This is a genomic window from Yersinia sp. 2553 StPb PI (genome assembly GCF_052217105.1).
GTDB classification, from domain to species: domain Bacteria; phylum Pseudomonadota; class Gammaproteobacteria; order Enterobacterales; family Enterobacteriaceae; genus Yersinia; species Yersinia enterocolitica_E.
In genome coordinates this window covers 630,833-746,175 of record NZ_JAZGPX010000002.1, presented here as the reverse complement: position 1 = coordinate 746,175, position 115,343 = coordinate 630,833, and the positions used below count along the sequence as shown (strand labels likewise).

The following is a 115,343-nucleotide window of genomic DNA, read 5'->3' as shown; positions in this document are numbered from 1 at the left end:
AAAAAGGCCGTTGCGGAAAAAGCTAAACATTATTTTATACTTTTTTTATTTCCCCAGAACTTTCTTACTGGACTGGGGTCTGATTTAATGCCACTGCTTTTCTTTGATGTCCCCATATTGAGGAGCCCGATAGTCCCGCCTTCTTAGGTTCAAGACTAATCGGGTTTTTTCTTGCCTGAAATTTGAGTTCTGCCTATTTCTACTCTCGTCCATATCGCGCCATCTGCCCCTTAAGGCTTTCTTAAGACAATATTATTACAGTATTAGTATTCCCTATTTCCGCTTCAGGTTACTTCGTGAAGACCAGCAAACCTACCTCTCAAGCCAATGTCACTCCAGCGACATTAAATAATGCCTCAACAGCACAGATAATTAAGACAAACTCCCTTTACTCGTTGCCGTTATCCTTCTATTTTTGGCAGGTTTTTGGGTTAGTGATCTGTGGATTGCTCTTTCTGTGGCTGTCGAACAACGAGCAACTAGATTGGTTTATCAGTAATTACTGGTTTGATCCCGTCGGGCAAAATTTTCCATGGGAAAACAATTACTGGCTGGATTTACTCAACCACCGATTATTGAAAATAACCATTATCAGTACTGCCGTGGTGGCATTGTTATGGGGGATTTATCGCCGTAATGGGCGCTTGGTGACGACCATGTTGTTGTTTGGCATCGGTCCATTGGTAGTTGGGGTGCTAAAGGCCGTCAGCGCCCACTCCTGCCCTTGGGATCTGGTGGAGTACGGTGGCAAAGCTATCAGTTATGCGCTGATGGGTACCGCTCCTGTAGGTGCAGGTCCCGGCCACTGTTTTCCCGGTGGCCATGCATCCAGCGGTTTTGCCGTGATGGCACTGTTCTTCCTGTTCTACCCCGAGCGGCCTCGGTTGGCTTCGCTGTGTTGGTTGCTCGGTATTGGTCTTGGCATGTTGATGGGGTTTGGTCAAATTATGCGCGGGGCACATTTTCTTACTCATAACCTGTGGGCGGGTTGGTGGGTATGGCTGAGCCAGTTGGCTCTGTTTTGGATGATTAGCGGTTTTTACCGCCGCGATAAAGGTACTGAATAATGGAACAAATGAACTATTTTTTCTTTTCCATGATAAATGCGACCCCGGCATCACCGCCATGGATGATTTCTTTTGCGACCTTCATCGCACGTGACCTGATCATGATTATCCCCATGTTACTGGTGGCACTGTGGCTATGGGGGCCAAAAGATAGCATTAACTTGCAGCGAGCAGTGGTAACCAAGGCAGCAATCGCTCTTGTTTTCTCTATGCTTTCAGCGGCTTGCATCGGGATGCTTATCCCACACGATCGCCCTTTTGTTGTCGGTTTTGGCTATAACTTTATGAGCCATGCACCCGACAGCTCTTTCCCAAGTGATCACGGCACCGCTATTTTCACCTTTGCCTTAGCCTTTGTTTTTTGGCACAAACTCTGGTCCGCAGTCAGCATGATGGTCGTCGCGGCCGCCATTGCATGGTCACGTATTTACCTGGGTGTTCATTGGCCACTAGATATGGTGGGTGCCTTCTTATTAGGGATTATTGGTTGCCTATTCGCACAGTTAGTATGGAATTTATTCGGTGACGCTATCGCAAGTGGTATGACTCGCCTTTATCGTATTAGTTTTGCTCTGCCTATCAGTAGAGGATGGGTCAGAAGCTAGTCACGCTAGGTTATAAATCTCACATTGCCGATGGCTCTAAAAGATCGGCAATATCCACCGCCGCCAGTCACATTATAAAATAATCCTTTAAAATCAATTTACAAAAGAAAGTCACCTATTGATTACCGGTGCATTTAAGCCGCTAAAATGTAATTAAAATAACAAAATAAAATGTAAAACAGTTAAATATGTGAGAATTACCTTTGTTTTCCTCTGATAATGTTACTATTATAACAGTAGTGATAACTTACAGATGAACAAAAGGATAAAAATCATGACGATCAATTATGCTAATTACATTGACCATACTCTATTGGCAATGGATGCCACGGAAGCCCAAATTATCAAGCTGTGTGAAGAAGCTAAACAGCATCATTTCTATGCCGTATGTGTTAATTCTGGGTACGTGCCAGTCGCCGCCCAACAGTTAGCCGGTAGTACGGTTAAGGTGTGCTCAGTCATTGGTTTTCCACTGGGTGCGGGTCTGACTGAAGCAAAAGCCTTTGAAGCTCAGGCAGCAATCAACGCTGGGGCGCAAGAGATTGATATGGTTATCAATGTTGGCTGGCTAAAAAGTGGCAAAATTGCCGAAGTTAAAGCCGATATTAAGGCTGTACGTGATATTTGCGCCACTACACCGTTGAAGGTAATATTAGAAACCTGCCTGCTAAGTGATGCTCAAATCGTACAAGTTTGTGAAATGTGTCGTGAGCTTGACGTAGCTTTTGTGAAAACCTCAACAGGCTTCAGCACCGGTGGTGCCAAAGAAGAACATGTTAAATTGATGCGTGCTACGGTTGGTCCGGTAATAGGCGTTAAAGCCTCTGGTGCAGTTCGTGATCAAAAGACAGCAGAAATCATGATCAACGCAGGGGCGACACGCATTGGTACCAGCTCTGGTGTAACCATTGTTTCGGGCCAACAGGCCGTGGCATCAAGCTACTAACTCATTGTAAGTCTATTAATCGATTGTTTAGATTCGAATCGATTGTCAGCCCGGCTACTGCCGGGCTTATTTATTGCAATACGTTGTATTATAAGAAACTATAGTGCAACGTATGGTATTAATAATTGTTTGTCAGGAATAGCTTATGGAAACCCGCCGTGCAGAACGAATCAATAAACTTACTCAGGCCCTAAAGCGTTCCGACAAAATCCACCTCAAAGACGCGGCCAATTTGCTGCGAGTCTCTGAAATGACTATTCGCCGTGATCTTAGCGCCGAGCCGACCGCCGTGATTTTGTTGGGTGGTTATGTGGTGATGGACCCTAAAAGCAATAACGCCAATAACTATTTTGTTTCTGACCAGCAAGCCAAACAGGTGGAAGAAAAACGCCGTATTGGTCAGTTGGCAGCAAGGTTGATCGCCGAAAATGATACGGTTTTTTTTGACTGCGGCACTACAATTCCCTCTATTATCGACGAGATAGACGAAGAACTGGTATTTACTGCCATTTGTTACTCCCTTAACACCTTTCTTTCCTTACAAGACAAACCCAACTGTAAAGTGATTCTGTGCGGTGGTGAATTCAAACCCAATAACTATATTTTCACACCGATCAGTCAGCACAATGAGCTGGACAATGCCTGCCCAAACAAAGCTTTTATCTCCGCAGCCGGCGTTTCAATTGAGTATGGCGCCACCTGTTTCAACTTCGATGAAATTCTGTTAAAGCACCGAGCTATGGCCAAATCACAACAGAAAATCCTGGTGGCCGACCACAGTAAGTTCGGTAAAATAAAACCTGCCAGCATTGGAGCATTGACCCTGTTTGATGCGTTAGTCACCGACCGCCAGCCTGATGCCGAGTTCAGCCAGTTCTTTTTACAACATGGCATCAAAATCGACTGTTAGACTTGATTACATAGCAAAAATCTTAACCCGGTAAATACCGGGTCGATAAACCTATCCGCATATATCAAGTAAAAATTGGATTATATTTAAGCAGAATAGCACAACATTAAATAACCATATTATATTTGTGGTTAAATCACTCTTTGCCTATCAAATTTCTAAAACACAATTCCATTATTAAATGAACATGCAACAGTATAAAGATTTAAGGTAAATTAATTTAACATTTAGTGTTCATTTAACGCATTTAAATAAAAGAATAACGTTAGTTTATTGTCAGACAAATTAGTGACAGAAAAAATTTATATGACAAATATAGGGCTCGATACTAATAATCATGCGCTGACTTATTCCCCCTCACTATGCCTATTGTCTTTTTTCCTCTTATTTTCCTGTTGAATTTATCATCAAATCCATAAACCACCATCACATGATAATTGATTTAATAACATTAAAAATCAACAAGTTAAATTATTTTTGTTGTTTTAAACTAATGATATTCATCAATAAATCAGTGAAAAAATCGATTTCCGCTAGATCCATAAGCGTGGTTAAAATATATTGCACGCCAAGAAGCAAGGAATAAAGAATAGTCTGTTTATTTATCGGCCAGAAGGGAAAGTATACTTTTCATTATTTCTAGTGATAAATCATAAACATTTACATAACAATCAGTTTTAAATTCGTAACAAATGATCGGCGGCGAGTTTATTAAGCATTTGGGAGCATGATCACGGTAGTTTTCACTGCAAATCGCTATCTTGCCGCCAGCAAAAACTATTGTTCTTCCAAGAACACCAAAAATATCCGATACCGCGAATTCATCTTCTTAATATCGGTTAAATTTTGCACTTGACAATTTAGGTATAAAGCACGATTACGGCACCAAAGTAATAACCAGGGCACCAATTTTAAACGAATCGTTTTGACTGAATTTTTCGCCTGATTATGCAACTCGATAATGCATAGCGGGTATCTAACTTTCGGCTCTTAATTTTAAATTAACGTGTTCACAGTGGAGATCTTTATGGACACTACTCAAGCAGGCACTATTGCCTCCCCGGGAAAAGTTTCATCAAGCACATGGCGTAAAAGTGACACCATGTGGATGTTGGGCCTGTACGGTACTGCAATCGGTGCAGGCGTATTGTTCCTGCCTATCAATGCCGGTATCGGCGGCCTTCTGCCGCTGATTGTAATGGCCATCATTGCTTTCCCGATGACCTTCTTTGCTCACCGTGGTCTCTGCCGGTTTGTGCTGTCAGGCAAAAACCCAGGTGAAGACATTACTGAAGTGGTTGAAGAGCACTTTGGTATCGGCGCAGGTAAGTTGATTACCCTGCTTTACTTCTTCGCTATCTACCCGATTTTATTGGTATACAGTGTGGCAATCACCAACACCGTTGATAGCTTCATTACCCACCAGATGCATCTGCCATCACCACCGCGTGCTATTTTGTCCCTGATTCTGATCGTGGGCCTGATGACTATCGTGCGTTTTGGTGAGCATGCCATTGTAAAAGCAATGAGTATTCTGGTATTCCCGTTTGTTGCAGCATTGATGTTGTTGGCTGTGTACCTGATCCCTAACTGGACCGGTGCAATATTTGAACATGTATCAATGGACGGCAACGGTACTGGTAGCGGTCTGTGGATGACCATGTGGCTGGTTATTCCGGTCATGGTGTTCTCATTCAACCACTCCCCTATCATCTCGGCGTTTGCAGTATCAAAACGTGAAGAGTACGGCGTAGATGCAGAGAAAAAATGTTCACGCATTTTGGCTTTTGCTCACATCATGATGGTTGTCACCGTTATGTTCTTCGTCTTCAGTTGCGTACTGAGCCTGTCTCCTGCGGATCTGGCGGATGCGAAAAGCCAGAACATTTCTATTCTGTCTTACCTGGCTAACCACTTTAATACTCCAATAATTGCCTACATGGCGCCGGTTATTGCCTTTATCGCTATCACCAAGTCTTTCCTGGGTCACTATCTGGGCGCACGTGAAGGCTTTAATGGCATGATGATTAAGTCTCTGCGTAGCAAAGGCAAAACTATCAATCATGACAAACTGAACCGTATTACTGCCCTGTTCATGCTGGTAACAACCTGGATCGTCGCAACCATGAACCCAAGCATTTTGGGTATGATTGAAACCTTGGGTGGCCCAATCATCGCGATGCTGTTGTTCCTGATGCCAATGTACGCAATCCATAAAGTTCCAGCGATGCGTAAGTACAGCGGCCATATCAGCAACGTATTCGTGGTTATCATGGGCCTGATTGCTATCTCTGCAATCTTGTTCAGCCTGTTCGGTAAATGATTCTGAGGCTGGCCAACGTCCACGGCCAGCCAGTTATCATGGTCTGATGTTGTAAATTGTTTCAAAAACCGGAGCGTCCGCTCCGGCTTCCTACCACGGCAATGTCATCACTTTAATAATTAGAACCTTTAAGGGGCGATATATGGTCAGCGTTTTTGACATTTTCAAGATTGGTATTGGTCCATCCAGCTCTCATACCGTCGGCCCAATGAAGGCTGGCAAGCTGTTTACCGATGACCTAATCGAACTGGGGCATCTTTCTGCCGTCACCCGAATCACTGTTGATGTTTACGGCTCTTTGTCTCTTACCGGTAAAGGCCATCATACCGATATTGCGATTATTATGGGTTTGGCGGGGAATCTGCCTGATACCGTTGATATTGATGCAATCTCTGGTTTTATCCGCGATGTAGAGTTGCGGGAACGTCTGCTGTTGGCAAACGGCAGCCACGAAGTTGATTTCCCGGCCAATGGCGGGATGAACTTCCACAGCACTAACCTGCCATTGCACGAAAATGGTATGACCATCAGCGCTCATGCGGGTGATGACTGTATTTTCAGTAAAACGTATTACTCCATCGGCGGTGGTTTTATTGTCGATGAAGCACACTTTGGTCAGGAAGATAGCCAAGCGATTACTGTGCCTTATCCGTTCAAGTCTGCCCGTGACTTGCAAAAGCACTGTAAAGATACCGGTTTATCACTGTCCGGTTTAGTGATGCAAAATGAACTGGCATTGCACAGCAAAGCCGAAATAAGTGCTCACTTTGCCGCAATCTGGGCAGTGATGCGTGCCGGTATTGAGCGCGGCATCAATACTGAAGGGTTATTGCCTGGTCCAATGAAAGTACCACGTCGCGCCGCAGCTTTGCGCCGAATGCTGGTTAGTACCGATAAAAATAACTCGGATCCGATGATGGTTGTCGATTGGATTAATATGTATGCATTAGCCGTCAATGAAGAGAACGCTGCGGGCGGGCGGGTCGTGACTGCCCCGACTAACGGCGCGTGTGGCATTATTCCGGCAGTTTTATCTTACTACGACAAATTCATTCGTCAGGTAAATGAGAACTCATACAGTCGCTACTTCCTGGTCTCTGGTGTGATTGGGGCGCTGTATAAAATGAATGCGTCTATTTCCGGCGCTGAAGTGGGTTGTCAGGGCGAAGTGGGTGTGGCCTGTTCCATGGCCGCAGCAGGCTTGGCTGAGTTGATGGGCGGTAGCCCTGCTCAGGTGTGCATTGCAGCAGAAATCGCGATGGAGCATAACCTAGGGCTGACCTGTGACCCAGTGGCAGGGCAAGTTCAAGTGCCGTGTATTGAGCGTAATGCAATTTCTGCGGTGCAAGCCGTTAACTCTGCGCGCATGGCGCTACGTCGTACTAGCGAACCCAGTGTTTGTCTGGATAAAGTCATCGAAACGATGTATGAAACCGGCAAAGATATGAATTCTAAATACCGCGAAACCTCCCGAGGGGGGTTAGCAATCAAGATCGTTGCCTGTAACTGATTTATATCAGTGATAGGTCACCTAATATGCTAAAAGGGCTACTTTTCAGTAGCCCTTTTTCTTATTAATCAATCATCTTCTTTAAACTAGCCAAATACGCTACCAAACCATTGACTGAGTTTCATCATCACGAAGTCCCAGATGCGACTAAAGAAACCGCCCTCTTTTACTTCGTTTAATACCACCAGCGGGCGTTGGTCAATCGTCTTGCCATTAAGCTGAAAATCGATGGTTCCGACCACTTGATTTTTGGCCAGCGGCGCACGCAGCTCCGTTTGATCCAACTTATAACTGGCTTTAAGATCCTTCATCTGCCCTTTCGGGATAGTGATAGCGGCATCCTCTGCCACCCCAAGCTCGGCCTCGCCGGTATCACCAAACCACACTTTCTGCGTCACAAAAGGTTTGGTGGCTTTAATCGGCACCACGGTTTCATAGAAACGGAAGCCCCAGGTCAACAGTTTTTCACTTTCACTAAAGCGAACCCGATCACTGGGTGCACCTAACACCACAGAGATTAAACGCATTGGCCCTTCGGTTGCAGACGCGACCAGATTATGCCCCGCACCGGAGGTAAAACCGGTTTTCATGCCATCCACATTGAGATTAGTGCTCCATAGCAGACGATTACGGTTAATCTGACGAATCTTATTAAAAGTGAATTCTTTCTCTTTGTGCAGCGCATACTCTTCCGGCACGTCGCGGATCAGTGCCTGACCTAATACCGCCATATCCCGGGCAGTGCTGTACTGCCCTGGCGCATCAAGACCATGGACGGTCATAAAGTGAGTATTCGCCAGACCCAAGGCTTTGGCGTAATTGTTCATCAGGCCAACAAAACTGTCTTGGCTACCAGCCACATAATCGGCCAACGCAATACTGGCATCATTGCCTGACTGAATCACAATACCTTTATTCAAATCGGACAATTTTACCTGATCGCCCGGTTTCAAAAACATCAGTGAGGAACCACGTAATGCCGGATTACCCGTAGCCCAGGCATCTTTCCCCACGGTCACTAAATCATCAGGGTGCACTTTCCCCGCTTTAATGGCCTGTCCAATCACATAACTGGACATAATCTTAGTCAAACTGGCCGGATCGAGGCGCTGGTCACTGTTCCCTTCCACCAACACCTTTCCACTGTTGTAATCCATCAGCACATAGGCTTTGGCATCTACCGGCGGAGCAGCCGGGTCTCCAGCCGCATGCGCGGCGGGCAGCACCAAAAGCAATAAGCCAGCACTGAAGGTTAATTTCTTTATCTTAAAGGGGAGGATAAATTTCATCATGAGGTCGCCAGAGTATCCTTGCTAATAATTGGAAATAAGTGGTATTCCCAGAACCAACCACTGTCCAATTAGCGAAAAAATAACGTCTTTTCACTTAGACTGAAATATTAGCTTAGTCATATTTCAGTCCCTTTTCTAAATTTATCCCATTGCTGGCTCAATTGGGCGTAGTTTTACGTTTTGTTTTGTAAAGAGACTGTTTTTTGTGAATATCGATGGCTATACGGCTAACCATCTTCCTGTCTGAACATCCTTACACCTAAGCACCTAAACGTCTAAAAAAACATAAATATATAACAAAAGGTAATATATACAGGTTATTTGTTCTTTTTAATGCTTAAGCCGCTAGCGCTATTATCCAGCCCATCAGTTGTTATCCAAATTCATGCTGTTAAACAATTTATGCTGTTAAACAAATAATGCTGGAGTATGCAATGGCTATCCCACGCTCGGTACTTGATCTTATCGGCCACACCCCGCTACTGGAACTGACCCACTTTGATACCGGCCCATGCCAACTGTTCGTCAAGCTGGAAAATCAAAATCCCGGTGGGTCGATTAAAGACCGTGTCGCGCTCTCGATGATTGAGCAAGCTGAAAAAGAAGGGTTGCTGCAACCCGGCGGAACCATCATTGAAGCCACCGCTGGCAATACCGGCCTTGGGTTGGCATTGGTGGCGGCGCTAAAAGGTTACAAACTGCTATTAGTGGTACCGGATAAAATGAGCCAGGAGAAAATTTTCCACCTGCGAGCATTGGGCGCACAAGTGCTATTGACCCGCTCGGATGTGGGCAAAGGGCATCCGGCTTATTATCAGGACTATGCTCTGCGTCTGGCGCAGGAAACACCGGGGGCTTTCTATATCGATCAATTCAATAACCCGGCAAACCCCGCGGCGCACCGGACATCGACCGGCCCTGAGCTGTGGCAACAGATGGATGGGCAGGTCGATGCCATCGTGGTGGGTGTTGGCTCCAGCGGCACCCTGAGCGGCCTGAGCCAATACTTTGCCGAGGTTTCACCCGCCACCGAGTTCGTACTGGCCGATCCTGCGGGATCTATTTTGGCAGATTACGTCGACAGCTCGCAGATTGGCGATGCGGGTAGCTGGCTGGTCGAAGGAATTGGTGAGGATTTTATCCCGCCACTGAGCAACTTTTCTCAGGTAAAAAAATCTTATCGCATCGATGATGCTGAAGCCTTCAGCACCGCACGCGCGCTATTGCGGGAAGAAGGGGTACTGGCAGGCTCATCTACCGGCACCCTACTGGCCGCAGCATTACGCTATTGCCGCGAGCAAACCACACCAAAGCGAGTGGTCACCTTCGTTTGCGACAGCGGCAACAAGTACCTGTCCAAAATGTTCAACGATTACTGGCTCATGGAACAAGGTTTGCTGAGCAAGCCCCAGTATGGCGATTTGCGTGATTTCATCACTTATCGTCATGAGGACGGCGCAACAATTTCTGTTTCACCGCAGGACACGCTGGCCGTGGCTCACGCCCGAATGCGCCTATATGACATCTCCCAACTACCCGTATTAGACGGCGAAAAAGTGGTCGGGTTAATCGACGAATGGGACTTGCTGAACACCGTACAAGCAGATGCCAGCCATTTCAAATTACCGGCCAGTGCCGCTATGACCCATCAAGTGAACACATTACAAAAAGAGGCCGATTACCGCTCTCTACTGGCGACATTCAATGATGGCCATGTAGCAGTAGTGTTGGATGGAGAGCGTTTCCTTGGCTTGATTACCCGCACTGATGTTTTGAATACCTGGCGTCAAAAGCTGGCTTAATCTTCTCATATTAAGGATTTTTATTATGGCAAAGTTCGATACCTTAACCGTTCATGCCGGTTATACCCCCGATAGCACCGGTGCGGTGATGCCCGCAATTTACGCGACATCCACCTTCGCACAACCCGCTCCCGGTGAGCATACTGGTTATGAATATTCGCGCAGCGGCAACCCAACGCGTGCCGCGCTGGAAAAGGCGATTGCGGAACTGGAAGGGGGCACTCGAGGTTACGCCTTCGCCTCTGGTCTGGCAGCCTGTTCAACTGTGCTTGAACTGCTGGATCAGGGTAGCCATATCATTGCCGTGGATGATTTATATGGTGGAACCTATCGCCTGCTGGAAAAAGTTCGCAGCCGAACGGCCGGTTTGCGAGTGACCTATGTCTCCCCTGCGGATACCGAGGCATTAGAACAAGCAATATTGCCAGAAACCAAAATGATCTGGGTGGAGACACCGACCAATCCATTGCTGAAACTGGCTGACCTGGCGGCCATTGCGGCGATTGCCAAAAAGCATCAACTTATCAGTGTGGCCGATAATACCTTCGCCTCCCCTTACATCCAGCGCCCGCTGGAACTGGGCTTTGATATTGTGGTGCATTCCGCCACCAAATACCTTAATGGCCATTCTGATGTGGTCGCTGGCGTCGCGGCGGTGGGCAATAACCCTGAACTGGCAGAACAGTTAGGCTTTCTGCACAATGCGGTGGGCGGAATTTTAGATCCTTTCAGCAGCTTTCTGACGTTACGCGGACTGCGCACCTTGGCTTTGCGCATGGCGCGACATAATCACAGTGCTCAGCAGATAGCCGAGTGGCTCGAAGGGCAACCACAAGTTGAAAATGTCTATTACCCAGGGCTGAAAAGCCACCCACAACATGAGCTGGCATCACGGCAAATGGCGGGTTTCGGCGGTATGATTTCTGTGCGATTGAAAGGGGATGATGAATACGCTCGCGCGGTAATCAAACGCTCACATCTGTTTACCCTGGCCGAAAGTTTGGGCGGGGTGGAAAGTTTAATCAGCCAGCCATATAGCATGACTCATGCCTCCATCCCCTTAGAAACCCGGCTGAAACACGGTATTACGCCACAATTGCTACGTTTGTCGGTGGGTATTGAGGATACCGAGGATCTGATTGCGGACTTGGCACAAGCACTAAACGGTTAATCTCCTGCTGACAGGACGTTGCCGCGTTGATAGCGGCAACGTCCATTATTACGCAGTGAAACCACAGCAATCAATACCGCGGCTGTTATATCAAATATAGGTGGTGATAAATTTTAGCGCCGGTGAGCCAACGACCTGACCCATCTATCGCCCAGGCTTTGTACGCCCTGAACCAAAATGACCAATATGATTAATGTCGCTACCATCACTTCATTATTAAAACGTTGATAACCATAACGAATAGCCAAATCACCTAATCCACCGCCACCAATAACCCCCGCCATTGATGAGAATCCCACCAGCATCACGACAGTTAAGGTAATACCGGCCAATAAAGCGGGAAGTGCCTCTGGCAATAGAACTTTTTGAATCACATGGCGTGCCGAGCCGCCCATCGATAAAATTGCCTCAATCCGCCCTTTATCCACTTCATCCAAGGCCGCTTCGACCACTCGGGCAAAAAATGGGATGGCCCCCAGAGTAATTGGCACGATGGCCGCGGTACTGCCTAACGTGGTGCCGATAATCCAACGGGTAATCGGAATCAACGCAATCAGTAACACCACAAAGGGCATTGAGCGCCCCAGATTAACAATGGCACCGACCAATGTATTCAAGCGCGGCGCAGGCAAAACCCCATTGGGGCGCGAAATAAATAACAACACCCCCAGTGGTAAGCCAATCAATACAGTGAAAAAGGTGGCAATTACCACCATATAGATGGTTTCGCCGGTGGCATTGGTGACCAGTGCCAGCAGATCTTGCCAACTCATGCCGCTGTTCATATCAGTTCTGCTCTCACGCCACGCTCATTAAGAAATTGTAAGACCTCAGCTAAACTCAACCCGCCGTCTGGGTGGCTGAAATCAACCTGCAAACGCCCAACCCGCTGGCCACCTATCGATTCCACCCCACCGCCAAGTAGGGTTACCCCCACGGCATGTTGCTGCGCCAACTCACTGAGCACGGGGGAAGCCGATAAGGTATCGAAAAAGGTTAGCTCCGCCACTGGCGCACCAGACAACGACGCCGGCCCCCGAGCGGGAAGCAATGAACGCCCTAAACGGGAATGTGTTGATGCCAATAAGTCAGCAATAGCGCCGGTTTCCACCACCCGCCCCCGCTCCAACAGTGCTGCGCTATCACAGATGGATTTCACCACCTCCAATTCGTGAGTGATCAACACGATGGTCAATCCAAGTTGGCGATTGATATCACTGAGCAATGCCAGGATCGATGCGGTGGTTTCAGGGTCCAGCGCGCTAGTCGCTTCATCAGATAACAAATATGACGGTTTGGCGGCCAGCGCTCGGGCAATTCCCACGCGCTGTTTTTGTCCGCCCGATAACTGCGAGGGGAAAGCATAAGCCTTGTCATTCAAGCCAACCAAATCCAATAACTCCGCAACGCGCTGCTGGCGTTGCGCTTTGGGCATCCCAATAATTTCCAGACCAACAGCAATGTTGTCCCATACATTACGTGAATGAAGTAAATGGAAATTCTGAAAAATCATGCCGATATTTTGCCGTTGCAGCCGCAATTCACGGTCAGAAAGTGTGGTTAATTCCCGGCCATCCACTTGAATACGGCCCGAAGTGGGCCGTTCCAATAGGTTTAGACAACGGATTAAGGTACTTTTACCTGCCCCGCTACGGCCAATAATACCGAACACCGAGCCTGTCGGGATCTCAAGCGAGACCTCCTCCAGGGCCACCATTGGCAGCCCTCCTTGTGGATAGGTTTTACTCAGGCGTTCGATGCTAATCATGATTTAAGGCCTGCCACAGGGATAACTGAACCGGCGTATTTCTCAGTGATAAACTTCGCCACTTCGGGTGACTGTAAATCTTTCGCCAATTGTTTGATTCGTGGATCACTGGCCAGCGCGGGGGTGGTGACCAGAATATTGGCATAAGGGTTACCGGCAGCTTTCTCCAGTCCTAATGCATCTTTCGCCGGATTAAGCCCTGCCTCCAACGCATAATTTCCATTAATCACTGCTAAATCAACATCATCCAATGAACGAGGGATTTGCGGTGATTCAATCTCTAAAATTTTCAGGTGTTTTGGATTGTCCGCGATATCCTTCGGCGTCGCCTGATTTTTAGCCGGATCGGTAAAGCCCGGCTTCAAGGTAATCAGTCCCTGATCTTTCAGTAAATAGAGCGCACGGCTGAGATTAGTCACGTTATTCGGCACCGCTACCGTGCCATTTTGCGGGACATCAGCAAAGGTTTTATGTTTGTGGGAATAGACGCCAAGTGGCTCAATATGCACCGTTGCGGCCACGGCAAATTTTTGCCCCAGCGCCTGCTCCTGGGAGTGCAGATAAGGCACATGCTGGAAGTAGTTGGCATCGACATCACCGTGTGCCAGCAACTCATTCGAGTTCACACCATTGGGGATCTCGATGACCTTCAGGTTCAGAGAGGGATCGAGTTTTTGCACAAATTGCAGAATTTCTGCATGAGGAACCGGATCGGCGGCTACCCGCAGCGCTTCGGCTGCCTGTGCTGACAAACTAAAAGAAGACACCCATGCAGTTAGTAAGGTGGCACTAATCAGGCCGGAAATACGTGTTTTAGTCATTATCATCATCCCAAAAATAAAGTTTTTAATTCAAGCGACCCAAAAATCAGTGCGCCAGGTAGATTGCCAGCAGACGATCCGCGATGAACTTATCCAACCCCTACAGCTTCAATTGCGCAGGGTAGTAACGCTCGGCAACATCGGGGTGAGAGCGCAAACGGCCCTTGAGATAATTAAGCCCAACATCACGAAACAGCGGGTTATGAGGATCACTGGCTGGCCCACGCGCTTGCGCCACCAGCGGCGCTGGCAGTTGATACAGCGGAACCACCGCATCCAGACGCGCCCCCAGGAAGAAGGCGATAGATAACCGGTCTGTACCGGCAGGAGGTGTTTCCACCCGGTGCACCGTGGCGCGCAGATAACCATTACTGGCCAGCTCCAGCAGCTCTCCAATATTGACCACGAAGGTGCCGGGTCGTGGTGCGGCATCAATCCAGCGCCCTTCCTCCACCTCCACCTGCAAGCCGCGTTGCTGGTCTTGCAATAAGAAACTGAGGAAACCGGAGTCTTTATGCGCACCGACCCCCTGACCGCTTTGTGTGGTTTCACGCCCTGGATAGCGAATCAACTTGATATGTTCATTGGGTTTATCGCCATACAACTCATCAAATGCATGTTCATCCAGTTCCAATGCCAGAGCGAAAGCCCGCAGCAAGCGCAGTGCCATTCCGGTCATTTCCCGCTGCCATTGCAGTATTGTTGGTTTTAATTCCGGCAATGCCGCTGGCCACTGGTTTGGCCCTTGCAGCCGCGCCCAACTTGGCGTATCTGGCGTTTGCGGTAATGGGGCTCTTTCCGCGCCAATATCGAACTGCTCGCGCCAATCCGGTAGGCCTCGCGTTAACTCAGAGGCCGCACGGTTATAGCCACGAAAATGTGGCGAGCGCACCATGGCCACCGCCAGTTTGTCCTCATCAGGCAAGGCAAAAAATTCACGGGATAAGGTTTGGATTTGTTGTAATAACGCGGGGTCAATGCCATGTCCGGTGAGATAAAAGAATCCGATATCTCGTGCGGCATGGCGTAAATCGACTAAGAATGCCTGACGTTCAGTTTCACTGCCATTAAGCAGGGAAAGATCCAATAGTGGTAATGTGTTGGCAGATAATGGGTTAACCGCGGTTGGGTTAACAAATAATGGGTTGCTTAGTGTTTGATGACTCATGTTTCACTCCAGGATTTTCAGTCGGTTGCTTTTTTTGCTCAGAACCAATGAAAACTGGACAACCATATAAACGAATAATCAGCATAATCAGCTCCTGGGCTGTGGGGTGAAAGCAGACAGACGACAACACTCTTTCTTTAGCCATCGGGCGTTTAGTGACAAACCGCGTTAATAACCTGTCATTTAAGGATAAAAAGCAGTTTTAAGAGCGTTCTCGACTAGATACTTAACAATCTATATCTAAACGATATAAACAATTAACACCGAAACTGAGTAACTCACCAATATCAATCCGTTCTATGTTATTTCTTTCATTACTGATAACAATGCCGTATCACCTGCCCGGCAACATCGAAAACCAGAGTCATAACGTTGTCTTAATATTCAGATAATCTGCCATCCATAACTGTATCGGGGTGAGCTAGCAACCCTGCCGTGCTAAGTAAGCTTCCATGTTTTGCTAGAAAGTATTAGCTTAACGGTTGATACCCTTTTTTCCGTCGGGGAATTTCAGATGCCCAGCACATGCACTGTTAAGTTTCACTTCAATCTTTCTGTCAGCCGGGAGGTGACTTAATGGATTTGGCCCTGTTTGATCTCGATGAAACGCTGATCAGTGATGATAGCTCCGGCCTTTGGTTACGCTGGCTGGTTGATAAAGGGCTGGCTCCTAGTGAGCTGGCAGAACAAGAACAGTATTTGATGAAACAGTACTATCAAGGGCAGATGTCGATGTCCTGTTATATGGAATCAACATTGTCGCCCTTAATCGGCAAACATACGGCTGAAGTTGCTGGCTGGGTTGAGCGTTTTATCGAGCGAGATATTCTGCCACGAATTTATCCGCAAGCCAGGAAGCTACTGGCCTGGCACCGTAATCGCGGTGATTACATCGTGATTATTTCAGCTACCGGCGAACATTTGGTTACCCCTATTGCGCAGCATTTCTCTGCCAATGCAGCATTATCTATCGGTGTTGCGGTGGAGGATAACCGCTACACCGGCAAGACCTATGGCACCCTGACTTACCGTGAAGGCAAAGTCGAACGGTTAAAACAGTGGCTCATGGCGTCGCCTCAGTTAGATTTTCAGCATACCTACGGTTACAGCGACTCGATTAATGACAAGCCGCTACTGGAATATGTTGATCATGCGGCAGTGATTAATCCCGGTAATGAATTAGTGGATTTGGCAATACTGCATGACTGGGATATCCACCATTGGCAACGGCGTTAAATAACGCTGTTTCAGGGGCGTTGGTAGATAAAAATCAAATAAATAGAGAGAATTATATGCTGACTGTTTGGGGTCGGAATAACTCGACCAATGTCAAAAAAGTACTTTGGTGTTTAGAAGAACTGGGTATCAGCTATCAGCGCATTGATGTCGGTGGCCAATATGGCAAGCTCAATGATCCCCTGTATCGCTCAATGAATCCAAATGGCCTGATCCCTTGCCTGCAAGATGGAGACTTCATCCTGTGGGAGTCCAATACGATTGTCCGCTATCTGGCCGCACAATACGGCGATAGTGCACTTTATTTACCTGATGCACAGTTACGCGCAGGGGCAGAAAAGTGGATGGATTGGGCCACTTCCAGCATGGTGGAACCCTTTAAAGCGGTGTTTATCGGGTTGGTACGCACCCCACCAGAACAGCAGGATAAAGTGAAAATTGCTCAGGGTATGACACAACTCAATACCCTGATGGCAATTGCCGATCACGCACTTGAGAAACAAGCGTATCTGTCTGGCGATAAATTCGGTATTGGGGATATCCCGTTAGGGTGCCTGGCCTATGCCTGGTTTAACCTGTCGATCGAACGTCCATCACTGCCAAGTTTACAGCGGTGGTATCACAGCGTGTCACAACGTGCTGCATTCAAAAAAGTGATTGATATTGGCCTGAGTTGATTAAACAGGGGTGAGCTAACGCCGCTAACACCCCGGTGGCTTCAAGAATAAAGGGAGTACCCAAAGTCATTGGAGTCACAGGTAGGCAGCAAGCGAACAAATCCCGATGAGCTTACTCAAGTAAGTGATTCGGGTGAGTGAACGCCGCTAACCCCCCAGTGACTTCAAGGACAAAGGGAGTACCCAAAGTCATTGGAGTCACTGGTAGGCAGCAAGCGAACAAATCCCGATGAGCTTACTCAAGTAAGTGATTCGGGTGAGTGAACGCCGCTAACCCCCCAGTGACTTCAAGGACAAAGGGAGTACCCAAAGTCATTGGAGTCACAGGTAGGCAGCAAGCGAACAAATCCCGATGAGCTTACTCAAGTAAGTGATTCGGGTGAGTGAACGCCGCTAACCCCCCTGTGGCTTCAAGGACAAAGGGAGATTAGAAATCGTAGCTGGCACCAACCATATAACGGCGCCCATCCAGCACTTTATCGTTAACTTCGATATCTACACGTTTATCCAGTACGTTATACACGCCTCCCATCAAACGGAACTCTTTGGTCAGTTGATAGTTAGCCCCTAAATCGACAAAAGTGTAAGACGGCGTTTTATTGCCCATACTGGTACGATCAAGATACTCTGATGTTCTACCCCGGTAGTTAGCCCGAACCCAGGTGGCTAATTCTTCATTTGCCTGCCAGTTCAGCGTACCGTTCAACATGTGCTTAGGCATCTGGTTCAACGGTTGACCCGAGAATTGCCCACTTTTCTGCTCAGATTGAGTAAAGGTGTAGTTCGATGTCAGTGACCAGGCTTTATTGATTTCCCAACCGAAAGTCGCTTCCACACCACGGGTCATGGCTTTATCCACGTTGGTGCGATCACTAATAAATTTATAGCTGGTACCATTGATCATACATTGGCCGGACGCATTGCCCGTGGTATCAGTACAACGGCGTACCTCGGTGATTTTATCTTTAAAATCAGTATTAAACAGTGTCACACCGGCATTCATACCTTCCTGATCATCCCACAGCACACCAATTTCCTGGCTGAGGCTTCTTTCTGGTTTCAGGTTGGCATTACCGACAATGATAGCAGGATCACCCCGACCACCGCCGGTGATTTGTCCCCAGTTTTCCGTGGCCTGACGTAAATCAGGTGAACGATAGCCACCAGATACCCCGCCCTTTAATGTCCATTGTTCAGCCAGATGCCAGACACCGTACAGACGTGGTGTCCAGTGAGTACCGTAGTTTTCGTCCTGATCCATACGGACACCACCGGTCAGCGCGAAATCATTGGTCATCTGCCATTCATCTTCTGCAAATAACGCCCAACTCCAACGGGTCAATTTAGTCAAATCTTTGGCGGAGGCTAGTTGATTACCCTTGTCATTCAGCTCTTCATAACGATATTGACCGCCAAGAATTAAAGTATGGCTATCGAACAGGAATGAGGTTTGGCTATTAAAGATATTATCAACACTCTTCATGTCACGTGATGGATTACGGGTTTCATCTCGTTGAACATAGCTGGTTGAATTACCGAAATCATAATAACCGTGGTGGGTAATCGCATAATTATTACGGTCATATTGCACGTCACTGCTTTTACCGGTTAATGCCACTGAACGCCCGGCGGTTGAGTTTCGGTCCTGCACATAATGGCCGATATCAAAATCAAATTCGTTTTTATCATCGGGAGTCAGGGTAAATGTTGCCGCACCGTTTCTCATGCGCTGTTCATTGTAGCCATCGATTATCTTATCTTCGCTACGATGCGAGAGAAGCCCGCTAACTTTCAATCCCAGCAAGCCATCAATTAATGGACCAGAAGCGTAAGCATTGGTCTGATATATATCGCCGGAGTCTGAATCCTCCTGCAAGGTGGCATCTGCGCGCACCGTGCCTTGCCACTCTTTACCCACCTTCCGGGTAATAACGTTGATTACCCCTCCCATGGCATCCGAACCATATAAAGAGGACATCGGGCCACGTACAACTTCAATACGCTCAATGGCGGCAAGTGGTGGCAGCCAGCCTTGCTCAATCCCTGAACCGTCGCTGTTAGGGCGGGTGCTACGGGTATCAACACGTTTACCATCCACCAGAATCAGGGTGTATTTAGCGGACATGCCACGAATACTGATATCACTGTGGCTACCACCACCGGTGACAACAACGCCGGGAACATCTTTCAGCGCATCGGTAATATCACGATAGGCTTTATTTTCAATCTGCTCGCGGGTAACCACAGAAATAGATGCCGCAGAATCTTGAATGCGTTGTTGGAAACCGGATGCCGTGACAACCATGGTGTCAGTTGCCGTGGTATTTTTTGTTTCAGCGGCGGATGCCTGAGATGAGATAATTGCAGCTATCACTAATGCCGCACTGTGAGATTTTCTAAAACCCTTGTTAACCTTAACCATTACACGATCTCCATGAGGTGTAAATTTATCAACAACCTTTTCAGCAGGCGTTTTTTACTTGCAGCAATGCCGCCTGGCGGACAGGTGAAAATTTATTTTTTATTAATGTCGGCAATAGCTCACCACAGCAGAAATATCGCTTCCGGCCCTTTCTGCCTAATTATTATTTTATGAAATCTGTTACTGCCAAAATATACCCAAAGTAATTAGAGTCACGGGTGAACTGCGTCCCGATGCGCTTAGACGAGTAAGTGAATCGGGTGAACCAGCATCGCTAACCCCCCCTTTGGCCATGCTCCGTGACGACTGTTGCACCGCTTCCCCTTATCGTTCCTTATAAGATGGCGCTAACAATAAAACAAACGATAATACTTATCAATAAGATTGCGATAAACAATTAGGTACAATACGATGTAAATCCTTATTTTATAATATTATTTAATCAATAAGCCTGATTTATCCCCGCATTCAAAAGGGCAATAAAGAGAAGTTAGCGAAATTATTTGCTTAACTTTGCTTAAATAATCACCAGCTTACAGCCCAAAAAAAGGGCGATAAGATTATCGCCCTGCCATCACTATGGCTTAATTTTGATTAGCGCTAAAAACTAGTCAGCGGTCATCACCGGCTTTGTCGGCTCAGGATTATCTTCACTGTCATCACGCCATTTCGGGAATTCCATCTCTTGGTATTTGATAACCTTAGTGCCACGGCTCAATTTGTAGCCAAACCAAATCACCAGGAACAATGGAATACCAATATAGGTTGCAGTCACACCATACCAATCAATGCGGTCTTGCAAGAAAGCCTGATAGTTCTGCCCCAAAGTAATAACCAAACACAGTACGAAGGCGAAAATCGGCCCTATCGGGAAGAAACCAGACTGATACGGTAAGTCGTTCAAGTCACGGCCTTGCATCATATAGCCACGGCGGAAACGATAATGGCTGATAGCAATACCCAACCAAGCAATAAAGCCAGTCATACCTGAGGTATTAAGTAACCACAGATACACAGTTTGGTTGCCAAACATTGAACTTAGGAAGCACAATCCGGCCACTACCGTGGTGGCATACAGAGCATTACGTGGCACCCCGCCCTCAGACAGCTTGGCAAAGATACGTGGCGCTTTACCTTCTGAGGCCAGGGTAAACAACATACGGGTTGAGGCATACATCCCCGAGTTACCCGCTGACAACACTGCCGTCAGGATAACCGCATTCATCACCGCGGCCGCTGACAGCAAACCTGCATTCTGGAATACCAGCGTGAATGGGCTAACACTGATATCTTTGACATCATTACGTAACAGACTTGGATCGGTATACGGAATAATCAGGCTGATAATCAAAATAGCAAAGATATAGAACAGTAAAATACGCCAGAACACCTTGCGCACTGCGCGTGGAATATTTTTACCTGGATCTTTTGATTCACCGGCCGCAATACCAATCAGTTCAGTGCCTTGGAAAGAGAAACCAACAATCATTGCCACACCAATCATCGCCGAGAAGCCCCCTGCAAAGGGTGCATCACCAATGGTCCAGTTGTGCCAACCCGCGCTCTCACCGCCTTTCATAATGCCGCTAATCATCATTACACCAATAATGATGAAGATAATGACTGTGGTGACTTTAATCAGTGAGAACCAGTATTCCGCTTCACCAAAGCCTTTTACTGAGATGTAGTTCAGTAAAAACATCAGGGCGAGGAACAGCGCACTCCAAATCCAGCCTGGTGCGTCTGGGAACCAGTAATTCATCACCAATTGTGCCGCGACCAAGTCAACAGCGATAGTGACGGCCCAGTTGTACCAATAGTTCCAGCCAAGGGCGAAACCAAAGCCTTCCTCGACGTATTTGGAGCCATAAGTTGAAAATGAGCCTGATACCGGCATAAATGCCGCCAGCTCACCGAGACTGGTCATCAGGAAATAAACCATCAGGCCAATCAATGCATAGGAGAGCAATGCTCCACCCGGGCCTGCTTGCGATACCGTTGCCCCTGAGGCAACAAACAAACCGGTACCAATAGAACCACCGATAGCAATCATGGCTAAGTGCCGTGATTTAAGCTCCCGACGTAAACGCTGCGCACCCTGCTGCACTGGGATTTTAGTATTTTGCTGAGTCATTCTTACCCTAATCCACCCTTAAAAAATAAGGCGGGATTGTAACAAATCCCACCGACTCGGATAGTAACAATGCGCTGATATAAGATACCTTCATGATCCCGGTGCAATTATTAGCAAAAGCTCATTTGCCAGTAAAAGCCTCTCTCTATCGGGTATTCTTGCCGCAATAGCCAATATCATTGGTGTAAAACGCTTAAAAACCTTATCCCTACAGGAGTAACTCACTCTCGGCTAATTCTGCGGTTCAGACCTCTTCCTGACAGTAGCTGAGAAAGCGCTGCAAGGCGTTAGAGATATGTTTTTGCCGATGATGAATCAGATATAAGGTTCGTATCAGTGGTGGCAAAGGGATGTTGAGTACGATCAGTTCGCCGTTGGCCAGTTGATCGGCAATCACCCGGCGCGACAAACAACTGATTCCCATGCCATAACGCACCGCCCGCTTAATCGCCTCTGAATTCCCCAGCTCCATAACCAATTTGAAATGTGGTAATTTCGCCAACAGTAAGTGATCGAGCACTTCGCGGGTGCCAGAACCGCGCTCTCGTAGGATCCAAGCCGCATCGGCCAGTTCTTCCAGTGCCAGCATCTTGTGGCATAGCGGATTATCCGGGGCCGCAAACACCACCAACTCATCCTGTTGCCAGGCTTTAGTCATCAGTTCCGGCATATGGCACGGCCCTTCAATCAGCCCCAGATCACCGCGAAAATCTGCCACTGCTTCAATCACATCCTGACTGTTACCGATATTCAATTCCAGCGGTGTGTCGGGAAAGTCACGCCGGTATTTGGCAATCATGCCCGGTAACATATAGTTACCAATAGTGCTGCTGGCAGCAATCCGCAACGCGCCTAAGTCCTGCAAAAAAAGCTGTTCTATTTCAATTGCCTGATCCAGCAATGCCAATGCTTTGGGATAAAGCAACCGCCCATGCTCATTGGTGACTAAACGCTTACCGACCCTATCAAACAGTTGCACCCTCAATTGCCCTTCCAAATCCGCCAACGCAGCGCTGACTGCCGATTGTGAAAGCGCGAGCACAACCGAGGCTTGGGTCGTAGAGCCGCTTTTTAGCACCTCAGTAAAGACTTCAAGTTGACGTAAGGTTATGTGCATAACGGTCTCTGTAGTAAAAAATGGAGGACGCTATCATCACTCTGTTCGTCAGTGACTGGATGAAACGAGCTACCTAATTAGTTGTTAATACAATAACTGACGGACAAAAGTGTACCCAATAGATTTCAAAATACAGGCCGACGGCAAGCAACAGAACCCTCGATGAGCTTACACCAGTAAGTGATTCGAGTGAGCGAGCACAGCCAACACACCTGTAACATGAACGATGGCGGGTATATAGCCTCTATTACCGTATAAGACTAACACCTTTGAGTAAAATCGGGAGGTTATCAGCGGATGAAATTAAGCAGTAAGAATACTATTCATTATCATCTGAATAAAAGAATATGCGGTAAATAATAGCCACTATAGCGCTGATAACCGCGTTAAAAATCAACCAGATAAATAATAAATAGCTAAACGTTTGAGATAAAGGAATCCCACGTTCACTCTTAAAGGGATTAAAATGGGGTAGCGGGACAATATGAAAAGGATTCAAGTTATATAACTTGAAAAAATAAGCGATCAAATAAGGAGGGATCAACAAATAAATAAGTGAGGCAATCACCAATATCACCCACAGCGACTTTTCATGTTTTGCTTTCTTCATATCAAAACTGCTGCCTTGACGGTTATGGGGATACCCCCGCCCGTGTACATTTCCGTTATGTATATCATACCAAACTTCATGGTCATTCACGCTCCCTCACAGAGATAGGCAAAATCAGGTGTTGGGCGCTGCCATCACCGCCCTTACCACTTATATAGATTAATTATAAATATATAATGAATTTATCTATTAAGATTGAAGTCGTTAAACTGTGTGCAATCTTTACAGAACACAGGACACAAACATGGCGACTTCTCATACTAAAGAACTCCCTCGAACACATCAGTTCCCCCTAAGCCGCTATATTGCGGGCTTGGTGTTAACCGGCGTGATTACCGGGTTGGCGCTCAACGTGGGTGATATGCCGTGGTTTATCAATATGGGGTTGGGGGCACTGACGCTGGCCATTTTGTTTGGCATCGTGGTCGGCAATACCTTGTATCCGTGGGTACAACCCGTCTGCTCTGATGGCGTCGTCTTCGCCAAACAGCATTTATTGCGTCTGGGTATCATTTTATACGGCTTCCGGCTGACCTTTCAACAAGTGGCGGATGTGGGGGCTACCGGTATGGTTATTGACCTTTTGACCCTCAGTTCAACCTTTGTGCTGGCATGTTGGCTGGGTAAACGGGTATTTGCTCTGGACCAGCAAACCGTAATGTTAATTGGTGCCGGTAGCAGTATTTGTGGCGCCGCAGCTATTATGGCCACCGAGCCGGTGCTAAAAGCTGATGCCAGCAAAGTGGCGGTTGCTGTCGCCACTGTGGTGATTTTCGGCACGCTCGCCATTTTTGTCTACCCATGGTTGTATCAGCTAAACCTGCATTACCAATGGTTGCCGTTTAGTCAGGAAACCTTTGGTATTTTTGCCGGTTCAACGATTCATGAGGTCGCACAGGTGGTTGCCGCCGGGCATGCCATCGGTGATCAAGCTGAAAACGCCGCCGTGATTACTAAAATGATCCGGGTAATGATGCTGGCTCCATTCCTATTGTTACTCTCAGCCTATTTGGCGCGTTGCAACATCAAAGCCGGCAGTGAAAAACGGGAAAAAAGTGCCATCACTATTCCTTGGTTTGCAGTGATATTTATTCTGATGGCCGGGTTTAACTCACTGAATCTATTACCTGCGGCATGGGTGAATCACCTGATTACACTGGACACCATTTTGCTGGCGATGGCGATGGCCGCACTCGGACTGACCACTCATGTGGGCTCTATCCGTCAGGCTGGGGTAAAACCGTTATTATTGGCACTGCTGCTGTTTGTCTGGCTGATAGTCGGTGGGACCGGCATCAATTTGCTGGTGCAACATATCGCGGCATAAAACATGTCACTTCAGGGCCGCTCGCGGCCCTTTTCTTTTCCTTGCAGCTTCGCCCATTCAATCATGGCGTTATCAGTGCCATAATGGCCCGGTTATCAAAGGAGAATGGAATGAAATTTGTCGGTGCACATGTCAGCGCAGCAGGTGGTGTAGACCAGGCTGTTATTCGGGCGCACGAACTTGAGGCCACCGCCTTTGCCCTGTTTACCAAGAATCAACGTCAGTGGCGTGCCGCACCGCTGGCAGAAGATGTGATAGAGAAGTTCAAGCAAGCTTGTGAGCTATACGGTTATAGCTCCGCTCAAATTCTGCCACATGACAGCTATCTAATTAATCTGGGCCATCCCGTCACTGAAGCGCTAGAAAAATCCCGCGAAGCCTTTATCGACGAGATAGCCCGCTGTCAACAACTGGGGCTGTCATTACTGAATTTCCACCCAGGCAGCCATTTACTGCAAATTGATGAAGATAAGTGTCTGGCACGTATTGCCGAATCTATCAATATGGCGCTCGATGTCAGTGAAGGGGTGACAGCAGTGATTGAAAACACCGCCGGTCAGGGCAGTAATCTGGGGTTTAAGTTTGAGCATCTGGCCGCCATCATTGATGGGGTGGAAGATAAGAGCCGCGTCGGTGTCTGCATTGATACTTGCCATGCTTTTGCTGCCGGTTATGATCTGCGCACGGAAGAAGATTGCGAACATACCTTCAAGCAACTTAGCGATATCGTCGGGTTTCAGTATCTGCGCGGTATGCATCTTAATGATGCGAAAAGTGAATTTAACAGCCGGGTCGATCGACACCACAGTCTCGGTGAGGGCAATATTGGTAAAACCGTGTTCAGCTATATTATGCGTGATCCCCGTTTTGATAATATCCCGCTGATTTTAGAAACGGTCAATCCTGATATTTGGGCTGAAGAGATAGCCTGGCTGAAGTCACAAGCTGAACTCACAAGCTAACGTTTAGCTGAATGGTATTTAGCCGAATCACAGTGAGTAAACATAAAAAAAACCGGCACATAAGGCCGGTTTTTTATGGGTGAAGCTTATGATGCCAGGCTTATGCCGCTTTTGCGACCACGACATCAGCGCGTTTCAACATCGCATACAGACCACCGGCCAATACGGTACCGGCAATGATTGCCACCAGATACAGCAGCACCGGATGAATTGCCCCAGGGATCAGTAACACGAACAAACCACCGTGTGGGGCCATCAGTTGCGCACCGAATGCCATAGACAATGCACCTGTCAGCGCACCACCGGCGATACAGCACGGCAAGACACGCATCGGGTCACGGGCAGCAAACGGAATTGCCCCTTCAGAGATAAAGCACAGCCCCAGAACCAATGCAGCCTTGCCCCCTTCCTGCTCACCTTTGTCAAACTTGTGACGTGCCAACAGTGTTGCCAGTCCCATCGCCAGCGGAGGAACCATCCCTGCGGCCATGATAGCGGCCATCGGCGCGTAAACAGAAGAACTCAGGAGTGCCACACCAAACGCGTAGGCGGCTTTGTTCACCGGCCCCCCCATATCGGTACACATCATGGCGCCGAGGATAGCCCCCAACAACACGGCATTGGCGGTACCCATGGATTGCAGCCAGTTAGTCAGACCTGCCATGATTTTTGCCACCGGCGTACCGACCACATAAATCATAATCAAACCCACTATCAGACTCGCTACCAGTGGAATAATCAATATCGGTTTAAGTGCTTCCATACTTTGCGGCAAACGCAGCTTAGTGCTGATTGCTTTCGCCACATAACCGGCCAGGAAACCTGCGATAATACCGCCGAGGAAACCAGCCCCGGTACTCACTGCCAACATCCCGCCAATCAAGCCTGGGGTCAGACCCGGACGATCAGCAATTGAGAATGCAATGAAACCGGCCAGAACAGGTACCATCAGCGCAAAAGCAGAACCGCCACCAATTTGCATCAAGGCGGCAGCCAATGTGCCTTTCACTTCAAAGGCTTTAATACCGAACACAAATGACAGGGCAATACACAAGCCGCCAGCAACCACCATTGGCAACATGTAAGACACACCGGTCAGTAGGTGACGATAAGGACCACCGGTTTCTGTTTTTTTGGTACCGGTGCTGCTGCCGGTTTTAGGCTGATAGACTTCAGCTTCAACCAGTGCTTTATCCAGTTCTTGTACGGTTTTCTTCAGCGCCAAACCTGTCGTGGTACGGTACATCGGTTTGCCAGCAAACTTATCCAAATCCACTTCAATATCCGCAGCAACAATCACCAGATCAGCCGCAGCCACTTCTTCTGGTGTAATTGCATTACCGGCACCAACGGAGCCTCGGGTTTCTACCTTCACCCACCAGCCACGTTTTTTCGCTTCACTTTCAATGGCTTCAGCAGCCATAAAGGTGTGTGCTACGCCTGTCGGGCAGGCGGTAATAGCCACAATACGTTTCGGGCCAACCACCGTGGTGGTCGCGGGTGCGACAGCAACCGCAGCCTGGTAAGGTTTAGCCTGCGCAATGGCTTGCGCCAGGAAACCATCAGGATCGCGCACCGCTTTTTCCACATCACCGATATAGAGTTTTTTACCGTTCAGCGCACTGTCAGCCGGGGCTGATTGCCCGGCGACAATCACCAGCTCTGCATCAGTGGCATTCTCAACCCAGCTCAGTCCTGCTTTTGCCGCCGCAGCACCCAACATCAGTGTCGCAAGGTGGCCTCTGGCCTGCCCGAGCGAACTGTCTATTATTAGTAGCGTTTTCATTTCGCCTCCAGGGATTAATTAAAGGGTTTCAGGTCGACTCTTGCCATCATGGCTGCCAACTGCGGGCGATCCGTAATACCAACATTGCTCTGACTCACCGCCAAAGCTGCAACTGCTGTTGCCAGACGCAGCGTGTGCTCGCTGGACTCGCGCATTAACAAACCATAAATCAGGCCACCGACCATGGAGTCACCAGCACCGACGGTACTGACCACTTCACAGGCGGGTGGTTTTGCCAACCAGGCACCCGACGCATTGACCCATAATGCCCCTTCAGCCCCGAGAGAAATCACCACATGAGCAATCCCTTGATCACGCAGAGCGTGTGCAGCTTCTACCACATCACCCAATTCAGGTAATGGACGACCCGCCCAGATCTCCAGTTCACGACGATTGGGTTTCACCAACCAAGGTGAGGCTTTCAGGCCTGCGACCAATGCTTCACGACTGCTGTCGAAAATAATGCACGGGCATTGGCTACGCAGGCGTTTCATCCAATCGGTAAAGTCATCAGGGTTTACGCCCTCGGGCAAGCTACCACTGACCGCGACCATATCGAATTGCCCCAACCAGCTCAGCGAGTCAGTGACAAAACGATCCCAATCCGGTTTATTGACTTCAAAACCGGAGAAGTTGAAATCGGTCACTTCGCCATCTTTTTCTGTCAGTTTGACGTTAATGCGAGTACGGCCCGGTACCACCTGAAAGCGGTTAGCAATACCCAGCTCGCTGAATAACAGTTGAAAACCGTCTTGGTTATCTTTACCCAGGAAGCCACCGACCGTGACATCAATCCCTAGGTCTTTCAGCACCTTGGCAACATTAATCCCTTTACCAGCGGCATGCAGGCCGGCAGTTTTCACCAAATTAACTTCACCGCGTTCAATTTCAGGGCAAAAACCCACCAGATCATAAGCTGGGTTCAGCGTGATGGTTGCAACTCTTCTGCTCATGCTGCCCCCTCGCCCAAACCGGCGGCGATAGCTTCACCAATAGCATCCAATGCTGCTTGTGCATCTTCACCACTGGCGGTAAAGCGCAGGCGATTGCCTTTTTTAACCCCTAAAGCCACAACTTTCATCAGACTACGTCCATTAGCGGGTTTACCGGTGCCGTCCAGATTGGTCACGGTGATTTCACTGGTAAACTGTTTGATTGTATTGACTAAAATCGTCCCTGGGCGCGCATGTAACCCGTGTTCATTACGGATAGCAAACTCAGCGCTTAATACTTCATTCTGCTCGACATACTCACTGGTGAGCAACGCTAGCAAGGCGGCAGCATCAGCGTTCAGCAAAGCGTCAGCTTTTTTCGCCAACAGTAAATCACTTAAATAGTTCAATACCGACAGCGGTTGGTCATCGGCCACGGAGAGCGTCAGCAACAGCGCCACTTTTTCGCCATGGTGCTCAAATGCAGCTACCGGGCGGCTTACTGTGGCAGCACTGACCAAATTACCTTCAGTACTGTCGCTCAGCCAGATACCCTGTCCCAAATTGAGTGGCTCACGGGTAATGACATCGCTGACAAAATGAGCATCTACTGCGCCAATTTGTTGCAAGCGACCGGCATTCAGTGCTTGCAGCGTGATCAGATTGTCAGCCGCCACATCGATTGCGATCAGTGACGTGTCAAAATGGAATTCAGCGGTTTTTTGCTCACCCATCAGCAAACTGCGTAACTCTTCAGCCGAGGTAGTTTTCGCCAGACGTGCAGCAACGGCATCATCACTTAATACATGGGTCAGTTGGCGTAACAATGCCAGATGTTCATCTGAACGCGCGGCGATACCGATTACAATATAGGCGGTTTGATCTTCGCCCCATGCAATACCCTGCGGGAATTGGAAAACTTGCACACCGGTGTTTAGCACCAGGTCGCGAGTATCAGTGGTACCATGTGGAATGGCAATGCCATTACCCAGGTAAGTAGAGGTTTGCTGCTCGCGGGCCAGCATGCCATCGACATAAGCGGCGGCAACACAGCCAGCCTGAGTAAGTGCTGCAGCAACCTGAGTAATAGCATCGTTTTTGCTGTCTGCCTGTGCAGCCAGATGGATATCTTGCGTAGATAACTGGAACATAAATCTCCTCTCTTGCTGAAATTGAATCGTTTCAGCTTTAATGAGAAAAAGGAGCGTTACCCTTTATCATTTGGTGACGAGATAACGCTGAAACGTTTCAAGTAGTGTGTTTCCGACTGAGAATATATGCAAGTTTTCTGCTTCTATTCTTGATGGATTTTTGACAGCCCGCACATTTTCGTGGTGAATATAACTCCGTCAGCAGTAAAAAAACCATAATAGCTGATGGTTGCTGACCTTCATTTAACAGGAGTCCGTACAATGTCCGTTGCAGTCGGTGTGGGTGTCATTATCGTTAATCAACAAGGTGAGGTGTTACTGGGTAAACGTTGCGGTCAGCACGCCCCTTATTGGTCGATTCCCGGTGGTCACATGGAGGCTGGAGAGTCTTTTGAACAAGCCGCAAAACGTGAAATAGCCGAAGAAACAGGCTTAAATATCAAAGATATAAGTGTTATCGCGTTATGCAATAACATCGCCACCTGGCGCGCAGAAGGTAAACATACCGTTTCCGTTTGCTTGTTGGCGCAACACGCCGGTGGGCAGCCAGAGCTGAAAGAACCAGACAAGTGTCAGCAATGGCTATGGTGCAATCCGCGGGAATTACCCGAACCTCATTTTGAAGCCAGTCGTCATGCCATCGATTTATGGTTAAATAAGCAGTTCTATTATCCCTTCGACTAAAAAATAGCGCTATACCCGTCATACTTCAAGCTGCATGTGCGTTGGCTGCCATCACTCACCCGAGTCATTGAGTTATCTCAACTCCTTGGGTTCATTTCGTTGCCGCCTTCCTGTAACTTGAATTATTTAGGTTATATAACAAGGTATATAACCCTTTAATTCAGAGAGTTATTTGTGGTATAGCGCTAAAACTGACTGATACCTCGCATTTATATTCAGCAAATCTGAACTAATATTGCTAAATACCCCTAACGAGTTAGTCATCAGCACCAAATCCCCCTACAATAGACCTACTTATTTTATGGAAAATACTTATCGCTAGTAGATAAGGGTCTGTTGGCAGATTATCTGGCCTTTTGAGTATCGAGGCATTAGATAACTTCGTTTTACCAATAACTATTAGATATATTAAGTGGGGCAATTTATGAGCAAGAAACAAACTGGCTTCGTGAAGCGACGCCGGTGGGGATGGTTATGGCTCCTGCTGATCGGCATCATTATTGGTGCTGCACTATTAGCAGGTACCGCCACCGTCTTTCATAAAACCAGTGATACCGCGTTCTGCGTGTCCTGTCACACCATGCAACAGCCATTGGCTGAATATCAAGGCAGTGTCCACTTCCAAAACACCAAAGGCATCCGTGCTGAATGTGCTGACTGCCATGTGCCACACGAACCGCTTGATTATCTGTGGACCAAAATCCGCGCGGTCAAAGATATCTACGGTGAAATGGTTGGCACTATTAATACACCTGAGAAATATGAAGCCCATAAACTCGCCATGGCGCAGTCGGTATGGAAAACGCTAAAAGAGAATGACTCGGCCACTTGCCGCTCATGTCACAGCTTTGATGCGATGGATATCACCGGGCAAAGTGCTGAAGCGCGGATTCAGCATCCGGTGGCAATTAAGCAAGGTGAAACCTGTATCGATTGCCATAAAGGTGTGGCCCATATCCTGCCGGATATGAGTGAGGTGACCCAGGCTGGCGCGGCAGAGTTGGCAACGGCGGCGGCACAAACACCCGCAACGGCGACCACTTTATATACCATCGCCACCGAGCCTTTCTTTATGAATGCTGGTGACAGCCATAACGCCGGTAACCTGATGCCCTCAACACAAGTTGAAGTGGTAAAACAGCAAGGTGATCAGGTGTTGGTTGATGTTAAAGGCTGGCAGCAAGATGGGGTGGCCGAAGTGTTCTATGCCGCACAAGGGAAACGTATTCTGAGTGTATTACTGGGCGAGGACGCACAAAAAGCGCTGAAAACATTGAATACGCAAACCGATGCAGAAACCAATCTGGTTTGGCATCAAGTTGCACTACAGGTGTGGTTACCTAAGAAACAACTCGTTGATGATCAACAGAAAATTTGGCGCTATGCCGCAGATATGATGTCGGCCAACTGTACCGGCTGCCACGGTTTAACCGCACTGGATCGCTTCAACGCTAACCAATGGATTGGGGTAATCAAAGGCATGGCACCACGCACCTCCCTGACTCAGGAACAGTTGCGTGTGATGACACAGTATGTACAAAAACATGCCAGTGATATGCCGGCCAAGCTGTAAATAAGAGGCGAAAATGACTAAATACGAACAACAACCGTTAGAAATGAGCCGCCGTCGCTTCTTACTCGGAACCAGCGCACTGGCTGTATTGCCTATCGTTGGTGGCCTGTGGCCCAAATCTGCATTAGCCCAAGCCATCAGTCAGGCATTACCTCAGTTTCTGGCACTGCGTCAGGCGCAAAAAGGTATTCTGACCGGCGCTCATTGGGGCGCATTTGAAGCTATCGTTGAGAACGGCCGGATGATCGGTGTGCAACCTGTCAAAGATGATCCATGGCCGAATGACCTGATCACTATGGCACCCTATCAGGTGCATGCCGATAACCGCATCAAATACCCGATGGTGCGTAAAAGTTGGTTGGAAGGCGGCCCCGGCAGCCATACCGAACTGCGTGGCCGGGATGAGTGGGTACGCGTCAGTTGGGATAAAGCCACTGAACTGGTATGCGGCGAAATTGTGCGGGTGCAGAAAGACCACGGTCCGCAAGCGCTGTACGCCGGATCTTATGGCTGGAAAAGTGTGGGGATGCTACATAACAGCCGCACGCTACTACAACGCTTAATGAACCTGAGTGGGGGTTTTTTGGGCTATGCCGGTGACTATTCAACCGGTGCGGCACAGGTGATTATGACCCACGTCATGGGGTCAATGGAGGTCTACGAACAGCAGACGGCCTGGCCAAACGTGGTAGATAACAGTGAACTGGTGATCCTCTGGGGCTGTAACCCAATGATCACCTTGAAAAACAGTTGGAATATCCCCGATCATGTGGGTCAAACTGGTTTTGAAGCGCTGAAAAAGAAAGGTACCAAAGTTATCAGTATTGATCCGGTGCATAACGACAGTGCTAAATTCACCAATGCACAATGGATTGCGCCACGGCCATATACCGACAGCGCCATGTTGATCGGTATCGCCCATACGCTATTGACAGAAAAACTGCATAATCCTGACTTTATAAAAACCTACACTATTGGTTTTGATAAATTCCAGGCCTATCTGCTCGGTGAAACTGACGGTCAGCCGAAAAACGCAGAATGGGCGGCGGATATCAGTGGTGTGGATGCCGATATGTTGCGCCAACTGGCGCGAGATATGGCTAAACAGCGCACCATGATTATGGGGGGTTGGGGGATTCAACGTCAGCATCACGGTGAGCAGCAACACTGGTTACTGGTCACGGTCGCGGCAATGCTGGGCCAAATTGGCCTGCCGGGTGGCGGCTTTGGCTTCAGCTATCACTACTCCTCTGGCGGTAGCCCAACGGCCAAGGGCGGCATTTTACCGGGGATTTCTGCCGGGAGTGCACCGAAGAACTCACCATCGCCGATTCCAGTGGCGCGGATTGCCGAATGTTTGGCCAATCCAGGGAAAGTCATTGATTTCAATGGCACCAAAGTCACCTATCCAGATGTCAAAATGGTCTATGTGGCCGGTGGCAATACTTTCCATCAGCATCAGGATACCAACAATCTGGTGAAAGCCTGGCAGCACCCTGAAACCATTGTGGTTAACGAACCCTATTGGACCGCCACCGCCAAGCACGCCGATATTGTATTACCGGCGACCACCAGCTATGAGCGTAATGATCTGGAAATGGGCGGCGACTACTCACAACTTTATGTCTTCCCGATGCACCAGTGCGTACCGCCACAGCATGAAGCGCGTAATGATTTTGATATCTTCGCGGCGATGGCCACCAAGCTGGGGGTGATTGATGCCTTTACCGAGGGCAAAGATGAGACTCAGTGGCTGAAAGCGATGTACGACGATATGAAGTCACAGGCCCGTACCGCACGGGTCGCCCTGCCGCCATTCGATATGTTCTGGCAATCGAACAACTACATTCGCTTCCCTATCCCCGAAGCGAACCAGCAGTGGGTGCGCTTTGCTGATTATCGTGACAATCCATTGCTCAACCCGCTGGGTACCCCATCTGGCAAGATTGAGATCTACTCCGATACTATCGCTAAAATGGAATACGCCGATTGTCAGGGGATCCCGACCTGGATGCCACCTCATGAATGGTATCGCGGGGTGGAAGCGAAGAAATATCCACTGTCGCTAAACACCGCACACCCAATCAACCGGCTGCATTCACAGTTAGATAACACACCACTACGTGAAAAATACGCCGTGGCCGATCGGGAAGCGATACTGATAAGCCCACAGGATGCCAAGGGGCGTAACATTGTTAATGGCGATTTAGTCCGTGCGTTCAATGACCGTGGGCAGATATTGGTAGGTGCTGTGGTATCTGAAGATGTACGTCCAGGGGTGGTGCGCATCAGCGAAGGGGCATGGTTTGACCCGGCGGATCCAGCGGTACCGGGTTCCCTTTGTAAGAACGGCAATATCAACTGCCTGACTTTCGATATTGGTTCTTCCAGTCTGGCGCAGGGTAACTGTGGGCAAATGGCGCAGCTTGAGATTGAGAAGTATACCGGACCGGTGCTGAAAAACACCGCGCATGCGGTTCCTGCTGGGGCTTAGCCACCAGAAGAACCAAGGGTTAAGCGTACCAACGGGCACTCCGGCGTTTCGCGTCGTTTACGGCCCGAACAGCACGCTTCCCCTTAGATTACTGACAAAGTCCCGGCCTCTTGGCTGGGACTTTACTTTAATAGGGGTAGGCTAAAAGGTGGTCAAGAGACGGTTTTTATTCCCCAACAAGGAGCACTTCAATCCCACCTTTTCGTAATCCATTCAAACTTTCCTCTGGAATACCTTTATCGGTGATAACCATATGTATGCGCTGGGTATCAATTATTTTATGCAGGCTGGAGCGGTTAAATTTACTGGAATCAGTGACCACAATGATGCGTTCCGCGACTTCACACATTCGGCGATTTAGGCGAGCTTCGTCTTCATTATGCGTGCTCACACCGCGCTCAAGACTGATGGCGTCTACCCCCAGAAAAAGTATATCGAAATGATAATTTTGCAAGGACTGGTCAGCCTGATCCCCATAGAAGGAAAGGGACTGGCGGCGTAAGTGCCCTCCTGTCATCAGCAATTCCACGCCCTCAGCCTCAAGCAGCGCGTTCGCCACATTCATACCGTTTGTCATAGCAATGACCTCCTTATGATTACGCATATGACGCGCTATTTCATTAGTGGTCGTGCCCGAGTCTAGAATCACGCGGTGCCCAGGTTTAATCAGATTTGCAGCAACGCGAGCAATATCGCGTTTTAAAGAAATATTAAGGGAGCTTTTATCTTCTACCGTGGGTTCAACGCCAGGTGTGCCAGCATCACACACCAGCGCACCGCCGTATGCACGTACAGCAATCCCCTGCTTTTCCAGAAAGGCCAAATCGTTGCGGATAGTCACCGTAGAAACACCAAAGAATGACGATAAATCATTAACCTGAACACTTCCTTGCTGACGAAGCCGCTGAATGATCTGCTCACGCCTTTCACTGGTACCCGTTATACGCTTGTCCATTACTGAATCGGTATTGCTCATATCAGATCCTTCCCAAAAGCCTTTCGTTTCATTTCACTTTATCTATTAACACCTTTCTTTTGCCGGAAAGCAAGTCTTTACATCAGGCCAAACCGTGCTACCACCCGATAAAAAAGCCTTTCATTATGTTTCTTTTGCGAAACAGATCCCATTTCCATTATCTTTCGTTTTGTTTTTATCAACCCATAAAGCAGTATCAATGAAACAAACCGAAAGACTAAAGTAATCAAAACCCCATACGGAGAGGAAAGTGAAACATTTAACCGAGTTTGTGGCCGACCATAAGCACGATAAGCGATGTGGCATTTTTGCCGTCTGTTCTGCTCACCCATTGGTTCTGGAAGCAGCAATGCGCCACGCCCGGGACGCGCAATCCATCTTATTAATAGAAGCCACCTCCAATCAGGTGGATCAGTATGGCGGCTATACCGGTATGACCCCAGATGACTTCCGTGGTTTTGTTGAGCAAATGGCGGATAAACACCACTTCCCTCGCAATCAGTTGGTGTTAGGGGGCGATCATCTGGGGCCAAATCGCTGGCAAAACGCCCCAGCCGCAGAGGCTATGTTTCATGCAGAAGAACTTATTCGCCATTATGTCGCGGCTGGCTTTAAGAAAATTCACCTTGATTGCAGTATGTCTTGTGCAGATGACCCCGTGCCATTAACAGATGAAATCGTCGCCGGGAGAGCAGCAAGGCTTGCCTTAATTGCAGAACAGACCCGCAAGGAAAAACAAGGTTCGTCTGATCTGGTTTATGTTATTGGAACGGAAGTCCCTGTTCCAGGAGGAGCACATGAAACGCTGTCAACGCTGGTGGTCACCTCTCCCCAAGCGGCAAAAGCAACGCTTGAGGCTCATCGTCATGCTTTTGAACAACAAGGTCTGCACGACCTGTGGCCACGCATTATCGGGCTAGTCGTCCAACCCGGTGTAGAATTCGATCATACTCATGTTATTGATTATCAACCTGAGAAATCTCTTGCTCTGAGCCAGACTATCGAAGAGTTTGACACGATGGTCTTTGAAGCTCACTCCACCGATTACCAAACTCCGCTCGCCCTACAACAGCTAGTTCAGCACCACTTTGCCATTTTGAAAGTGGGTCCGGCACTCACTTTCGCGTTACGTGAAGCGCTATTTTCACTGGCCGCTATCGAGCAGGAACTCCGCCCCGCATACCAATGTTCGGGGCTACGAGATGTGCTGGAAAGCGTCATGCAGGAACACCCGGAGCACTGGAAACAGCATTATCACGGTAATAACGATGAACGTCGTCTGGCGCGCGGCTACAGCTATTCTGATCGCGTTCGTTACTACTGGCCCGATCACCACATTGACGAGGCTTATGCTCGGTTAGTAAATAATTTAACGGACAAACCGCTGCCCTTGCCGTTGATCAGCCAGTATCTGCCACTTCAATACGTTAAGGTCCGTGAAGGCCGGCTCGCGGCAACACCGCACGAACTGATTATTGACCATATTCAGGATGTATTGCGCCAGTACCATGCAGCCTGCATGGGAACATCGTCATCCCATTAACACAATGATAATAAGGAATAAAACATGCCAAACATTGTATTAAGTCGTATTGATGAGCGCCTGATTCACGGCCAGGTTGGTGTTCAATGGGTTGGTTTTGCCGGAGCAAATCTGGTGTTGGTTGCCAATGATGAAGTTGCCGAAGATCAGGTTCAACAAAACCTGATGGAAATGGTTCTGGCAGAAGGGATTGCCGTGCGCTTCTGGCCACTGCAAAAAGTGATCGACAATATTCATCGTGCAACCGATCGGCAGAAAATTTTACTGGTCTGCAAAAGTCCCGAAGACTTTCTAACGCTGGTCAACGGTGACGTACCCGTGGCCCGAATCAATGTCGGCAACATGCATTATGCCGAAGGTAAACAACAAATAGCGAAAACCGTCTCTGTCGATGATCAGGATATTGCCGCTTTCTATGGCCTGAGAAAAGCAGGGGTGGAATGTTTTATTCAGGGCGTGCCGACCGAGCCCGCTCAGGATCTCTACAAACTCCTCTGAGGTATTTTCTATGGAAATTAGCTTATTACAGGCATCCGCGTTGGGGATTCTGGCCTTTATTGCTGGCTTGGATATGTTCAACGGCCTGACACATATGCACCGCCCGGTGGTCCTTGGGCCGTTGGTTGGCCTGATCCTTGGCGACCTTCATATGGGGATACTCACTGGTGGTACTCTGGAACTGGTCTGGATGGGGCTTGCTCCACTGGCCGGTGCCCAGCCGCCGAATGTGATTATCGGTACTATTGTCGGCACGGCTTTTGCTATTACTGCCGGTGTAAAACCGGAGGTCGCGGTTGGGGTTGCCGTGCCGTTCGCCGTGGCGGTGCAAATGGGCATCACCTTCTTGTTCTCTATCATGTCTGGTGTGATGGCGCGCTGCGACCGGATGGCGGCAAATGCGGATACCGACGGCATTGAACACGTTAATTATCTGGCCCTGCTGGCTCTGGGGACGTTCTATTTTCTGTGTGCATTCTTGCCCATCTATTTTGGTGCTGAGCATGCGAAGACGGTCATTGATGTCTTGCCAGCCCGCCTGATAGATGGCCTTGGTGTCGCCGGTGGCATCATGCCTGCAATCGGCTTTGCCGTATTGCTGAAAATAATGATGAAAAACGTTTATATCCCCTACTTCATTCTTGGCTTTGTTGCTGCGGCCTGGCTGAAACTGCCGGTACTGGCGATTGCCGCAGCAGCCTTGGCAATGGCGTTAATCGATTTCATGCGTAAAGACTCAACTCCGCAGCAGACTTCCAGCACTCAGAAAGAGGAATTCGAAGATGGCATCTAATACTCAGGTTCTGCCAAGCGCTAACGTCACTGAAAAGCCGGTCATTGATAGCAACGACAATATCTATGAAGACCAAAGTATCGGTGCGGAGCTGACAAAGAAAGATATCAACCGCGTGGCATGGCGTTCCATGCTGCTGCAAGCCTCATTTAACTATGAGCGTATGCAGGCTTCTGGCTGGCTGTATGGCATATTGCCCGCGCTGAAAAAGATCCACACCAATAAAAATGATCTGGCGCGGGCGATGAAAGGCCATATGGGGTTCTTCAACACCCATCCTTTCTTGGTGACGTTTGTCATCGGCATCATACTGGCGATGGAACGTTCAAAACAGGATGTGAACAGTATTCAAAGTACGAAAATCGCTGTTGGTGCGCCACTGGGAGGAATTGGTGATGCGATGTTTTGGCTGACCTTGCTCCCCATCTGTGGCGGTATTGGAGCCAGTTTGGCTCTGCAAGGTTCGATCCTCGGCGCCATCGTATTTCTCGTGATGTTTAATGTCGTCCATCTTGGGCTTCGTTTCGGGCTTGCTCACTATGCCTATCGCATGGGTGTCGCAGCTATCCCGCTTATCAAAGCCAATACACTTAAAGTGGGGCGAGCGGCGTCTATCGTTGGGATGACGGTGATCGGTGCACTTGTCGCCACCTACGTTCGCTTGTCCACCACGCTTGAAATCACCGCAGGCGATGCTGTGGTTAAGCTGCAAACCGATGTTATCGACAAACTGATGCCAGCCTTCCTTCCACTGGTATACACCCTCACGATGTACTGGTTAGTGCGCCGTGGCTGGAGCCCTCTGCGACTCATCGGGCTGACCGTGGTATTAGGCGTTGTTGGAAAATTTGGCCACTTTTTGTAAGCAAGAGGAAACTCCATGTTAAGCATTATTCTTAGCGGTCACGGTGGGTTTGCCACCGGACTGGAAAAAGCGATGAAACAAATACTTGGCGAACAACAGCAAGTGATAGCCATCGATTTTCCTGAAAGCTCCTCCACCGCGCTGCTTACCGCTCAGTTTGAAGAGGCGTTAGCTAATCTGGATGAAAAAGAAGGGCTAATTTTTTTGACGGATTTGCTCGGAGGTACCCCCTTCCGAGTGGCCTCGACGCTGGCAATGCAGAAAGCAGAACGTGAAGTGATCACCGGAGTAAATCTACAGCTTTTGCTGGAGATGGTGCTGGAGCGCGATGGCCTCAGTAGTAAAGAGTTTCGCCTTCAGGCGCTAGAGTGTGGTCACCGAGGGTTGACCAGTTTGGTGGACGAAATGGGCCGTTATCGCGAAGCCGCCCCTGTCGAGGAAGGAATATGACAGCACTGTTGCGGGCCAGACGGGTGCTAACCGAGCATGGCTGGCTCGACGATCATCAGTTACACATAGATGGCAACACCATCGTGGCCATCGAGCCAATCCCCGCAGGGGTTACGCTGCGCGACGTTGAACTACTGTGCCCAGCCTATATCGATATTCATGTCCACGGCGGTGATGGTGTCGATGTCATGGATGACTCGCCAGAGATACTGGATCAGTTGGCATTGTATAAAGCACGCGAAGGGGTGGGTGGCTGGTTGCCGACCACCGTCACCGCTCCCCTTGGGGAAATAGAGTGTGCACTGCGGCGTATTGCGCAGCGCTACCATCAAGGTGGACAAGGTGCGACGGTGTTGGGTAGCTATCTTGAAGGCCCTTACTTCACCCCGCAGAACAAAGGGGCACATCCACCGGAGCTGTTCCGTGAGCTGGACATTACCGAGCTAAATAGGTTGATTGACGTGTCACAAAACACATTACGTGTTGTGGCATTGGCACCTGAGAAATCGGGTGCGCTGGCGGCAATTAAGCATCTAAAAAGCCAGGGGATAAAGGTCATGCTCGGCCACAGCGCGGCGAACTATGAAGAAACTATTCGTGCGTTTGATGTGGGAGCCGATGGACTGGTGCATTGCTTTAACGGTATGACAGGTCTTCATCACCGTAATCCCGGCATGGTTGGCGCAGGGCTCACCGATAAGCGAGCATGGCTTGAGTTGATAGCAGATGGTCACCATGTTCACCCCGCAGTAATGAGCCTTTGCTGTAGCTGCGCCAAGCCTCGAATATTGCTGATAACCGATGCGATGAGCGCGGCTGGCATGCCTGATGGTGACTATGCGATTTGCGGTCATCCAGTAACAATGCAACAGGGTATTGTCCGTACTGCCTCTGGCGGGCTGGCCGGAAGTATACTTTCGTTGGATGCAGCGGTGCGAAATCTGGTCAATAACGTGGGTGTACCTGCTGCGGATGCAATTCATATGGCCTCGCTGCACCCTGCCAAAATGCTGGGGCTTGACCACACATACGGCTCTCTATTGGCAGGCAAACGAGCCAACATTATCGCGCTTGATTCGCGGCTCATGCTACAAACCATTTGGATTGATGGACAACGAATCGCCCTGTAGACCTTTCATTATATATCACTTTGGTTTGTGGCCAATTCCGCCACAAACCTTTCCTTTCCTTTCTTTATGCTCTAGCTCACTTATTAAATAAATATAATATATTCATATAAATCAATAAAATAAAAACAAAAAGCCCACTTTCAGATCACGTTTTTCGTTTTATTACTTTTCTTATATTGACCTTTCGTTTTCTTTTCTATAGATTTTCACTTAGACATAAAATTGATGAAATGAAATGAAACGAAAGATTGTCATGTTCTACTTTGTACTGACCCATTGAATATGTACTACTAAGGACTGAGTTATGAGCGAAACCCAATCTGCCGGTACTTGCGGCACATCAACCTGGACTGAAAAAGAGATCCGCCAGCAACCAGCAAGCTGGATCCGATCGTTAAAAAACATTGAACGTCAACGTAACGATATCGACACTTTCCTTGCGCCGCTCCTGCAAACATCTGACCTACAGATTGTCCTGACAGGTGCCGGTACCTCAGCATTTATCGGCGATATTATTGCGCCGTGGCTGTCGCGCCATAGCGAGAGAAATTTTGTCGCAGTGCCCACAACAGACCTCGTTACTAACCCTGCTGACTATTTATCTCCCCAGCGCCCGACACTGCTCATCTCCTTTGCACGCTCTGGTAACAGCCCTGAAAGCGTCGCCGCAGTGGACTTAGCCAACCAACTCGTCAGCCAGTGCCACCATCTGGTCATCACCTGCAATGAAGCCGGCAGCTTGTATCACAATGCGTTGAAAAGTGATAACGCACTGGCGCTGTTAATGCCAACCGAAACCCATGACCGTGGTTTCGCCATGACCAGTAGCATCAGCACCATGATGGCCAGTTGTTTGGCTGTCTTCGCCCCCGAGGTCATCAACAGCACCAGTTTTCAGGATGTAGCAACGCGCTGTAAGCAGATAGTTGCTTCGCAGGGCGACTTTAGCACTGCCGTATTTGGTGACCTTCCCTTTAAACGGATTGTTTACCTCGGCAGTGGCGGATTACAAGGCGTGGCGCGCGAATCAGCACTGAAAGTGCTGGAGCTAACGGCTGGTAAATTAGCGGCGTTTTATGAGTCCCCCACCGGCTTTCGCCACGGACCAAAATCACTGGTTAACGCTGAAACGCTGGTTGTGGTGTTTGTTTCAAGCCACCCTTATACCCGTCAATACGACCTCGATTTGCTGGCTGAGTTGCGCCGCGACCAACAAGCGATGCGCGTCGTAGCGATTTGTGCCGAATCCAGCCCAGAAATCGACGCAGGCCCGCATATTTTGTTACCCGCAGCCCGAGAATTTATTGATGTCGAACAGGCGTTCTGCTTCCTGATGTACACACAGATTTTCGCTCTCAGCGAATCTATCAAAGCAGGTATCACCCCCGACACGCCTTCCGCCAGCGGCACGGTAAACCGTGTAGTGAAAGGCGTCGTTATTCATCCCTGGAAAGGCTGAGAGGATCACTACATGAGCATTATTTCTACCAAATATCTTTTGCAGGATGCGCAGGCTCGGCGCTACGCCGTACCTGCTTTTAATATCCATAACGCGGAAACCATTCAGGCCATTCTAGAAGTTTGCAAAGAGATGCAATCACCGGTGATCCTTGCAGGTACGCCCGGCACCTTTAAGCACATCGCTTTTGAAGAAATCTACGCACTGTGCGAAGCCTACTCTGAAAGTTATGGCATGCCGCTCGCGCTGCATCTCGACCATCACGAGTCACTGGACGATATCAGCCGCAAGGTCAACGCCGGTGTACGCAGTGCGATGATTGACGGCAGCCACTTCCCATTTGCTGAGAATGTGTCTCTGGTGAAGAGTGTTGTCGATTTTTGTCATCGCCACGATTGTAGCGTTGAAGCTGAGTTAGGGCGTCTGGGGGGGGTGGAAGACGATATGGATGTCGATGAGGAGAGTGCTTTTCTCACTGACCCACAAGAAGCGCGTCGCTTTGTGGAACTTACCGGTGTCGATAGCCTCGCGGTTGCGATCGGAACAGCCCACGGCCTGTACGCCAAACGGCCCAAAATTGATTTCCAGCGCCTGGCAGAAATCCATGAAACCGTCGATATTCCATTGGTTCTACATGGTGCAAGCGATGTCCCTGATGACTATGTCAGACGAGCCATTGAACTGGGTGTTTGCAAAGTAAACGTAGCAACTGAGTTGAAAATCGCCTTCGCAGCGGCGGTGAAAAAATGGTTTGGCGATAACCCGGAAGGTAACGACCCACGCTATTACATGCGCGTCGGTATGGATGCCATGAAAGACGTCGTGCGCAGTAAAATCATCGTCTGTGGATCAGCTAATAAGTTAATCCCCGAAACTGAAACCTCGCTATAAATCTTGTGTCATCAAAATGTTGCCCGACTACCGTCGGGTAACATCATGAATTCTAATCATTATCAGACTCAAAGCACCGACTCAAAATGCAAATAACCTTTCTGGACCTCAAATAACAAGGATATCGTATGAGAACAATCATAAAGAGCTCGTTATTATTATTGCTGATGAGCAATGGCGCCTTTGCCTCCGAATACTTGCTGAATAACAATAAAATCTCCCTCTCTTTTGACGATACAAACTCAGCGGTGGTGATGAAAGATAAGCTTTCAGGCCACAAGCTTGCGCCGGTGGAGTTGTTCTTTCTAACACTGCCCAACGAAGAGGTTATTCACGCAGCCGATTTTAAAATTAAAAATGTCAGCCAAAAAGATGATGCAATTCATATCGACTATGAACATAAAGATTTTGATGTCACCGTGGTGCTCAACGTACTAAAAGGTCAATACGCCAGTATTGACTACCGTATTCAGGCCAAAGGTCAGGCACGGGATGTTGCGAAAATCACCTTCTTCCCAACCAAAGGGCAATCCCAGGCACCTTATGTGGACGGCGCAATTAATAGCTCCCCCATTATCGCTGACAGCTTCTTTATTCTGCCGGAAAAACCGATCGTCAATACCTATGCATATGAAACAACAACTAATCTGAATGTCGCGTTAAAAACACCGATTAAAATGGAGACGCCCGTCAGCTTCACCCTGTATTTCGGCACGTTTGAAGAAAACAACCAGTTGCGTCGCAGCTTTAACCAATTTATCAACAGCATGCGCGCGCGCCCATATCAACCCTACCTTCACTACAATAGCTGGATGGATATTGGTTTCTTCACCACCTACACCGAGCAAGAAGTACTCAACCGGATGGATACCTACGCCGACGAACTGATTAAAAAACGCGGGGTAAAACTTGATGGTTTTCTACTGGATGACGGCTGGGATGACCGCACCGGTAAATGGCTGTTCGGCCCAGCATTCAGTAAGGGATTCGGCGGAGTGAAACAGAAAGCTGACAGCTTACATACTTCGGTAGGTTTATGGCTGTCACCTTGGGGAGGCTATAACAAACCGCGCGATATTCGCGTCTCACATGCCAAAGAAAACGGCTTCGAAACCGTTGATGGGAAATTCGCACTCTCCGGCCCCAATTACTTCCGTAATTTTAATGAGCAAATCATTAAGCTTATCAAAAACGAACATATCACCTCCTTCAAGCTAGACGGTATGGGCAACGCCAATTCGTATATCCCAGGCAGCCAGTTCGCCTCTGACTTTGACGCCTCCATCGAGCTGATTAAAAACATGCGCGAGGCCAATAAAGATCTGTTTATCAACCTGACCACCGGCACCGATGCCAGCCCCTCATGGCTGTTCTACGCGGACGCTATCTGGCGTCAGGGCGATGATATCAACCTGTTTGGCAAAGGTTCCCCCGCTCAGCAATGGATGACCTACCGCGATGCTGAAACCTACCGTTCCATCGTGCGCAAAGGCCCGCTATTCCCGATAAACTCGCTGATGTACCACGGCATTGTTAGCGCGGAAAATGCCTATTTTGGGTTGGAAAAAGTGCAGACCGACCATGACTTTGCTGATCAGGTCTGGAGCTACTTTGCAACGGGAACCCAACTACAAGAGCTTTACATCACGCCGTCCATGTTAAATAACAACAAATGGGATACGCTGGCGACCGCCGCTAAATGGTCACGGAAAAATAGCGATGTGCTGGTTGATACCCATTGGATTGGCGGTGACCCTACGGCACTGGACGTTTATGGCTGGGCCTCATGGAATAAAGATAAAGCGGTATTTGGATTGCGTAATCCATCCGACAAAGAACAAAGTTACTATTTAGATCTCACTAAAAACTTCGAAATTCCGAGCGGCGAAGCAACGAGCTTCACACTTAAAACGGTATATGGCACCAATGCAACTCTGCCACTCGATTACAGTAAGCCGGTGATTGTTACGCTAAAACCACTGGAAACACTCGTCATCGAAGCAACACCGATGACTAATATGAAGTAACGCGCCTATCAGACCTGTCGTAATAATGCCGCCCGTTCTATCACGAAGGGGCGGTATCCGCTTCCAGCTTAATCAAATAGACCAACGCTTGTTCTCGGGTATCAGCGCACATCTCCCGCAATGCTTGTAAGCTGGCACATACTGCCGGGCGAGAAGGGGAATGAAAAATGGCGCAACGCATAGTCTCATCCAAATGCAGACAACGGGTATTGGCAGGCTTACCGAATGGCATACCGGGGATCGGGCTGGAAATAGAAGGAGCAATACAGCAGGCACCGCAATCTGAGCGACAGTCCATCAGCAGGCTCCTGTAGGCTGGTGGAATAACAGCAGACAATAGCAATCACCCCCATTAACTACCAGCACTATCCTTGCTCGGCGGTTTAATAACCGATCCATGCCATAGGCGGTGCTTTTCACCTCCGCACCATCAGTTCACTTTTTAACCGTTACAATCCCAGTTTGTACGATATTCAATCACAAGTTAATACCATTACCAGACTAATCACTGATCATATGATCGGCATGAGTATATTCGTCTGTTTACAGAATCCTCGCCAACATGTACCATTAAGCTAGTACAAAAGAACCACTAACCTATCATTTATAGCCCGCGTCATTAACGTTACAGCAAGGCAACAAATTCTGCTGTAGCGGCAAAGATGAAGGATATTTGGAGTTACCGATGTCGATGGATGTATCCCAACCGTTATCACGCCCTTCCGTTCTTGGCGGAGCGATGATAGTCGCCGGAACCGCTGTAGGTGCGGGAATGTTCTCAATCCCAATCGTCACAGCCGGGGTATGGTTCAGCGGCTCAGTAATACTGCTGATTTATACCTGGGCTTGTATGCTGATTTCTGGCTTGATGATTTTGGAAGCTAACCTGAACTACCCCGCCGGGGCCAGCTTTCACACCATGGTACAAGACCTGCTGGGTAAGATCTGGAGTTCCATCAATGGATTGTCGATAACCTTTGTGCTCTACATCCTGACCTACGCCTATATCTCCGCCGGTGGCTCAATCATTTCTCACACCCTGCAAAATGTCGTGGGGATTGGTCAGACCGGTGCTGGCTTTATCTTTGTGTTATTGGTCGCATTTATCGTTTGGTTATCGACCCGCGCAGTGGATCGCTTAAGTACGATATTAATCGGCGGAATGGTAATTACATTTGTCATGTCGGTTGGTGACATGTTTAGCCATGTACAAAGTGCCATTCTATTCAATCAAACTGATAGCAGCGCCCACTATTTACCTTATGCACTGGCCGCACTGCCCTACTTACTGACCTCATTTGGTTATCACGGTAATGTACCGGGGCTGGTGAAGTACTACCACAAAGACAGCAAAGCAGTGGTGCGCAGCCTGCTGTACGGCACCCTGATCGCGTTAATCATTTATGTCCTATGGCAGTATGCTATTCAAGGTAATATCGCCCGTGACGCCTTCAAACAGGTGATTGCTGACGGTGGCAACATCGGTAGCCTGCTAAAACAGATGGACACCATTTCGACCAGTCAGGCCACCAGCCAGTTACTCAATGCCTTCTCTTATATGGCGCTGGCTAGCTCATTCCTTGGGGTATCTCTGGGGTTGTTTGATTATATCGCCGACTTCTTTAAATTTAGTGATACCCGTAACGGGCGGACTAAATCAGCACTGATCACTTTTGTGCCACCGACCCTCGGTGCGCTGCTGTTCCCGAATGGTTTCTTATATGCCATTGGATTTGCCGGTTTAGCGGCTACCATTTGGGCGGTAATTGTGCCAGCGCTGATGGCGCGGGCCAGCCGTAAACGCTTCCCACTGGCTGTTTATCGTGCTCCCGGCGGGCGTTTGATGATTGGTTTTATCATCCTGTTTGGTTTGATCAATGCCATTACCCATATTGCCGCACTATTGGGCTGGTTACCGGTCTATCAATAGGGTCATTTTTACACCGGAATAACACTCTTTTTAGCGCTATCTCCAAAGCGTTTACTGTTGCCGCCAGGCCGCAAGCGAATACCCCCAGCAACTTCAAATATGGCGGCGATATTTGCTTGCCTGAAACTGGCGGCGCGAGTAACTTGTCGCAACTTATCTTCAATCCTGATTGGCGGTTAATAAATGGCTAGAGCTAACGAAATAAAACGTGGTATGGCGGTCAACCTCAACGGCAAGTTACTGCTGGTGAAAGATATTGATGTGCAAAGCCCAAGCGCCCGTGGCGCAAGTACCCTGTATAAAATGCGGTTTTCTGATGTGCGGACCGGTTTAAAAGTTGAAGAGCGTTTTAAAGGCGATGAGATCCTCGATACCATCACCCTGACCCGCCGATCAGTGAATTTCTCTTACATCGATGGCGACGAATACATCTTTATGGATGATGAAGATTTCACCCCTTATAACTTCAAAAAAGAACAGATCGAAGAAGAGCTGTTATTTATTCCTGAAGGGGGCATGCCAGGCATGCAGGTTCTGACGATGGATGGTCAATTATTGGCGCTGGAATTGCCGCAGACCGTTGATATGGAAATTGTTGATACCGCCCCAAGCATTAAAGGCGCATCGGCCAGTGCTCGCAACAAACCTGCTGTGATGAGCACCGGCTTATCTATTCAGGTGCCGGAATATATCAGCCCGGGTGAGAAAATCCGTATTCATATTGCAGAACGCCGTTATATGGGCCGCGCTGAATAATACCCAATATTCTTAATTTTTCAATATGTTAAGAGCCGGAAATCCGGCCCTTAACTGTTTTATACCCTATAGATTTCAAGATGCAGGAAGGCGGCAAGCAAGATAACCCCGATGAGCTTACATAAGTAAGTGATTCGGGTTATTGAGTGCAGCCAACACACCTGCAGTTTGAAAGATGGCGGGTTATTTTAGCTCAGGGAAGAACGCCCGCTTCAGCGCCAACTCCACACCACGCACCTCAGCTAACCCTTTCAAACGGCCAATCGCCGAATAGCCCGGATTGGTTTTCTTATGCAAATCATCCAGCATCTGATGACCGTGGTCTGGGCGCATCGGGATCGGACGCATATCACCGGCAGTCTGGCGGCGTTGCTCTTCGGTCAAGATGGCTTTGACGACGGAATACATGTCCACATCGCCTTGCAGATGGCCGCCTTCATGGAAGGTCTTTGGGTTCCCTTCGCGGCAGGTCGAGCGTAAATGCGTAAAATGAATACGATCACCAAAGGTTTCGATCATCTTCACCAGATCGTTGTCAGCCCGCACCCCATAAGAGCCGGTGCACATAGTAAAACCGTTATGAATACTATCAACTGTCTCTTTCAGCCACTGCATATCTTCAATGGTGGAAACAATCCGCGGTAGGCCAAGGATTGGGCGCGGTGGATCATCGGGATGTACCGCCATACGCAGACCAACCTGTTCGGCAACCGGTATAATGGCTTGCAGGAAGTGAGCCATATTTTCACGCAGTTGCGCTTTATCGATGCCGTCATACTCCGCCAAACGTGCACGGAATTGATCCAGTGTATAACCTTCTTCAGCCCCCGGCAGACCAGCAATAATATTGCCCGTCAGCTTGGCAATATCCGCTTCAGTCATCGCATCGAAGTAATCTGCTGCCTGCGCCTGTTCTTCCGCAGTGTAATCATTCACCGCACCAGGGCATTTAAGGATATGCAGTTCGAAGGTAGCAAATGCTATCTGATCGAAACGTAATGCTTTGGAACCATCTGGCAGTTGATATTCCAGATCTGTGCGTGTCCAGTCGAGCACTGGCATAAAGTTATAGCACACGGTATCAATACCGCAGGCAGCCAGATTACGCAGCGTTTGCTGATAATTTTCAATATGTTGCTGATAGTTGCCACTGTGCGTTTTGATCTCTTCATGAATCGGGACACTTTCAACTACCGACCACACCAAACCTTTTGCGGCAAGCTCTGCCTGACGTTGCTTGATCTCACTCACCGGCCATACTTCACCATTCGGGATGTGATGTAATGCTGTCACTACTCCAGTTGCACCCGCCTGACGGATATCATCCAGCGACACCGGATCATGCGGGCCATACCAACGCCATGTTTGTTCCATTTATTTTTACCTTCTCTGCGTAAACTGTTCAGGTGCTAAAAATGTTGTTATACCGATTTCCAAGAGGTATCACTCAGCTTTATCCTTACTTTTTAACCGCCGGGTGTCAAAAAGCAAAACCTCATTGGTTGATCCACCTCACGAATATAACCAATATTGGACTTACCAATTTTATTTTCTGTCATATGGCTTTACACTGCAAGCCGATATTCATGGCAACGAGCAAAAGAAAATGGTCAGTATGGTGTGGCTTCTTTCCTACAAACAGCCGACTAAAACTGGTCTAACAACTTTTTATTTGCCACCTTTTATGTCAGCCCCTTTGTAATAATCGTGGGGTGAATGATTTTGGAGCCACGTATGAACACCATTGCCAACAGCCCCCTTCCCTCAACCGTACAGCAGCCTACTTATGATAGAACAGCACTGAAAAGCCGCATTGTTCACATTGGCTTTGGTGCATTTCATCGCGCCCATCAGGCACTGCTCACTGACCGGGTGTTAAATAAACAAGGGGGCGACTGGGGCATTTGCGAAGTCAGCTTGTTTGGTGGAGACGTTTTGATTCAAAATTTACGCCAACAGAATCATCTATTCTCAGTGCTGGAAAAAGGGGCGCAAGGTAATCAGGCCATTATTGTCGGTTCGGTATGCGAGTCAGTCCATGCCCGATTAGATGGCATCATCCAAGTATTGGAAAAATTGGCCGAACCACAAGTGGCGATTGTCTCACTGACGATTACTGAGAAAGGTTACTGCATCGAACCGGGTAGCGGCCAATTGGATCTGCAAAATGAGTTTATCCGCGCAGATCTGGCGATACCCGATGCGCCAACCTCCGCTCCCGGTATTCTGGTAGAAGCCCTGCGCTTACGTCGCTCACGCGGCCTGCCACCTTTTACTGTGCTTTCTTGCGATAATATTCCAGAAAATGGCCATGTCGTGAAAAATGCCGTCCTCGGCCTGGCTATGGCCCGAGACCCAGAACTGGCTAGTTGGATCAGTCAACATGTCACCTTCCCTAATACTATGGTCGACCGTATTGTTCCAGCTGCCACCGCTGAAACCTTGCAACAAATTGCCGATACCCTGAGCGTAGCAGACCCTTGTGGTATTGCCTGTGAGCCGTTCATTCAATGGGTAGTTGAAGACAAATTTGTCGCGGGCCGCCCGGACTGGGAAGTGGCTGGAGTACAATTGGTCGATGATGTCTTGCCATTCGAAGAAATGAAGCTGCGCATGTTAAACGGTAGCCACTCATACCTCTCCTATCTGGGTTATCTCGCCGGTTATCAACATATTAATGATTGTATGGCCGACAGTAACTATCGCCTCACCGCCCGTCGCCTGATGATGGATGAACAGGCCCCAACCTTGCGCGTTACCGGGGTGGATCTTAATGCCTATGCTGATCAATTGATTGAGCGCTACAGCAACCCGGCGTTAAAGCATCGCACCTGGCAAATTGCCATGGACGGTAGCCAAAAATTACCACAACGGATGCTCGATTCCGTGCGTTGGCATTTACAACATGGCGGCGCTTATCGCTGTCTGGCATTAGGTATCGCCGGTTGGATGCGCTATGTAGGAGGGATCGACGATAACGGCCAGGCCATAGATATCCGTGATCCGATGGCTGACAGCTTTAAAAAATGTGTCGCCAGCAGTGAAGATGGCGTGGCCCGGGTACAGAGTTTGCTCTCACTGAAGTCGCTGTTTGGTGAGTCCTTACCACAGCAGTCGGTATTTGTTGATGCAGTCACCGAGGCTTACCTCAGCTTGCAACAATTTGGCGCGAAAGAGAGTGTAAAACGTTTGGCACAGCAGGATTAATTTAGCGCGCTCACAGGGTGAGCCTCAAGAGTGAGGCTCATTAATTCCAATCGGGTAAGTGAGTGCAGCCAACACCGCTGCAACTTCAAGGCCGAAGGGTTTACCCAAAGTCATTGGAGTTGCAGGTAGGCGGCAAGCAAATGAATCCCGATGAGCTTACTCAAGTAAGTGATTCGGGTAAGTGAGTGCAGCCAACACCGCTGCAACTTCAAGGCCGAAGGGTAAATTATTCTTCAAGCTGGTACGGCGCAGACTCAAACAAATAACCATCAAAATCAGGATGGTTGGCATCTGAAAGCTCGAGCAGTTTTAGTTTTACATTTTCCAAGTGCTGCCACATGGCTTGCTTAGCCGCTTTGCTGTCACGGCGTAACACCGCTTGCAAGATTTTCTGATGGTCTTCCAACCACTGCCAACGGTAGCTGAAATCCAGGGTGTGACGGTGAGCAACCTGCCACATGGCGCTGGTTTTGCGCGCTTGCCAGGCCTCTGTAACCATATTGGCTAGCACGCTATTTTGCGTCGATTGTGCCAGTAGGCAATGAAACAACTCATCAGCGCTTTCATCCACTGCCCCCGCAGCCAGTGCAGTCTTTTCCTGCTCGATGGCGTGACGCATTTTGATGATATCGGTTTTGGTCGCCTGCATGGCAGCAAAAGCGGCAACTTCGCTTTCCAGTAATTGGCGGGCTTGCAGTAATTCAAATGGGCCGTAACCACTATCAGAGGCCACTGCGGATTCACCGTTTGCTGGCATATCGGGCACGTTAACCACATAGACGCCTGAACCTTTGCGTACCTCCACCAATTTTTCCAGCTCCAGCATAATCAGTGCTTCACGAACCACACTGCGACTGACACTGAAATTTTCGGCGATGTCACGCTCAGGCGGTAAACGATCGCCTAAGTTGTATTGCCCGCTGACAATCGCCTCACGCAATTGACTGCCCACTTCCTGATATAACCGCATAACCTTATTTCCTGCATCAGGTATTGGCGTGACTAATACCAAATTGGCCTGACCAAAGGGTGTCTGAATGAGGGTTAGTATATCATGTGGTCGAACAATATCATTGTAGCGAAACAAGATGATTTCATTTGAATCGCATCATCCATCTAACACGGCTTATCACTGTGATAAGCCGTGCTTGTAGGAATGCGTCATATTGTTTGAATATATTAGAGATAAGTGACGGTGAAAATTCCCAGACTACGCTGCGGGTTCAACCATTCCAGATGGGAAGAAGCTAAATTACCCGGTAAACGGGCAGTGAGAGGCATATTAGCAGAAACAACTTGCCGTTGAGTCAATGTCTCACCATTACGATAACAGCGTGTGGTAATGATACTCTCGATGAAAGCGGTATCACATGGACTATCTACAATAGCACCAAAAAATGTAATTGTTCCTGTAGCAGACCGGGTAGATTGCGCACTACTTGCAGCAAAGGAGACTATCCATGAAAACATTATTGCTACGATAATTAGCACTCGAAAATTCATCATAACCACCTCGACTCTCATATCTGTCATTTTAAATGATAGAGGATTCCAGCCAGAGCGATGGGAATGAGCGAGCATTTTTTATTGCCCGACTCCGTTTATAACTCACTAAGATTCCTCGTAGAAGTGAATTATATTGCTTAGTCTTGCAACGCTATTAGGCGAGGTTCCTAACATACCTAGGAAATTGTCTGCCTTTTAGCCTTTTTCGTTTAATAATAAGCTTGGCTGGTGTTATATCCTCTTCTGATAACATCGACACCCATGAGCCTTTTCTTGAGAGGTTATTGAAAATAAATTTACGGTAGGAGGCCTCTGATGACAAAAACGAACTTGATTACTGGCTTTTTGGGGTGCGGTAAGACCACCACCATTCGCCATTTATTGTCACAAAAACCGCAAAATGAAAAATGGGCGGTACTGGTTAATGAATTTGGTGAGATTGGTATTGATGGTGCGCTATTAGCAGACAGCGGTGCGGTATTAAAAGAAATACCGGGCGGGTGCATGTGTTGTGTTAATGGGTTACCGATGCAAGTGGGTTTGAATATGCTGCTACAGCAGGCAAAACCGGATCGGTTATTAATCGAACCGACTGGATTGGGCCATCCAAAACAGATCTTGTCTTTATTAACCTCCGATATTTACCAACCCTGGATTGACCTGCGTGCCACCCTCTGTCTGGTCGATGCCCGCCAGTTAAGTGAACCGCGTTATACCGAAAATGAGAACTTCCGCGACCAACTGGCGGCCGCAGATATCATCGTGGCAAATAAGCAGGATACCTACACCTCACAGGACTACAGTGCATTGCAGCAATGGCATGACCGCCAATCCATGCCACGTCCACTTTATTATGCAGAACAAGGAAAGGTAGATGCGGCCCTGCTTGATATCCCACACAGTAATAATAATGAATTGCCTGACGGTACCCATCACCACGGTTCAGGGCGACAAAAAGGCTTGGCGGCACTCCGTTTAAAAGGGATCGAGCCTTGGCGGCGAGCGCTGAATCAGGGGCAAGGTTATCAGAGCTGTGGTTGGGTATTTAATGCTGAGACAGTGTTTGATACGGTTCCATTGTTGGAATGGATACGGTTAAATCCAGTGGAGCGGGTCAAAGGTGTTATGCGTATTGCCGAAGGCACTTTGGTGGTTAACCGGCAAGGTGCTGACTTGCAAATAGAAACACGTCAAATAGCACCACTGGACAGCCGAATTGAGCTGATTAGTGCCTCTGAAGCGGATTGGAACATGCTACAGCATCAATTACTGACTATCAGACTACATAAAGGGGTATGATATACCTCGATTTTTATTTGTTACACAATTCATACATTGATAATTTATAGGCCCCGCATGACTCGGCGTAATTTACCGACAATACTACTGCTCAATTTTCTTGGGATTGCTTTGTTCTTATCTTGGTATATCCCGGCGCACCATGGCATTTGGTTTAAAATAGACTCGGCAATATTCTTCTATTTTAACCAACACCTGCTGTCCAGCACGTCATTTCTGCATTGGGTGGCTATCACCAACAACCGGATTTTTGATGTTATTTCCCTAATATCTATGGGGCTGCTTTATTTGTACTTCTATATGAAGGAAACACCCGCGGGTCGCCGCCGCCTGATAGTCACCGGGTTTGTTATGCTATTAACTGCGGTGGTCCTCAATCAACTAGGTCATCTGCTGCCTGTTTCGCATCCCAGCCCGACACTGACGTTTGAAAATATAAATCGCGTCAGTGAATTAACCGGTATTCCAACCAAAGATGCCTCCAGTGATAGTTTCCCTGGCGACCATGGCATGATGCTGATGATCTTTGCCTGCTTTATGCTGCGCTATTTTTCCCGCGGTGCTTTTGCCATCGCCCTACTGATCGTCGTTATTTTTTCAATGCCACGGGTGATGATTGGCGCGCATTGGTTTACTGACATTGCGGTCGGCTCACTGTCGATAGTGCTGGTTGGGATAAGCTGGGTATTGCTGACGCCATTAAGTGACAAGATAATTGATGTGATTAACCGGAATCTACCAGGGGCAAAAAGCCAATAGCGTTATTGGCTTTATATTAAGGCAAAAAAGTTCATTTTTTGCCTTTCTCTCACCTTAACCTTTTCCTTCATTTATTGTTACCAAACGGCTACAAATCCAGCTATCCACTTTTAATCTGAAATTTTACATTATGTTACATAACCTTTAGCTATAATAATGGATGTAAAAGGTCTCGCCTTTTATTAATCATTACGGTAATCTCGAAAACGTTTGTGTTCGGATTTGGGTCATTCGCCTCTTGCATGATTAATATTGTGCGTTCTAGCACAGTTATTCAGTTAAGTGATTGTCTAATCGGATCTCAATCAATAATCTCGATTCGTTTGGTTTTTTTGGTAGCGACATCCGTCGTAAGGACAGCAAGGGAAAACAACAACAATGGTCAAGTCTCAACCTATTATGAGATATATTCTGCGGGTAATTCCTGCGGTTGCAGCAGCGGTAATGTTATCCGCGTGTAGTTCATCACAGACTTCGAACTTACATAATGCGCAAACTGAGATGCGTGCAGTTAATGACAAAGATGGGCTTTTACTGCAAGCCTCTCAGGATGAATTCGAAGCGATGGTACGCAACGTTGACGTCAAGTCGAAGATTTTAGAACAGTATGCAGGGTGGAAAGGGGTTCGTTATCGTTTAGGCGGTAGCAGCAAACGCGGTATTGATTGCTCCGCATTTGTACAAACCACTTTCCGTGAACAATTTGGTATGGATTTGCCACGCTCAACCTCTGAGCAGCAGGATCTTGGCAAAACAATCCAACGAACTAAATTGCGCCCCGGTGATTTGGTGCTGTTCCGTGCAGGTTCGACTGGCCGCCATGTAGGTATCTACTTAGGTAACGATAAATTTGTGCATGCATCGACCAGTGTCGGTGTGACGATATCGAGCCTAAATGAAGATTATTGGAATAAGCGTTATCGCGATGGCCGTCGTGTCCTAAGTAGCGGTTCGCGCAGTTAGCTGATTTTTATTCCTGTTGTCCGAGATACCAAACGAAACTGTAAAACGCTGCCATTGGCAGCGTTTTTTATTGTCTGAACATACCTCCTTATCCTTCCGCTACCAGCCCAATTTCCGGTCAATTTGTAGGAAACCTCCTTTTTTGGCTGGAGGGCGCGAAATCCAAGAATTTTCTGTGTAAGATAATTCCCGCTTAGCTGAGACTTTTCTGGCGATCAGAGATCTCTACCAACGATTTATCCTTATAAAATTATATAGGTCGTGTTAATAAGCTGGGGATTTGTTTTATCGAAGCATATTGCCAAAAATATATCGGTATAAATGAACGCTGCTTGTTTCAGTTATTTGATGCATTTAAACCGCATCTTTTATTTATATTGAATAGAGATTCAATTGGATAGGCTAATTACTGTTAACCCTGCGCATTGGCAAACTGGTAGCGTTGCGTTGCTAACTTAACTTATACTCATAACACTTTATCGATCATGCTGAGGAGCGGCGTAACATGGGTTCAAACAGTGCGTTCTCCCGCAATATTTTATCCAGACGCCATCTTGTAAAAAAAAGTGTCATCCTCGCACTCTGTTTTTTTATTTGCTTTGTCATTATTACTTTGTCATTACTTTATCGCAGTAGTGAACGTAAATTAACAACACAAAGTGATCATATTATCTCCTACGCCTCCCAGTTTCTAAATGAACTGACTACCACTATGTCTCAACTTATCCCGCTAAGTGACAAAAGTTGTGAGCAAGCCAGCCCGGCACTCCACTATCGGGCTGCATTTACTAATGGTGTCAGAGCATTTTTATTGGTTAGAGACAGTATCGCTTATTGCTCTTCAGCAACAGGTGATATGCAAGTCGCTGTCAGTGCGCTATATCCTAAAATAAACTTACATCAGCCGTTGGACTTTAAAATTCAGCAAGGCACCCCCATGATGCCCAGTAAACCTGCGGTCGGGGTGTGGTTGCGTGAAGCTGGGCGCGGCAATACCGGTGTATTGGCGACATTAGAATTAACCTTACACCCTTATTTATTGCTGAATTATTCAGATAATCAAGTCAACGGCTTAGCCATTATTATTGATGAATTAGCGGTAACGACTTTTGACTCTAAAGTCTTACCTATCAGCCAGCTACCGGCACGCGCCTCTCGTGAGATCCAGCTACCGGGCTACCCGATTAAAATATTGATTTATCATACTAGCCTGACAGCTGATGACATTCGCATGACCCTATTAGGAGGGCTATTACTTGCCGGTCTGGTTGGAATCCTTGCTTATTATATTTTAATTGCCAGCCAGAGTGCTGAAGCTGAAATTTTGCGCGGTATTCGACGCGGCGAATTCTTCGTTGAATATCAACCAGTATTTCGTTCACATGATCGTTCATTATCTGGCCTTGAAGCGCTTATTCGTTGGGAACATCCTATTGAAGGGCGTATATCCCCGGATCTTTTTATTCCCTATGCGGAAGCTCAACATCTGATTCAGCCATTAACCCGGCATCTATTTGAGTTAATCATCAAAGACAGTGAATTAATAGCAGACCACCTTCCGGCTGGGACTAAACTGGCCTTTAATATTTCCCCTGTCCATCTTGCTGATGATAACTTCCGCAAAGATGTTTCTCAGATGTTAAAGCAATTAAATACGGATATCTTGGCACCAGTATTCGAGATTACCGAGCGTGGTATGGTTGAAGAAGAGCTCGCTATTAAACAATTTGCCTGGCTGCGTTCTCAGGGGATACAAATTGCTGTCGATGATTTTGGTACCGGTCATAGCGCCCTGATCTATTTAGAACGTTTTACTTTAGATTATATTAAAATTGATCGTGGTTTTGTCAGCACCATCGGCATTAATACCGTAGCAGCACCGGTATTAGACGCAGTACTGATGCTGGCAAATAAACTCAATATTGAAACCGTCGCTGAAGGTGTTGAAACAGAGCAACAGCTCCAGTATTTGGCACATCATGGCGTAAACTACTTACAAGGTTACTTACTCAGCAAACCATTATCTGTTAAAGATCTCGTCATATTTTATAATAAAAAATAGTAACAAAAAAACATATTCAAAGTAATTGACGTTGCGGCCTGACTGCGCATACACAGCTCGAATGAGCTGATTCGAGTAAGTTATTTGGCTTAATGTTTGCTTTAATCCCCTGCAAACTGGTAATTTCGTTTAAGATTATTATTATCAGAATGAAACGCAGGAGCTTACCGCCAATATGTTGCCACGCCTATTTGCTGCCTTGGTACTTTCAGCCCTGAGTTTTGGCCTACAGGCTGAAACCATCAAAGAAGGCGTCTCTTTTGCCATACTGGGTGAACCTAAGTATTCATCCGATTTCAGCCATTTTGATTACGTCAATCCAGCCGCCCCGAAGGGTGGGGATATCACGCTATCGGCCATTGGTACCTTTGATAACTTTAACCGTTATGCATTGCGCGGTAACCCGGCGATACGCACTGAACGGCTGTATGACTCACTATTTGGTACCTCGGACGATGAGATTGGCAGCTACTATCCATTAATTGCCGAGTCCGCACGTTTTGCGCCTGACTTACACTGGATTGAAGTTGATATAAATCCACGTGCCCGTTTTCATGATAACACCCCTATTACCGCACAGGATGTCGCCTTCACCTTCAATAAATTTATGACCGAAGGTGTGCCACAATTTCGCATTATTTATAAAGGCGTACAGGTAAAAGCCATTTCCCGGCTGACAATGCGTTTTGAATTCCCGGAACCGAATAAAGATAAAATGTTAGGTTTGTTTGGCTTACCGGTGATGCCTGCTCATTTCTGGCAAAACCATAAACTGAGTGATCCGCTGAGCAAGCCCCCCGTTGGCAGCGGCCCTTATCGCATCGGCAAATATAAGATGGGCCAGTTTATTACCTATGAACGGGTGAGAGATTACTGGGCAGCCAATCTGCCGGTTAACCGTGGCCAATATAATTTTGATACCATCCGCTACGACTACTATCTGGATGATAAAGTCGCATTGGAAGCCTTTAAAGCCGGTGCATTCGATTTCCGTGAGGAAACCTCACCGAAGAGTTGGGCGACACAATATGTCGGGGGTAATTTTGCGAAAAATTATATCGCCAAGCAGGATATTGTCGACAACTCAGCACAAAATACCCGATGGCTGGCATTTAACGTTCAGCGCCCGATTTTTAGCGATCGACGAGTTCGCCAGGCACTGACGTTAGCTTTTGACTTTGACTGGATGAATAAAGCCTTCTATTTCAATAGTTATCAACGCACCAATAGTTTCTTCCAAAATACTGAATATGCGGCAAAAGGTTATCCAGATAGTGCCGAACTGGCTTGGCTGGGTCCGTTGAAGGGCAAAGTACCACCAGAGGTGTTCACACAGATTTATCAGCCGCCACAAACTGATGGTAGCGGCGACTCACGGGATAATCTGTTAAAAGCACGGGAATTGCTTAGCGAAGCAGGCTGGGAAGTGAAAAATCAGCAATTGGTTAACAGCAAAACCGGTAAGCCTTTTGTTTTTGAATTGCTGTTACTCAGTGGCAGTAACTTCCAATATGTTCAACCGTTTAAACATAATTTGCAGCGTTTGGGCATTACCATGAATATCCGCGAGGTTGACAGCTCCCAGTTTGTTAACCGCCTGCGCAGTCGGGATTACGATATGATCCCGACGGTTTACAGTGCCTTCCCCTACCCTAGCCCAAATCTGCAAATTTGGTGGAGCTCGGCTTATATCGATTCCAGTTATAACTCCTCCGGGATTAAAGATCCGGCTATTGACCAATTGATCGCAGAGATTATCAAACATCAGGATCAGCCAGAGGCATTACAGTCCCTTGGCCGGGCACTTGATAGGGTATTGACCTGGAACTATCTGATGATTCCGATGTGGTACTCCAACCATGCCCGCTTTGCCTATTGGGATAAATTCTCGATGCCGGCAGACCGCCCCACCTATTCGCTTGGGTTTGATAGCTGGTGGTTTGATGTCAACAAGGCAGCTCGTCTGCCAACAGAACGTCACTAGGGGGCTGCTGTGGGTGGATATCTATTACGGCGACTATTGCTGGTTATTCCCACGCTGTGGGCAATCATTACCATCAACTTTTTTATTGTGCAAATTGCACCGGGTGGGCCAGTTGATCAGGCGATTGCCAATATTGAATTGGGTCACTCCAGTGGATTTACCGCCGGTGGCGGTGATGGTGGGCTGGGGGGGGCTAAAGTCGGCCTCAATGCGGCACAAGTGGGTGATAGCAACTATCGCGGTTCACGCGGGTTAGACCCAGAAGTTATTGCCGAAATCAAACAACGCTTTGGTTTTGACAAGCCGCTGCACCAGCGCTATTTCGATATGCTATGGAGCTATGTCCGCTTTGATTTTGGCGACAGCCTGTTCCGGGGTGAATCGGTAATGTCGTTAGTGAAACATAGCCTGCCGGTCTCTATTTCACTTGGGCTATGGAGCACGCTGATTATTTATCTGGTTTCTATTCCATTAGGCATTAAAAAGGCGGTGCGCAATGGATCAGCTTTTGATACCTGGAGCAGTACTCTCATTATAATCGGGTATGCCATTCCTTCGTTTCTGTTTGCGATTTTACTGGTGGTGTTGTTTTCCGGCGGCAGTTATTTCGATCTATTCCCACTACGGGGGCTGGTTTCCAGTAACTTTGATACCCTGCCGTGGTACGGCAAAATAACCGACTATTTGTGGCATATCACTTTACCGGTATTGGCTACCGTCATTGGCGGCTTCGCCACGCTGACGATGCTGACCAAGAACTCGTTCCTTGACGAAATCCGCAAGCAATATGTGGTGACTGCGCGCGCTAAAGGGTTACCCGAAGAAAAAATTCTGTATCGCCATGTCTTTCGCAACGCCATGTTGTTGGTTATCGCTGGCTTCCCTGCCACCTTTATCAGCATGTTTTTCACCGGGTCGCTGTTGATTGAAGTGATGTTTTCACTCAATGGTTTAGGGCTATTGGGTTATGACGCCACTTTGCAGCGTGATTACCCAGTAATGTTTGGCACTCTTTATATTTTCACCCTGATTGGTTTACTGCTGAATATCCTCAGTGATATCACCTACACCCTGGTTGATCCACGGATTGATTTTGAGGGCCGCCAATAATGATACGGCTAAGTGCTATTAATCAGGCCCGCTGGGCGCGTTTTCGCAATAATCGCCGTGGCTACTGGTCACTGTGGATCTTCCTGACACTGTTTATTATCAGTCTGTTTGCCGAACTGATCGCCAATGACAAACCGCTGCTGGTGAACTATCAGGGCCGAATTTATATGCCTTTTATGGTTAATTACAGCGAATCCACTTTTGGTGGGATTTTAACCACGGCGGCAGATTATCAAGACCCTTATGTGATTGGCCGGATTAATGACAATGGCTGGGCCATCTGGGCACCCATACGTTTTAGCAATAACACCATCAATTTTGCGACTGATGTCCCTTTCCCTTCGCCACCTAGCCGGACCAACTTGCTGGGCACCGACAGTACTGGCGGCGATGTCTTAGCCAAAGTCATCTATGGTTTCCGTATCTCGCTGTTATTCGGCCTGACATTAACCCTGTTCTCCAGCGTAATTGGTATCTGTGCTGGCGCGGTACAAGGTTATTACGGCGGCAAAATTGACTTGTGGGGGCAACGATTTATCGAGGTGTGGTCGGGGATGCCGACACTATTTTTAGTGATTCTACTGTCCAGCATCGTCCAACCCAACTTCTGGTGGCTGTTAGCCATCACCGTGCTGTTTGGCTGGATGGGATTAGTGGGTGTGGTGCGAGCAGAATTTCTACGTACCCGAAATTATGACTATATCCGTGCAGCACGAGCTATGGGAGTAGGTGATCGAGTCATTATGTCGCGCCATATGTTGCCCAATGCCATGGTGGCAACACTAACCTTCCTGCCCTTTATCCTGTGCGGTTCGATAACCACACTAACCTCACTGGATTTTCTCGGTTTTGGCCTGCCGATGGGGTCACCGTCATTAGGCGGTCTGTTATTAGAAGGTAAAAATAACCTTCAGGCTCCCTGGCTTGGCATCACCGCATTCCTGGTATTGGCAGTGCTGTTATCTCTGTTGATCTTTATCGGCGAAGCAGTACGTGACGCCTTTGACCCAAGTAAGGTGTACTGATATGGCGACTTCACCACTTCTGGATATTCAAAATCTCAGTGTTGCATTTCGCCAGGCGAATATTGATCGCGAGGTGGTCAGCGAGCTGTCATTGCAAATCAATGCCGGTGAGACACTGGCACTGGTCGGGGAATCGGGTTCGGGCAAGAGTGTCACCGCTTTATCAATATTGCGTTTACTGCCTTCACCACCGGTGGTCTACCCGGGCGGTGATATTCTGTTTGCCGGGCAATCTCTGCTGCATGCCGATGAACCGACGCTGCGAAAAGTGCGCGGCAATCAGATTTCAATGATTTTCCAAGAACCTATGGTGTCACTCAACCCACTGCATACCATTGAAAAACAGTTGGCAGAAGTGTTGTCACTGCACCGCGGTATGCGCCGGGAGGCGGCCAGAGTTGAGATTATTCAATGTCTCGACCGGGTAGGTATTCGTAATGCCAAAGGGCGTTTGGGCGATTTCCCTCATCAACTTTCCGGCGGAGAACGCCAGCGGGTGATGATTGCGATGGCGGTATTGACCCAACCTAAATTACTGATTGCCGATGAACCTACCACTGCGCTGGATGTTTCGGTGCAAGCCCAGATTTTGAGTTTGCTGAAAGAGTTAAAGCAAGAGATGGGCATGAGCTTGCTATTTATCACCCATAACCTGAATATCGTGCGCCGGTTGGCGGATAACGTGGCAGTGATGCGCGAAGGCCGCAAGGTGGAGCAGAATGGCCGTCAGGCGCTGTTTAGTACCCCACAGCACCCCTACACCCGCCAATTATTAGACGCCGAACCACAAGGTGACCCACAGCCCCTCACGCCGGGTCTAAAACCCCTGCTTGAAGTAAAAGGTCTACAGGTGGCGTTTCCTATTAAACGTGGTTTATTACGACGTACCGTTGATTACCATTATGCTTTGCACGATCTTAATTTCACCCTGAATCCCGGTGAGAGCCTTGGTTTGGTGGGTGAATCAGGCTCAGGGAAAAGCACCTCAGGGCTGGCATTGCTGCGCTTGTTACCCTCAAAAGGTGAGATTTGGTTTAGCGGGCAGCCATTACACAAGTTTACCCCTAAACAGATGCTGCCCTATCGCAGCCGAATTCAGGTGGTATTCCAGGATCCCTACTCAGCGCTAAACCCACGCCTGAATGTGCAGCAGATAATCGCCGAAGGGCTGGAAGTTCATCAAAGACTCAGTGCGGTACATCGTGAACAACGGGTGATTAAAGCGATGGAAGAAGTGGGATTAGATCCGGTCACCCGTTATCGTTATCCAACCGAGTTTTCTGGTGGCCAGCGCCAGCGCATTGCCATTGCCCGTGCGTTGATCTTGCAACCGCAGTTACTGATTCTTGATGAACCGACCTCTTCATTGGATAAGTCGGTACAGGCCCAAATTCTGGCTTTGCTGAAATCCCTTCAGCAGCGTTATCAGCTCAGCTATCTGTTTATCAGTCATGACTTACAGGTAGTGCGATCACTCTGCCATCAGGTGATTGTATTAAGACAAGGCGAGGTAGTAGAACAAGGTGACTGTCAGGCCATATTTGCCGCGCCCCAGCAGCAGTATACACAGCAGTTGCTACAATTTGCGGATACGTCAGATTGAGGTCTGGTGCGGGGCATACCCAAGCGCCATGACACCGACCAACGCGCAATAGCTAATTAGAAGGGGTACAAGGCGGTCAGGGTTTCGGCAATGGCGACACCGACATCTTTCAGGCGACACATAGTAGCACTCTCATCCTGAGTGTGAACAAATAGACAAGGCTCGCCTTCCCATTCGACTATCGCGGAATCCACTTGTATCTCTTGTAGAGAGAGGTGGAGCCGCTGCATGATAATCTGCGCATGGCTGCCATCGTGGCTGAGTAACTTCAGCCCCATAAGATCATTATTGCTATCGTCTATCGCCGTCAGTGGTATCGGTTCAACTTTGACCCCGATAAAACCTGATAACCAACGGTAACTTTGCGGCAGACGATGTACTACCGAAAGTTGGATATTATTCACGTGTTTTTCCTAGTAAAAATAAAAACTCAAAAATTACAAAAGCACCACAATGACTCACACTCACTAAAGTTATAGCCGCTAAGTTGGCATTGTGCCTGATTCACCCCTCATCAAAACACAACATTGATAACAATTTAGAAACTTAAAACCAACAAAGCCATTTTTGTGTTGTTTTTTTAATCGTGTGTCAGCCCTGCATATCCAGACTGAAACCACCGGTTTGAGATTTAGATCCCATTTTTCGTTATATTTATACCTTTATGGCGACCATCTCAACCATTTTTCTTGCAAACCCATTACTTATTGCTCGCGAAATTTTTACATTTGATGAACAATCACATGTTATCTCTATAGCTCAAAATGAAATTAATCAATTGATAAATATATAAATTTACTAACATACGTAACTATTCGACTGACAGAAATATCTGATAAAAACGCTTCAATAACAATTTGCGATTTTTTATATGTTCGCTCAAAAAGTTAACAATATGGTGCCAATCATAACTATGCAATAAATAATGATATGCATGCTTATTATATTGATTGAACGCAAGAACCGCGCATTTTTAAGTGGCAATTCGGGCGATATTGACGGGAATAAATGAGTCGACGAGGAAAATAATTGAATAAATAAATAATGAGTACATTGAGGATAAATAATGTCAGTGAAGGGAACGCCCTAAGACGCCCCCTCACCTTCTTGCAATAACCATTAACTGATAAGCCCCAGCAACTTAGCCTTGATAAGGATTACGGCGATAGTTATTACGACGATAGTTATTTCACCGCATCCTTATGTGGGCGACTGGCATAAAGATACAACAACATGGCCACAATTATACAAAATGCCATTGAGCTTACCATTGGCCAGGCACTGCGGGATGGCGCCATCGACAACAGCGTTCCTACCACCGCACCAATACCAAAGCGTAGGGTCCCTGCCAGAGAAGACGCAGTACCGGCCATATGTGGGAAATCATCCAAAATAACCGCCATCGCATTCGAGGTGATCATGGCGATGCAACCGACATAAGCCGCTACACCCAATACCAACGCCCAGAACCCCATCCCAGTGGCGCAAACCACCAGCAACCAGATCCCCATAACAAATTGCACTAGCATGCCAAATCGGAACATTTTAAGCGCTCCGAAGCGGCGTACATTGCGGCTATTAATCAAGGTCATCAAGAACAAGAAGACAATATTCAGCGCAAAATAATAGCCAAAGTTTTGTGGAGAAACGCCGTTTAAATCGATATAAACAAAGGGACCGGCACTGAGGAATGAGAACATCCCAGCAAAAGAGAAACCGCTCGCTAACATATAGCTCAGTACCCGCTTATGGCGGAATAACGTGGCAAAATTGCCAATAGTGGTGCGCAAATGGAATCGTTGCCGTTTCTCTCGCGGCAAGCTTTCTTTAATAAACAGTGCAACCAAAATCGCGCCGACCAATGCAGCACCCGCCATGGTCCAGAAGATGGCGTGCCAGCTAAACCATACCAACAATGCACCACCGATAATCGGTGCCAGCAAGGGTGCGATGGTCATCACCAACACTACAAAAGACATCATGCGAGAGAAGTCATCTTTAGTGAACATATCGCGCATCAATGCATTAATCACCACACTCGCGGCGGCGGCAGACAAACCATGCAGGAAACGCAAGTTAATCAGTTGTTCGATTGATTGCGCCATGGCACAAGCCATACCCGCGAGCGCAAATATTAGCGTACCCCAAAAGATAACCGGCTTGCGCCCGAGGCTATCAGCCATTGGCCCATAGAACATTTGTCCGATGGCAAACCCCAGCACATAGGCGCTTAGAGTCATCTGCACCGCACCACTCTCTACGCCAAACTCCTGTGCAATAATCGGCATACTCGGCAGATACATATCAATTGCCAAAGGCATCAGCATCGATAACAAACCGAGGATAAAGATCAAGCCAACGTGGGATGTCCGGTTCTTCTCTTCATTTTGGGTACTGGCATGCACGTTCAACAACTCCTTCAATAACCTACCGCGGGTTATACCCGTCATACTTCAAGCCGCATGTGCGTTGGCTACGCTCTTTCACCCGAATCATTGACTCCCGTCAACTCATCGGGACTCTATCGCTTGCCGCCTTCCTGCAACTCGAATTATTTAGTGTAATATCAACGGCAAGACAGCCCGCGCTGTAATAGAAAATCAATTACAGATGAGGCGCGCCGACACTGGCAATCTCTTCTGTGGTTAACGGGCGGTACTCGCCTGGCGCCAAATCGTCATCAAGTTTAATGTCGCCAATTCGCTCACGATGCAGCTCTATAACCCGATTTCCCACCGCCGCGAACATCCGTTTTACCTGATGATAACGCCCTTCACTGAGGGTTAAACGCACCAACTGAGGCTCTATAACCTCAAGTTGAGCCGGTTTGGTGAGAGATTTTTCATTATGCAACTGTACACCATCAGTAAATTGTTGCGCGGTATCATCAGCCAATGGGTGTTCCAGCGTCACCAGATAGGTCTTTTCACAATGATGGCGCGGTGAGGTGATCCGATGCGACCACTGACCATCGTCGGTCATCAGTACCAATCCGGTGGTATCGATGTCCAAACGCCCGGCGGCATGGAGTTTGTATGCCACTGGCTCATCAAGGAAATACAGCACGGTCGGGTGATCTGGGTCTTCTGTCGAACACACATAACCCTGCGGTTTGTTCAGCATGAAATAACGTGGGCCAACGGTTTGTTGTAATGGGTTGCCATCAAATCTCACGTCTTGTTCCGGTGTCAGCTTAATCGCACCACTTTTGACCACTTCGCCATCAATAGTGACTCGTTTTGCCCGCAGCTCGCGCGCGACTAACGCCCGGCTGACACCTAATTGCTGAGATAAAAACTTGTCCAATCGCATTGAATCTACTTTGCCTGTTGTCTTGTCGTACCGCTGACGGGCACGATACCCGCAATCACACCCGCCAACGACAGCAGGATGCTCATGATACGGTGTGAAATGAATGAAGCAGTTGGGAGAAAATCATTTGCTGCCTACCAGATTCATCAGTATAGCGGCGGTTGCCATATCATCCTAGGAACAGTTACGTAAAAAGTTGTTATTGAGAAACAACTTACCCCCAGAGTGCGCCGCGTCTATCACGCCACCCCATCAGTGCTAACTTGGGGCCTCGCGCCAACAGCCTCCGACAGGCATAATAGTCAAAAGTTTTTCATTATAAAGAGAGAGAAATGTCACGCATACGCGCGGAAAAGGGTTGCGGGGAGAATGGGTTGAAAACCATCGGGCTGGTGCACTAATGGCATTTACACTGCGCCCCTATCAGCAAGAGGCTGTCGATGCCACTCTTGCCCATTTTCGCCGCCACAGTGAGCCTGCGTTGATTGTTCTACCCACCGGGGCAGGCAAAAGTCTGGTGATCGCCGAATTGGCGAAACTGGCTCGCGGGCGCGTTCTGGTGCTGGCTCATGTCAAAGAGTTGGTAGCACAGAATCACGCCAAATATTGCGCCTACGATTTAGAGGCTGATATTTTCGCCGCTGGCTTGCAGCAACGCCAAAGCGCAGGAAAAGTAGTGTTTGGCAGTGTGCAGTCAGTGGCACGAAACCTGCCCCTGTTTGATAGTGCCTTTTCACTACTGATTATTGATGAATGCCATCGTATCAGTGATGACGATGACAGCCAGTATCAGCAAATTATTCAGCATTTACGTACCACCAACCCCCGACTGCGCTTGCTGGGATTGACCGCCACACCTTACCGATTGGGAAAAGGCTGGATTTATCAATTCCATTATCACGGTATTACCCGTGGTGATGAAAAGTCCCTTTTTCGCGATTGTATTTATGAATTACCCTTGCGCTACATGATCAAGCACGGTTTTCTGGTCCCCCCAGAGCGGTTGGATATGCCCGTGGTACAGTATGATTTCAGTCGCCTGACCAGCAACAGTAGCGGCCTGTTCCGAGAAGCAGATTTAGACCGTGAACTTAAGCAGCAGCAACGAATTACTCCGCATATTGTTAACCAGATAATTGAATATGCCGCTCAACGTCGCGGGGTAATGATTTTTGCCGCGACAGTTGAACACGCCAAAGAGGTGTATGGCTTGCTGCCAAAAGACGAGGCTGCACTGGTGAGCGCCACTACCCCGCCTAATGAGCGCGATGCGTTAATCACTGCCTTTAAGCAGCAGCAACTGCGCTATTTGGTTAATGTGGCGGTGTTAACCACTGGCTTTGATGCCCCCCATGTTGATCTGATTGCCATTCTTCGCCCCACGGAATCGGTCAGTTTGTATCAACAGATAGTCGGCCGAGGTTTGCGGTTATCACCGGGTAAAGAAGATTGCCTGATTCTGGATTACGCTGGCAATCCCCATGACCTTTTTACCCCTGAAGTGGGTACCAGCAAGCCGCATAGTGGCAGTCAGCCGGTTCAGGTATTTTGCCCAGATTGCGGCTTTGCCAATATCTTCTGGGGAAAATGTACCGAGTCGGGTGACATTATTGAACACTATGGTCGCCGCTGTCAGGGGTGGTTTGAGGACCAACAAGGCGTGCGGGCGCAATGTGATTATCGCTTTCGCTTTAAGTGCTGCCCGCATTGTGGGGCGGAAAATGACATTGCCGCCCGCCTTTGTCACCAGTGCCAGGAGGTTCTGGTCGATCCCGATGATATGCTGAAAGCCGCGTTAAAATTAAAAGATGCCCTGGTGCTGCGTTGTGGCGGTATGAGTCTGGAGACGGGCCATGACGCAAAGGGTGAGTGGCTGAAAATCACCTACTACGACGAAGACGGCACTAATACCAGCGAACGTTTTCGCTTAACCACCGCCGCGCAACGTATGGCATTTGAACAAATTTTCCTGCGTCCACACCAACGGGCACCCGGTGTGGCGCTGAAATGGCAAACGGCGGCCGATATCATCGCGCAACAAGCCCTGTTACGTTATCCCGATTTTGTCGTGGCCCGCCGTCGTGGGCAATGGTGGCAAATTAGAGAAAAGATATTTGATTATCAGGGCCGTTTCCGGCGGGCTGACTCCCTTGCCTGAGCCGCATTTAGCCTGAGATTTTCGCAGTTTTATTTGCTGTCTGGTCGATATTTCGCTAGAATGCCGCCCGCTTTGCTCTGGGTTTACCCAATCAAAGCCGAGTATCGAACCTGTTGCTGGGTCGCCTGTAGCAGGGTAAATTTTCTTTAAGAGAAAACAAAATGACCACTATCAATGTAGAAGTACGTAACGACCAGGGTAAGGGTGCGAGCCGCCGCCTGCGTGCAGCAAATAAATTTCCGGCAATCATTTACGGTGGTTCTGAAGCAGCTATCTCTATTGCTCTTGACCATGACACCACCAAGAACCTTGAATTGAAACCGGGCTTTTATGATTCCGTACTGACTCTGGTTGTTGACGGTAAAGAAACCAAAGTTAAAGTACAGGCTGTTCAGCGTCACGCTTTCAAGCCAAAACTGACTCATATCGACTTCGTTCGCGTTTAATCGCGTCGCTTTCGATATTCGGGACGCCGAAATAAAAAACGCCGCTTATGCGGCGTTTTTTATTGGCTATCGTCACGGTGGTAACCGTTACTTTTTGCCTGAATTACGCTGTAACTGATCACGCAGATTGGGTGGAGTGCCTTTAATAGTCAACGTATCTGTCGCGGCATCCCAAAAAATACGCTCACCCAGCAACAATGCATCAAAATTGATACTCAACCCACCCCCACTGCCAGCAAATTTGGTTAACTGGCGCAAAGTACCGCGATCTGCTGGGAAACTCTCTTCTAACGCATAACCCTGTTCAGCCGAGAATTGCTGAAAATCTTTCTCACCCAGCGTTGGTAGCTCTTGAGAAAGCGCCTGCAACGCAATCTCTTCACCGGCTTGTAACTGCTCATTACAATAGCTATAAACCTGCTGACGGTATGCCTGGCGCTCATTTTTGCCAAGTTCAGCATCCGCGCAGTAATCATCAACCGCCTGTAATAAGCCCCGATTTTGTGCTTTGGTGTCCAGCCCCTCTGCTGCAGAGAGGAAATCCATAAAGAAGTCGGACACTTTGCGCCCTACCCGCCCTTTCAAGAACGTAAGGTAACGCGTGGATTCTGGATTATTTTCCCATTCGGTTAAATCGATACGGGCGACAATATCAGCACGGTTAATATCGAGATAATGAGTGGTACTGAGATCAAGTTGCTCATTCACTCGCATACTATTACAACTGCTCAGTACCGAGATAAGCAGATACTCCACCGCCAGATAACGATATTGGCAAAACAGCACCACACCGCCTTCGGCAAACGGATATTTGGCTAACTCATCACGTAAACGCCCGGTGGCAGCACGGCTAAAACTGAGGAAGTCTTCATCACCCTTACGGCTTCGTTTCAGCGCTTCAGCCAGCTCGCTCTGCTCATTAAACAGCCCGTAAGCTTTGCTTTTGGCGCTGTAAACACGATGCAGTTCGGCCATCATTTCTTCAACTACAGCATTGGCAGGTAACAGAGAATCGCGCAACACCACATCAAGCGTTTGTTCATCACGCTTGATAAGCTGATGTAAGGCTATCTGGTCAATATCCAGACTCATGATAAATACTCCTTTTGGCTAGGGGCGTATTCAATCACTGATGCCTGAGAGCTGCAACCCTAAAGCATTCGCGCCCCTCAATTAATGGCTAATGATTCTTAATGCTATAAAATAGCGGAAAAGCGTGTCTCTATACGGTAAGATGTGGGACTTTGTCAGGTATTGAGCACACTTTTTATGGCACAATCATCCCGTTATAGCGACGAACAAGTCGAAAAACTGCTGTCAGAATTGGTCAGCGTAATGGAAAAAAACCGTACTCCCACCAATCTTTCTTTGATGGTGTTGGGGAATATGGTAACAAATTTGATCAATACTAGCGTGGCCCCAGCGCAGCGCAAAGTATTGGCACGTTCTTTCGCTGAAGCTCTTCAAGCTTCGATAAGTGAAGATAAAGCTCATTAATTTATCGGCCAAGACTGCAATCTCAATATGGTGACAAATCGTCAGCGCTATCGTGAAAAAGTCTCCCAGATGATCAGCTGGGGGCACTGGTTCGCCCTGTTTAATATCCTGTTTAGCCTGGTGCTGGGTAGCCGCTATCTGTTTGTCTCCGATTGGCCCTCATCGCTGGTTGGCCGTATCTATGCCCTCGTCAGTTGGCTCGGGCACTTTAGTTTTATCGTTTTTGCTGCTTATTTGTTGGTGATCTTCCCACTCACCTTTGTGGTGATGTCGCAGCGACTACTCCGTTTCCTTTCCGCCGCCTTTGCCACTGCCGGCCTGACTCTGCTGTTGGTTGATACCGAAGTTTTCACCCGTTTCCATTTACACCTTAACTCGGTGGTATGGGAATTGGTGGTTAACCCAGACCAGACCGAGCTGGCGCGTGATTGGCAATTAATGTTTATTGCCGTGCCTGTCATTTTCCTGGTCGAGATGCTTTTCGGCACTTGGGCCTGGCAAAAACTACGCAGCCTTAACCGGCAACGCTTTGTTAAGCCGTTGGTGGCGGTGTTTATTTCTGCGTTCTTTGCCTCTCATCTGATTTATATTTGGGCCGATGCCAATTTTTATCGCCCAATCAGTATGCAACGCGCAAACCTGCCACTCTCTTACCCGATGACCGCCCGTAAGTTCCTTGAGAAACACGGCCTGCTCGATCAGCAGGAATATCAGCGTCGCTTGGTGGAACAAGGTAATCCAGATGCACTGGCGGTTGAATATCCACTCAACCCAATTACCTTCAGCGATAAAGGCAGTGGTTATAATTTGTTGCTTATTGTGGTTGATGGTATTCGTGCCAGTAGCCTGCAAAAAGACATGCCTACCCTGGCCGAATTTGGCCGTTCCAACATTCAGTTTGACAGCCACTACAGTTCAGGCAACCGTCAGGATACGGGCTTATTTGGCCTGTTTTATGGCATTTCGCCTACTTATTTAGACGGTATTCTCTCCGCGCGCGAACCCTCAGCGTTTGTTACAGCATTAAGCGCGCAGGGTTATCAGTTTGGTCTGTTCTCATCCGATGGTTTTGAGTCACCACTCTACCGCCAGGCACTGTTAGCTGATTTCACATTACCAACTCCCGCAGTGCAACCGGATAGCGAAACCACGGCACAGTGGCAGCAATGGCTGTCCACGCTCAACAATAATGCACCATGGTTCTCATACATTAACCTCAACGGGGCAGTTGAAGCACAAGACCCGGTAATCGGGCAGAAGGTTGCGTTACCGACTGACTTTATCCGTCACTACCAGGCAGGCGCAAAAGATGTAGATCAACAGATTGCGACTATTCTGGATACGCTGAAACAGCGCGGTCAGCTCGATAAAACCGTAGTTATTATTACTGCAGCCCATGGTGTTGAATTTAATGACAGCGGCAATGATACCTGGGGTGCAAGCAGCAGCTTTAATCGCCAACAACTGCAAGTGCCATTAGTGGTTCATTGGCCAGGCACGCCAGCGCAGGCCGTGAATAAACTGACCAACCATGAAGATATCATGACAACGCTAATGCAACGTTTGTTACACGTCAAAACAGCGCCTGAGGATTATTCGCAAGGGGAAGATTTATTCGCCGCACAGCGCAATAATAACTGGGTGGCAACCGGTGACAATGGCATGTTAGTTATTACTACGCCAACACAAACCGTTGTATTAGATAATAACGGTGAATACCGCACCTATGATGAGCAAGGCAATGAAATCAAAAATGAAAAGCCTCAGCTTCCATTACTGCTGCAAGTGTTGACGGATATAAAACGTTTTATTGCGAACTAGCTCTAAAAACAGGCATTGGTGCGCTCAAAAAACAAGCGAACGTTTTGCCAAGTCTTGCATTAATAACGGTAAAATGTAGTATAACCGTCATAGCATCGGCATGTAGCGCAGCTTGGTAGCGCACCGTCATGGGGTGTCGGGGGTCGGAGGTTCAAATCCTCTCATGCCGACCAAAATACCTTAAGAAAACCAATCCGTTAGGGTTGGTTTTTTTGTTTGTGGGATTTGACTGATGTGGCTATGGTGTAAAATAACCAGACGGCAAAAAGCCACGCGCACTACCTGCCAGAAGACAGGATAGTGCGACTCATACGTAGTTTTAATCGATAATGACTCGGCCATTAAGTGGCTGTACAGGGCGATTATTCGTATGATGAACCACAGAGCGGAATTGATTAATTTGTTCAGCAGAAGCGCTCGCAGGCTGCTCAAGCACCATCCAACTGACACCTTCAGAGCAAGGTGGTGTGGTTAGTGAGCCACTAAAGCGATAAAAATCAAACTTTTTGGGTAGCAATGCTTTGATATCAAGAGGCTTATTTAATATCGCCATTTGGTCAATCGCCGTTGGCATTTGCTGCCAAGCCTGTGCCAGTTGTGGATTTGCATCCCCCTGCTGGAACATGAGTGCGAGCACAGCCAGTGCCCCATCTTTATCTTTATAAACAAAATGAGCTTCTAACGGAAACTGTTTGCCATCAATCTCATTTTCACTTGGGGTATGGAAATGGAATTGCTGTAATGTGAAAGTATCGCCGTCCAGTTTCAGGGTATTGCCAGTGCTGACATTCACCTGAATCGTATGGCCGTTATTCACGATTTGCTGTTTACCTGGTTGGAAAGCCAACTCGAGTTGACTGTGATGGGTTTTCAATGCTCCGTGAATATTAACCGGCGACTGATTTTTACCTGTTTCGCACAGTGAGAAATCCGGTGAGAGCTTTCCCCAATGGGCAGGATCTTCCTGACCTTCATATCCCCAATGAGCATGTTCCGCCGCACAGACTGAAAAACTGGCGGCCAACAGCGCTGCAACTAATAACTGCCCTTTCATTTCTAATCCTTTTTACACAAAAAAACTGAATTAACCCTGACGAATATCCCATGCAAAGAATGATGTTATCGCTTAGGGTAAGAGAATAACCCAGCTTTTTTTAAGGATATGTCAGCCACATCCTACAGACAGGAGGAATAAGCTCTAATTAACTGAATTTAAATATATTTTTTAATCAACCAGAAATGTAACAAACTGCGTTTGTTCACCTGAAGTGATGGGTAAAATGGGGCGAGGGGAAATTAATGGAAAGGCCAAAATTATAATCAGCCTTTCCAACATTACGGGGTTATCGCGGGTTTAGAGCACTTCACCATTGCTGGCAATCACTTGCTTATACCAGTCAAAACTTAATTTGCGTGAACGCGCCATAGTACCAGTGCCATCATCATTTTTATCCACGTAGATAAAGCCATAACGTTTGCTATATTCACCCGTAGTGAATGATACACAATCAATACAGCCCCATGGGGTATAGCCCATTAAATCAACACCATCTTCAAATACCGCTTTTTTCATTTGCTCAATGTGGGCTTTGAGGTAAGCAATGCGGTAATCATCGTGGACCATACCGTCGGCAGCCACTTTGTCGATCGCGCCAAAACCATTTTCAACAATAAACAGCGGCTTTTGATAGCGCTCGTACAATACGCTCAGTGAATAACGTAAGCCGACAGGGTCAATCTGCCATCCCCAGTCTGACGCTTTAACGTGTGGATTTGGCACGCTGCCTTCAAAGCCAGAAAGTGAATTACCGCTGCCAGGGTTAGTAGCAGAAACGGCATTACTCATGTAATAACTCAGCCCCATATAATCAGCACAGCCATCACGCAGAGTATCAAGATCACCCTCTTCCATTTTGATGGTGAATCCGCGACGTTCCCACTCATTTAGAATATAGGAAGGATAGTAACCGCGCATATGGACGTCACCAAACAGATAACGCTCACGCATAGCTTCTACTGAATACATCATGTCATCAGGATGGCAGGAGAATGGATACAACGGCACCATCGCCACCATACAACCAATTTTGAACTCAGGATTAATGGCATGACCAAGCTTGACGACCTTAGCACTGGCAACAAACTGATGATGCAGCACTTGGTACAGCGTTTCCTCTGGATTTTCTTGCTCAGTAAACACTACGCCCGAACAGCAATAACCAAATAACGGATACTTCCAGTTGCGCTGATTATTGATCTCGTTAAAGGTCATCCAGTATTTAACTTTGCTTTTATAACGCGCCATCACCACTTCACTGAACTTCACGAAGAAATCGACCACCTGACGGTTTTTCCAACCACCGTATTCTTTCACCAGATGCCAGGGCATTTCGAAATGAGATAAAGTAATGACCGGTTCGATACCGTGTTTCAGTAACTCATCAAACATATCATCGTAAAATTGTAACCCGGCCTCATTGGGTTGCTGCTCATCGCCATTCGGGAAGATACGCGTCCAGGCAATAGAAGTACGGAAACATTTGAAGCCCATCTCAGCAAACAGCGCAATGTCTTGTTTGTAATGGCCATAAAAATCAACCGCTTCATGGTTAGGATAACGGTAGCCGTCCTGTACGCCATCAGTCATCACCCGGTCAATTCCATGCGCACCACCCGACAATACATCGGCGATACTCACACCCTTGCCGTCTTTATCCCAGCCGCCTTCAACCTGGTGTGCTGCAACTGCGCCGCCCCATAAGAAATCTTTCGGTAATTGTTTGTGGCTCATTATTTTCTCCCTTAATACTGTGGGCAACTGTAGGCCCTTGAAATGAAAATCAATGGCGGGATGGCCCACCTGAATATTTAAACGGTTAACCCCGATTCATTTGCGCCTGAGTAATCGGCGCGCCAGATGCTTTAGCGCTGTTTTGCTGTTGCACACTTTCAGGCTCATCAGTAAACCCAACCAACCAAGTGAAAAGTGCGCCCAACACGAACGCTACCGTGATCGACAGCAAGAAACCAAGGAACTGCGCCATATGGCCCTCTTTGAAAAAGACCGGTAATACCGCAATACCCGGTAAGCAGTAACTCCATGACACCGCATTAGATGCCCCTGCGATAGCACCGCCAATTCCGCCAGCAGCACAACTGCATAAGAACGGTTTTTTTAGGCGTAGTGCCACACCATAAATTGCCGGTTCGGTAATACCGAACAACGCGGTGATACCGGCCGACAGTGAAATACCCTTCATCTCACTATTGCGGGTTTTTAAGTAAACGCCAAACATGGTGCCCGCCATGGCAAAGACAGCGGAAGCTTGTAAGCCAGTAAAGGTGTCATAACCCAGCGTCGCATAGTTACCAACGGTAACAGGCGTGATCCCCCAATGCACACCCAGTGTGACCAGCGGCTGCCAGAAAGCGCCGACCATAAACCCAGCCACTGCCGGGCTAAGGTTATAAAGAGAGTTATAAACACCACCAATCGCACCGCCGATCAGATTACCCACCGGGCCGAACACCAATAACGTTAGTGGCACCATGATGGCAATACAGAACATTGGGGTGAATAGATTGCGCACCACCATTGGCAGGATCCGCTCAAAGAAGCGCTGCACGTAAGACATGGCCCATACCATCAAAATAATCGGAATAACCGAGGCGGTATAGCTCAGGTATTGCACGGGAATACCGAAGAAATCCAAGGTTGGCGATGATAAGGGAATACCAGCGATAGTGTTTAAAATATGGGCCACTTGCGGATTATTCAGTGCTTCTTGCATTAGCTGCTGAACGGCTGGATCGGCCGAATTCAGCGTAGTAATTTTATTGGCTGTCAGCATATTCATATAATCAGGACTGATCAGGGCACAAGCGGTAATGACTGCGGTGAAAGGATTAACATTAAATTTTTTGGCAGCGGTAAAGGCCACCAGCACGGGCAGGAAGGTAAAACCGGTCCAGGAAACAAAATTCAGAATACGGTAGGTGCCGCTCGCCGCATCCATCCAGCCAATGGCGGCAAGAAATGAAATAATCCCCTGTAAAATACCGCAGGCGGCTAACGGGTAAAGGAATGGGGCGAAGATGCTGGAGATAATATCCATCAAACGGCTAACAATACCGACCTTGGGTGCAGCAACCGGGGCACTTTCATCGACATTAATCAAGCTGATGACATGTTTATAAGCATCGCCGACATGATTACCGATCACCACTTGCATTTGCCCACCCGCTTCAATAACGGTGATGACCCCTTTAACACGATTTAAACGTTCTTTGTCGACAATTTTATTGTCTTTCAATATAAACCGTAAACGGGTCGCACAATGTGTGACATTAATCACATTATTATCACCGCCAATATATTGGATAATTTCCTGAGCGGTCAGTGCGTAATCTATTGCCATTATTAATCTCCTGTCGCGGGTACTGAGCGTAAGATAAACAGAGCGTTATTGGCTTATTATTAATATTCGTAGCCGGTTGAGATTGGATTCTAGCAAAAAGAAAAGAGAAGTCACGATATAACAAAAATCGTGAATTGGAATATGTTACACTCAAAAAACACAGTGTTTTATGGTGCTTTTTTATTAATTAATTGCGGGAGTTTTTTACCAATAGTTTCTATTATATATAATACTGGAATTTGAGTGGTAATATTATAATGCCCTTCCAATACAATAGGTGGCATATGATAGGAGATATTAAGGTCGGCCATTTTGGCCAGCGTTGAGTTATCACTGTTTGTCAGGCTGATTATTTTACAATTATGTAAACTGAACTGATTAGCAATACGGATAATCTCTTCGGTTTCACCCGAGACGGAAAATATGATAGCAATAGCATCCTGATACATATCGCTGTTGATAGGATAATAGGGATCGTCAATATAAGTACTAAACTTGCCAATATTCGAGAAGAAACGCGCGCTGTATTTCCCTAACGCCCCAGAGGTTCCTATACCCACAAAAATAATTCGGCGCGTGGCGGCTATTTGTGCCGCAGCCATATCCAATAAGTCATCAAACTCGCTATTATTAATACTTTTAAAATAGCTAATTATCTCACTGATACCAAAACTAACCGGTGGTTTTTCGTCATGCTCTACATATAATTTAAACCGCACCCGGAATTCAGAATAACCATCACAATTCATTTTTTTGCAGAATCGTAAAACCGTGGTAGTAGAAACACCCGCTGCATCAGCCAGTTCTCTGATGGTCATATACATCACTTTATCAGTGTTTTTTATGATGTAATTATAAACGATCAATTCCAGTTCGTTCAGCGCTGATATTTCTTTATATGTAAACATACTGATACCTAGATTCCCGTGATTCGCCTGTAATCAAGTCACTTATGCAACGCAATGGCCCAAGATAGCGAATTTAACATGAAATGGGGTCGCTAACGAGCCAGTTGTGGCTGAGAACTGAACTCATAGCTGTTACTCAGTAGAGTCAATATGAATAGGCCGGGCTATTAAGCCCGGCTTGATAACAGTAATGATTACTCATCTAATCTCGCGCTATAAGGCAATTCGATGAACTCAATGTAGCGCGGATCATCATCTTCAACTGCTACAATATTGGGCCATTCTTTTTTATCTTGCGGGCATGAAAACTCAGCCACAACAATCCCATCAACTATGTTTACATGTTTCATATTGAATACCCCGCAGCATAAAAATAACAACTGAAAGTACTGGTGCTACTGCTAACCGCAAGTGTAACTGTGATAGGTGTGATAATAGGGACTTCACTGAAGTTTGATGTGTGGCTTTCTGTTGCATTCATATAATTAGCAATGCGTTGATTACCGATCGCGCCAGCTCCGCTTATGTCTGCTGAAATTGGCCCCGCAGTAGTTGATGACATTGTAATCGAGCCAGACACGCTGATTGCATTTCTTGGGATTACCCCACCCACACTGATCGGAGAGCTTGCAACATTTGATGTAGTACCGTACATGGCTGTGTATTGAATTGAGACATGCCGCCCCTGAACTATTACAGGATTAAAGCGCGATGATGCATCGGTGGGTACAACAGCCAGCAATGCTGATGCAACGTATCCGGCCGGCATTGTTACACCGCAAATTTCTGGCGCGGTCACTGATGTCGCGTTAACAGCAAACAAGGCTGACACTTGAGTTGTCGGGTTGTAAATCGCATATAAAGCAACGAACCCACTGACAGGCGCGGTGCCTGTATTCATCCCGCCAGCGCCAGTAGTAGCCAGGTTAATTGTATTGCTAAACCCGCTCAGTTTGTATTGCAACCCTCCCAAGGCGGATTGAACAATTAATTCATCTGCCGTGAAAGTGGCCGTTGACGATGCGGCTGTAACACTCATTTTTGCATTGCGTGATGTGCCAACAACGCCCGTTAATTGGGGCAGATGGGCTGCATCGCCCAAACCAAGGTTTAAGAGAGTACTTGCAACGGCTGCCGCCCCCGCATTTTTAATTTCCACAAGGTTATTGGCTGTTTTTAAAAATCCACCATCAGTAATTAATTTAGAGACAGCAGTCGCCACCTGATCAAACTTCTCACTGTCAGCATCAATATTCGCGGCAGAAAGAACACTCATTAATTCCCGCTGTAAGGTGTTAAACCATTCAGCCGGTAATATCGTTGGGGGAACGCCGCCGGCGACATTGCCGTCGGTAAATTCGCCATTATTGTCGGCGCGTGAATTAGGAATATCTCCAATTTTTTGCATAGTAATACCTCACCAATTAAGGCGTTTTAAATTAATAGAAATTGATTAGTTAGCTAACGTAGCCAAACTTCAGAATGCTATGAGACGGATTTAACACCGCAAACCGGCATTCAAGTTGTTTATTTCCCCATGACCGCAGCGGATCATTGCAATAAGTGAGGCCACATTGAGCATAATGAAGCGTGGTTTCGGGTGCAGTAATCAACCACGTGAATGGCCACTCGTCACCGTTCAATGCATCACGACATACCGACATACCTGCGCATGCTTGTCGGTATTGGGTGATAGCAATGGAGTAACCCAATGCCTTGGCCACACGGATAAAATAGGCCGCAGACTGGCCGCCGATGCCAAACAATTTCGACACCACTGCCCGCTGGCGCTGGATCATGCTGTCTACTTCACCAATGGCACATAGATCCGGTAGCCCCACAGTGGCTTCCCACTCAGGTAACATAGCCGTCGCCGTTGCCGGGAATGCCGCAGACAGCAAATCTTGCGCATCTTCATCGCTACGCTGATACGCATTCGCCAGCGCCCGCAAGACATCAGTCTGCACACCATCCGGTCGCCGTGGCCAGACTAATCCCATCGGCATTAATGCTTGCAAAGCGGTGGTATATTCACTGACAGAGTAGCGACTCATAGGTAGCTCACCGTACCCCTAATGGGGAGTTTGCCAGTTTGTAACTCAATATTGGCCGCCGGAGATTGCATAATAAAGCCCCCGGTTCCCGGGATCTCACCAATTGCCAGTAATAGTGATGACCACAAGATTTTGCCACCGGGTTCACCTTCGCTGAAAAACACCTCATCGATAGCGGCATTGATGGCGGTCGTGGTAGCACTGTCGGCATGCGATATCCCACTAATAATAAAATCAATGGGTTGTGCAACTGGCGCACAAACATAGACCAGCGCGATGATCGGTTGCTGTGGATAAATATTATCTGCCACCCGCTGTTGATCACCAGTGGCTTTTACCGCACCCCATGATTCCAGAGATGAAATACCGTCGCTACCTTGCGGAAAACCGTCGTGGTCGTTGTCATCGCACATAATATAAACCCCGACAGTCCCTGCCCCCATCAGCCGCCGTTTTACCCAACAACGGGTCACTCCCGGTACCCTTAATGCCCAAGATTGATAGTCGGTATCATTACCACCTTGCGGGATATTCTGGTAAGCCAATAGCATACGGGAACGAAATGCATCCTCAGATTCAATATCCGCACCGCCGGAAATTTTACTCAGTGCCGTGGCGGTGGCCTGAACACCATCAATAGCAATATCTAGCGTCAGCAGGGTGCCAGCCGCACTGTTACCCCGGCTACCGCCGCCAGTCGCATCCTCTAATGGACGGGGTAAAATGGCAGTAATAGCTCCCAGGACGTGGCCATCTGGAGAAATCTTCACTTCATTATCAAGCCGATACTGATAGCCGTCGGCCCGATTAAGCAAGCGGCCAGCAGGAATAGTTCGTCCGGCTATCCCACTAAAGCGAACGTCAGTCGCAGTAGCCGGATTTGCTGCTTTACGAAACACGTCTTTCAGTGCCGCCCAAGCCGCAAGGTACTCGTCGGTGGCATGGTATGGCGTGGCTTGCTGGGCGATATAATCCAGATAGCCATAGTGCAGGTGTGCCATCCCCGCATCTGCGTCACTGATAACGCCAATATTGGAGAAACGCAGTAAGTTGCCGCCGGTTTTCAGTTCCGATTGAATATAAGACTGATTGCGTTGTCGCAATTCACTTAACGTGGGTCGATTAAATGGCATGAATTACTCCTCCCATACCCATGAAAATTTCACTGAAGATTGGGCTTTACCCGGTTGTTGGTAAGCAATAATCAACAGCAATGTATTGGGGTAAATTATTTGTGCCCGGGTGTTTATGGCCGCCACAACACTATCCTCGGTCAGCCACGCCAATGCTTCTGCCGCGTAGTCCTCGGCTTTGATCGCAACCTGAGTGGTAAGTTTTTCCCGCCGCAATAACCACAACCGCGAACCAATAGCTGATAGCGCCCCGCTGTCCCCCCACCAGCCGCGGCGATCATCGCCATCAATAGCATCATCAATTCGCGCCAGACGGTCAGTAAACAAACTCAGTAAAATAGCGGTATGCAAATCATCGCCATCCAGCACTCCCCCGCGACCTGTCTGCCAATCCCCCAATGAGGCATCGACATCCCAAACCGTTTTAATATCTGTTGTCATTGCACCACCTTAGCGGGCGTCTCACTGGTAAGGGTCGCGCTGCCCGACTGTACATTTTTGAGTTGATGGTTGTGGCTGTTATAGGCGTCACGTAAGGTTTTCAGCGTGATGTTATTGCTGTCTGCGTTATCAACAATATCGCCGCTAACCTCGAGTAACGGCGTATTCAGCCTTACTTTTACCGATGCGTTTACCGTCACCGCGGTAGCATTATTGATTGTCACCGGCTGATTGTTAGCCTCAATGATTACCCCACTTTCCGTCAGTTTGATAAATTGCCCCCACTGGGAATAAATCACCGTTTCTCCGGCTGTTAGTCCTGAATGGCGATAAGCCGGATGGTTGGAGGCGATGATCAGGCCGTTGGATCGGTCCCCGCCCAGAAAACCGATAACCACGTCACTGCCAGCGGGCAATCCCGATGAAAAACCAAACTCAGCCAGCCTGGGGGTATCAGAGTGGACTTCCAGTTGGGTTTGATACTGCACAGTTTGTATCCCGTCACTGTCGTCAACGGCACTCACTCGCCCGAGTCCCAACAGCATTTTTATCTGCCGGTACAGGGTCGAAATTTGCCCGGTTAGGTCATTCATAGTTAGCCCCTATATCACTTAATGTTGTAAGGCTGGAATGTGAAGGCAGCAGGTGGCATCAGGGTCATTTTGCTCGTCGTCCCTTTCTCATCTTTGGCATAAACCACTTCCGAGAGTAGCCACAGCTCATCATTAAGCCCAAATGCTGGAATAGTAATGGGAATCAATGTATTAACTTCCCATAGCCGGCCATCGCGATCGCGCCAACTGTCAACTTGCACTGTCAAGACGTTGGCGCGACCAGAGCGGCGGTTCATTTCCCATTCGATGCAATCTTTCAGCAAATGTGGCGAGTTCACGGTACTTTCGACGATAATGACCCGGTTACGATGGCGGGCCGGAAATTGTTCGGCCAATAGTGTGTCTCGCGTGGTAGCTCGCACCGAGGTGTTATCCCCACCCGAGGCAGAATGCCTGGCTGCGGCATTGGAAGAGAGCACCACGCCGGTGTAATCAACAAAGCGTTGATTGATATCGGTATGAAGATTGGCACTAAGAATATTGATGCCCTGTGCCACACCACTTGCAGCTTTATGCATTCCAGCGCGGGTCAGATATAAGTTGCCATCCGGCTGGTCGTAATAGAGCAATGCAGCGGAACGCGTGACATGATCAATAACCGCTTGCGCCGTTTCCCCCCAATTCAGGGTGAATTTCGGCACAATGGTCATATCAGTAATATCAGAGGTCACTTTGATGCCGTAAGGTTCGGACAGCTTTTGCGCAATCTGCAACACCGTGGACTGGCTAATTACGCTGTTTGTCCACTCAGCGGAGCAATCCACCAGATCCTGGCACTTACCACGCCCCGAGGCACTGACTTGGTGCGTTGTGGCCGCAATGGCGCAATCCCAACTGTCAATATAGCCGTTTAACACGGCATCATTACCCAACTTAACCACGCAAGGAGCACCAGGGTTAATCCACTGCTGCCCTCCACTGGCGGGATAACGATCCATCAGCGATAACTCAAAGCTACTGGGTAATTTTTCAATGCTCCGCGTGACCTGAACTTTGCTCCAACCGGTGATCGCTCTGCCACCTACCTCCAGTGTTAAGTCATCACTTGGCATTTTATTATTCATAGATTCAATGCCCTAAATCGAATTGGCATAAATGCCGGATGAATCGGATTCGCCATTTTCACTAGTGCATCACCACGTAGCGCATCCTGATATAACCGATTCGCCAGCATCAGCGCGGGTAGTGAGCGGTTAAAACTAACCTCGTTGATGCGAGATAAATTCGCCCCGGACTGTTGCAATAGCGCCACGATAGATTCGCGCATTTGCATCAGCGCACGGTAGGTTTCATCATTGCCGCGATCGGCGGCGGCCAGTGCTGAGCTATCAATCACCTTACTGACCCTGCCAAGTACAGCGACAGCATCGTCATAACTTTCCGATTGATACTGCGCCGCCGCGATGGCCATCCCTCCGGCGCATAAAGTCATCATTAAATGATGGCTGGCGTCAGCAATTGCGATATCACTGCTATTGGCTCGGAAGGCGTCGTCGTGAGCCGCTGTCAGGCTTTCCATCATGCGGATAACATCCAGTGTGCTAAAACCACCATTTAGCAGCGTGTTAACCAGAGTGAGTAACTTGTCGGCATGCCCCTCAACACTGTTAGTCGCAAGTAACTCATTCACGGCAGCACTGATTGCCGCTCGCCCTTCGACGATAAACGCCAGCCGTTGCGCCACTAACATGGGTAAGTTGGTGGTATCACTTTGCTGGTTCACAGCTTCCGTCACGCCCGAACTGCTGCCACCGACAGTACCGTGGTTAAAGCGGCCATAACGGTTTCGGCCAAAGGTTGAGCGCAGTGCGTTACCCAGATTACTGGCCTCATTGGCAGTATTCGTTACCATTCGGCTCCAAAATTCCGCCGTACTTTTCAAGGTTTTTATTACCTGAGTGGCCGAGCGCATCTCTCCTTTTACCGTTGAGATAAAACCAGCGACTGCTTTGGCGCTCAATCCCAGCCAAGAGGAGTGCGCAGACGCGCTCATTTCAGCCATACCGGTGATGGCAAAGGCACGTAAGCCGGATTCGATAACGGTTAAGCTGAACGCGAATACCCGCTCGCTGCCAACACCTTCATCAATTTTCAGCCCCGTGTCAGCGATGCTGACAGTCATCTCACCCAAGGTTGGGTGGACCAATGTCCCTGGCCCGGCCATTTCACAAGCTGCGATCAATGAATCGCGCTGAGTCATTACATCAGGTGCGGCGTAGATCTGGCTGTTTTGTACCAAAAATCCAGTTAAAACAATGTTCCGCGTACTGCGCCCCAAATCCTCGATATAGCTGGTATCGCGATAAGGGTAAGTGTGCACTGCCTGACGACGACCAAAACTGCCCTTGCTATTCAGGACCACGAAGGGCACTCCCCGAAAGGAGGCTTGATGGAGGTGTTCCGACCATTGCCAACTGTCGTCACTTCCTCCCAAGAGCGCTGATAGTGCGTTATTGATAAGTGACATTTCGTTCTCCTGTCCAGTAGTAGACGTTAGGAAATAAAAAACCCGCCGGAGCGGGTTATATCGATATGCTGATTGGTTAATTTTTACGGATATTAATAGGGAATTACATCTGCATGGCGTGAGCTATTCTGCTGCCTCCCTGAGTTGGGATCACTAAGCTTTCACCGCTTCGACTGTCGATTAACGTCAATTCAATCTGCACCCGATTGTTCTGCATCGCGGTAGCGATAACATCAGCAATAGCATTAACGTTAAAGCCCCCCACTGAGTCAGTATAAAAAGGTGATTCAGCTGTAGGGATGCTGCCTATATTATTATCTGGTACAAGAGAAGATGAGGGGCTAAGGGAATAGGGATCTTCAGCACCGAATTCAGTTATGCGATTGTTGCTCCAGGTGTTTTGTGTTTGAGTTTCAACTTCAACCCCGGATCCCAGATTAAAAGGATCGGTTAATGGAGTGGACTCAATTTTAATTGGCCGGCGTCCGTAAATATCACCCGCATTTTCAGTCTGATAATTTATTTTCTCTGCATCATTGGGCTTAATATGATCCTGATATTTCTTACGAAATCCATCAGTCATAAGACCGCTATTAAGCATGGTTATTTCATACCAATTAAGTTGTTTTTTAAAATCTGTATTATTATATGCCCATCGCATTTTCGCCGAATCATTACCACTGATTACCCCTAAAGTACGCATTATGGCAAAATTATCTGGACCATAAGTCAGCGTGTCAGTTAAACCACCAATGCCATCAGCCACTGAGCCATCAGAGACAAGAATTTCGTATCCGATGTTAGATAGCTTATCTTTCAGACCATCCCAAGCAGCACTTAACTCATCGGTGTTCTGGTCTAACTCTGTCAATTGTATATTAAGCTCAGGATCAATAGTTAGGCCAAATAGAGTAGATTTAGCCAGCAAATCTTTTAGTTGCGCCCCCTCTCGCAGCAACTCAATAGTATTACCGTCTATTTTCAGAGCATTCGTCAGTTTACTTTGTACTTGGGGTGCCATTTGTGGAAAATCCTCGGCAATTTTAGCTATTGTTGCTGTAGCATCAACCGTGCCATTTTCATTACTGATAATGTCAAACCCATACTCATGTAGCTGCGCCAGCCCCTGAACATTATGGCCCCATAGCATATTATTCAAATTGCTGTAGAGCTGCTCAGTTGATTTTATCGCAGCCATTTGTTCAACACCTCGAATACGCATAGCGCCACTTATTTGACTAAATTGATCAATAGGTGCATTAACGTTCCTCGCCGCTGTATTTATTTTACGGGCCTCATCAGCACCGTTATTAAGCCATTCCACTCCCGCAGTTCCAACAGCAATAATTGTGTTTCCACCACCAGCTAATTTATAGTTACTGAATATTTGAGGCGATATTTTAGATAATGGAGAAACCGTATTCATATTATATTTATTAGCCATTTTTGCCAGCCTTAATTTTATTAATCCGCCCGGCCTGCTGGCACCACCACATTAAGCTACTGTAGGTCAGGGACCAGGCATCGCCCGGCCCCCAGCTATAATAGTAAGTGACGTCAGCGATTATTTCGCGCCATCGCCCCCTGTTGGGGAGTAGGCTAAAAAACCCATCATATAAACCTCACAGGCTTTATAGTCGGTAAAAGCCATTTTCTTGATAGCCTCACGCGGCACCCCTGAGACCAAGGCAATCAGCAATCCCATACCGCTGAGCGAACCTGACTTGGTTTGCTCATCGTAGAATTGCTGTACTTGCAACAGTGTCGGTTCACTAAGCTCGACCACCTCGTAGGTGGTCTTGGTTGCGTCGTGTTGAATGGCTTTCACCAGTGAAATAGTTTTACTGCGCTCCAGTACAGTCATATCAATTCTCCGTCACCGAACCGCCTTCCCAGCTCACATCAACCGTGCCTTCAGTGCTGTCAACCACCAACGTGCTCACCGACCACATGCCGCTACCAATAATGGTTTTGCCGTTCGCCAATTCGCAGACAATATTGACATTGGTCTGGTCGTTAAAATCACTGATAGAGACCCCGCCGCTGTCACGGATAGTGCAGGAAATGGACGGTGCCACCACGGTTTCTTTATAGCCATGTACCCCATCCATGCCCATGACAGTTTCACGTTTTACCTTTGAAGGGCTGTATTTGAACTGACCGGCCACCATAATAGTAATGCCATCAACGGTGACATAAGCCGTACCTGCCAGGCGGTTTGAAGTATCGCTCATAATTTATTTCCTATTTTGTTAGTGCATTAAATGGCTAAGGGTTAAACAGCCGCTTGCAGACGGAATTGATTGAGAACCGCAAAGATACGCAACTGATTAATCAGCACGCCGGTCCACAACACATCAACACGATTTGGATTACTGGCATTTTTCTCAACTATCAGGCCACGGGCGAAACCTTTGGCATCCTGAACATAGCCATTAAATTCCAGGGTCTGATACTGAGCAATCAGCTCGGCACGGATGGTATTTGGCGTGATGATGGCCGAGCCTGGTGCAAAACGGGTACCATCGGCAGCCAACTTCATGCGAGCAAACTTCGAGGTCACCTGAGTTCGTAGGTAGCGCGTGACAAACATCAATAAGAACAAGGTCTCAATTTGCAAATAACTATCATCCGCAGCACCGTATTTGTTGGTCTGATAAGTCGTAATGATATTTTCGATTTGAACTGTCCCGTCGTCCGCCACCGTCACGGTTGAAATACCGCTATGCAGCAAGTTATTCCGCTCAGCCAGGGTAAAACGGCTAGAAAGGGGCGCTGCCAATACACCACTTACGGCCAACGTTTGCAGTGGGCGGCCGGGATCATTACGCAAGCTTTGTGCAATAGCACCAACATACGCGGCTGACCAGAGGTAAGCCGGTGTCGGCGAGTTATGGATCCCGAGCAATGAGGCATGTTGGTCATTACGCAGTTCACCGGCCGCAGTCAGTTGACCATAGGTGCCGGAGTGAGCGGCAAAGCTGTGACCATACAGTTGCTGACTATAGCTCCAGCGCCCGGTGCTATCAGAAAGGAATGCCTTGATGGCATCCAATGACGCGGTATCCGTGTAAGGGTTGATAATGAAATCGAAGGTACGATCTTGTAAGTTTGCCAGGCCACTTGCCAGTTCAGGCGCGCCTGCACCGCCTGCCATCGGGGTGATCGACAACACCAGACTCTCCGGAGTGGTCTCTCCGCCGGCACTCCCCAAATAATTCAAACGCAGATCGATATTGTTGCCATGTGCTCCTTTGTTTTTGGCTGTTAGCACCACAACAGCGCCTTCCGATACGCCATCACCAGTATGGGCAACCGTTACCGGTAATTCAGGTTTACTCTCGATTGCCGCTGCCAGCGCCAGAGCGATGGTATTGGCATCATCAGTCGGCACTACCGTGGTTTGTACACGAATACCGGCGATATACAGTGAGATAACACCGGTTGCTGATGCCGGGGTCGTCACGGTAATTTTACCGATGGCAGCAACCATAGCTTCAGAGTCGCGCAATGGTAGAAGATAGATTTCGCCAGCGCTGTCATTGGCCAGATATGCTGCCATTTGCCCATGTAGCATTGAACCTGCACCACACAAACCGGCAACGGTGGCGACAGATGAAACCAGCAGCGGCACATTGACGGGCAAAGTGCTTTCCGCCAGGGTTTGCCCGATAATCAAAGTCCGTTGAGGGGTGCTCGCTGTGTTAGCTTGGGAATTATCAAACTCGGCAAAGAACAGTGGCGTACGCAGATTACTCGGGATATTAGTGAAAGGAATTGTCATAACTTTTTACTCTCCGTTGTTAACACTTAAAATGCAGGTTTCGCTGTTTTTACCGTAACCTGCACCACATCACCGTCTTGAATACGACGGTGCCAAAATGGGTTATCAGGAACCTCTGCGCCAGATTCAGGCAAAAAGGTGCCCTTGACCGGGTCACGCACTGCGCGGCCAGTCATCGGTTTTACAAACATAGGGTTACTCCGAAAGGGTGATGGCGATCAGCGGGTCTGTGGTGCCATCAGGCATATCAATCGCAATGTCGATACCTGTCAGTGGCGTGGTTTCTACTGGGAAGAAGTCTTCCGGCCCTTGGTAATACTCAAGATCGAGTTCTATTTTTACTTCAGCAAAATGTTGCTCGCTGCTGGTATCGATCCCCATCGTGGTACGCACTTTGGCAAATTGCTGAATCTGGCGAGTCAGTTCATAACTGTTAATCACTGCCCGTTGAATCTGTTCACACAAACGCTCAAGTGCCGATGCCGCTTCCGTGACTCGATTTACTGCCTCACTTAGTTGGATATGTCCGCTAATGCGTAAGGTGGTCATGGTATTAAACTGCGGTACATTGCGGCCAATAGACTCTTTTACTTCAAGTGGTGTCTGTAACAAAATGGCTGGATAAGTGGTTACCGGCCATGCATCAGTTGAATAGATACGACCTTCCGCATCTGTTTTGCCCAATAATGCGGCAGCGGCCAGTTGCCTGATTAGTGCAGCATTCATAGGCTCACCTGATAAAAAATGAGATATCTGACATTACTACCGGTCATAGTTATTCTCCTGGTAAATGGTTGCCCCGTTCGGGGATAAGCTTGTCGTCTCACGGCGGTAGTGGATTATCGATTTGGTTATTACGCCAACGAATGACCTCATCAAGCCGTCCTTTACAGAGGCGTAACTCTCGCTTGAGTGCCAACGCATATAAACTACTGTCACCCCATGTGGAACCAACAAATTCCGGGATTTCACACTGGGTCATCGCCGACTCAGGTGGCAGTAATAAGGGGGATTTCACCACCTGAAGGGCCGGCTTATTCACGCAAGATACTAATGCCAGGCTCAGGCATACGGCTGACAGCGCAGTTGTCAGTTGCGGTTGCCGCCACAAAACGCTTGAGACGATCCTCAGTTTCATGTCGCAATACCCTTTCATTTTCCAACTGCCGTGCGACGGCAGCCCGATTAGCCGCATCGTTTAACTGATAGGCAGCGATGGTGTTATCCAATGTTTGATTAACAACTCGTTCAGCCTGTAACTCCGCATGCTCCTGCACCTGTTTGGCACTCAAGCGATAGGTATTGGCCATCAGCCCCATGAGTAATATCGCGAGCAACACCGTGGTGATGGCACGCCTATTCATTTGCCCTCCCTGGCTTTCGCTTTTATTGCCGTCAGGTTCGGTGTCAGACAAAGTTCATGTTCAATCTCACGCCGATTAACCAAACCCTGCCAGCGCTTGCCACCCGCCATAATCCAGCGCCGCAACTCCCCGCATGCGCCGGTTATATTTCCGCTATTGAGTTTCTTTAATAAGGTTGAGTGGATAAATGCGGTTTTACCGACGTTATAGGTAAATGAATAGAGCGCTGCGCGGGTGTAATCTCCCACAGGTACCTGTATCGCATCATCGACCGACTTTTTCACCACCAGTAAATCCTGCTGTAATAGCGCATCACACTGTTGATCGCTATACAGTTTTCCCTGGATAATGTCGTTACCAGTGTGACCATCACACAGCGTCATGACGCCCACTACGTCGTTGTAGGCGATGTATTTACGTCCTTCAAAACCATCGTGCCCACCCAGCAATGTTCCGGCAATGGCTACTGCTCCACCGGCTGCGGCACCCAAAACTTTCTTACGCAGTGAAGGCGTCATGTCAGCTCTCCATTTTGTGTAGCGCGTCATTACATACCGCAATTGCGGCTGGAATATCGGCCACTGTTTTATTACGCAAAAAATCCCGTAGAATTTCTGTTCGTCTCTGCTCTTCTTTAATTATTGCGTCCTTTCCCCGTAAATTAACGTAATAAGTTTTGATGGTAAATATTACGCTAATAATAGTACCCAGAATAAAGATGTAATCCTGTAAACTCAGCGCTGAAAATAGAGCAAGCGATCCTGCCCACCAATACGGCAGTGGATTTTGTTCACTCATTTAATACCTCCCAAGCCGATACACTTGCGCGTATGACTAACAGAAAGAGGAAAGCCCCAACCATGCGGGGCTTTCCTCTTTCTTAATCAGTATGTAACGAACCAGTGATATCAAACTAATATACTTTTTGCGGACCGCGTTAGTGTTTTTTTATAAAAAATAGATTTATTTTTAATTAAATACACATCAACTAAAAAACAAAAAACCTCACCAAAGCGAGATTTTAAATTATGATAATTGCGTAACAAACTAACCAGTAATGTCAGACTAATACACTTTTTGCGGACCGCGTGAGTGTTTCTTCATAAATATGTAAATTCTCTATTAAAGGGTCCATAGTTAATTTCACATTCAACATTGCCAGGCAGCCATCAACAAAGCCTTCCGCCATTTGCATATTAATTCGCACCAGTTTTTCATCTCTTTTCTGCTGACGAGCAATTGCTCGCTTGGATTGATTAAGCACATAGTGACGGATGATCAATTCATATTCATCTGGCCGGTATTGTTTTAATCGAGCAACGCAACCATCGACAACCAGACCGTCATCATCACAACAGGAGGCTTTACTCTTAGACGTATCAGGCAATAACCCCTTAAAGCCCGCAGCGATAGATGAATAATCCAGCCCGGAGCTATATCTTACCCATACTCCCCAGCGCGCCAGGACTAATTGAATATCTCTCATGTTTTGGTTCTGCTTACTGTGGCTTCCGGTTTGTGTACCGTTTATTGAACTCATAAATAATTACTCCACAAAAGGCAGGGCACCGTGATGACACCTCAGCCTATCGATTGCTCAACAACGGAAACCACCGTAAGTCTGGCCGCCGTCTTCTTGTGATAAACAGGAACAACCCATGCTACATATCTGGATAGCAGTGATGCGTGCCAGAACGATCTCATACGTTTCCCTGATATATTTTGATTGATTATTACCGCAAGTGATTTTATAGTCAACACCGCAGATGATTGGATATTATTGCTAACGGTAATAAAATTGACTGATGAAAAAGAAGCCATTGACGCCAGAACAGTTAGACGACGCTAAGCGGCTGAAAGAGCTGTTTAATGCCAAGAAAAAAGTACTGGGTATATCCCAAGAGTCTGTCGCGCACGAATTAGGGGTTGGGCAAAGTGCCGTAAACCAATTCCTTAACGGCATAAATCCGCTCAATGTGACCAACGCCGCTGCTTTTGCCAAAATACTCAATGAACCAATCAGCAGCTTTAGCCCTTCTCTGGCGAAAGAATTGGCGAAAATGGCCGAAAGTTTATCGATCTCGGCGCGTAATGGGCTAAATGATAAACCGGCCGGATCAGTTGCTAACAGCTATCCGTTAATCAGTTGGATAAGTGCAGGTAACTGGTATGAGGCAATAGAGCCTTATACGCTGCGTGATATTGAAATCTGGCCTGAATCGACCAAAAATGCCCATGACAACGCTTTTTGGCTCAGCGTTAAAGGAGACTCCATGACATCGCCTTCAGGGATCAGTTTTCCTGAAGGAATGATTATTCTGGTTGACCCGGAAAAAGAGCCGCTACCCGGTAATTTTGTTATTGCCAAACTGACTGATGATAACGAAGCAACATTTAAGAAACTCATTGTTGATGCTGGTGTTAAGTATTTGAAACCATTGAATCCCTCCTATCGATTAATCGAACTCAATGGCAACTGTAAGATACTGGGTGTGGTGGTTGATGCTCGCTGGCTGGAAATAAACTAGCTCCCATCTAGATAAACACCGGTGCTCAGTTGTAGTTGGAAAAATAAATCACTTGTATAAACAATCAGATAAGCACCCACACATAAAATAACCGCCAGTGATCCCCATAATTAATCACCTGCGGTTATTTTATTGACATTAAAAAATCAGTAATAGTCGTTTTCTCGCCTCAATCCGTGTAAAACAGCGTTGTCTGCCACTCGCCAGTGCTGTATATTAATACAGTATTTACTCATTCAGGAAAAAGCCATGCGTGTTGAATTGATTTATGACAAACGGAATGTCGCCGGCCTACCCAACGCCGCTGAAATGATTAAGGCAGAGTTAACCAAGCGGGTGCATCGGGTGTTTCCTGATGCTGAAGTTAAGGTTAAACCAATGCAAGCCAATGGCATCAATACTGATGCTAATAAACAAGAAAAATCAGTACTGAACCGGTTGGTTGAAGAAATGTTTGATGAAGCCGACGAATGGCTAGTTAATGATTTTTGAAAACCATTTAGCCGGGTAATCAGGCCCGGCTCATATTAATGCATTATAGTGCGCCATTATTAAGTAATATTTTAATACGTTTAATTTTCTTTTAATCTTTATTTTAAAAAATTAATCTCCCGTCAATGTTAACTTTTACCTTCTATTTTTAAAGGGATTAAAGGTTAATGATGGAAAAGAATAGATGGGTAAAGAAAAGTGTTGCTGTATTACCGCTGATTATCACCTGCCATACAGCAGTAGCCAGCTATCACTCAGATATAAACGATGGTCTGACGATTAGCTCCTCATTGGGGTTATTGAATGCAGAATCACAAGAGTTTGTTTATCAGCGCCAATATAATGGTCACAAACTAAGCCAGATAGATTGGAAAGCGGAAAACACGCCTATTGTAAAAATGGATATATCATGGGATCTGTTATCACGGTTAACATTAACCGCGCGCGGATGGTCCACATTATCACCTGGGAAGGGGGTCATGGATGATTATGATTGGAAGACGTTAGGGCAATCTAAGTGGACTGATTGGTCTCATCACGAAAAAACCAATTTAAATTATGCGAATGAAATCGATCTTAATGCAAAGCTTTGGCTTTTAAAGCAAGACAATTACCGTATTGGTATGATGGCCGGTTATCAGCGCAATAATAATAGCTGGACATCTTATGGTGGAAACTATAATTACAATAAAGGCAATAACCTATTTACAGGTTCCGATAGTGTTACCGGCATTGGTTATAAGCAAAAGTTTGAAATGCCCTATCTTGGCTTAGCCGGGAGCTATCATTATCAAAAATTTGAGTTTAATACCTTGCTGAAATACAGCAGTTGGGTAAATGCCTATGGTGATGATGAACACTATTTACGTCAACTTTCATTTAAAGACAGCAGCAAAGGCTCTCGCTATTACGCAGTAGTGGTTGATGCGGGCTACTACGTCACCGATAACACTAAATTATTTGTTGAAGCGTCCTGGAACAGGCATGCCGAAGGAAAAGGAGATACACAAATCATCGACACTGGTGCAGGTGTTTCTGCAAATGTAGCTAATAGCGCCGGCATTGCTCAACAACATCAAACTATCGCTATAGGTTTGCAGTATAAATTTTAATCTAACCACCCTCTTATTACTGCCATCCCTCAGCATCAATGCAGCCTGAAAACCGCTGCTTTAGCTGCATTGATGCTAATTTTACCCTTTTGATGTCACTATTTTTTTCAACTTTATTTGAATTTTTACCTTCAAATGAAGCAGAAAGGAATAATCAAGCTTATGTTTTTATTGAATATAGATGTCAATAAAATCCACCTACTTTGTCACCGTTACATAAAGAAGTATTAACAATGGCGTATTAATTACAGTTTGTTACTGTGACACAGCTCAAGTTTATCTCTGCCAAGCCGTTACTTGAATCATGCCTTCCCTCTTATTTAGGACGCTCTATGCTTGATTCCATTCGTTCACGTATCTTGGCTGCCTGTATCATCATCGTGGCAGGCTCTCTGGCCATTAACACCTATTTTAACTACTCGGTTGCCAGTAAATATAACAATAGTGCCATAGATAATACCCTGACCGCCGTTACCGCCAGTCATGGTGTCGGGATCGCCGATTGGGTTGCCTCCAAAACACAAATGATTGTGTCACTAAAAGACAGCGCACTGACGGCAGACCCGACAGCGGCACTGCGACAAGTTGCAGCCGCAGGTAACTTCATCAACGTGTATATCGGTTACGCGAACAAAACCGCGATTTTTTCTAATCCCGATGGTATTCCAGCTGGCTACGACCCCACTGGGCGGCCATGGTATCTACAAGCGGTAAAAGCGGGCAAACCCGTGGTCACCCCACCCTATGTTGATGCTGGAACCAATCAGTTAGTGGTAACGTTCGCATTGCCGATTATTCAGGACGGCAGCGTTAAAGGGGTATTGGCTGCTGATGTCACCATGGACAGCGTGATTGCAAACGTGAAATCCATACACCCGACTGAAGATAGTTTTGGTATGTTAATCGATGCCGATGGCACCATTATCGCTCATCAAGATGCGAAACTAGCCCTTAAGCCACTGAGCGATATTGCGCCGACGCTGGACCTTAAAACACTGTTAACAGCAACTGAGCCTGTCGCTGCCAATATTGGCGATAACAGTAAATTGCTGCTGGCCCAAGCAGTACCAGGGACTCAATGGTTTACCGTTGTCGCCCTGGACAAAGCTCAAGCTACCACCGGCATGCGGTCGTTACTGACCACATCACTGGTGACGCTGGTGATTATTATTTTAATCGCTGTTGTCATTATTAGCCTCATTACCAAACGTGCTCTGGCACCGCTGACCCATGTGCATAAAGCCATGGATGCTATCAGCTCCGGCTCAGAAGACTTAACTCAGCGACTGCCGGTAGAAGGCCGTGATGAAGTGGCAAAAATAGCCCTTTCGTTCAACAATTTTGCCGACAAACTGAGTGTAGTAATGGCGCAAATCCGTGATACCAGCGAATCAGTACGGATTGCAGCCAATGAGATAGCGGCAGGTAATCAGGATCTGTCGGGCCGCACAGAGTCTGCCGCCGCCAGTTTGCAGCAAACCTCGGCGGCGTTGGAACAAATCTCGGCAACCGTGGCCCACTCCGCCAGCGCAGCGCGCCAGGCCAATACTGCGGTACTTTCGGCGGCTAACGATGCTTCACGTGGTGGCGACGTGATAGCTAAAGTCATCACCACAATGGAATCGATTGAAGCGGCATCTGGCAAGATCGGCGATATCACCAGTGTGATCGACGGTATCGCTTTCCAAACCAATATTCTGGCACTTAACGCGGCGGTAGAAGCGGCACGCGCGGGTGAGCAAGGACGCGGTTTTGCTGTGGTCGCAGGGGAAGTTCGTACATTGGCGCAGCGCAGTGCACAGGCAGCGAAAGAGATCAAAACGCTGATCGAATCGACAGTCAGCAGTGTGGCATCTGGCTCCGGCCAGGTACGTCAAGCCAGTAATACCATGACCGAAATCGTCAGCAGCGTGTCGGATGTCACCACCATTATGTCTGAAATAACCAACGCAGCCGATGAACAAATGCGCGGCATCCACGAAATAAATAGTGCGGTCGCGCAATTGGATACCATGGTGCAACAAAATGCCGCATTGGTGCAGGAATCCACCGCAGCATCTGCGGCGTTACAAGCTCAGGCTGCTGATTTAACCAGTGCCGTGAATCAATTTAGGATCTAGTTCAGCATCGGTATAAATAGAGAAAATACCGATTGGTTTCAGTGGGTTGAAAACTACCCACTGAACCCCCCTACCCCAGCAATATTCGTGCACCAATTTTAATCGGTGCAAAATTGTCGTGTTTCATACCCGCTTCAGTTAATGCCTGCTTGAGTTGTTGTGGTGGTTCATCCAGTGGTTCGTCAGCCAGTTCAAACACCCCCCAATGAATCGGTACTGTCATCGGCTGCTGTAATTGTTTAAATAACTGCACCGACTGCTGTGGATCCATATGTTGGGCCTGCATAAACCACCGCGGGGCATAAGCACCAATGGGCAAGGCGGCATAATTGAATGGCCCTAACCTTTCGCCAATGGTTAATAGTTGCTGGCAATAACCTGTATCACCGGTAAAGTAAAAGTTAATATCATCACGCTTGACCACCCAACCAGACCACAAACTTTGGTTACGATCCCAGGGGGTACGCATGCTCCAATGCCGTGCCGGTACACAATGAAACTCAAATTCAGCTGCGAGGTGTTTATCCCACCAATCCAGTTCATGAACATGGCGAGCACCCTGCTGTAGTAACCAACTTTTTAACCCTAACGGTGCCAGAAAAATCAGCTTAGGAAAGCGGCGCAATAATTGGCTAATCGTTGTCACATCCAAATGGTCGTAATGGTTGTGAGAAATCACTACCACATCTATATGGGGTAACTCTTTTACGCTGGCAGGTACCGGTGTTCTCCGTGCTGGCCCGTAAAAATTGAGCGGCGAGGCACGGCCGGAGAGTACCGGATCAAACAAAACCGTTTTCCCACTGACCCGCAATAACAGTGACGCATGGCCTAGCCACCACAACGCATCCTGCTGCCCGCTAAAATCAGCCGCTTGCCACCAATCAGTGACAAACTGCGCATATCCTTGCTGCGGCGGTTTTGGTAGCGACTGGCGTTTTCGCTCTTCACGCCAACGCTTCAAATCTTGTGGATGATGAACAACCGGCTCCAGATTCTGAAATCCAAACTCAGTGTGGTGTGGCTTACTGGCATCATAATAGGGGTTTTTCTTTGCCATTCTACGTCCTTCACTGTCAGCCGCGATTGCAACCAACATTTATTCATGGGCTATGCCCGCAATAATTCGCCCTTTCACAAAAGTGATATTTTCACACTGTAAGCAATAGCGCTAATTCTAGTAATGGTCTTTCATTTTGCTGGTTAAAATCTTGCCACACGTGTCACGGTCATTATTGTCACAAAATGGCATTATCGATTATTCGCATTATCATGGATATTCTGTTTTTTGCTGAATATCCACCCTAGCTACTAATTTGATTCATATCAATTTTTACTGTAATAGGCGCCTTTTCTGGCCGAAAAACCCTTTTTCGTGATCGAACACTCATTTTTATAAACGCCATACCTTTATAAAGAAAACGATTATCCATTATTAATGAAACATTGTTTTAATTTGAGGTGGCAGTAAAAATGAGTAAACAGATTTCAACAAGGCATACGCTGGCGTACGGGAGTGCCAACTTACTGGGAAGTGGGGCACTGGCAATCAGCGGAGCCTGGCTGATGTATTTCTACACCACCTTTTGCGGGCTATCAGTCGTAGAGGCTGCGACTATTTTCTCAATCGCCAGTATTCTTGATGCGATTAGTAATCCAGTAATGGGTTATATCACCGATAACTTCTATAACACCAGACTGGGCCGCATCTTTGGTCGTCGTCGCTTCTTTATCTTACTGGGTATCCCGCTGGTACTTGTCTATCCAATGTTATGGATGAGCGGTTTTGGCTTTTGGTATTACCTACTGACCTACGCGCTGTTTGAACTGATTTATACCTCCATCATGGTGCCATATGAAACATTGGCGACCGAGATGACCACCGATTTTGCCAAACGCTCCAAATTAACTGGTTCTAAAGCCATTTTCGGTAAAGTAGCAAACTTTTTGGCCGCTTTTATTCCCGGTCAGTTTATTGCCATTTACGGTAAAGATTCTGCAACCCCCTTCCTTTATACCGGTATCGCTTACGGTCTGATTATGTGCTGCGCGATGATCTGGCTTTATAGCTCATCATGGGAACGCCCAGCGAGCGAAGTGGTCCGTGAAACCACCAGCAGTTTCGGCCAGGCGCTGAAAAAGCTGTGTGTTGATATGGCGTCTACTTTCCATCTGCGCATTTTCCGCAAGCATCTGGGTATGTATCTGTTCGGCTTTGGCGCGGAGTGGTTATTCGCATCGGCATTTACCTACTTTATTATTTTTGGTTTAGGTCAAGATGCCGCACTGGTTTCTCAGCTCAATAGTTTCAGTTCAATAATGCAGTTGATTTCCACCGCCGTCTTTATCGGTATCTGCGTCAAAATGGGCTTTGCTCGCCCGTTCCGCATCGCTCTGCAAGTGGTTATTGTCAGTGTGATTGCCTATGCTGCGCTCTATTTTACTGGCTGGTCGCAAACAACAACTGTCATTGTACTGTTCTGTATTACCGCAGTTTTCGGTTTAAGCACTGGGGGGATTTATTATATTCCGTGGACGGTTTATACCTTCCTGGCGGATGTGGACGAAGTATTGACCGGCCGTCGCCGTGAAGGGATCTACGCCGGAGCCATGACCTTTGCAGGTAAAATGGTACGTTCGATTATTGTTTTCGCCATGGGCTGGACATTAAGTCGCTTTGGTTTTGTCTCCGGGCAATCGAGCCAACCGGAAGTTGCCGTACAAGCCATCGTAGGGGTATTTGCCATCGGCGTTATCGCTCTGGCACTGGTGGCTATCTATTACACCACGCAAATGAAACTGGACCGTAATAATCACAAAATCCTGCTAGAAGAGATTGAGCGGATTAAAGGTGGCGGTGCCATGGCAGATATTCCGGCCCATGCCAGAGCGGTTGCTGAAGAACTAACCGGTTGGAAATATGAACAGTGCTGGGGCAACAACCACCTTGGCATGAAAGAATCATCCAATGTGGCTCCAAAGCCTGTGACTGAAAGCTAATTGATTTTCGGTTTTAACCACAAAACGCATCGGCCAACACCGGTGCGTTTTTTATTACGTGGAATAACCTTATGATTCTGCTCAACTAACCGCAGAATTTCATTCGTTTAACGATATCCCGCTAGTGAGCAACTCGCGATCCTAAATCACGATCCTGAGTTTCGCCGTGGATCAGATGTGTCAATTCTTCAACACACTGAATCAGCCCATGTTCGATGCGGTAAAAAGCGATAACTTTCATCAAGACCCTTTGCCCGCTCTTTTTGACCACATCAACCAGATGCACACTGGCAATCTGATCACCATCCGCCATCACTTTTTCCAGCGTGATGGTTCCACTAGCAAGTGTGCTTTTCAACACCTGCACATGGCGAATAAACGCCTCATAATCTAATTGATTACCATCAGCTTGCTGTTGATAATCGGTCGAAAAAAATGCAGCAACATCCTGGGTGCTATAGCTCGAGTCAACCAAAGCAGTAAATACCTGTTGGAGAAATTGTTTTGCCTGTTGCGAATTCATCATGGTGACTCCCGTTATCCAGCGCCAATGCTGAGAATGCCAGACTAGCAATATCCTTGTGGCCTTGATAACGTATCTGAGTCATTCAATACGGTTTTTACGCCATGCAATCTCATTTAATTGATCCTTCACAACTGATGCTGACAACGATGCCAGTATTGACCGTGGTACAGCGTCACGACAAGCTAGCGCGAATGACGCAGCCGCATCGCCACAGTGCGGGCCAATTATTAGCGGCAATAAATGGCTTGCTAACTATCGTCATACCCGAGGGTCAATGGGTGGTACCGGCAACACATGTGGTCTGGCTTCCCCCTCATCAACAGCACGGTTTCCGCTCGCACGGCCCTTTTCACGGCTGGAGTGTATATTTGCGCGAAGATGTCTGTGCGTCTTTACCGCTACAGCCGCGAACGATGCAATTAAGTGGCTTATTACGAGAAACCGTAAATCGCGCAGCGCAATGGCCCCGAGGGGAATTACTTGAGAACCAGCAGCGGATTATGGCGGTGATGCTAGACGAAATTGCATCATTACCTGCCGAACCATTTGAATTACCAATGCCACAAGATCCACGGCTGATAAAGGTCGCGCATGAGTTACTGAGTGACCTAGCTAACAAACAGAGAATGGATCAATGGTCACACTGGGCTGGAATGTCACCCCGAACACTGAGCCGTCGTTTCATCGCAGAGACAGGCTATAGTTTTAGCCACTGGCGGCAACGCGCACGTTTCATGCGCGCGCTGGAAATGCTGGCAGAGAAAATACCCGTGACCCATGTCGCGTTGGATGTCGGCTACGAAAACCTCAGCGCTTTTATTGATCAATTTCAGCGCGTTTTTGGCGTGACCCCCGGCAAGTACTTCCCGGTAATGTAAATTTTTCGTCTGTCTGAAAATTTCAGCATGTTTTATGCCAATATCCGATTACTATAAGCACACGACCACTTACTTTGTTTTTGAACATGGATAAAAGATTGTTGAAACATTTCACTGCCCCGCTACTGGCCGCTGCTCTATTCACTATTCCATTGCACAGCGATGCCAAGACAGAGCTTTTGACCTCACAAGTTGTTGATCAATATGCCGAACATATTTTCTATAACAGTGGTGCCATGGGAATGGCTCTGGTGGTTATTGATAACAATCAAGTGGTAAACCGTAGTTTTGGGGAAACCAAACCCGGTAACAACCTGCGTCCACGGCCAGACTCACTGATTCGCATTGCATCAATTACCAAGCTAATGACCAGTGAAGTGATGGTAAAACTGGCCGATGACGGCACGGTAAAATTGACCGATCCCCTGCGAAAATACGCACCTAAGGGAGCACGAGTCCCTGCTTATAACGCAAAACAGCCGATTACCTTGCTGAATCTAGCCAGCCACACCAGTGGCCTGCCGCGCGAGCAACCCGGTGGCCCACAAAAAAGGCCGGTGTTTACCTGGCCGACTAAAGATAACCGCTGGCAATGGATGAAGCAGGCCACGGTCACCGTGCCGCCTGGGGTTAAAGCCGCCTACTCCAATTTGGCCTACGACTTGCTGGCCGATGCGCTGTCACGGGCATCAGGCAAGCCTTATAGCAGTTTGCTGCGTGACAAAATCACCGCTCCGTTGGGGATGAAAAACACCACCCTGACCCCAACGGCAGAACAATGTAACCGTCTGATGGTCGGAGTAGGCAGTAGTCGTTGTGAAAACACCCTTGCGGCGGCGGGAAGTGGTGGGATTTACTCAACACCGGAAGATATGCAGCGTTGGATGCAGCAATTCTTAGCTTCTGATAACAGCGCGCGCAAAAGCTCAGCCAAACGTGAACAGGCGCTCTATTTCCAACGTCGTGATTTGGTGTCATTAAAAGGTATGGATGTTGCCGGTCAGGCAGACGCACTGGGGTTAGGCTGGGTCTACATGGCGCCTAATACCGAACTACCAGGAATTATGCAAAAAACCGGTGGTGGCGGTGGATTTATTACCTATATGGCGATGATTCCAGAAAAGAACATTGGGGTTTTCGTCGTAGTGACCCGTACCCAACTGACTAAATTTACTAATATGAGTGATGGCGTTAATCGATTAGTCGCTCAATTGGCGAAGAATAGTTAGCATCGGCTCAATTGCGGTGAACATAGGCCCGTTTTAGTTCCCAGCACTTTTTGATATACCGACCGAATAATAGCTCGGTGAGTATTGCTTCGGTATCAGATTGTTAGGCGACATATGCGGGCATTCGATGTCAGTTTGCCGCAAACCGCCCCAGCACAGCACAACCCGCGGTGCTGGTAGGTATCGGCAATGGGCAAACATACCTGCGCATAGATGTAGCCCGTAGCATCAATTATGCTGCCGCTCAATGATGCTAACTCTCGGGCCGTGAGGAAGATAAGGCGCACAGTTGCGCCATAAAGGACCTGCCGTTCTGTGGCGGGGCCGCGTTAAAGAAATCACAAACAGTGGCCCCTACATCAGACAGCGTTGTGCGGTAACCAATCTCCCCTCCGGCAATACCGGGTCGCCACACCAGTAAGGGCACATTCTCGCGAGTGTGATTACTATGCCCAATTGTCGGGTCATTACCGTGATCCGCCATCACCACCAGGCAATCATCCTGCTGCATTCGCCCCATCAAGATCGCCAGATTCTGATCCACTACCTGCAACCTTTCGGCGTAGCGCGCCACATCCTGTGCATGACCCGCCAGATCGGTTTCCTGAATGTTAGTGCAGATAAATCCATCTCCTGGTTTTTGCAATTCCGCCAAGGTGATATCCATGATGGTCTGGGTATCGACCAGATTTTGATAGTTGGTACCGTGCGGATTGAGTGCGATATCGGCCACTTTGCCCACCAGCACCGTTGGAATACCAATATCATAGAGCTGCTGTGGAACTTGAACGCTGGCATCTACGCCATAGCCCAGATGTACGACCTGAAATCCTTGTTGATAAACCCCTGAGCGTGGTGCATTAATCCCGATATAACGACCCTGTTTCTCCTCTGCGGCAGCGAGTAGCTGCTCATTGCTCGCTAGCAAGCCACCAAAAGCAATCACCCGCCCAACCTTCACACAGCTACGCACTGTCTCACCAATGGCACGGACATCAGCAAACGAAATCGCACTCAGGTTAGCGCTGATGTTAAACACCTGTCCGAGATCCGCTTCCAGGTTATCACCGACCGCCGCGGCCTGATTTACCAACAGATACTGCAACCGGCTTCCCTGACGTTCGACATGCCAACCCGCCGCGACCAGTTTTTGCTCGACCTTATCGATCACCTCGGAAAACGGCATACGCAGCGGTGACTGTGGGCGGGTACCCAGTATTTCCTGATGCCCCATAAAGGTGTCACCGCCTTCGTGTTGCAGCGCTGCCCTGCCGTACACCGCCGTTAGCGAAGGTTTCATCACGTTCGGCGCGAACCCCAGAGCGTTGATGAGCCCCAATTGTTCAAGTGTCGCTAGACTCAATTGCGGAAAACGCTCCAGAATATGCCCACAGGTATTCGCACCGAGGTCCTGCGGCCTGACCTGAGGCACATCGGCCATGCTTCCCACACCAAAGCTGTCTATGACTACCACCACGAATTTACTCACCTTGCCCCCTGAATAACATTGCCGAGTCTGTCATACAGCGCTTCGAGTACTGGGTGACCACACACAATAGCGAAAACTAGTGCCACATCGCTACCCGTGACAAAAATCTGAGTACGGAAACTGACTTACCTACACCGAATGACTTAGGTGCAAGGCCGGGAGACATAGCTTGCCGCTAGACTCCATCAGATTAAAAGCCTAATAATCATTTTTTTGAATATTTAACATGAAGGCAAAACTCACTGGCATTGACCTTTATGCGCCATCCACAAGCTGAACAGATTAGCTAATAAATACCCCTCTTCATTTGGGTGCAGGGCCAAATTAAACCGTGACAGCAGCGCCAAATGGATCTGTAAAATTTGTGGAAACGCGTCAGAGGCTCTGATTTCAGCCAACAATTCATCATCAAGTGGTCCAACTTCCTCACCACGGCGACTGCGCATTAATGCATTTGCCATATGCGTGAGCGCCATTTCCCCCTGCTCCGTGCGCACCGGCAGTGCCCATACCGTTTCCAACTGTGCGACAACCTTTTTCATGCCATCGCAGATGTCCTTATCAATAACCCCTGCCTGATATAGCACGTTTAGCCGATTCTCCATACCGCCAACTCCCTGATAGCTTTTAGTCATTGGGTTGCTGCTCGGCGTTCAACGCCCATGCTGTGATCAGCCAACAATAATTGAATATAGATAACAAGCAGAGAACAGACAAAAAGAGAATGGGATCACAAAAAATAAATAGCCCAGGAGGGGGGACAGCAGAAAATCAGCAGTGGCAGCAGTACAAAGGCAAAAACCCGCTATCTTATTCAGATAACGGGTTTTTAATTGGTGCCGGCACCAAGAGTCGAACTCGGGACCTACTGATTACAAGTCAGTTGCTCTACCAACTGAGCTATGCCGGCGAAATTTTTTGGAACGTTACTACGTTTCCTTGGCGCGCAATATAGTATAACTCAGAACAAACAATCAAGCGTTATCAACAAATTATTTGTATCCCGCTTCATAAAACAACAGATTGATGAATAAATAAGCGTAGCAGTTATCATAATCGGATTCCCATCACCAATCGATACCTTTCTGCGCCTTAATTCCATGATCAAATGCATGCTTCACTGGTCGTAACTCACTAACGGTATCTGCCAGTGCGATAATTTCCCGATGGCAGGCTCGCCCGGTGATGACCACACTTTGATGTACAGGCCGATTTTTTAACGCCGCCAACACCGCATCCAAGCTCAAATAACCGTAAGTGAGCATATAAGTGAGCTCATCTAAAACCACAAGCTGGTAACCAGGGTCAGATAACATCCGCGCGCCCTGCTGCCACACTAGTCTGGCCGCTTGGATATCCGCCGCTTTATCTTGGGTATCCCAAGTAAAACCGGTTGCCATGATATGAAACTCGACCCCGTTACGCTCCAGTAGGTTACGTTCACCACACTCCCAGTCCCCCTTGATAAATTGAAGCACACCTACCCGCATATCATGGCCAACGGCTCTGGCTGCGGTTCCAAATGCGGCGGTACTTTTCCCTTTGCCATTACCGGTAAATACAATAATGATCCCGCCGTTTTTTGTCGCGGCAGCAACCCGCTCCTCAACCTGTTGTTTAAGATGTTGCTGCCGCTGCTGATAACGTTCTTCGTACATCGTGGTTTCCTCAACACAACGTTATTTCTGACAACCGGCACAGGCCTTGATTTGAATTTGATCAAAGAATGAATTGCCTTTGTCATCAACGAGTATGAACGCCGGAAAGTTCCTGACTTCCATCTTCCACACAGCTTCCATTCCCAGCTCGGGATACTCAAGGCATTCCAGACTTTCGATATACTCCTGCGCCAGAATGGCCGCAGAACCGCCGATACTGCCCAAATAGAAACCACCGTGCTTATGGCATGATTCGGTGACTTGCTGGCTACGATTGCCTTTTGCCAACATGATTAAGCTGCCCCCCTGGGATTGGAACAGATCGACATAAGGATCCATGCGCCCTCCAGTCGTTGGCCCCATCGAGCCGGATACCAATTCATCCGGTTTTTTTGCAGGTCCAGCATAATAGACGGGATGATCTTTCATGTATTGAGGTAATGGCTGGTTCTGTTCCAAACGCTGTTGCAGCTTGGCATGCACAATATCGCGGGCAACAATTAACGGGCCATTGAGTGATACGCGGGTGGATACCGGGTAAAGTGAAAGCTGTTGACGAATTTCATCCATCGGGCGGTTAAGATCAATGTTAACTACCGTCCCTTCGTTATTAATCCGCAAATCTTCAGGAATATATCGCTCAGGGTGGCGCTCTAATTTCTCCAGCCATATGCCCTCTTTATTAATTTTGGCTTTAATGTTCCGATCAGAAGAACATGAAATTGCCATCCCTATCGGGCAAGAGCCACCATGACGCGGCAAACGAATAACCCGAACATCATGTGCAAAATATTTGCCACCAAACTGAGCACCCAAGCCAAATTCACGTGAAGCTTGTAACAGATCCTCTTCCAGCGCCTTATCACGGAAAGCCTGACCGAACGCATTACCCTCGCCAGGTAAGTTATCGTAATATTTTGTCGAGGCGAGTTTAGCGGTCTTCAAGGTTAATTCTGCGGAGGTACCTCCTATAACAAAAGCAATATGATAAGGAGGACAAGCAGCCGTTCCCAGGCTCTTCATTTTCTCAATTAAAAAGGCTTTGAGTTTTGCCGGTTCCAACACCGCTTTTGTTTCCTGATAAAGCGCTGCTTTATTGGCGGAGCCGCCGCCCTTATTCACAAACAAGAACGAATATTGCATACCCGAGGTAGCAAAAATATCAATTTGCCCAGGAAGATTGGTACCGGTATTCACTTCGTTATACATATCTAACGCCGCATTTTGTGAGTAGCGCAGATTATCTTGGCGGAAGGTGTTATAGATGCCGCGTGATAATGCTTCGGCATCATCAGTATCAGTCCAAACCCGTTGGCCTTTTTTCGCTACAATGGTGGATGTGCCCGTATCCTGGCAGTTCGGCAAAATACCTTTGGCTGAAATCTCCGAATTTCTCAATAATTGCAATGCGACATATTTGTCATTTTCGCTCGCTTGCGGATCATGCAAAATGGCAGAAACTTGCTGCTGATGTGCTGGGCGCAGGAAGAATGAGGCATCATGGAACGCTTGCTGGGAGACTAATGTCAGCGCTTCAGATTCAACTTTTAATACTTCGTTGCCATCAACCTCGATAGTGGAAACATACTTATCCGTTAACAAGTAATATTCTGTGCGGTCCTCAGACAGAGGGAAGAGATCTTGGTAAAAAAAATCATTTTTATACATTATTTTCACTCGATTAGCTGAATGGGAAATAGTAAGAAAATATCGCTGACCCTTTGTATTTAAAAAATCAAAGAATAAAAAAACCTCAGTAAGTCGCTGGTATCATCGTGCTATTATTAATAGAGTAAAATAAAAAGCAATTGTTCTATCTGCAACACATAATGCGTATTGGTGAATAACTCCAGAACAATTTCCACAGCCGAAAAAGAAAGAAAAACCAAGGTAATAACCCATTAAAAATAGGCACAAACCAGAAATGGCTGCGCTATGGTAATATGCCATAAAAATACGACAACTCAATTATCATCGTAAATTTAGAACACGACATTAATTTAATCCTACGTTCAAAACATATATTTTATTTTAAAAAATAAAATATAATTCTTTATCTGTCGCTTTGAAAAATTAATTAACCCATGCTCTTTTTAGCTCTTCCTCTTTAGATTTATCATGGAGCCAGCGACTTAATTTTTGCAAGCTTCTCAACCCTCTTTTACCTTCTTTGTAGGTCAGTACAAAGTGGTTTCCGGTGCTCATGGGTAAATCACATGGAATGACCATATCACCATTTTCCAAATCCTTGTGAATAGCAAATCGGGGCAATAACGCCATGCCAAGATTGGAGCGCACAGCAGAAATCAGCATCGATAAAAGATCAAAACGTGGCCCCATTCGTACTTTAGGGCTATTAACGCCTGATAATGTAAACCAGTCATGCCACGAATCTAAACGAGTTGTTTGATGAAGCAACGTAAGTTCATCCATCAACTGCTCTGCAAGCATCACTTTTTTCTCATCCTGCCACAACATCCGGCTGCAGACAGGCACTAGCTCTTCTTCAAACAAGTGCTCATTTTCAGCACACGGGCTACAGAAATCCTCACGCATAATTGCCGCATCGTATTTCAAATTCAGAAAATCAGCAGGCGTAGTCAGCGCCACTAAATTAAGAACAATCTCAGGATGCTTCTCATGAAAGTCACTGAGATTTGGAATGAGCCAATGTGTGCTAAATGTTGGTGTAACCGCCAGCTCCAACACTTGCTGAGTTGACTGGTAAGACATAATGCTTTGCGTATCTCTTTCCAGTTGCTCCAATGTATCTCTGACTAAACCAAGATAATAACGACCCGCATCATTGAGGAAAATTCGCTTACGGACATGGTGGAATAATGACACATTAAGTAGCTCCTCCAATGCTGTAATTTGACGGAAAACAGCACTTTGGGTTAACGCTAACTTTTCTGCCGCTCGCGTGTAGCTTTCATATTGAGCAACAGCTTCAAATGGGCGTTGTTGAATAAATCGAACTTTTGGCCGTAGTTAGGATCAGATCACCACACTCCTGATCCTGCAGCGATATCACGTGGCAAAACAAAAGTTCAAAATCACCAACTGGGCCACCTACAACAAGGCGCTTGTCAATCGGGGCTCACTGACATTCTGGCTTGATGAGTCGGCCATTCAGGCATGGTATGACGAGCCCAACACGTCTTTACGCGGTCGTCCGCAACGTTATTCTGAGCTGGCCATTTCAACCGTTCTGATGCTCAAACGCGTTTTTCGCCTCACACTTCGCGCTGCGCAGGGATTCATTGACTCCATCTTTACCCTAATGAAGCTCCCGCTCCGTTGCCCGGATTATTCCTGCGTCAGCAGGCGGGCTAAATCCGTCAGCATCCCTTTCAAAAACCCAACACGCGGTGAAATTGCCCATCTGGTTATCGATTCCACCGGCTTAAAAGTCTTCGGTGAGGGTGAGTGGAAGGTGAAAAAACACGGCCAGGAAAAGCGCCGCGTCTGGCGGAAACTGCACCTGGCGGTGGATGCTGATACGCATGAGATTATCTGCGCTGACCTGTCCCTAAACAACGTGACTGATGCAGAGGCATTCCCGGGGCTTATCCGTCAGACGCACAGGAAAATCAGGGCTGCCTGTGCCGACGGGGCTTATGACACAAAGCGGTGCCACGACGAGTTGCGGCGCAAGAAAATTAAGGCGCTTATCCCGCCGCGAACGCGCGCCGGCTACTGGCCGGTGGAGTATGCCGACAGAAATCAGGCGGTGGCGAGGCAACGGCTTACTGGGAGCAATGCGTACTGGAAATGGCACACGGCTTATAACCGGCGTTCAGTGGCCGAAACGGCGATGTACCGCGTAAAACAGCTGTTTGGTGGGCATCTTACGTTGAGGGATTACGATGCGCAGGTTGGAGAAACTATGGCCATGATCCGTGCCTTAAACAAAATGACGCGTGCAGGGATGCCAGAAAGTGTGCGGATTGCCTGAGGAAGTCAGTGACGAGAGGCGCTTTTATCTAAATCCGAATTATTCAACAAAGCCCTTCAAATGTCACTAATAAATCAGTTTTAGGAATTTTACACCGCATTATAGCTCACCCATTATTTCATAAAACACCGATTAAATAGTTGTGTACCTGGGCACAACTAATATTCAAATATTGATAGCGACGCTTCTTTTTTTGATTTTTAAAATACACATTTCTATTTAGATAGACATGGGTCTCCGTCATTTTTGTGATAGCCCTCATGATTATCAATAGCAATATCATATTAAAGATAAAAAATAAGCGAATAAACCAAAACTATAACGAAGGACATTGCACATTTAAATATTGATGCTTTAGCGTTAACACAAATAAAATAAAACCATAATTTAATATGAAAATCATATAGTTATAAAAACAAACATCAAATGCGAAATATTTGAAAGAGATCATTCCATAAAATGATTAAATATTGGGAGCAAGGTCAAATATATAATCTCATATTTATGAATAATGATGCGGAGTTTAATAATCATATGCCGTTTTTATATAACGCATTTCTGGTGATTAATTTTAATAAAATTAAAAATCTTATCGGCCATAAAGGTTGCTCGAATGAGTAAAGGAAAAGTATTGTTAGTTGGGGCGGGACCGGGGGATGCATCTCTAATCACTGTAAAAGGATTGCTAGCCATTCGTGAAGCTCAAGTTATTGTGCATGACCGTCTGGTTAATCTTGAGTTAATTTCTCAAGCACCACCCCATTGCCAAATTATTAATGTGGGGAAAACCTCAAATCATCATCCAGTCCCACAAGAACAGATCAATAAAATCTTGGTCGAGCATGCCCTGGCGGGGAAAAATGTTGTTCGTCTTAAAGGAGGCGACCCTTATGTATTTGGCCGAGGTGGAGAAGAAGCCGAGGCACTTGCCCATGAAGAGATCCCTTTTGAGATAATTCCAGGTATCAGCTCAGCTATTGGCGGTTTAGCCTATGCCGGTATCCCCGTGACCCATCGGCACTACGCTTCCAGCTTTCATGTGGTCACCGGGCATATGTGTCAGGGAAATGAACCACAAAACTGGGATATTTTGGCCCAACTGGATGGGACGTTAATCGTATTAATGGGAATGACGCGACAAGAGGAGATCTGCCAACGCCTAATCGACGGAGGTAAATCACCCGACACCCCCGCCGCCGCCGTGATGTATGCCAGCCAGCAACGGCAAGAGATAGCAAAAGGGACACTGACCACGCTAAAAGATGAAATTGTACGTAAAAAATTACATGCCCCCGCACTGTTAGTGATTGGTCATGTCGTCAATCTTAGTGATGTTCTGGCTTTTACTGCCCACCAAATTGATATCAGTCATGAACCACTATTGCAGGCAATCTGAGTATGTTGTCAGCAATAGTTATTTGTTCCAAGGGGCCAGTAGTGCATAAGAACGGCATTCAATCCGTCAGTTATATCAGGCATCCAGACCACATCTGTAATGGTCAACTAAAACCGGACACGGATTTAGGCACATTGTTGTAATCGGCGTTCATATTCATTCGGCGATATATTGCCCAGCCGGTAATGCCGACGCTTCAGATTATAAAAACTGTCGATATAATCGATAACGTCCGCAATGCCCTGACTTCGGGTTTCATAGCGACGGTAGTTAACTCTCTCTGCTTTCAGGCTGCGGAAGAACCTCTCCGTAACGGCATTATCCAAACAGTTACCCTTGCGGCTCATACTGCCCGTCACATCAAGTTCCTGCTGGCAGGACTGGAACTGGGCGCTAGTATACTGAGCACCTTGATCGCTATGGAATACGACTGGGCCTGTTGGCCGTCGTTTATTAACCGCCAGTCGTAATGCCCGGATAGTCAGGGCGCTGTCCGGTTTGTCCGAGAAGGCCCAACTCACTATTTTTCTTGAACATAAGTCCATGACAATAGCCAGATATAACCAGCCCTGAGCGGTACGAAGATAGGTGATATCACCTGACCACCAGGTATTTAATGTCTCTGGATTAAACTGTCGATTCAACAGATTAGCCGCCACTACAGCCGGTTTACCACCACGTGGATAGCGATGACGTCCGGGACGCTTCGCAACCAGCATCAGGGTCTTCATTATCTGACGGACACGGTATCGGCCAACGTTAAAACCCTGTTCACGCAGCTCAATACACATGCGCCGACTGCCATACGTCGCATCCATTTCAGCATGAACATGCTTAGCCGCCGCATGAAGCATCAGAACATTTGCTCTGAGGGCTGGCCGCCGGCTTCGGGCGTAAAATACACTGCGCGTGAGCGACAGGCATCGACATACTTGCTGGATGTTTGCCCCGGCCTTCTTCAGCTTCACCGCGACTTTTTGTCGTTGTTCATTTCCATGGCGAAGAAGGCTGAAGCCTTTTTTAACAGGTCATTGTCGCTTTGCAACTGACGTACCTGCTTTTCAAGTTCCTGTATTCGTCGTTGTTCAGACGTGATCGCGGTGGCGATGGGAGTATCTCCCCTCACTTCTCCGCGATATTGGCGTAACCAGCGTTGTAATGTTGAAAGGCCTATATTCATCGTTTCAGCAGCCTGGGTCACCGGGTACTTATGCTGCAGAACCAAATTGACACATTCCTGCTTGAACTCATGGGTAAACGTTTTTCTTCGCATTTTCACCTCGTTAGCGTTGCTCATTATATCTCTAACAAAGTGTCCGAAATGATTAGACCATTACACTCTGGCCACAGGCTGTTTCTCATGGCTGAAGCCCGTTGCCCAGCCTCTTGCGGTGAACTGATCCAAGGGTGGATTTTTGGCGGAGAAAAACTTATCTCTTGCCCGATTAACTGGTTTAGCACCGTTTCAGTTACCGAAGGGGAACCGAGCTGGCGTGAACGACCGCGTATGCGTCACATGGTCAGGCAAGTGTTGGCGCATTTTGGCGAGCCTGCCCAATATAGCGAGAATATCTGCATTGCGTTTGAATCCACTATTCCCGTGGCTAAAGGATTAGCCAGTAGCACCGCCGATATTGCCGCAACAGCTATCGCGACCAGCCGCTTACTGGGTAAATCACTGAGTGACGAATCACTGGCCAAACTCTGCGTGGCAGTTGAACCCACCGACAGCACGATATTTAAAGATCTCACCCTTTTTGATCACCAGACCGCGCAAAATCATCATCCCTTTACCTGGCGACCCGACATCGACATTCTGCTACTTGAAAGTACACAAACGCTGTTAACCGAAGAGTTCCATAAACGAAATCGCCAACCCTTGTTACTTAAACAGGCAGCCAACTTAGCCAATGCTATGCAACTGTTTCAACAGGCTAACGATACCCAGTGCCACTATCGTTTGGGCGAAGCCACCACGCTAAGTGCCGTCGCCAGCCAGTCAATGCTGCCTAAGCCTGAATTTCATCAGTTACTGGATATCGTTGAGCGCAGCGGAATTTATGGTTTGAACGTAGCCCACAGTGGCAGCGTTATTGGTTTGCTGTTCAATCATCAACGACACGATCTAGACCGCCTTATCAGCACACTGCATCAACCACAGATAATTAAGCACTATCCGCATATTCATATTGTCAAAATGGTTGTGGGTGGCGTGCGTTGATGAACATATTATTTTCGCAAACATCATTGATTTTTAATATTCAGCTAATGTGATAATAACTCACTATTATTTTTAACATTATAACTCTCACATCTATAAAATATCTCATATTAATTCATTAAATATAGCCAACCAACAGAAAACAAAACTAAACCCTAGAAATATAAATATGATCAGCATCACACAAACAGAATTAACCCATAACTTTTATATAGATCACACTTTCACTCCAAATAATCACATTCATTTTTAATTATATTTATAACCATGCATTAACAAAAAACAAATAACATAAACAATAGATTGATTTTAAAGAATTTACTCAATCTAAACTGCCAATTTAAAATAATTTATTTTGCTTTTTTATTTTTTTCAAGATGTCCTGACAATAAATCAATTGTATTTAATTTGTTGGAAAAGCACATTATAAGCCAGCCAATTCCCAGTGAATTGCCATCGATACCTGAAGAATAAAATAGATAATCTTGATTTACGCGTAGAGGGCTAAAAAAAATAAATTTAGCTCTCTACTCACAAAACCAATATACGGATCGTAATCTACATAGAGGACTTAACATGCAAAATCCAACAATTGTTATTGGCGTCATTGGTGCTGATTGCCATGCTGTTGGTAATAAGGTGCTAGACCGAGTGTTTACAATGCACAACTTCAACGTCATCAATCTCGGAGTGATGGTGAGTCAGGATGAATATATTGATGCTGCCATTGAAACCGGTGCTCACGCCATTGTCATCTCCTCTATCTATGGGCACGGTGAAGTGGATTGTATTGGTATGCGTGAGAACTGCATTGAACGCGGAATTGGCGAAATCTTGCTGTATGTCGGCGGAAATTTGGTTATTGGTAAACATGCATTCTCAGAAATTGAGTCAAAATTCAAAGAGATGGGATTCAACCGCGTCTTCGCACCCGACACTGATTTGGAATTAGTCTGTTCTTTAATGAAAGGCGATATTGAACATGCCATGCAACCAGAAGCAGCGGCTGGGGGCGTGCAATGATCACCGTTTCTATCGATATCGGCTCCACCTGGACAAAAGGGGCAGTGTTCGAGGTGGGAGATGATGACCATATTGATGTGAAGAATTATGCATTATCTCCTACTACGCCACACCATTTGGCTGAAGGATTTTTTTCGGTATTGAATAAGATCCTGAATGTTGCCGATGCACGCCCTTTATTAGCGTCAGGGCAGGTCAATATTGATTACTCCTCATCGGCCAAAGGCGGATTAGCGGTTGCTGCTATTGGGCTGGTGCCCAATATTACCCTCGAATCCGCCAAGGTCACCGCGCATTCTGCGGGGGCTAAAGTGTCACAACACTTCGCCTATAACCTGAATAAATCAGATGTACGGGCTTTAGAAGCATCACCGCCGGATATCCTGTTATTTACCGGTGGTACTGACGGCGGTGACTACGCTCATGGCCTGTCTAACGCGAAACTATTGGCTCAATCTAAATTGAAGTGCTCCATTATTTATGCCGGAAATCGCGACTTGCAAGATGACGTATTGGAGATCCTCGGTGATAAAGATTTAACCATCGTTAATAACGTGCTGCCCAATCTCGACAGCCCTAATCCATTTGATGCGCGTAAGGCTATTTGCAACATTTTCCTCAAAAAGATTATTAGAGGGAAAGGTTTAGACGTCATCGTTGATCAAACGGGTGAAGACCCACTGCCTACGCCCTATTCAGTCTTCGAACTGGTACAACAAATTCGCCAATACGTGCCCGATTGGGAAACGTTCATGTTGATAGATATGGGGGGCGCCACCACCGATGTTTACTCCTCCTATAACAGTCATATGCTGCCCGACACCGTGATACACGGGATCCCAGAACCGCTGATTAAACGAACCGTCGAAGGTGACCTGGGGATGCGCGTTTCAGCGATGAATGCCGGCGAAACCGGTATGCCGATGATTGCTCATTACTTCTCACATCAACAAAACCAAATTGATGCTTTTTATCGATATTTAACCCATATCACTGCGCATCCGGGCTATTTACCCCGTAGCGACGAAGAAGTTGTTTTCGACCAATTGTTGGCTGGGATTTGTGTCGGATATGCCACTGAACGTCATGCGGGCAAAAAAACACAGGTTTGTACCTGCGCAGGCAATATTGACCTACAGGTCGGTCGCGACTTAAGCCTGGTTAAAAAGGTGATTGGCACTGGCGGGTGGCTATCCCGAGCAGAATCATTCGATATTCATAACTGGCTGAAATATCGCAATTTAGATGATGAGGGCAAGCAGGTTCTGCTCCCCGGCAAGTTTGAATATTACAGAGATACACAAGGTTTACTTCCCCTGCTCGCCAATGTCGCCCGTCGCTTTCCTAAAGCTGCCGCCCAAACTGGCGTTCGAATTTTGAACAAGTAAAAACTGGAGTCATGATGGAACTTCGCAACAAAAAGATTTCTTTAGATCACTTTATGTCAGAACGTTTTCACGTCTTACAAACGTGGCACACCGGCAAAGACGTTGAGAAATTTGAAGATGGCGTTAAGTATCAGCAAACAATTCCTGAGTCGAAAAATTTTGCCCGGGCATTATTTGAAGCAGACCGCCAAGGCATTACGTTGAGCCAACCTCGTGCTGGGGTCGCATTAATCGAAGAACATATCGCACTGCTGACAGCGTTGCAAAAAGATTGCGACCTCCTACCCACCACGATTGATGCCTATACCCGCCTTAACCGTTACGAAGATGCAGCCATCGGCATCCAAAAATCTATCGAAGCAGGGACATCAAAACTCAATGGTTTACCGGTCGTCAACCACGGTGTAACAGCTTGTCGCAGCATTACTGAAAGCTTATCTAAACCATTGCAGATCCGGCACGGAACACCTGATGCACGGCTGCTGGCCGAGATAGCAATGGCCAGTGGGTTTACCAGCTACGAAGGCGGCGGGATCTCCTACAACATTCCTTATGCAAAACGCGTAACGCTGGAGAAATCCATT

Annotated in this window: 106 protein-coding genes and 2 tRNA genes (1 of these 108 cut by a window edge); 53 read left to right on the top strand and 55 right to left on the bottom strand. The window is 47.6% G+C overall.

What is annotated here, in order from left to right:
* Positions 1-395 precede the first annotated feature (395 nt).
* From V2A84_RS04645 to V2A84_RS04620, 6 genes are all read left to right on the top strand, one after another.
* Positions 396-1,067 (top strand): phosphatase PAP2 family protein, encoded by a 672-nt coding sequence (locus V2A84_RS04645; protein ID WP_193784807.1) that lies wholly within the window; start codon positions 396-398, stop codon positions 1,065-1,067.
* On the top strand, positions 1,067-1,672 hold the full coding sequence (ybjG, locus tag V2A84_RS04640) for an undecaprenyl-diphosphate phosphatase (protein ID WP_193784632.1): 606 nt from the start codon (positions 1,067-1,069) through the stop codon (positions 1,670-1,672). The genes V2A84_RS04645 and ybjG overlap by 1 nt, the downstream gene beginning before the upstream one ends.
* A 274-nt stretch (positions 1,673-1,946) precedes the next feature.
* Positions 1,947-2,618, top strand: a complete 672-nt coding sequence (gene deoC / locus V2A84_RS04635; protein WP_083158395.1) for a deoxyribose-phosphate aldolase — start codon at positions 1,947-1,949, stop codon at positions 2,616-2,618.
* A gap of 145 nt (positions 2,619-2,763) precedes the next feature.
* The gene (gene deoR / locus V2A84_RS04630; protein ID WP_083158394.1) at positions 2,764-3,528 is read left to right on the top strand and encodes a DNA-binding transcriptional repressor DeoR; all 765 of its coding nucleotides are present in this window, start codon (positions 2,764-2,766) and stop codon (positions 3,526-3,528) included.
* Between the two features lie 1,027 nt (positions 3,529-4,555).
* Positions 4,556-5,851: an HAAAP family serine/threonine permease gene (locus V2A84_RS04625; RefSeq protein ID WP_083158393.1), complete on the top strand. Its 1,296-nt coding sequence runs from the start codon at positions 4,556-4,558 to the stop codon at positions 5,849-5,851.
* 142 nt (positions 5,852-5,993) lie between these two features.
* Positions 5,994-7,361 (top strand): L-serine ammonia-lyase, encoded by a 1,368-nt coding sequence (locus tag V2A84_RS04620; RefSeq protein ID WP_083158392.1) that lies wholly within the window; start codon positions 5,994-5,996, stop codon positions 7,359-7,361.
* A gap of 86 nt (positions 7,362-7,447) precedes the next feature.
* On the opposite strand, the gene V2A84_RS04615 is transcribed toward V2A84_RS04620, so the two are convergent.
* Positions 7,448-8,653 carry a serine hydrolase gene (locus V2A84_RS04615; protein WP_083158391.1) on the bottom strand — a complete coding sequence of 402 codons (1,206 nt, stop codon included), beginning with the start codon at positions 8,651-8,653 and terminating at the stop codon, positions 7,448-7,450.
* Between the two features lie 434 nt (positions 8,654-9,087).
* Between V2A84_RS04615 and V2A84_RS04610 the strand changes: the two genes are divergently transcribed.
* Positions 9,088-10,455, top strand: coding sequence for a pyridoxal-phosphate dependent enzyme (locus tag V2A84_RS04610; protein WP_083158390.1), 1,368 nt, complete (start codon positions 9,088-9,090; stop codon positions 10,453-10,455).
* A 25-nt stretch (positions 10,456-10,480) separates the two neighbouring features.
* Positions 10,481-11,626, top strand: coding sequence for a trans-sulfuration enzyme family protein (locus V2A84_RS04605; RefSeq protein WP_083158389.1), 1,146 nt, complete (start codon positions 10,481-10,483; stop codon positions 11,624-11,626).
* Positions 11,627-11,739: 113 nt separating this feature from the next.
* Here the strand turns inward: V2A84_RS04605 and V2A84_RS04600 are convergent, their stop codons facing one another.
* The 4 genes from V2A84_RS04600 to V2A84_RS04585 all read right to left on the bottom strand — a co-directional run bounded on the left by V2A84_RS04600 (position 11,740) and on the right by V2A84_RS04585 (position 15,383).
* Positions 11,740-12,411: a methionine ABC transporter permease gene (locus tag V2A84_RS04600; protein WP_083158388.1), complete on the bottom strand. Its 672-nt coding sequence runs from the start codon at positions 12,409-12,411 to the stop codon at positions 11,740-11,742.
* Positions 12,408-13,394 carry a methionine ABC transporter ATP-binding protein gene (locus V2A84_RS04595; protein ID WP_442848631.1) on the bottom strand — a complete coding sequence of 329 codons (987 nt, stop codon included), beginning with the start codon at positions 13,392-13,394 and terminating at the stop codon, positions 12,408-12,410. Before V2A84_RS04595 ends, V2A84_RS04600 begins: the two co-directional genes overlap by 4 nt.
* A complete protein-coding gene (locus V2A84_RS04590) occupies positions 13,391-14,215 on the bottom strand; it encodes a MetQ/NlpA family ABC transporter substrate-binding protein (RefSeq protein WP_083158386.1) in 825 nt (274 codons plus the stop codon). The genes V2A84_RS04595 and V2A84_RS04590 overlap by 4 nt, the downstream gene beginning before the upstream one ends.
* A gap of 100 nt (positions 14,216-14,315) precedes the next feature.
* Positions 14,316-15,383, bottom strand: a complete 1,068-nt coding sequence (locus V2A84_RS04585; protein ID WP_193784631.1) for an isopenicillin N synthase family dioxygenase — start codon at positions 15,381-15,383, stop codon at positions 14,316-14,318.
* Positions 15,384-15,959: 576 nt separating this feature from the next.
* Here V2A84_RS04585 and V2A84_RS04580 point away from each other — a divergent pair.
* The gene (locus V2A84_RS04580) at positions 15,960-16,619 is read left to right on the top strand and encodes an HAD family hydrolase (RefSeq protein WP_083158385.1); all 660 of its coding nucleotides are present in this window, start codon (positions 15,960-15,962) and stop codon (positions 16,617-16,619) included.
* A 56-nt stretch (positions 16,620-16,675) separates the two neighbouring features.
* A complete protein-coding gene (locus tag V2A84_RS04575) occupies positions 16,676-17,296 on the top strand; it encodes a glutathione S-transferase (RefSeq protein WP_083158384.1) in 621 nt (206 codons plus the stop codon).
* Positions 17,297-17,723: 427 nt separating this feature from the next.
* On the opposite strand, the gene V2A84_RS04570 is transcribed toward V2A84_RS04575, so the two are convergent.
* The 4 genes from V2A84_RS04570 to V2A84_RS04555 all read right to left on the bottom strand — a co-directional run bounded on the left by V2A84_RS04570 (position 17,724) and on the right by V2A84_RS04555 (position 23,669).
* A complete protein-coding gene (locus tag V2A84_RS04570; RefSeq protein ID WP_083158383.1) occupies positions 17,724-19,718 on the bottom strand; it encodes a ligand-gated channel protein in 1,995 nt (664 codons plus the stop codon).
* Positions 19,719-20,325: 607 nt separating this feature from the next.
* Positions 20,326-21,852, bottom strand: coding sequence for an amino acid permease (locus tag V2A84_RS04565; RefSeq protein ID WP_083158382.1), 1,527 nt, complete (start codon positions 21,850-21,852; stop codon positions 20,326-20,328).
* A gap of 244 nt (positions 21,853-22,096) precedes the next feature.
* On the bottom strand, positions 22,097-22,969 hold the full coding sequence (gene yieE, locus V2A84_RS04560) for a DNA-binding transcriptional regulator YeiE (protein ID WP_083158381.1): 873 nt from the start codon (positions 22,967-22,969) through the stop codon (positions 22,097-22,099).
* A gap of 319 nt (positions 22,970-23,288) precedes the next feature.
* Entirely contained in the window at positions 23,289-23,669 is a 381-nt protein-coding gene (locus V2A84_RS04555; protein ID WP_227746528.1) for a hypothetical protein, read from the bottom strand.
* Between the two features lie 154 nt (positions 23,670-23,823).
* Between V2A84_RS04555 and V2A84_RS04550 the strand changes: the two genes are divergently transcribed.
* Both V2A84_RS04550 and nfo read left to right on the top strand, forming a co-directional pair.
* Positions 23,824-24,906: a YeiH family protein gene (locus V2A84_RS04550; RefSeq protein ID WP_102970388.1), complete on the top strand. Its 1,083-nt coding sequence runs from the start codon at positions 23,824-23,826 to the stop codon at positions 24,904-24,906.
* Between the two features lie 110 nt (positions 24,907-25,016).
* Positions 25,017-25,868, top strand: coding sequence for a deoxyribonuclease IV (gene nfo, locus V2A84_RS04545; RefSeq protein ID WP_083158379.1), 852 nt, complete (start codon positions 25,017-25,019; stop codon positions 25,866-25,868).
* Between the two features lie 100 nt (positions 25,869-25,968).
* Here the strand turns inward: nfo and fruA are convergent, their stop codons facing one another.
* Genes fruA through fruB form a run of 3 tightly spaced genes read right to left on the bottom strand, consistent with a single transcriptional unit; the run spans position 25,969 to position 29,737 of the window.
* The gene (gene fruA, locus V2A84_RS04540) at positions 25,969-27,654 is read right to left on the bottom strand and encodes a PTS fructose transporter subunit IIBC (RefSeq protein WP_083158378.1); all 1,686 of its coding nucleotides are present in this window, start codon (positions 27,652-27,654) and stop codon (positions 25,969-25,971) included.
* Between the two features lie 14 nt (positions 27,655-27,668).
* Positions 27,669-28,607, bottom strand: a complete 939-nt coding sequence (gene fruK / locus V2A84_RS04535; RefSeq protein ID WP_083158377.1) for a 1-phosphofructokinase — start codon at positions 28,605-28,607, stop codon at positions 27,669-27,671.
* The gene (fruB, locus tag V2A84_RS04530; protein ID WP_083158376.1) at positions 28,604-29,737 is read right to left on the bottom strand and encodes a fused PTS fructose transporter subunit IIA/HPr protein; all 1,134 of its coding nucleotides are present in this window, start codon (positions 29,735-29,737) and stop codon (positions 28,604-28,606) included. The genes fruK and fruB overlap by 4 nt, the downstream gene beginning before the upstream one ends.
* Positions 29,738-29,998: 261 nt before the next feature.
* Here fruB and V2A84_RS04525 point away from each other — a divergent pair, with 261 nt between their 5' ends.
* The 3 genes from V2A84_RS04525 to torA all read left to right on the top strand — a co-directional run bounded on the left by V2A84_RS04525 (position 29,999) and on the right by torA (position 34,488).
* Positions 29,999-30,421, top strand: a complete 423-nt coding sequence (locus V2A84_RS04525) for a nucleotide triphosphate diphosphatase NUDT15 (RefSeq protein WP_083158375.1) — start codon at positions 29,999-30,001, stop codon at positions 30,419-30,421.
* Positions 30,422-30,845: 424 nt separating this feature from the next.
* Positions 30,846-31,994, top strand: coding sequence for a NapC/NirT family cytochrome c (locus V2A84_RS04520; RefSeq protein WP_083158374.1), 1,149 nt, complete (start codon positions 30,846-30,848; stop codon positions 31,992-31,994).
* 13 nt (positions 31,995-32,007) lie between these two features.
* A complete protein-coding gene (torA, locus tag V2A84_RS04515; RefSeq protein ID WP_442848630.1) occupies positions 32,008-34,488 on the top strand; it encodes a trimethylamine-N-oxide reductase TorA in 2,481 nt (826 codons plus the stop codon).
* A gap of 166 nt (positions 34,489-34,654) precedes the next feature.
* On the opposite strand, the gene V2A84_RS04510 is transcribed toward torA, so the two are convergent.
* Positions 34,655-35,464 carry a DeoR family transcriptional regulator gene (locus tag V2A84_RS04510; RefSeq protein WP_083158372.1) on the bottom strand — a complete coding sequence of 270 codons (810 nt, stop codon included), beginning with the start codon at positions 35,462-35,464 and terminating at the stop codon, positions 34,655-34,657.
* A 250-nt stretch (positions 35,465-35,714) separates the two neighbouring features.
* On the opposite strand from V2A84_RS04510, the gene kbaZ reads away from it, so the two are divergent.
* The 9 genes from kbaZ (at position 35,715) to V2A84_RS04465 (ending at position 45,120) form a co-directional block, all read left to right on the top strand.
* Positions 35,715-37,007 (top strand): tagatose-bisphosphate aldolase subunit KbaZ, encoded by a 1,293-nt coding sequence (kbaZ, locus tag V2A84_RS04505; RefSeq protein WP_102970387.1) that lies wholly within the window; start codon positions 35,715-35,717, stop codon positions 37,005-37,007.
* A 24-nt stretch (positions 37,008-37,031) separates the two neighbouring features.
* Positions 37,032-37,505 (top strand): PTS N-acetylgalactosamine transporter subunit IIB, encoded by a 474-nt coding sequence (gene agaV / locus V2A84_RS04500; protein WP_083158371.1) that lies wholly within the window; start codon positions 37,032-37,034, stop codon positions 37,503-37,505.
* Positions 37,506-37,515: 10 nt separating this feature from the next.
* Positions 37,516-38,298 (top strand): PTS N-acetylgalactosamine transporter subunit IIC, encoded by a 783-nt coding sequence (gene agaW, locus V2A84_RS04495; protein WP_083158370.1) that lies wholly within the window; start codon positions 37,516-37,518, stop codon positions 38,296-38,298.
* On the top strand, positions 38,288-39,163 hold the full coding sequence (gene agaE, locus V2A84_RS04490) for a PTS N-acetylgalactosamine transporter subunit IID (protein ID WP_083158369.1): 876 nt from the start codon (positions 38,288-38,290) through the stop codon (positions 39,161-39,163). Before agaW ends, agaE begins: the two co-directional genes overlap by 11 nt.
* Before the next feature lie 15 nt (positions 39,164-39,178).
* Entirely contained in the window at positions 39,179-39,613 is a 435-nt protein-coding gene (agaF, locus tag V2A84_RS04485; protein WP_005193054.1) for a PTS galactosamine/N-acetylgalactosamine transporter subunit IIA, read from the top strand.
* Positions 39,610-40,743 carry an N-acetylglucosamine-6-phosphate deacetylase gene (gene nagA / locus V2A84_RS04480; RefSeq protein ID WP_083158368.1) on the top strand — a complete coding sequence of 378 codons (1,134 nt, stop codon included), beginning with the start codon at positions 39,610-39,612 and terminating at the stop codon, positions 40,741-40,743. Before agaF ends, nagA begins: the two co-directional genes overlap by 4 nt.
* Positions 40,744-41,047: 304 nt before the next feature.
* Positions 41,048-42,202, top strand: a complete 1,155-nt coding sequence (locus tag V2A84_RS04475; protein ID WP_083158367.1) for an SIS domain-containing protein — start codon at positions 41,048-41,050, stop codon at positions 42,200-42,202.
* Between the two features lie 12 nt (positions 42,203-42,214).
* The gene (gene kbaY / locus V2A84_RS04470) at positions 42,215-43,093 is read left to right on the top strand and encodes a tagatose-bisphosphate aldolase subunit KbaY (RefSeq protein ID WP_042568261.1); all 879 of its coding nucleotides are present in this window, start codon (positions 42,215-42,217) and stop codon (positions 43,091-43,093) included.
* Positions 43,094-43,221: 128 nt separating this feature from the next.
* Positions 43,222-45,120: an enterotoxin gene (locus V2A84_RS04465; protein ID WP_083158366.1), complete on the top strand. Its 1,899-nt coding sequence runs from the start codon at positions 43,222-43,224 to the stop codon at positions 45,118-45,120.
* 40 nt (positions 45,121-45,160) lie between these two features.
* Here the strand turns inward: V2A84_RS04465 and V2A84_RS04460 are convergent, their stop codons facing one another.
* Complete coding sequence (locus V2A84_RS04460; RefSeq protein ID WP_083158365.1) at positions 45,161-45,418, bottom strand: YkgJ family cysteine cluster protein; 258 nt, start codon at positions 45,416-45,418, stop codon at positions 45,161-45,163.
* A gap of 387 nt (positions 45,419-45,805) precedes the next feature.
* Here V2A84_RS04460 and mtr point away from each other — a divergent pair, with 387 nt between their 5' ends.
* Complete coding sequence (gene mtr / locus V2A84_RS04455) at positions 45,806-47,050, top strand: tryptophan permease (protein WP_083158364.1); 1,245 nt, start codon at positions 45,806-45,808, stop codon at positions 47,048-47,050.
* Positions 47,051-47,058: 8 nt separating this feature from the next.
* On the opposite strand, the gene V2A84_RS04450 is transcribed toward mtr, so the two are convergent.
* The gene (locus V2A84_RS04450) at positions 47,059-47,202 is read right to left on the bottom strand and encodes a hypothetical protein (protein ID WP_193784630.1); all 144 of its coding nucleotides are present in this window, start codon (positions 47,200-47,202) and stop codon (positions 47,059-47,061) included.
* A 31-nt stretch (positions 47,203-47,233) separates the two neighbouring features.
* On the opposite strand from V2A84_RS04450, the gene yeiP reads away from it, so the two are divergent.
* On the top strand, positions 47,234-47,806 hold the full coding sequence (gene yeiP, locus V2A84_RS04445) for an elongation factor P-like protein YeiP (RefSeq protein WP_083158363.1): 573 nt from the start codon (positions 47,234-47,236) through the stop codon (positions 47,804-47,806).
* 183 nt (positions 47,807-47,989) lie between these two features.
* Here the strand turns inward: yeiP and uxuA are convergent, their stop codons facing one another.
* On the bottom strand, positions 47,990-49,180 hold the full coding sequence (gene uxuA / locus V2A84_RS04440; RefSeq protein WP_442848629.1) for a mannonate dehydratase: 1,191 nt from the start codon (positions 49,178-49,180) through the stop codon (positions 47,990-47,992).
* A gap of 360 nt (positions 49,181-49,540) precedes the next feature.
* Here uxuA and V2A84_RS04435 point away from each other — a divergent pair, with 360 nt between their 5' ends.
* A complete protein-coding gene (locus tag V2A84_RS04435; protein ID WP_083158361.1) occupies positions 49,541-51,013 on the top strand; it encodes a mannitol dehydrogenase family protein in 1,473 nt (490 codons plus the stop codon).
* A 226-nt stretch (positions 51,014-51,239) separates the two neighbouring features.
* Here V2A84_RS04435 and V2A84_RS04430 read toward each other — a convergent pair whose 3' ends face one another.
* Together V2A84_RS04430 and V2A84_RS04425 are read right to left on the bottom strand one after the other, a co-directional pair.
* The gene (locus V2A84_RS04430; RefSeq protein ID WP_083158360.1) at positions 51,240-51,983 is read right to left on the bottom strand and encodes a GntR family transcriptional regulator; all 744 of its coding nucleotides are present in this window, start codon (positions 51,981-51,983) and stop codon (positions 51,240-51,242) included.
* Positions 51,984-52,192: 209 nt separating this feature from the next.
* Complete coding sequence (locus tag V2A84_RS04425) at positions 52,193-52,519, bottom strand: hypothetical protein (protein WP_083163547.1); 327 nt, start codon at positions 52,517-52,519, stop codon at positions 52,193-52,195.
* Positions 52,520-52,834: 315 nt separating this feature from the next.
* Between V2A84_RS04425 and V2A84_RS04420 the strand changes: the two genes are divergently transcribed.
* From V2A84_RS04420 to yejF, 8 genes are all read left to right on the top strand, one after another.
* On the top strand, positions 52,835-53,818 hold the full coding sequence (locus V2A84_RS04420) for a CobW family GTP-binding protein (protein WP_083158359.1): 984 nt from the start codon (positions 52,835-52,837) through the stop codon (positions 53,816-53,818).
* 57 nt (positions 53,819-53,875) lie between these two features.
* Complete coding sequence (locus V2A84_RS04415) at positions 53,876-54,577, top strand: phosphatase PAP2 family protein (protein WP_083158358.1); 702 nt, start codon at positions 53,876-53,878, stop codon at positions 54,575-54,577.
* A gap of 378 nt (positions 54,578-54,955) precedes the next feature.
* On the top strand, positions 54,956-55,540 hold the full coding sequence (gene mepS, locus V2A84_RS04410; RefSeq protein ID WP_083158357.1) for a bifunctional murein DD-endopeptidase/murein LD-carboxypeptidase: 585 nt from the start codon (positions 54,956-54,958) through the stop codon (positions 55,538-55,540).
* A 505-nt stretch (positions 55,541-56,045) separates the two neighbouring features.
* Positions 56,046-57,602 carry a cyclic di-GMP phosphodiesterase gene (locus tag V2A84_RS04405; RefSeq protein WP_083158356.1) on the top strand — a complete coding sequence of 519 codons (1,557 nt, stop codon included), beginning with the start codon at positions 56,046-56,048 and terminating at the stop codon, positions 57,600-57,602.
* Positions 57,603-57,777: 175 nt separating this feature from the next.
* Entirely contained in the window at positions 57,778-59,586 is a 1,809-nt protein-coding gene (locus V2A84_RS04400; protein WP_083158355.1) for an extracellular solute-binding protein, read from the top strand.
* 9 nt (positions 59,587-59,595) lie between these two features.
* On the top strand, positions 59,596-60,696 hold the full coding sequence (locus V2A84_RS04395) for a microcin C ABC transporter permease YejB (RefSeq protein ID WP_083158354.1): 1,101 nt from the start codon (positions 59,596-59,598) through the stop codon (positions 60,694-60,696).
* Positions 60,696-61,721, top strand: coding sequence for an ABC transporter permease (locus V2A84_RS04390; protein WP_193784629.1), 1,026 nt, complete (start codon positions 60,696-60,698; stop codon positions 61,719-61,721). The genes V2A84_RS04395 and V2A84_RS04390 overlap by 1 nt, the downstream gene beginning before the upstream one ends.
* A 1-nt stretch (position 61,722) precedes the next feature.
* Positions 61,723-63,324 (top strand): microcin C ABC transporter ATP-binding protein YejF, encoded by a 1,602-nt coding sequence (gene yejF / locus V2A84_RS04385; RefSeq protein WP_442848628.1) that lies wholly within the window; start codon positions 61,723-61,725, stop codon positions 63,322-63,324.
* A 56-nt stretch (positions 63,325-63,380) separates the two neighbouring features.
* Here the strand turns inward: yejF and V2A84_RS04380 are convergent, their stop codons facing one another.
* The 3 genes from V2A84_RS04380 to rsuA all read right to left on the bottom strand — a co-directional run bounded on the left by V2A84_RS04380 (position 63,381) and on the right by rsuA (position 66,636).
* Positions 63,381-63,728: a YejG family protein gene (locus V2A84_RS04380; protein WP_083158351.1), complete on the bottom strand. Its 348-nt coding sequence runs from the start codon at positions 63,726-63,728 to the stop codon at positions 63,381-63,383.
* A 780-nt stretch (positions 63,729-64,508) separates the two neighbouring features.
* Positions 64,509-65,729, bottom strand: coding sequence for a Bcr/CflA family multidrug efflux MFS transporter (locus V2A84_RS04375; RefSeq protein WP_083158350.1), 1,221 nt, complete (start codon positions 65,727-65,729; stop codon positions 64,509-64,511).
* A 199-nt stretch (positions 65,730-65,928) separates the two neighbouring features.
* Positions 65,929-66,636, bottom strand: a complete 708-nt coding sequence (rsuA, locus tag V2A84_RS04370) for a 16S rRNA pseudouridine(516) synthase RsuA (RefSeq protein ID WP_083158348.1) — start codon at positions 66,634-66,636, stop codon at positions 65,929-65,931.
* A gap of 400 nt (positions 66,637-67,036) precedes the next feature.
* Between rsuA and V2A84_RS04365 the strand changes: the two genes are divergently transcribed.
* A complete protein-coding gene (locus tag V2A84_RS04365; RefSeq protein WP_442848627.1) occupies positions 67,037-68,794 on the top strand; it encodes a DEAD/DEAH box helicase in 1,758 nt (585 codons plus the stop codon).
* A gap of 161 nt (positions 68,795-68,955) precedes the next feature.
* Positions 68,956-69,240 (top strand): 50S ribosomal protein L25, encoded by a 285-nt coding sequence (gene rplY, locus V2A84_RS04360; protein WP_004700538.1) that lies wholly within the window; start codon positions 68,956-68,958, stop codon positions 69,238-69,240.
* 87 nt (positions 69,241-69,327) lie between these two features.
* Here rplY and yejK read toward each other — a convergent pair whose 3' ends face one another.
* A complete protein-coding gene (gene yejK / locus V2A84_RS04355) occupies positions 69,328-70,332 on the bottom strand; it encodes a nucleoid-associated protein YejK (protein WP_083158346.1) in 1,005 nt (334 codons plus the stop codon).
* Between the two features lie 177 nt (positions 70,333-70,509).
* Between yejK and V2A84_RS04350 the strand changes: the two genes are divergently transcribed.
* From V2A84_RS04350 to V2A84_RS04340, 3 genes are all read left to right on the top strand, one after another.
* Positions 70,510-70,737: a YejL family protein gene (locus V2A84_RS04350; protein WP_372559402.1), complete on the top strand. Its 228-nt coding sequence runs from the start codon at positions 70,510-70,512 to the stop codon at positions 70,735-70,737.
* A gap of 27 nt (positions 70,738-70,764) precedes the next feature.
* Positions 70,765-72,558 (top strand): LPS biosynthesis-modulating metalloenzyme YejM, encoded by a 1,794-nt coding sequence (yejM, locus tag V2A84_RS04345; RefSeq protein WP_083158344.1) that lies wholly within the window; start codon positions 70,765-70,767, stop codon positions 72,556-72,558.
* A gap of 96 nt (positions 72,559-72,654) precedes the next feature.
* A tRNA-Pro gene (locus tag V2A84_RS04340) sits at positions 72,655-72,731 on the top strand.
* Between the two features lie 146 nt (positions 72,732-72,877).
* On the opposite strand, the gene V2A84_RS04335 is transcribed toward V2A84_RS04340, so the two are convergent.
* The 23 genes from V2A84_RS04335 to V2A84_RS04225 form a co-directional block, all read right to left on the bottom strand.
* On the bottom strand, positions 72,878-73,612 hold the full coding sequence (locus V2A84_RS04335; RefSeq protein ID WP_083158343.1) for a carbonic anhydrase: 735 nt from the start codon (positions 73,610-73,612) through the stop codon (positions 72,878-72,880).
* Positions 73,613-73,912: 300 nt separating this feature from the next.
* Complete coding sequence (locus V2A84_RS04330; protein WP_083158342.1) at positions 73,913-75,349, bottom strand: 6-phospho-beta-glucosidase; 1,437 nt, start codon at positions 75,347-75,349, stop codon at positions 73,913-73,915.
* Between the two features lie 85 nt (positions 75,350-75,434).
* On the bottom strand, positions 75,435-76,976 hold the full coding sequence (locus V2A84_RS04325; RefSeq protein ID WP_083158341.1) for a PTS transporter subunit EIIC: 1,542 nt from the start codon (positions 76,974-76,976) through the stop codon (positions 75,435-75,437).
* Between the two features lie 167 nt (positions 76,977-77,143).
* The gene (locus V2A84_RS04320; RefSeq protein WP_083158340.1) at positions 77,144-77,884 is read right to left on the bottom strand and encodes a MurR/RpiR family transcriptional regulator; all 741 of its coding nucleotides are present in this window, start codon (positions 77,882-77,884) and stop codon (positions 77,144-77,146) included.
* Positions 77,885-78,078: 194 nt separating this feature from the next.
* Positions 78,079-78,234, bottom strand: coding sequence for a hypothetical protein (locus V2A84_RS04315; protein ID WP_193784628.1), 156 nt, complete (start codon positions 78,232-78,234; stop codon positions 78,079-78,081).
* On the bottom strand, positions 78,231-79,292 hold the full coding sequence (locus tag V2A84_RS04310) for a hypothetical protein (protein ID WP_227746527.1): 1,062 nt from the start codon (positions 79,290-79,292) through the stop codon (positions 78,231-78,233). Before V2A84_RS04310 ends, V2A84_RS04315 begins: the two co-directional genes overlap by 4 nt.
* 49 nt (positions 79,293-79,341) lie before the next feature.
* Complete coding sequence (locus tag V2A84_RS04305; protein WP_083158339.1) at positions 79,342-79,938, bottom strand: YmfQ family protein; 597 nt, start codon at positions 79,936-79,938, stop codon at positions 79,342-79,344.
* Positions 79,935-81,071 carry a baseplate J/gp47 family protein gene (locus V2A84_RS04300; RefSeq protein ID WP_083158338.1) on the bottom strand — a complete coding sequence of 379 codons (1,137 nt, stop codon included), beginning with the start codon at positions 81,069-81,071 and terminating at the stop codon, positions 79,935-79,937. Before V2A84_RS04300 ends, V2A84_RS04305 begins: the two co-directional genes overlap by 4 nt.
* Positions 81,072-81,074: 3 nt before the next feature.
* Complete coding sequence (locus V2A84_RS04295) at positions 81,075-81,512, bottom strand: phage GP46 family protein (RefSeq protein WP_083158337.1); 438 nt, start codon at positions 81,510-81,512, stop codon at positions 81,075-81,077.
* Complete coding sequence (locus V2A84_RS04290; RefSeq protein ID WP_083158336.1) at positions 81,509-82,105, bottom strand: phage baseplate assembly protein domain-containing protein; 597 nt, start codon at positions 82,103-82,105, stop codon at positions 81,509-81,511. Before V2A84_RS04290 ends, V2A84_RS04295 begins: the two co-directional genes overlap by 4 nt.
* 14 nt (positions 82,106-82,119) lie before the next feature.
* Positions 82,120-83,190, bottom strand: coding sequence for a phage baseplate assembly protein (locus V2A84_RS04285; protein ID WP_083158335.1), 1,071 nt, complete (start codon positions 83,188-83,190; stop codon positions 82,120-82,122).
* Positions 83,187-84,593, bottom strand: a complete 1,407-nt coding sequence (locus V2A84_RS04280; RefSeq protein ID WP_083158334.1) for a DNA circularization protein — start codon at positions 84,591-84,593, stop codon at positions 83,187-83,189. Before V2A84_RS04280 ends, V2A84_RS04285 begins: the two co-directional genes overlap by 4 nt.
* Before the next feature lie 103 nt (positions 84,594-84,696).
* Positions 84,697-86,037 carry a chemotaxis protein gene (locus V2A84_RS04275; RefSeq protein WP_083158333.1) on the bottom strand — a complete coding sequence of 447 codons (1,341 nt, stop codon included), beginning with the start codon at positions 86,035-86,037 and terminating at the stop codon, positions 84,697-84,699.
* 120 nt (positions 86,038-86,157) lie between these two features.
* Positions 86,158-86,457 (bottom strand): phage tail assembly protein, encoded by a 300-nt coding sequence (locus V2A84_RS04270; RefSeq protein ID WP_042568283.1) that lies wholly within the window; start codon positions 86,455-86,457, stop codon positions 86,158-86,160.
* A gap of 1 nt (position 86,458) precedes the next feature.
* Positions 86,459-86,827, bottom strand: coding sequence for a phage tail tube protein (locus tag V2A84_RS04265; protein ID WP_042568284.1), 369 nt, complete (start codon positions 86,825-86,827; stop codon positions 86,459-86,461).
* 41 nt (positions 86,828-86,868) lie between these two features.
* On the bottom strand, positions 86,869-88,377 hold the full coding sequence (locus V2A84_RS04260; protein ID WP_083158332.1) for a phage tail sheath subtilisin-like domain-containing protein: 1,509 nt from the start codon (positions 88,375-88,377) through the stop codon (positions 86,869-86,871).
* A gap of 26 nt (positions 88,378-88,403) precedes the next feature.
* A complete protein-coding gene (locus V2A84_RS04255; RefSeq protein ID WP_071843434.1) occupies positions 88,404-88,568 on the bottom strand; it encodes a DUF2635 domain-containing protein in 165 nt (54 codons plus the stop codon).
* A 4-nt stretch (positions 88,569-88,572) separates the two neighbouring features.
* Positions 88,573-89,103 (bottom strand): ATP-binding protein, encoded by a 531-nt coding sequence (locus V2A84_RS04250; RefSeq protein WP_083158331.1) that lies wholly within the window; start codon positions 89,101-89,103, stop codon positions 88,573-88,575.
* A 97-nt stretch (positions 89,104-89,200) separates the two neighbouring features.
* Positions 89,201-89,419, bottom strand: coding sequence for an Rz1-like lysis system protein LysC (lysC, locus tag V2A84_RS04245; protein WP_083158330.1), 219 nt, complete (start codon positions 89,417-89,419; stop codon positions 89,201-89,203).
* Positions 89,412-89,741, bottom strand: a complete 330-nt coding sequence (locus tag V2A84_RS04240; RefSeq protein ID WP_083158329.1) for a DUF2570 domain-containing protein — start codon at positions 89,739-89,741, stop codon at positions 89,412-89,414. The genes lysC and V2A84_RS04240 overlap by 8 nt, the downstream gene beginning before the upstream one ends.
* Positions 89,738-90,259: a lysozyme gene (locus V2A84_RS04235; protein ID WP_083158328.1), complete on the bottom strand. Its 522-nt coding sequence runs from the start codon at positions 90,257-90,259 to the stop codon at positions 89,738-89,740. The genes V2A84_RS04240 and V2A84_RS04235 overlap by 4 nt, the downstream gene beginning before the upstream one ends.
* 1 nt (position 90,260) lies before the next feature.
* The gene (locus V2A84_RS04230; RefSeq protein WP_442848626.1) at positions 90,261-90,539 is read right to left on the bottom strand and encodes a hypothetical protein; all 279 of its coding nucleotides are present in this window, start codon (positions 90,537-90,539) and stop codon (positions 90,261-90,263) included.
* 262 nt (positions 90,540-90,801) lie between these two features.
* Positions 90,802-91,227, bottom strand: coding sequence for an antiterminator Q family protein (locus tag V2A84_RS04225; RefSeq protein ID WP_265331652.1), 426 nt, complete (start codon positions 91,225-91,227; stop codon positions 90,802-90,804).
* A 319-nt stretch (positions 91,228-91,546) separates the two neighbouring features.
* Here V2A84_RS04225 and V2A84_RS04220 point away from each other — a divergent pair, with 319 nt between their 5' ends.
* The 4 genes from V2A84_RS04220 (at position 91,547) to V2A84_RS04205 (ending at position 95,993) form a co-directional block, all read left to right on the top strand.
* Positions 91,547-92,269 (top strand): LexA family protein, encoded by a 723-nt coding sequence (locus V2A84_RS04220; protein WP_083158325.1) that lies wholly within the window; start codon positions 91,547-91,549, stop codon positions 92,267-92,269.
* Between the two features lie 249 nt (positions 92,270-92,518).
* A complete protein-coding gene (locus V2A84_RS04215) occupies positions 92,519-92,761 on the top strand; it encodes a DinI family protein (protein WP_083158324.1) in 243 nt (80 codons plus the stop codon).
* Positions 92,762-92,928: 167 nt separating this feature from the next.
* Complete coding sequence (locus V2A84_RS04210; RefSeq protein ID WP_442848625.1) at positions 92,929-93,873, top strand: omptin family outer membrane protease; 945 nt, start codon at positions 92,929-92,931, stop codon at positions 93,871-93,873.
* Between the two features lie 332 nt (positions 93,874-94,205).
* The gene (locus V2A84_RS04205; protein WP_083158323.1) at positions 94,206-95,993 is read left to right on the top strand and encodes a methyl-accepting chemotaxis protein; all 1,788 of its coding nucleotides are present in this window, start codon (positions 94,206-94,208) and stop codon (positions 95,991-95,993) included.
* Positions 95,994-96,063: 70 nt separating this feature from the next.
* Here V2A84_RS04205 and V2A84_RS04200 read toward each other — a convergent pair whose 3' ends face one another.
* Positions 96,064-97,092 (bottom strand): MBL fold metallo-hydrolase, encoded by a 1,029-nt coding sequence (locus V2A84_RS04200; protein ID WP_083158322.1) that lies wholly within the window; start codon positions 97,090-97,092, stop codon positions 96,064-96,066.
* A 374-nt stretch (positions 97,093-97,466) separates the two neighbouring features.
* Between V2A84_RS04200 and V2A84_RS04195 the strand changes: the two genes are divergently transcribed.
* A complete protein-coding gene (locus V2A84_RS04195; protein WP_083158321.1) occupies positions 97,467-98,993 on the top strand; it encodes an MFS transporter in 1,527 nt (508 codons plus the stop codon).
* A 121-nt stretch (positions 98,994-99,114) separates the two neighbouring features.
* On the opposite strand, the gene V2A84_RS04190 is transcribed toward V2A84_RS04195, so the two are convergent.
* The gene (locus V2A84_RS04190; RefSeq protein WP_083158320.1) at positions 99,115-99,519 is read right to left on the bottom strand and encodes a nuclear transport factor 2 family protein; all 405 of its coding nucleotides are present in this window, start codon (positions 99,517-99,519) and stop codon (positions 99,115-99,117) included.
* 101 nt (positions 99,520-99,620) lie between these two features.
* Here V2A84_RS04190 and V2A84_RS04185 point away from each other — a divergent pair, with 101 nt between their 5' ends.
* Together V2A84_RS04185 and ampH are read left to right on the top strand one after the other, a co-directional pair.
* A complete protein-coding gene (locus V2A84_RS04185; protein WP_227746526.1) occupies positions 99,621-100,397 on the top strand; it encodes an AraC family transcriptional regulator in 777 nt (258 codons plus the stop codon).
* An 86-nt stretch (positions 100,398-100,483) separates the two neighbouring features.
* A complete protein-coding gene (gene ampH / locus V2A84_RS04180) occupies positions 100,484-101,626 on the top strand; it encodes a D-alanyl-D-alanine-carboxypeptidase/endopeptidase AmpH (protein WP_083158319.1) in 1,143 nt (380 codons plus the stop codon).
* A gap of 253 nt (positions 101,627-101,879) precedes the next feature.
* On the opposite strand, the gene V2A84_RS04175 is transcribed toward ampH, so the two are convergent.
* The 6 genes from V2A84_RS04175 to V2A84_RS04150 form a co-directional block, all read right to left on the bottom strand.
* Complete coding sequence (locus V2A84_RS04175; RefSeq protein ID WP_083158318.1) at positions 101,880-103,115, bottom strand: phosphopentomutase; 1,236 nt, start codon at positions 103,113-103,115, stop codon at positions 101,880-101,882.
* Positions 103,116-103,354: 239 nt separating this feature from the next.
* Positions 103,355-103,720 (bottom strand): PRD domain-containing protein, encoded by a 366-nt coding sequence (locus V2A84_RS04170; RefSeq protein WP_083158317.1) that lies wholly within the window; start codon positions 103,718-103,720, stop codon positions 103,355-103,357.
* Positions 103,721-103,949: 229 nt separating this feature from the next.
* A tRNA-Thr gene (locus tag V2A84_RS04165) sits at positions 103,950-104,025 on the bottom strand.
* Positions 104,026-104,182: 157 nt separating this feature from the next.
* A complete protein-coding gene (gene cobO, locus V2A84_RS04160; RefSeq protein WP_083158316.1) occupies positions 104,183-104,773 on the bottom strand; it encodes a cob(I)yrinic acid a,c-diamide adenosyltransferase in 591 nt (196 codons plus the stop codon).
* A gap of 21 nt (positions 104,774-104,794) precedes the next feature.
* On the bottom strand, positions 104,795-106,441 hold the full coding sequence (locus V2A84_RS04155) for a fumarate hydratase (protein ID WP_083158315.1): 1,647 nt from the start codon (positions 106,439-106,441) through the stop codon (positions 104,795-104,797).
* Between the two features lie 405 nt (positions 106,442-106,846).
* Positions 106,847-107,743: a LysR family transcriptional regulator gene (locus tag V2A84_RS04150; RefSeq protein WP_442849112.1), complete on the bottom strand. Its 897-nt coding sequence runs from the start codon at positions 107,741-107,743 to the stop codon at positions 106,847-106,849.
* A 64-nt stretch (positions 107,744-107,807) separates the two neighbouring features.
* On the opposite strand from V2A84_RS04150, the gene V2A84_RS04145 reads away from it, so the two are divergent.
* Positions 107,808-108,731, top strand: coding sequence for an IS5 family transposase (locus V2A84_RS04145; RefSeq protein WP_226717630.1), 924 nt, complete (start codon positions 107,808-107,810; stop codon positions 108,729-108,731).
* A 613-nt stretch (positions 108,732-109,344) separates the two neighbouring features.
* Complete coding sequence (gene cobA, locus V2A84_RS04140) at positions 109,345-110,127, top strand: uroporphyrinogen-III C-methyltransferase (RefSeq protein ID WP_083158313.1); 783 nt, start codon at positions 109,345-109,347, stop codon at positions 110,125-110,127.
* Between the two features lie 125 nt (positions 110,128-110,252).
* Here cobA and V2A84_RS04135 read toward each other — a convergent pair whose 3' ends face one another.
* Both V2A84_RS04135 and V2A84_RS04130 read right to left on the bottom strand, forming a co-directional pair.
* On the bottom strand, positions 110,253-111,095 hold the full coding sequence (locus V2A84_RS04135; RefSeq protein WP_442848611.1) for an IS3 family transposase: 843 nt from the start codon (positions 111,093-111,095) through the stop codon (positions 110,253-110,255).
* Positions 111,092-111,424, bottom strand: coding sequence for a transposase (locus V2A84_RS04130; RefSeq protein WP_442848610.1), 333 nt, complete (start codon positions 111,422-111,424; stop codon positions 111,092-111,094). The genes V2A84_RS04135 and V2A84_RS04130 overlap by 4 nt, the downstream gene beginning before the upstream one ends.
* Before the next feature lie 63 nt (positions 111,425-111,487).
* On the opposite strand from V2A84_RS04130, the gene V2A84_RS04125 reads away from it, so the two are divergent.
* From V2A84_RS04125 to V2A84_RS04110, 4 genes are all read left to right on the top strand, one after another.
* Entirely contained in the window at positions 111,488-112,348 is an 861-nt protein-coding gene (locus V2A84_RS04125; protein ID WP_083158312.1) for a GHMP family kinase ATP-binding protein, read from the top strand.
* A 576-nt stretch (positions 112,349-112,924) separates the two neighbouring features.
* Positions 112,925-113,371, top strand: coding sequence for a methylaspartate mutase subunit S (glmS, locus tag V2A84_RS04120; RefSeq protein ID WP_083158311.1), 447 nt, complete (start codon positions 112,925-112,927; stop codon positions 113,369-113,371).
* Positions 113,368-114,759: a methylaspartate mutase accessory protein GlmL gene (glmL, locus tag V2A84_RS04115; protein WP_083158310.1), complete on the top strand. Its 1,392-nt coding sequence runs from the start codon at positions 113,368-113,370 to the stop codon at positions 114,757-114,759. The genes glmS and glmL overlap by 4 nt, the downstream gene beginning before the upstream one ends.
* Positions 114,760-114,773: 14 nt before the next feature.
* Positions 114,774-115,343 carry the start of a methylaspartate mutase subunit E gene (locus V2A84_RS04110; RefSeq protein WP_083158309.1) on the top strand. 876 nt of this gene lie beyond the right edge of the window, so only the first 570 of its 1,446 coding nucleotides appear in the window; the start codon lies at positions 114,774-114,776; its stop codon lies beyond the right edge, outside the window.

What these genes read in the sequence shown, in the direction of transcription:
- deoR (WP_083158394.1), top strand. Translation starts at nt 2,764, where the DNA reads ATGGAAACCCGCCGTGCAGAACGAATCAATAAACTTACTCAGGCCCTA.
- V2A84_RS04210 (WP_442848625.1), top strand. Translation starts at nt 92,929, where the DNA reads ATGATGGAAAAGAATAGATGGGTAAAGAAAAGTGTTGCTGTATTACCG.
- V2A84_RS04610 (WP_083158390.1), top strand. Translation starts at nt 9,088, where the DNA reads ATGGCTATCCCACGCTCGGTACTTGATCTTATCGGCCACACCCCGCTA.
- V2A84_RS04575 (WP_083158384.1), top strand. Translation starts at nt 16,676, where the DNA reads ATGCTGACTGTTTGGGGTCGGAATAACTCGACCAATGTCAAAAAAGTA.
- V2A84_RS04625 (WP_083158393.1), top strand. Translation starts at nt 4,556, where the DNA reads ATGGACACTACTCAAGCAGGCACTATTGCCTCCCCGGGAAAAGTTTCA.
- V2A84_RS04600 (WP_083158388.1), bottom strand. Translation starts at nt 12,411, where the DNA reads ATGAACAGCGGCATGAGTTGGCAAGATCTGCTGGCACTGGTCACCAAT.
- agaW (WP_083158370.1), top strand. Translation starts at nt 37,516, where the DNA reads ATGGAAATTAGCTTATTACAGGCATCCGCGTTGGGGATTCTGGCCTTT.
- V2A84_RS04170 (WP_083158317.1), bottom strand. Translation starts at nt 103,720, where the DNA reads ATGGAGAATCGGCTAAACGTGCTATATCAGGCAGGGGTTATTGATAAG.
- V2A84_RS04405 (WP_083158356.1), top strand. Translation starts at nt 56,046, where the DNA reads ATGGGTTCAAACAGTGCGTTCTCCCGCAATATTTTATCCAGACGCCAT.
- V2A84_RS04320 (WP_083158340.1), bottom strand. Translation starts at nt 77,884, where the DNA reads ATGTTTACATATAAAGAAATATCAGCGCTGAACGAACTGGAATTGATC.
- V2A84_RS04615 (WP_083158391.1), bottom strand. Translation starts at nt 8,653, where the DNA reads ATGATGAAATTTATCCTCCCCTTTAAGATAAAGAAATTAACCTTCAGT.
- V2A84_RS04275 (WP_083158333.1), bottom strand. Translation starts at nt 86,037, where the DNA reads ATGGCTAATAAATATAATATGAATACGGTTTCTCCATTATCTAAAATA.
- V2A84_RS04230 (WP_442848626.1), bottom strand. Translation starts at nt 90,539, where the DNA reads ATGAGTGAACAAAATCCACTGCCGTATTGGTGGGCAGGATCGCTTGCT.
- rplY (WP_004700538.1), top strand. Translation starts at nt 68,956, where the DNA reads ATGACCACTATCAATGTAGAAGTACGTAACGACCAGGGTAAGGGTGCG.
- V2A84_RS04255 (WP_071843434.1), bottom strand. Translation starts at nt 88,568, where the DNA reads ATGTTTGTAAAACCGATGACTGGCCGCGCAGTGCGTGACCCGGTCAAG.
- V2A84_RS04285 (WP_083158335.1), bottom strand. Translation starts at nt 83,190, where the DNA reads ATGAATAATAAAATGCCAAGTGATGACTTAACACTGGAGGTAGGTGGC.
- rsuA (WP_083158348.1), bottom strand. Translation starts at nt 66,636, where the DNA reads ATGCGATTGGACAAGTTTTTATCTCAGCAATTAGGTGTCAGCCGGGCG.
- V2A84_RS04585 (WP_193784631.1), bottom strand. Translation starts at nt 15,383, where the DNA reads ATGAGTCATCAAACACTAAGCAACCCATTATTTGTTAACCCAACCGCG.
- V2A84_RS04225 (WP_265331652.1), bottom strand. Translation starts at nt 91,227, where the DNA reads ATGAGAGATATTCAATTAGTCCTGGCGCGCTGGGGAGTATGGGTAAGA.
- V2A84_RS04605 (WP_083158389.1), top strand. Translation starts at nt 10,481, where the DNA reads ATGGCAAAGTTCGATACCTTAACCGTTCATGCCGGTTATACCCCCGAT.
- V2A84_RS04590 (WP_083158386.1), bottom strand. Translation starts at nt 14,215, where the DNA reads ATGACTAAAACACGTATTTCCGGCCTGATTAGTGCCACCTTACTAACT.
- V2A84_RS04475 (WP_083158367.1), top strand. Translation starts at nt 41,048, where the DNA reads ATGAGCGAAACCCAATCTGCCGGTACTTGCGGCACATCAACCTGGACT.
- V2A84_RS04240 (WP_083158329.1), bottom strand. Translation starts at nt 89,741, where the DNA reads ATGAATAGGCGTGCCATCACCACGGTGTTGCTCGCGATATTACTCATG.
- V2A84_RS04415 (WP_083158358.1), top strand. Translation starts at nt 53,876, where the DNA reads ATGACTCGGCGTAATTTACCGACAATACTACTGCTCAATTTTCTTGGG.
- V2A84_RS04235 (WP_083158328.1), bottom strand. Translation starts at nt 90,259, where the DNA reads ATGACGCCTTCACTGCGTAAGAAAGTTTTGGGTGCCGCAGCCGGTGGA.
- agaE (WP_083158369.1), top strand. Translation starts at nt 38,288, where the DNA reads ATGGCATCTAATACTCAGGTTCTGCCAAGCGCTAACGTCACTGAAAAG.
- mtr (WP_083158364.1), top strand. Translation starts at nt 45,806, where the DNA reads ATGTCGATGGATGTATCCCAACCGTTATCACGCCCTTCCGTTCTTGGC.
- yejK (WP_083158346.1), bottom strand. Translation starts at nt 70,332, where the DNA reads ATGAGTCTGGATATTGACCAGATAGCCTTACATCAGCTTATCAAGCGT.
- V2A84_RS04420 (WP_083158359.1), top strand. Translation starts at nt 52,835, where the DNA reads ATGACAAAAACGAACTTGATTACTGGCTTTTTGGGGTGCGGTAAGACC.
- yejM (WP_083158344.1), top strand. Translation starts at nt 70,765, where the DNA reads ATGGTGACAAATCGTCAGCGCTATCGTGAAAAAGTCTCCCAGATGATC.
- yieE (WP_083158381.1), bottom strand. Translation starts at nt 22,969, where the DNA reads ATGCACATAACCTTACGTCAACTTGAAGTCTTTACTGAGGTGCTAAAA.
- V2A84_RS04325 (WP_083158341.1), bottom strand. Translation starts at nt 76,976, where the DNA reads ATGGCAATAGATTACGCACTGACCGCTCAGGAAATTATCCAATATATT.
- V2A84_RS04250 (WP_083158331.1), bottom strand. Translation starts at nt 89,103, where the DNA reads ATGAATGCTGCACTAATCAGGCAACTGGCCGCTGCCGCATTATTGGGC.
- V2A84_RS04260 (WP_083158332.1), bottom strand. Translation starts at nt 88,377, where the DNA reads ATGACAATTCCTTTCACTAATATCCCGAGTAATCTGCGTACGCCACTG.
- V2A84_RS04365 (WP_442848627.1), top strand. Translation starts at nt 67,037, where the DNA reads ATGGCATTTACACTGCGCCCCTATCAGCAAGAGGCTGTCGATGCCACT.
- V2A84_RS04215 (WP_083158324.1), top strand. Translation starts at nt 92,519, where the DNA reads ATGCGTGTTGAATTGATTTATGACAAACGGAATGTCGCCGGCCTACCC.
- V2A84_RS04125 (WP_083158312.1), top strand. Translation starts at nt 111,488, where the DNA reads ATGGCTGAAGCCCGTTGCCCAGCCTCTTGCGGTGAACTGATCCAAGGG.
- yejF (WP_442848628.1), top strand. Translation starts at nt 61,723, where the DNA reads ATGGCGACTTCACCACTTCTGGATATTCAAAATCTCAGTGTTGCATTT.
- V2A84_RS04335 (WP_083158343.1), bottom strand. Translation starts at nt 73,612, where the DNA reads ATGAAAGGGCAGTTATTAGTTGCAGCGCTGTTGGCCGCCAGTTTTTCA.
- fruA (WP_083158378.1), bottom strand. Translation starts at nt 27,654, where the DNA reads ATGAAAACGCTACTAATAATAGACAGTTCGCTCGGGCAGGCCAGAGGC.
- cobO (WP_083158316.1), bottom strand. Translation starts at nt 104,773, where the DNA reads ATGTACGAAGAACGTTATCAGCAGCGGCAGCAACATCTTAAACAACAG.
- V2A84_RS04510 (WP_083158372.1), bottom strand. Translation starts at nt 35,464, where the DNA reads ATGAGCAATACCGATTCAGTAATGGACAAGCGTATAACGGGTACCAGT.
- V2A84_RS04570 (WP_083158383.1), bottom strand. Translation starts at nt 19,718, where the DNA reads ATGGTTAAGGTTAACAAGGGTTTTAGAAAATCTCACAGTGCGGCATTA.
- V2A84_RS04300 (WP_083158338.1), bottom strand. Translation starts at nt 81,071, where the DNA reads ATGCCATTTAATCGACCCACGTTAAGTGAATTGCGACAACGCAATCAG.
- fruB (WP_083158376.1), bottom strand. Translation starts at nt 29,737, where the DNA reads ATGTTCCAGTTATCTACGCAAGATATCCATCTGGCTGCACAGGCAGAC.
- V2A84_RS04200 (WP_083158322.1), bottom strand. Translation starts at nt 97,092, where the DNA reads ATGTTGGTTGCAATCGCGGCTGACAGTGAAGGACGTAGAATGGCAAAG.
- ybjG (WP_193784632.1), top strand. Translation starts at nt 1,067, where the DNA reads ATGGAACAAATGAACTATTTTTTCTTTTCCATGATAAATGCGACCCCG.
- V2A84_RS04520 (WP_083158374.1), top strand. Translation starts at nt 30,846, where the DNA reads ATGAGCAAGAAACAAACTGGCTTCGTGAAGCGACGCCGGTGGGGATGG.
- V2A84_RS04315 (WP_193784628.1), bottom strand. Translation starts at nt 78,234, where the DNA reads ATGAAACATGTAAACATAGTTGATGGGATTGTTGTGGCTGAGTTTTCA.
- V2A84_RS04465 (WP_083158366.1), top strand. Translation starts at nt 43,222, where the DNA reads ATGAGAACAATCATAAAGAGCTCGTTATTATTATTGCTGATGAGCAAT.
- V2A84_RS04550 (WP_102970388.1), top strand. Translation starts at nt 23,824, where the DNA reads ATGGCGACTTCTCATACTAAAGAACTCCCTCGAACACATCAGTTCCCC.
- V2A84_RS04430 (WP_083158360.1), bottom strand. Translation starts at nt 51,983, where the DNA reads ATGCGGTTATATCAGGAAGTGGGCAGTCAATTGCGTGAGGCGATTGTC.
- V2A84_RS04595 (WP_442848631.1), bottom strand. Translation starts at nt 13,394, where the DNA reads ATGATTAGCATCGAACGCCTGAGTAAAACCTATCCACAAGGAGGGCTG.
- V2A84_RS04400 (WP_083158355.1), top strand. Translation starts at nt 57,778, where the DNA reads ATGTTGCCACGCCTATTTGCTGCCTTGGTACTTTCAGCCCTGAGTTTT.
- V2A84_RS04280 (WP_083158334.1), bottom strand. Translation starts at nt 84,593, where the DNA reads ATGTCACTTATCAATAACGCACTATCAGCGCTCTTGGGAGGAAGTGAC.
- deoC (WP_083158395.1), top strand. Translation starts at nt 1,947, where the DNA reads ATGACGATCAATTATGCTAATTACATTGACCATACTCTATTGGCAATG.
- nfo (WP_083158379.1), top strand. Translation starts at nt 25,017, where the DNA reads ATGAAATTTGTCGGTGCACATGTCAGCGCAGCAGGTGGTGTAGACCAG.
- glmS (WP_083158311.1), top strand. Translation starts at nt 112,925, where the DNA reads ATGCAAAATCCAACAATTGTTATTGGCGTCATTGGTGCTGATTGCCAT.
- uxuA (WP_442848629.1), bottom strand. Translation starts at nt 49,180, where the DNA reads ATGGAACAAACATGGCGTTGGTATGGCCCGCATGATCCGGTGTCGCTG.
- V2A84_RS04620 (WP_083158392.1), top strand. Translation starts at nt 5,994, where the DNA reads ATGGTCAGCGTTTTTGACATTTTCAAGATTGGTATTGGTCCATCCAGC.
- V2A84_RS04580 (WP_083158385.1), top strand. Translation starts at nt 15,960, where the DNA reads ATGGATTTGGCCCTGTTTGATCTCGATGAAACGCTGATCAGTGATGAT.
- ampH (WP_083158319.1), top strand. Translation starts at nt 100,484, where the DNA reads ATGGATAAAAGATTGTTGAAACATTTCACTGCCCCGCTACTGGCCGCT.
- V2A84_RS04330 (WP_083158342.1), bottom strand. Translation starts at nt 75,349, where the DNA reads ATGAGCCACAAACAATTACCGAAAGATTTCTTATGGGGCGGCGCAGTT.
- V2A84_RS04565 (WP_083158382.1), bottom strand. Translation starts at nt 21,852, where the DNA reads ATGACTCAGCAAAATACTAAAATCCCAGTGCAGCAGGGTGCGCAGCGT.
- V2A84_RS04290 (WP_083158336.1), bottom strand. Translation starts at nt 82,105, where the DNA reads ATGAATGACCTAACCGGGCAAATTTCGACCCTGTACCGGCAGATAAAA.
- torA (WP_442848630.1), top strand. Translation starts at nt 32,008, where the DNA reads ATGACTAAATACGAACAACAACCGTTAGAAATGAGCCGCCGTCGCTTC.
- V2A84_RS04270 (WP_042568283.1), bottom strand. Translation starts at nt 86,457, where the DNA reads ATGACTGTACTGGAGCGCAGTAAAACTATTTCACTGGTGAAAGCCATT.
- V2A84_RS04435 (WP_083158361.1), top strand. Translation starts at nt 49,541, where the DNA reads ATGAACACCATTGCCAACAGCCCCCTTCCCTCAACCGTACAGCAGCCT.
- kbaY (WP_042568261.1), top strand. Translation starts at nt 42,215, where the DNA reads ATGAGCATTATTTCTACCAAATATCTTTTGCAGGATGCGCAGGCTCGG.
- V2A84_RS04205 (WP_083158323.1), top strand. Translation starts at nt 94,206, where the DNA reads ATGCTTGATTCCATTCGTTCACGTATCTTGGCTGCCTGTATCATCATC.
- V2A84_RS04130 (WP_442848610.1), bottom strand. Translation starts at nt 111,424, where the DNA reads ATGAGCAACGCTAACGAGGTGAAAATGCGAAGAAAAACGTTTACCCAT.
- agaV (WP_083158371.1), top strand. Translation starts at nt 37,032, where the DNA reads ATGCCAAACATTGTATTAAGTCGTATTGATGAGCGCCTGATTCACGGC.
- V2A84_RS04390 (WP_193784629.1), top strand. Translation starts at nt 60,696, where the DNA reads ATGATACGGCTAAGTGCTATTAATCAGGCCCGCTGGGCGCGTTTTCGC.
- cobA (WP_083158313.1), top strand. Translation starts at nt 109,345, where the DNA reads ATGAGTAAAGGAAAAGTATTGTTAGTTGGGGCGGGACCGGGGGATGCA.
- fruK (WP_083158377.1), bottom strand. Translation starts at nt 28,607, where the DNA reads ATGAGCAGAAGAGTTGCAACCATCACGCTGAACCCAGCTTATGATCTG.
- V2A84_RS04220 (WP_083158325.1), top strand. Translation starts at nt 91,547, where the DNA reads ATGAAAAAGAAGCCATTGACGCCAGAACAGTTAGACGACGCTAAGCGG.
- nagA (WP_083158368.1), top strand. Translation starts at nt 39,610, where the DNA reads ATGACAGCACTGTTGCGGGCCAGACGGGTGCTAACCGAGCATGGCTGG.
- V2A84_RS04460 (WP_083158365.1), bottom strand. Translation starts at nt 45,418, where the DNA reads ATGGACTGTCGCTCAGATTGCGGTGCCTGCTGTATTGCTCCTTCTATT.
- yeiP (WP_083158363.1), top strand. Translation starts at nt 47,234, where the DNA reads ATGGCTAGAGCTAACGAAATAAAACGTGGTATGGCGGTCAACCTCAAC.
- mepS (WP_083158357.1), top strand. Translation starts at nt 54,956, where the DNA reads ATGGTCAAGTCTCAACCTATTATGAGATATATTCTGCGGGTAATTCCT.
- V2A84_RS04185 (WP_227746526.1), top strand. Translation starts at nt 99,621, where the DNA reads ATGCAATCTCATTTAATTGATCCTTCACAACTGATGCTGACAACGATG.
- V2A84_RS04195 (WP_083158321.1), top strand. Translation starts at nt 97,467, where the DNA reads ATGAGTAAACAGATTTCAACAAGGCATACGCTGGCGTACGGGAGTGCC.
- V2A84_RS04295 (WP_083158337.1), bottom strand. Translation starts at nt 81,512, where the DNA reads ATGACAACAGATATTAAAACGGTTTGGGATGTCGATGCCTCATTGGGG.
- agaF (WP_005193054.1), top strand. Translation starts at nt 39,179, where the DNA reads ATGTTAAGCATTATTCTTAGCGGTCACGGTGGGTTTGCCACCGGACTG.
- V2A84_RS04305 (WP_083158339.1), bottom strand. Translation starts at nt 79,938, where the DNA reads ATGAGTCGCTACTCTGTCAGTGAATATACCACCGCTTTGCAAGCATTA.
- V2A84_RS04525 (WP_083158375.1), top strand. Translation starts at nt 29,999, where the DNA reads ATGTCCGTTGCAGTCGGTGTGGGTGTCATTATCGTTAATCAACAAGGT.
- V2A84_RS04265 (WP_042568284.1), bottom strand. Translation starts at nt 86,827, where the DNA reads ATGAGCGATACTTCAAACCGCCTGGCAGGTACGGCTTATGTCACCGTT.
- glmL (WP_083158310.1), top strand. Translation starts at nt 113,368, where the DNA reads ATGATCACCGTTTCTATCGATATCGGCTCCACCTGGACAAAAGGGGCA.
- V2A84_RS04155 (WP_083158315.1), bottom strand. Translation starts at nt 106,441, where the DNA reads ATGTATAAAAATGATTTTTTTTACCAAGATCTCTTCCCTCTGTCTGAG.
- V2A84_RS04350 (WP_372559402.1), top strand. Translation starts at nt 70,510, where the DNA reads ATGGCACAATCATCCCGTTATAGCGACGAACAAGTCGAAAAACTGCTG.
- V2A84_RS04310 (WP_227746527.1), bottom strand. Translation starts at nt 79,292, where the DNA reads ATGCAAAAAATTGGAGATATTCCTAATTCACGCGCCGACAATAATGGC.
- V2A84_RS04425 (WP_083163547.1), bottom strand. Translation starts at nt 52,519, where the DNA reads ATGATGAATTTTCGAGTGCTAATTATCGTAGCAATAATGTTTTCATGG.
- V2A84_RS04190 (WP_083158320.1), bottom strand. Translation starts at nt 99,519, where the DNA reads ATGATGAATTCGCAACAGGCAAAACAATTTCTCCAACAGGTATTTACT.